The sequence below is a fragment of the Micromonospora sp. NPDC002389 genome (assembly GCF_040296095.1).
GTDB lineage: Bacteria > Actinomycetota > Actinomycetes > Mycobacteriales > Micromonosporaceae > Micromonospora.
Genome location: NZ_JBEOWP010000004.1, coordinates 1 through 115,343, shown reverse-complemented (window position 1 = coordinate 115,343; position 115,343 = coordinate 1). Strand labels below are relative to the sequence as shown.

Sequence of the window (115,343 nt, the reverse complement as noted above, 5' to 3'; positions counted from 1 at the left end):
AACTGCACCTTGCCGACCTGCCGGTGGCCCGGGCGCAGGCGCTGATCGGCGTCCTGGAGGACCTGGTCGCCGACGGGCTGGTGCGGGCGTACGGCTGGAGCACCGACCGGGTCGACCGGGCTGTCGCGCTCGGCCAGGACGCCCGGCACGGCGCGGTCGTGCAGCACAGCCTGTCGGTGCTCCGGGACGCCCCCGACCTGCTCGCGGTCTGCGACAAGTACGACCTGGCCAGCGTCAACCGGGGGCCCCTGGGGATGGGGTTGCTCACCGGCAAGTACCACCACTGTTCGACGCTGCCGCACGACGACGTGCGGGGCATGACCTCGGGCTGGCTGGAGTGGTTCCGGGGCGGGCGGCCGGCGCCGGAGTGGCTGCGCCGGGTGCACGCCGTGCGGGCGGCGCTAACCGCCGACGGGCGCACCCTGGCGCAGGGCGCGCTGGGTTGGATCTGGGCCCGCAGCGACCGCACCATCCCGATCCCGGGCTGCCGCACCGTCGCCCAGGTCGAGGAGAACGCCGCCGCCCTGGCCCTCGGTCCGCTACGCCCGGACCACTTCGCCGAGGTCGAACGTCGACTCGCCGCCCTGCGCTCGGCCGCCCTGCGCGAGGTCGACCGCCCCTACTGGCCCAGCCCCATGCTCCCCACCGCCCGCCCCTGACCGGCCCCACCCCCGCCTCCCGCCCGCCTCCCGCCGGGTCCGGCTGCGCCGATCATGGAGTTGTGGCACGCCCAAACACTCCTAAGGGGGGCAAAACGACAGCCACAAGTCCATGATCGTCGGCGACCCCCCGCCGACAGCGACCCCGCCGACGACTGGCACGGCGCCGATGGCGACCCGCCGACGGTGACGGCTGTGACGGGGGCGAGGGCGGTGGGGGCTAGGGGGTGGGGTGGGAGTCGTAGCGGAGGAAGTGACGGCGGAAGGTGCCGGCGCCGGCGGTCATCGCGCGCAGCTCGACCGCGTACCGGAGCAGCCCGCTGGCGGGCACCTCGGCACGGACCAGGGTGCGCCCGTCGGCGTCCGGGTCCGGTTCGGTGCCGAGCACCCGGCCGCGCCGACCGGAGAGGTCGCCCATCACCGCGCCCACGCTGCCGTCGGGTACCCGCACCGTCACCTCGTCGATCGGTTCCAGCACCACCGGCGCGCCCCGGTCGGCGGCGTCGCGCAGGGCCAGCGCCCCGGCGGTCTGGAACGCCGCGTCGGAGGAGTCGACACTGTGTGCCTTGCCGTCGACCAGGGTCACCCGCAGATCCACCACCGGGTGACCGGCGACCAGCCCGCGTTCCATCTGAGCGCGTACGCCCTTCTCGACCGAGGGGACGTAGTGGTGCGGTACGGCCCCGCCGACCACCCGGTCGACGAACTCGAAACCGCCTCCGCGCGGCAGCGGTTCCACCTCGACGTCGCAGACCGCGTACTGGCCGTGCCCGCCGGACTGCTTGACGTGCCGGCCGTGCCCACGGGCCGGTGCGGTCAGCGTCTCCCGCATCGGCACCCGTACCGGTTCGGTGTCCAACTCCACCCCACCGGCGCGCAGCCGGTCCAGGACCACGTCGGCGTGTGCCTCGCCCATGCACCAGAGCACCAACTGGTGGGTCTCCGGGTTGCGCTCCAGCCGCATCGTCGGGTCGCCGGCCACCAGCCGGGCCAGGTTGCGGGCCAGCGCGTCCTCGTCGGAGCGGGTCTTCGCCACCACGGCCACCGGCAGCAGCGGTTCGGGCATCTCCCACGGGGCGATCAGCAGCGGGTCGTCCTTGGCGGAGATGGTGTCGCCGGTCTCCGCGCTGCCGGACTTGGTGATCGCGCAGATGTCGCCGGCCACCGCGACGCCGACCTCGCGCAGCGTGGCGCCCAGCGGGCTGTAGAGGTGGGCGATGCGCTCGTCGGCGTCGTGGTCCGGGTGGCCGCGTTCGGCTAGGCCGTGTCCGGCGATGTGCACGGTACGGTCCGGACGCAGCGTGCCGGAGAAGACGCGTACCACGCAGACCCGCCCGACGTGCCGGTCCACCGTCGTCTTGACCACCTCGGCGACCAGCGGGCCGTCCGGGTCGCAGGTCAGCGGCGGGCGCGGCGAGCCGTCGACGCCGGTGACCGGCGGCAGGTCGTGCTCGGGCGGGGACGGGAAGCCGGCGGTGAGCACCTCCAGCAGCACGTCCAGCCCGACGCCGGTGGCCGCGCAGACCGGCACCACCGGATAGAAGTGGCCCCGGGCGACGGCCTTCTCCAGGTCCTCGACCAGCAGGGCGGGATCGATCTCCTCGCCGCCGAGGTACCGGTCCATCAGGGTCTCGTCCTCGCTCTCCGCGATGATCCCCTCGATCAGCTCGTCGCGGGACTCCACGATCGCCGGCAGGTGCTCCGGGTCGGGCTCGCGGACCTGCGCGGGCAGGCCGGCGGTGTAGTCGAAGACCCGTCGGGTGATCAGCCCGAGCAGGCCGGCGGTGGACTCGCCGTCGTCACCCAGCATCGGCAGGTAGAGCGGGACCACGTTGTCGCCGAAGACGCGCTGGCACAGCGCCACCGCCTCGTCGAAGTCGGCGCGCGGGTGGTCCAGTCGGGCGACGGCCACCGCCCGGGGCATGTCGACGGCGGCGCACTCCTCCCAGAGCGCGGCGGTGGCGGCGTCCATGCCGTCCACGGCGGAGACCACGAACAGGGCGGCGTCGGCGGCCCGCAGCCCGGCCCGCAACTCGCCGACGAAGTCGGCGTAGCCGGGCGTGTCCAGCAGGTTGACCTTGATCCCGTCGTGGTGCAGCGGCGCGCAGGACAGCGCCACCGAGCGCTGCTGGCGTACGGCGGCGGGGTCGTGGTCGCAGACGGTGGTCCCGTCGGCGATCGAGCCGGGTCGGTCGATCGTGCCGCTGGCCGCGAGCAGCGCCTCGACCAGCGTCGTCTTGCCCGCCCCGGAGTGCCCGACGAGCACCACGTTGCGGATCCTGGCGGGGTCGGTCACCGCCGGCACGCCGCCGGCGGCCCCCTTGTCGTGACTCTTCTGCGCCATCGGGCGCACCTCCCTCAACCGGTGGTGGTAGGTGGCGACCGCCGCGCGCGACGGGGACCGGCCCGGGCGGGTACTGCGGCGATATCTTCCGGGGGACCGCGCCGAACCGTGCAGTCAACGGGTGGTCGGGTGAGCCGGGTCACCTTACTGGCTCGATCTCACACCCGTCGGCGGACCGACACAACCCTTGCCACGCGGACCGGCGGTGTCGCCGGCCAGGGGGCCGACCGTTATCGTGGGACCGCCATGGCGAAGATCTTCCAAGTGTCGGCCCGCGCGGGGATGACCCGCGTCGTGGAGCCGATCGCCCGCAGCCTACTGCGCGCGGGCGTGTCCCCCAATGCGGTCACCGTCGCGGGCACCGTCGGAGTGCTCATCGGTGCGCTCGGCTTCGGTGCGCGTGGCCACCTGGTCGCCGGTGCGCTGATCGTGACGGTCTTCGCGCTCACCGACCTGCTCGACGGGACGATGGCCCGGATGAGCGGCGGGTCCACCAAGTTCGGGGCGTTCCTCGACTCCAGCATGGACCGGGTCGCCGACAGCGCGGTCTTCGGCGCGGTCGCCTTCTATCTGGCCGGCGAGGGGGACCGCGGTGGCGTGGCCGCCGCGCTGATCTGCCTGGCCGCGGGCGGTCTCGTCTCGTACGTCAAGGCTCGCGCCGAGGGGCTCGGGATGAGCGGCAACGTCGGCATCGCGGAGCGTACCGAGCGGCTGCTGATCGTCGGCGTCGGCGGCCTGCTCGCCGCGTGGGTCCACCCGGCGGCGCTGCCGATCGCGCTCTGGCTGCTGGCGGCGGTGTCGCTGTTCACGGTCGGCCAGCGGATGCGATACGTCTACCGGCAGGCCCAAGGCAGGTGAACCTCACCGAGCTCGGGTTCGTCGCCGGCTGGCGGCTGGTCCGGGTGCTGCCCCGGCCGGTGGCGGCGGCGGCGTTCGACGCGGTGGCGGACCGGGCCCACCGTCGTCGGGGCAAGGGCGCCAGCCGGCTGCGCGCCAACCTGCGCCGGGTGGTCGGGCCGGAGCTGCCCGACGCGGAGCTGGACGAGCTGGTCCGGGCGGGTCTGCGGTCGTACTCCCGCTATTGGATGGAGGCGTTCCGGCTGCCGTCGCTGAGCCGGGAGCAGGTGCTCGCCGGTTTCCGGCTGGACGGCACCGAGAAGCTCGCCGCCGACGTGGCGTCCGGCCGGGGCGCGGTGGTGGCGCTGCCGCACGGCGGCAACTGGGACCTGGCCGGCGCCTGGGTGGTCGCCAACGGGTGGCCGCTGTCCACCGTCGCCGAGCGGCTCAAGCCGGAGGGGGTCTTCGAGCGGTTCGTGGCCTTCCGGGAGGGCCTGGGCATGGAGATCCTGCCCACCACCGGCGGTGCCCGGCCGCCCATCGACGTGCTGACCGATCGGCTCCACGCCGGTGCGGTGGTGCCGTTGCTGGCCGACCGCGACCTCTCCGCCCGGGGCGTGGAGGTGGACTTCTTCGACGGCCGGACCCGGATGCCGGCCGGTCCGGCGTTGCTGGCGCTGCGTACCGGTGCCCCCCTGTACGTGGCGTCGATGTGGTACGAACCGGATGCGGCGTGCGCCTCGATCGAGGGGCCGCTGCCGCTGCCGGGGCCGGCGGAGGGCTCGCTGGACGAGCGGGTCCGTACGCTGACCCAGCGGATCGCCGACGGTCTCGCGTCGGGCATCGCCCGGCATCCGCAAGACTGGCACATGTTGCAGCGGATGTGGCTGGACTGAGGGGACGGACGCAATGCGGATCGGCATCGTCTCCCCGTACTCCTTCGACGTGCCGGGCGGAGTGCAGAACCACGTCATGGATCTCGCCGAGGCGCTGATCGGGCTCGGCCACGAGGTGAGCGTGCTGGCTCCGGCGGACGAGGACTCGCCGCTGCCGCCGTACGTGGTGCCGGCCGGTCGGTCGGTGCCGCTGCCGTACAACGGCTCGGTGGCCCGGATCGCGTTCGGCCCGGTCTCCACCGCCCGGGTGCGTCGCTGGATCACCCGGGGCGACTTCGACGTGCTGCACGTGCACGAGCCGCTGACGTTGAGCCTGTCGATGCTTGCCGTGCTCTCCGCACGGGGGCCGGTGGTGGCCACCTTCCACACCGCGATGACCCGCTCCCGGGTGCTCTCGGTCGCCCAGGGCGTCCTGCAGATCGTGCTGGAACGCATCACCGCGCGGATCGCGGTCAGCGCGCTGGCCCGCAAGGTGCAGGTCGAGCACCTGGACGGCGGCGCGGTGGAGATCCCCAACGGGGTGGCGGTGGCCAAGTTCGCCGGGGTGGAGCCGTTGCCGGGCTGGCCGGGGGAGTACGCGCCGGGCGACGGCGGGACGCTGGGTTTCCTGGGCCGGTTCACCGAGCCCCGCAAGGGGTTCCCGATCCTGCGCGACGCGTTCGTGGAGTTGGCCCGGCAGCGTCCCGGGCTGCGTCTGCTGGTCGCCGGTCCGGGGGACCGGGACGACCTGTTCGACCAGTTTCCGCCCGACCTTCGGGATCGGGTGACCTTCCTCGGACTGGTCTCCGAGGAGGAGAAGGCCCGGATGCTGCGTAGTGTGCACCTGTACGTGGCACCGAACACCGGTGGCGAGTCCTTCGGCATGATCCTCACCGAGGCGCTGGCCGCCGGTACGACGGTCGTCGCCAGCGACCTGGACGCGTTCCGCCGGGTGCTCGACGGTGGGCGGGCCGGGCGGTTGTTCCCCACCGGTGACGCGGTGACCCTGCGCGAGCGCCTGGCCGAGTTGCTGGACGACCCCGTCCAGCGGGCCGAGCTGACCGCCTGCGGGCACCAGGTGGTGGCGAATTTCGACTGGCCCGTGGTTGCCCGCCGCGTTCTGGAGGTATACGCAGCGGCGATCGAGGCGACCGACGGACGGGTGATCGACCAGGAGTGGGTGGGGCCGGACTGACCGGGAGGAACGGGAGCAGCACTACGATGCCGGGCATGTGGTGGGTGGTGGGCGCGACGGTGGTCGTCGCCCTGGTGGCGGCGTACCTGATCTGGACCGCCGGCCGGGTCGAGCGGCTCCAGTCCCGTGCGCAGCTCGCCGCGCGCGCCCTGGACGCCCATCTGCTGCGTCGGGCCGCCGCGGCGGCCGTGTTGGCGGAGCGTCGGTACGGCGTCGAGCTGTACGCGGCGGCGCGGATCGCGCTGGACGCCGGCCCGGACGAGCGGGAGGCGGCCGAGAACGACCTGACCCGGCAGTTGCGCGCGGTCGAACTCGACCCCTCCGACCCGGACTGCGACGCGGTGATCGCGGCCAGCCGGCGGCTCGCGCTGGCCCGGCAGGTGCACACCGATCTGGTCCGGGACGCCCGGTCGGCGCGCGGCCGGCCACTGGTGCGGCTGTTGCGGATGGGGCGGGGGCACACCTGGCCGCGCTACTTCGACATCGACGATCCGACGCTCACCGTGCCCGCCGTCGACGCGCGGACCCGCTGATCCGCCGTCCGCGCCGCCCCCCGGCGCGTGGGTGACCGGGGCCACAGAGCAGGCCACCACGCCTGCGATTGGCGCTCGGAGGGGCGTCACGCCGCGCGTAGCATCTGCGCTGCCCCGCCCCGAGTACGCCTGAGGAGCCTGTCCAGATGACTTCCCCGACCAGCAGTGCCAGCCCGGTCGTCGGCACCGCCCGCGTCAAGCGCGGGATGGCCGAGATGCTCAAGGGTGGCGTGATCATGGACGTGGTCACCCCCGAGCAGGCCAAGATCGCCGAGGACGCCGGTGCGGTCGCGGTGATGGCGCTGGAGCGCGTCCCCGCCGACATCCGCGCCCAGGGCGGGGTGTCCCGGATGAGCGACCCCGACATGATCGACGGCATCATCCAGGCGGTCTCCATCCCGGTGATGGCCAAGGCCCGGATCGGGCACTTCGTGGAGGCGCAGATCCTCCAGGCGCTCGGTGTGGACTACGTCGACGAGTCCGAGGTGCTGACCCCGGCCGACTACGCCAACCACATCGACAAGTGGGCGTTCACCGTCCCGTTCGTCTGCGGCGCGACCAACCTGGGCGAGGCGCTGCGCCGGATCACCGAGGGCGCGGCCATGATCCGCTCCAAGGGCGAGGCCGGCACCGGCGACGTCTCCAACGCCACCACCCACATGCGCAAGATCCGCCAGGAGATCCGGCGGCTCCAGACGTTGCCGACCGACGAGCTGTTCGTCGCGGCGAAGGAGTTGCAGGCGCCGTACGAGCTGGTCAAGGAGGTCGCCGAGAGCGGCAAGCTGCCGGTGGTGCTATTCACCGCCGGCGGTATCGCCACTCCCGCCGACGCGGCGATGATGATGCAGCTCGGCGCCGAGGGCGTCTTCGTCGGCTCCGGCATCTTCAAGTCCGGCAACCCGGCCCAGCGCGCCGCCGCGATCGTCAAGGCGACCACGTTCCACGACGACCCGGACGTGCTGGCCAAGGTCTCCCGGGGGCTCGGCGAGGCGATGGTCGGCATCAACGTCGACGACATCCCGGTCCCGCACCGTCTCGCCGACCGCGGCTGGTGACATGCAAGGCTGGTGCCGTGTAAGGAAGGGCCCCCTGCTAACGCCTCGTGCATAGCAGGGGACCCCTGCTAACACCCCGGAAGGAACGCATGTGACGGCACCCGTGATCGGTGTGCTCGCCCTGCAGGGCGACGTCCGTGAACACGTCACCGCCCTGACCGGGGCGGGCGCGCAGGCCCGACCGGTACGCCGACCGGCGGAGTTGGACGCGGTCGACGGCCTGGTCATCCCCGGCGGGGAGTCCACCACGATCAGCAAGCTGGTGGACATCTTCGAGTTGCGTGAGCCGATCGACAAGCGCATCGCCGCCGGCCTGCCGGTCTACGGCTCCTGCGCCGGCATGATCATGCTGGCCACCGAGGTCCTCGACGGCCGTCCCGACCAGCGGGGCTTCGACGGCATCGCGATGACCGTCCGGCGCAACGCGTTCGGCCGCCAGGTCGACTCGTTCGAGGCGCCGGTGGAGATCACCGGAGTCGAGGGCGGCCCGCTGCACGCGGTCTTCATCCGCGCCCCCTGGGTGGAGCGGGTCGGCGACGACGTCGAGGTGCTCGGCACGGTCACCGCCGGCCCGGCCGCCGGGCGGATCGTGGCGGTGCGCCAGGACAACCTGCTGGCCACCTCGTTCCATCCGGAACTCACCGGTGACGCGCGACTGCACGCCTACTTCGTGGACCTGGTCCGCGCGGCGAGCTGACCGCGCCACGGGGACGCGCGCCCACCCGGGCGGATCGAACCCACCACGGGCGTACGCCTCACGCGGGCGGTGGCGCGGTGCCGTGTCGAGGGTTGGCGCGGGCCCAGCCGCGTAGTACCGGGTCGGTGAGGTGGTTGAAGCGTTCCATCTTCGTCGGCCACTCGTTCTTGAACGCGATCACCTGCTCGTCGGGGGCGAGTTGCAGCAGTTCCCCGACGCTGCACCCGATCCGCATCGACAGGGCGGTCGCGGCACCGAAGTTCGCCGGGCTGAACACCTGGAGCACACCCGAGTTGTTGATCATAGTTTCGGCGGCGAGGCCGTAGAGGCTGGACAACTGCGCGAGGTCCTGCCAGAAGGTCCAGGTGCGCAGCCCGTACCCGCGCAGCAGCGTGATCGCCTCCTGGAGCAGCGAGAACCGGCCGAGCTGAGCCGCCTCGTCGATGAGGAACAACAGCCGGGACTGGTTGATCGACCGGCTGTTCATCACGTAGTACAGCAGGCAACCCACCCAGGCCCGCAGCAGGCGCTGGTGGGTACGCAGCTTGTGCGGCGGGATGACCACGTAGATGGAGATCCGCCGCTCGGGGTTGGTCAGGTCGCTCAGGGCGAAGCTCGTCCGGGCGGTGGCGTCCACGGTCCGCCGGGAGCTGAAGGCGGCCAGTTGCTGGGCGGCGGTCGCCACGATCCCGCTGAAGGTCTTCTCCGCGTCCGCGATGCTGAGCAGCATCTCGAACTCCTGTCGCGTGCCCGGCGGCATCGACTTCGATCGCGTGTCGAGCGCCACCGCGAGCCGGTAGCGCAGGTCCGACTCGAAGAGCTGGGTACGCAGCTCCTGCAGTGTGTCGGGCCGGTCCGGCTGGCCGGTCATCAGGTCGGTGGCCAGCGCGGCGATCAGCAGTTGCGCCATCTCGTCCCAGAACGGGTCGGACAGCGACTGGATGCCGCCCATCAGGATGTCGGAGAGCACCCGGCCGAAGTCCTCGGCCTCCTCGGCGGCGTCGTCGTCGCGCCGCAGCGCGCCGAAGACGTCGAACGGGTTCAGCGAACCCCGCTTGTCGCTGCCGCCGTGGCTGGCACCGAACGGGTCGAGCAGCACGATCTCGTTGCCCAGCACGGTACGGCGGTGCTCGTGCGTGACGTCGTAGTTCTCGCCCTTCGGGTCGATGACCACCACCGAACCCTCGTAGGTGAGCAGGTTCGGGATGATCACGTCTCGGCCCTTGCCGGCTCCGGTGGGCGCGATCGTCATCAGATGGCTGTCGTCGTCCGAGGCGACCACCGGACCCAGCTCGGCGTCGTCGACGATGTGTTCCTCGCCGAGCCCGAGTCGGGCACGTACCCCGGTGTCGCTGGGCCGCCGCTGGGCGAACTGGCTCTTGGACAGCGGCTCGGGTTCCAGGTGACGCACGACTGCCCGGCCGAGAATGAGCTTGGACATCCGCGACTGCCTCTCTAGGGGTTCCGGCTGATGCGGGCGGGACGGACTCCGGCCATGGCGCCGCTGCCGGTGCCGGAGACGACCGTCAACGGCAGCGGCTGCTGGTAGTGGTTGCCCAGCACGTCGAAGTACTCGATCTCGACGAGCACCAGACTCGGCTGCGCGACCTGCGGCGGGTCGACGAAGCGGAGCCGCTGCTCGACGTCGGTGGTGGGCATGACGACGTCCGCCTTCGGGGCGCTCAGTGCCTCGAAGGCCAGGCTGGTGCGGTCGATCCGGATGCCGGTGATCTGGATGCCGAGGATCGGCCCCGACCCGACGTTGCGGAGCCGGACGGAGAGCACCACCAGTGCCTGCCCGCGCCAGGTCAGCCGGGAGTCCTGGATCATCGGAACGGGGATGATCGAGGCCCGGAGCTGTTCGGCGGCCACCCGCACCTCCCGGTCCGAGGAGCGGTTGTTCTGCCAGGACAGGAACAGCGCGACGATGCTGCACACGAAGGTGGCCACCAGGCCCGCGAACTGGATGACGTTGAGCGTCTCCTGCGTCACGGCATGGTCCCGACGGCGCAGGAGAACTCGCAGTCCTTGAAGAAGTCGGCCAGGAAGCCCTTGACGACGCGGTCCCGGAAGAAGTCGCGGTACGGGACCGTGTACTGCTCCAGCAGGAACTCGGGCCGTGGAGCTATGCGCGACTCCAGGGCCGGGTCACCGTCGCCGACGGTCTCGGAGATGCAGTAGAAGTCCAGCCAGATGCCGCGGTAGCCCTGGTTCGAGGGGGCCTGGATGTCGTAGATCTCGCGTACGTGCACGTCGGGGGCGACCTCGCGGAAGTTGGAGATCTCCACGTCGAGTCGGCCGGTGCGCAGCGGACCGGCGGCGCCACCACTGGGCACGGAGAGGAATCGGCCGTCCTCGCCGGGGCGGTGCGACAACAGGTTGCCGATCAGTTGGTGGCTGCTGACCGGGCGGGGTGCGCGTACCGGAATGAAATCGTAGGTGAGCAGGGAGAACAGGTAACTGGTCCGGATCGGTTGCAGGTCGAAATCGGAATGCAGGATGTCGGACAGGTCGATCGCGATTCGCGACACCAGGCCCTGGATGTAGGGCATGAACACTCGGTACCAATTGTGGAAGAGGCGCAGCGACGATCCGGGCCGTTCGAGGATGATGCGCAGGTCGCGCCGGATGGCCATCCGGAAGCCGAAGGACGAGTCGTCGTAGACGATCCCGATGTTGCCGTCGGACCAGTCCAGCCGCAGGTGCTGCACCGAGTACAGTTCGGCGGCCTCCAGCACCTCGGCGACGCTGCGGTACAACCGGGCCCCCACCGCGCGTTTGCGTTCGGGCGGCAGGTCGAGATCCTGCGCGTACGGCAGTTCCACCATGAGTGAGAACTTGTTGAGCGCGCTGACGCCGCCCTTGCCGATCATCGGCAGGTCACGGCCGAACTCCTCGAAATCCTCCAGCACGTATCGCCTCCGGGGTGCGGTGGACTGCTCACGACAGCGCCAGTGTGTGGCACCCGGGCCAGCCGGAAGAAGCGCGCCCTGGGGCCGGAAGAATGGCTGTTCGGCGGATCCTCGGCAATTGCCGGATGTGCCGAGGGCTACCGTCGGGCGGTTTTAGGGGAATTGCGGTGCGGGCCGTCGACGCCCCCCGCAATTTCTGTCGGAAAGCCGCCAGGAAGCGGTGCTGCCCGCCGGCCCGCAAAGCGCCGAACCGGCCCGCGACGGGCGCAGGGCGTCGGACTCAGCCGGCCACCGAGCGCAGGGCGCCGGGACGTCGGCCCAGCAGGCGGTCCAGCGCCTCGGCGCAGGCGGCGTCGGCGGGCAGGTGGACCAGCAGCCGCTGTCCGTCGTCGGCGAGGTCGAGCGTCTCGTACGCCAGGCGCAGCGGCCCGACCTCCGGATGCCGCAACCAGCGCACGCCGCTGGCCCGCACCGCCACCGGACGACGCTCCCACCGGGAGGTGAAGGGCGTCCCCACCGTCACGGCGAGGCGTTCGGCGAACGCGTCGACCACCGGATCGCCCTGACGACGCCGGTGCAGCTCGGCCACCTGCTGGTCGGCCAGCTCCGCCCAGTCGGGCACATGGTCCCGGGCGCGTTCGTCGGCGAAGACGAACCACATCAGGTTGGGCCGGTCGCCGTCGAGCAGCCCGAGCGGCCGGGCCACCCGGTCGAACGGCTCGTTCCAGGCCAGCACGTCGCCGAGGTGGTTGAGCAGGCACGCGGGCCGGTCCCGCAGCGCGTCCAGCAGCGTCCGGACCTCGGGCCGGACGGTACGCGAGGCGGTCGGGTGACGCCCCTCGCACAACTGCTGGCTGTGCTCGACCGACGCGAGCCGCCGCAGGTGGCTCCGGTCATCCGGGCCCAGCCGGAGGGCGTTCGCCAGCGCGGCGAGGATCTCGGGCGACGGCCGAGCGTCGCGGCCCTGTTCGAGACGGGTCAGGTACTCCACGCTGACCTGCGCCAACGTGGCCAGTTCCGCCCGCCGCAGCCCCGGGGTACGCCGTCGCGGCCCGGCGGGCAACCCCACCTGCTCGGGTCGTACCGCCTCCCGTCGGCTGCGCAGGAACGCGCCCAGTTCGCCGTCCATCACGGTCCCAGTCTGCCGGTACCGACGGCCGTGAGGGTGTCCCCGTCAGGGCCACCATCCGGGCGGCCTCCCACCGTGGGCGCTCCGCCGGTGTGATCGGGCCATGGACAGTGCACAACGAGAAGAACGCTGCCGCATCGGCGTGGTGCTGGGCAGCAGCCGCCCCGGTCGACGGGGTGCGGCGGTGGCCGGCTGGGTGACCGAGGTGGCGGCCGGGCACCCGTCGGTCCGGTCCGGCGCGACGGTCGTCGACGTGATCGACCTCGCCGAGCAGCAGCTCCCGATGCTTGACGAACCGGTCCCGGCGTTGTTCGGCGACTACCGCAACGCGCACACCCGCCGCTGGTCGGCGCTGGTGGCCGGGTACGACGCGTTCGTCTTCGTCACCCCGGAGTACAACGCGTCGGTCCCGGCGGTGCTGAAGAACGCCGTCGACTACCTGTACGCGCAGTGGCAGGGCAGACCGGCCGGGGTGGTCAGCTACGGGCTGCGGGGCGGCGTCGAGGCCGGCGACCACCTGCGGCAGATCCTCGCCGAGGTCCGGACGGTGCCGGTCGCCACCCGGGTCGAGTTGTCGGTCCTCACCGACTTCGACTTCAGCGACGAGGACCGCGACGACCCGACGGCCCAGGGGCGGATCGCGCCCGACCCCGAACGGGCGGAGGCGCTCACCGCGATGCTCGCCGAGATCGTGGCGGCGGTCGCCGAGCGCCGCACCGAACCGGACCAGACGGGCGTGGCGGGCCAGGCGGACCAGGCGGGCCAGGCGGGCCAGGCGGACCAGACGGGCGTGGCAGGTCAGGTGGTCCCGGCGGTGGTCGGCGACGCGGCGGGTGGCTGAGCGGTGACGACGATGCTGATCAGGTACCTCGTCCGCCCGGACCGTCTCGACGAGCATCTGACGCTGCTCACCGCCGTCTACGACGAACTGGCCCGGTCGGCGCCGGAGGGCCTGCGGTACGTGACGCTGCGGCTCGACGACGGGTACACCTTCGTCGACGTGGTGTCGGGCCCGCACCTGCCGGATCCGCTGCCCTCGCTGCCGGCGTTCGGGCGGTTCCGGGCGGGGCTGGAGGAGCGCTGCGAGCAGCAGGAGATGTCCGAGGCCACCGTGCTGGGCACGTACCGGACGGGTGAGTGGCTTTTGTCTGATCTGTGAAGCTCGGGGGAGATCAGGCCGGAGGCCGACGTGCGGCGGGTGACGACCACCCGCCGCACGTCGGTAGGATTGTCGAGATTCGGCAGGGCCTTCTGGCCGCCACGGCTTCCACCAGAGCTGACCGGCACCACCGCGTGCGCGGGTGCGGAGCGGGGCGTGCGCGGTGCGGTCGATGCAGACGGCGGGTAGCAACGGAGGTAACAGATGTCCGGCCACTCAAAGTGGGCGACGACCAAGCACAAGAAGGCGGTCATCGACGCCAAGCGCGGCAAGATGTTCGCCAAGCTGATCAAGAACGTCGAGGTCGCGGCGCGGACCGGTGGCGGTGACCCGGCCGGCAACCCGACCCTCTTCGACGCGATCCAGAAGGCCAAGAAGAGCTCTGTCCCGAACGACAACATCGACCGCGCGGTCAAGCGCGGCTCCGGCCTGGAGGCCGGCGGTGCCGACTACCAGACGATCATGTATGAGGGGTACGGCCCGAACGGCGTCGCGCTGCTCATCGAGTGCCTGACCGACAACCGCAACCGCGCCGCCACCGAGGTACGCACCGCGCTGACCCGCAACGGCGGCTCGTTCGCCGACGCCGGCTCGGTGTCGTACATGTTCTCCCGCAAGGGCGTGGTGATCGTGCCGAAGGCGGGCACCACCGAGGACGACGTGATGCTGGCGGTCCTCGATGCGGGCGCCGAGGAGGTCAACGACCTGGGCGAGGCGTTCGAGGTGGTCTCCGAGCCGGGTGACCTGATCGCCGTACGGACCGCGCTCCAGGACGCCGGCATCGAGTACGAGTCGGCCGAGTCCTCGCTCATCCCCAGCGTCACCGTGCCGCTGGACGAGGAGGGCGCGCGCAAGATCTTCAAGCTGATCGACGTGCTGGAGGACAGCGACGACGTGCAGAACGTCTTCGCGAACTTCGACGTCTCGGACGAGGTGATGGAGGCGGTCGGCTGACCTGCCGCCCGACCGGCGCACACCGGAACGGCCCGTCCCCGATCAACGGGGACGGGCCGTCCGGTGTTCAGGCCGCCGGCCGCTGCGGGATCAGGGTCGGTAGCGATCCGAGATCTACGGGTGGCGGTCGGCGAACAGGCCGGTGGGTGGGGGGAAACGGCCCTCCTTGGCGTGCGAGTAGTCGCGGGACTCGGTGACCAGGCCGTCGGCGTCGAAACGGACCACCGTGCAGCCGGAGAGGGTGACCGGCTGGTCGTACGGGTAGGTGATCGCCCAGTACTCGACGGTCGCGGTGTCGCCGTCGACCCGGGGAGTGCCGAACCAGACCTCGGCCGGTCGGGTCTCCTCGCCGAAGCACTCCTCGACGTAGGCGCGCAGCCCGGATCGGCCCCGGCACGGGCGGAACATCGACGCCCAGTGGTCGCCCTGCTCGGCCTGCAACTCGACGATGCGTTCCCCGTCCTGGGCGGGCCAGCCCGTGGCCCAGGCGTCGGCCCACCGTTGGGCCGCGTCGCGTACGTCCATGATCGTGCTCCTCGGGTCGGTGGGTGCTGGACTTGTACCAGCCACGGGTGACATTCCGGCTGGTCGCGGTGGCTGCCGACGCAGTCCGGGCGGTCGCCGGGCCTGCGGCAATAGCCCGGTCTGCGGCAATCGCCGGGCCTGCGGTTGCTGCCCGGACCGCGTCGGCCGCCCGGGCTGCGGCTGCCGCCAGGACTGCGGGGTCGCCCAGGCCAGGAAGCGGTCGAACAGCTCGGCCGGTGTCGGCTGCGCGTCCTCGGTGAGCCGCAGCAGGTCGCCGGTGGCGTCGAACAACTGGCCGGCGAGATAGACGGAGAGACCCACCCGGTCCAGGTCGTACTCGACCCGCAGCAGCATCCGGGCCGCCGGACACGGCCAGTCCCGTGAGCAGGCTCGACACGTCCAGCGCGGCCGGTCGGGCAGGTGCTGGTACACCGGATGCAGCCGACCCAGCGGCTCACGATCGGGCGAAGTGCTCGGCGCGGTCACCCCCTCATCGTGCACCTGATGGCTACGACCGTCAACAGCGATCAGTGTTAACGATCGAGAGTCGATCGGGGATGCCTACCGTCAACATGTGGGCGAGTTCGTGGGTATCGCGGAGATCCGAGGGATGCTTGGCGGCGTCAGTCGCGCCCGCGCGTCGGTGATCGCGTCCCGACGCGACTTCCCGGCGCCCTACCAGGTGCTGATCATGGGCCAGATCTGGCGGAAGTCGGACGTGGAGGCGTGGATCAGGGAGCATCGGCCGGAGCTGGCGGGGGACTGACCGGCGCCCTGGGGGAGCGGTGACGGAGACGGGACGCTTCAGCCCCGGAGACGTGGTCGTCCGCCGGGAGATCATGCTCGGCGAGGTGCCGCGAACGGTGTCACGGCGCGCTCGATCCAGGATCGAGTGGTCTCAGGGCGCGGGGGAAGGCACTCGATCCCGGATCGAGCGTGATCAAGAGCGTGATCAAGGGCTGGTCCGCGAGGTCTGGTTCGCCGTGCCGACGATCTGCGTCGAGGACTCCGCCGACCTGCTGGCGCTCTATCTGCCGACGGGGGCCGAGTTCGGCTTCCCCGACGACGGCATCTTCCCGTGCGGGCGGCACCCGTGGCAGACGGCCGGGCACACCGCGTGGCGCGGGCACGGCAAACTGATGCTCCAGCGCCCCGGTGAGGCCCACTCGGTCGACGTGTTCTGGTCCGGTCCGCAGCGCGCCTTCGCCGGGTGGTACTTCAACCTCCAGGACCCGTTCCGGCGTACCCCGATCGGGGTCGACACCCTCGACCACGAGCTGGACCTGTGGTGGGCGGCGGACACCGACCGGTACGTCTTCAAGGATGTGGAGATCTTCGCCCAGCGGCTGGTGGAGGGGCGCTACCCGGGCATGGGGGAGGCGATCCGCGCCGAAGGCGACCGGATCGCCGCCCTGCTCGACGCCGGTGAGCGCTGGTGGGACGAGTCCTGGGCGACCTGGCGGCCCGACCCGGCCTGGCCGACCCCGCGCCTGCCCGCCGGCTGGTCCGCCGTCCCCTGCTGACCGTCGGCGGCCGACCCGACGACGACGGTGACCGACCCGACGACGACGGTGCCCGACGGACCACGGTGACCGTCGGACCAGTGACCGTCGGACCTCGGTGACCGACGCGCTGATCTCGGCGGCCAACCGACGGAACTCGGGCGGTCCGACGCGCTGACCTCGGGCGGTCCGACGCGCTGACCTCGGGCGGTCCGACGCGCTGACCTCGGGCGGTCCGACGCGCTGACCTGCGCCCCGACTCGGCACCGAATTGCCTCGACAGCCGGCCGGGGCCCTGCGAGGGTGCCCGGATGACAGATCTCGGCCCGCACGAGTTGCGGTTGATGCAGGGCCTGGCCCAGCAGGTGATGGCCCTGCGGCCGGAGCTGGTCAACGGCGAGGCGACCGTCGGAGAGCTGGCCTGGGGCTGGGCCAAGGACCACGACGCCCTGCACCGGCACTGGCGGCACCGGTTGTGGTTCGTCGACGACCGCCTGGCCGCGTGGGGGTGGGCGTATCTGCCGCACCGGATCGCGCGCAGCGACGGGACGTTCCGTGAGGTCACCAGGGCCAACCTGATCTGGCAGGCGCATCCGGACCGACCGGAGCTGCTGCCCGAGGTCCTCGGCTGGTACGACGAGGTGGCCGGCGACGTCGACCGCGCGTTGACCGTGCAGGTCGGGGACGCGGCGTCGCGTGCCGCGGTGGCCGCCCACGGGTACGCGTTCGACGCCGAGACCGGCTCGGACAGCGGATCCTGGATCCAGTTCAACGCGCGGGAGCTGGTCGACGTGCCGGAGCCGGTGCTGCCCGAGGGGTTCCGGCTGCGTACCGCCGAGGGTCTTTCGGTGGCAACCCTGGCGCGGGCGCACCGGGACGCGTGGCACCGGTCGAGTTTCACCGACACCGCCTGCGCGCGGGTGCAGCGGACCTGGCCCTACCGTGCCGATCTGCACGTGCTGGTCGAGGCGGCGGACGGCACGCTCGCCGCGACCGCGATCGTCTGGTGGGACGAGGCGACGCGGACCGCCGAGTTCGAGCCGGTGGGCACCCACCGGGACTTCCGGCGGCGAGGGTTGGGCACCGCGTTGCAGCTCTACGGGATGCAGCGCGCCCGCGCGGTCGGGGCACGCCGGGCGCTGGTGGCCTGCCTCGGCGCGCCGGCCCACCCGGCGGCCCGGAACATGTACCTCGGCGTCGGCTTCCGGGAGTTCACCCGCGACCTGCCGCAACTCAAGGTTGCGCGCAGGCACTGACGGCGCGACCTGCCGCACCTCAAGGTCGCCCGTGGCCGCCGACGGCGACGCGCCGGCGACCCCGTGCGGGGACGCCGGCGCGTGGGCGCGGGGCGGAGGGTCAGCCGATCGTCTCGCGCTCCCGCCAGGCGGTCCGCAGCGAGGTGCGGCCGTTGGTGCGCAGCAGCGAGCCCTCGTAGACGCGGGCTCCGGCCAGCAGGAACCCGGCCGCCGCCACCAGCAGCAGCGCCAGCGAGGCGAACAGCTCCCAGATCGCCGCGTCCCCGGTGAACAGCCGCAGCGGCATCGCGGTCGGCGACGAGAACGGCAGGTAGGACAGCACCGTCATCGCCGTCGGGTTGTCGTTGAGGAAGACCACCCCGAAGAACGGCAGCATCACCGCGAGCTGCACCGGCGTGGACACCCCGCCGATGTCCTCCAGCCGGTTGACCAGCGCGCCGGCCGCCGCCCACATGGCCGCGATCAGCACGAAGCCGAGCAGGAAGAACGGGATGAACCAGGCGATCGCCGGGCCGAGCAGGGAGAGCATCTCGGTGTTGCCGCCGAACGCCATCCCGGCCACCGCGACCGCCGCGACCAGGGCTATCTGCCCGAGCGCGAGGATGGTGCCGGCGAGCATCTTGCCGGCCAGCAACGCCTTGACCGGTACCGCGGCGACGAGGATCTCCACGATCCGGGTCTGCTTCTCCTCGATGATGCTCTGCGCGATCTGCACGCCGAACGTCTGCGAGGTGACGAAGAAGATGAACGCGAAGGCGAACGGCACCAGGAAGGCCAGCACCGGATCGATCGCGTCCGGGTTCAGCAGCTCGACCGGAGGCCGGGTGCTCAACGCGTTGACCACCTCGTTGGGGGCGTCGTTCATGGCCAGCACGGTCGGGCCGGCGACGACTGCGGCGTCCACGTCACCGTCGCGTACCGCCTGCTCGGCGGCGGCGTCGTCGGGAACGACGCGTACCTCCAGACCGGCCGCGCGCAGCGGAGCCGCCGCCGCCTCGGTCGCCGCGACGGTGGACGGCCCGCCGGACAGCAGCGGTGGCAGGATGGTCGCCGCCGCGGCGATCAGCAGGAAGACGACCGTGCTGATCAGGAAGGTGCGGTCGCGCAGCTTGACCCGGATCTCGCGGGCGGCGACCAGTCGGGTGGCCTGCATCGTGTTCACTGGGCGACCTCTCGGAAGATCTCGGCGAGGGTGGGCGTGACCGGGCGGAACGCGCGGACCGCGCCGCGCTCCAACGCGGCGCGCAACACGACCTGTTCGTCCGCGCCGGGCGTCAGGTCGACGACGGCGCGGGCGCCGTCCAGGTCGACCAGGGTCACGCCGGGCTGGTCCCGCAGCCAGCCGGCGTCGGTCTCCACGACCAGCTCGTAGCGGGGCGTGGTGTACGCGGCCCGCAGCTCGTCACGGCTGCCGGCGGCCCGGATCGACCCGTCGGCGATGATCACCAGGTCGTCGCAGAGCCGCTCGACGACGTCCAACTGGTGGCTGGAGAAGAGCACCGGGGAACCGGCGGCGGCCCGCTCGCGCAGCACGGCCACGACGGTGTCCACGGCCATCGGGTCCAACCCGGAGAACGGCTCGTCGAGCACCAGCACCTCGGGGTCGTGCACCAGGGCGGCGGCGATCTGGGCGCGCTGCTGGTTGCCCAGCGACAGCGTCTCCAGCAGGTCGTCGCCGCGCTCGCCGAGGCCGACCCGCTCCAGCAGGTCGTCGGTGGCGCGCCGGGCGCCCTCGGCGGTCAGCCCGTGCAACCGGCCCAGATAGACCACCTGCTCGCGGACGCTCATCTTGGGATAGAGACCGCGCTCCTCGGGCATGTAGCCGAACCGCCCCCGGATCTCCCGGCTCAGCGGCGCGTCCCGCCACGTCACCCGACCCGAGTCGGCGGCGAGGACACCGAGGATGATCCGCATGGTGGTGGTCTTGCCGGCGCCGTTGCCGCCGACGAAGCCGGTCATCCGCCCGGCGACGACATCGAAGGACACATTGTTGAGTACCTGACGGTCGCCGAAGCTGCGGTCGACGCCGTCGAGGCGGAGTACCGTGGTCACGCTCTCCACGCTAGGAGCGTGATCATCGATTGCCCTCCGTCCGTCGACGGAAATCCAGGCTCCTCCTCCGGGTGGAGGTCATCCCCCCGGCCGGACCACCCCCTGCTCGTACGCGAAGACCACCGCCTGCACCCGGTCGCGCAGGCCCAACTTGGCCAGCACCCGGCTGACATGCGACTTCACGGTCGCCTCGCCCAGATGCAGGGCGGTGGCGATCTCGGCGTTGCTGGCACCGCCGGCCACCAGGACCAGCACCTCCCGCTCCCGGGGGGTCAGGTCGCGCAACGCCTCCTCCGGGGTGGGACCGCCGACGGTCCCGGCCGGGCCGCCCGGCCGGGCGAACGTGGCGATCACCCGGCGGGTGAGTTCCGGGGCGAGCAGACCGTCTCCCCGGGCCACCACCCGGATGGCGTCGACCAGCGACTCCGGCGTGCCGTTCTTGAGCAGGAACCCGCTCGCCCCGGCGCGCAACGCGGCGAACAGGTAGTCGTCCCGGTCGAACGTGGTGAGCATGAGCACGGCGGGGCCGCCCGGCTCGTCCGTCTCGGTGCTGATCCGGCGGGTGGCCTCCAACCCGTCCACGCCGGGCATCTCCACGTCCATCAGCACCACGTCCGGGCGCAGCGCCCGGGCCATGGCGACCGCCCGTTCCCCGTCGGCGGCCTCGCCGACCACCTCGATGTCGTCCTCGATCTCCAGGATCACCCGGAAGCCGGTCCGCACCAGGTGATGATCGTCGGCGAGCAGCACCCGGACCGGCGGCGTCGCCCCGGTCACGTCGTGCTCCCGGCCGCCAGCGGCAGCGGGAATCGGACCCGCACCCGCCACCCACCACCGGTACGCGCGCCCACTTCCAACTCGCCGTCGTGGGTGGCGACCCGCTCCCGCATCCCGACCAGTCCCAGCCCGTCGTCGTTCGCCGGGCGGGTGGCCCGGCCGTCGTCGGTCACCTCGACCTCCATCTCCTGAGCCAGATAGCGGACCCGGACGTCGAGCAGGGTCGCCCCGCTCGCGTGCTTCAACACGTTCGTCACCGCCTCCTGCACCACCCGGTACGCGGCCTGGGACACCGACTCGGGCAGCGGCGTCGGCTCGCCGTACACGCCCAGCGTGGCGTGCAGCCCGGCCTCCCGCGCCCGGTCCACCACGGCGGCGATCTGGTCGACCCCGGCGGGCTGCCCGGTGCCCTCCGGGCCGTTGTCGCGAGCGCGCAGCACCCCGAGCATCCGGCGCAGCTCGTCCACCGCCGTCCGGGCCGACTCCTCGATCGAGGCGAGTGCGGTCCGCGCCTTGGCCGGGTCCTTGTCGAAGACCCGGCGGCAGGCCGCCGCCTGCACACCCATCACCGACACGTGGTGGGCGACCACGTCGTGCAGCTCCCGGGCGATCCGGACCCGCTCGCCGACCACCGCGTGCTCCCGGGCCTCGGCCTGCGACCGCCGCAGCCGCTCGGCCTGCTCGGCCAACTCGTGCTGCCGCCGGGCGGCGATCCAGGCGGTCTCCCCGAAGAAGTACGCGAACCCGAAGAACAACACGTTGATCAGCAGACCGGTGACGATCGCCGCGAGCACCGGCGGTACCGGCCCGAGCGCGTTCTCGAAGGAGTCCGGGGTGATCTCGTCGAGGCTGATCGCGTACGCGATGGCGAGCCAGCCGAACATGGCGGCGATGATGCCGATCCGCAGCCGCCGGGACAGCCGGTGGTCCGGCCCCCAGGCGCCGAGCGTGAAGATGGCGGCGAACAGCGCCCACTGGGAAAGCTGCCACTCGGGGACGGCCCGGACCTGGGCACCGATGAAGGCGGCCGACACGACCAGCGCGGTGACGACCGGGTACCGGCGTCGCCAGATCAGCGGCAGCGGCACCGCGACGGTCCAGAGGATCTGTTCGAGCCAGGACGGCGGCGGCCCGAGCAGGAACGTACCGGTGCTGCGGGCCAGCGTGAGGCTGAACAGGGCGATGACCGTCGCGGCCAGCCCGGCGTAGAGGTCCAGGCGCTGCTGCTCGGGCGTGGGGCCCGGCCGCCGCCAGTCGTCGCTGCTCTCGGAGGTCACCTGCTGAGAATGCCATCCCGCCACCGGGTAGCCTGCCCCGGTGTTCACGCCTGACCTGCCGATCGAGACCGAGCGACTGCACCTGCGGGCCTTCCAGCCCGCCGACGTGACCGAGCTGCACGCCTACTTCGGCGACCCGGCCGTCCACCGCTACCTCTACAGCGAGGCACCCGCCGACCTCGACGGCACCCGCGAGGTGCTGGCGCGGCGGCAGCAGCGGACCGCGCTGCGGGCACAGGGCGACTCGATCCAGTTGGCGGTGGTGCTGCGGGAGACCGGGCAGCTCGTCGGCGAGGTGTTGCTGATCTGGACCAGCGAGGAACACCGGCAGGGCGAGATCGGCTACCTGCTGAATCCGGGCCACCGGGGACGCGGTTACGCCACCGAGGCGGCCCGGACCATGCTGGCGCTGGCCTTCGACCGGTGCGACCTGCACCGGGTGGTCGGTCGACTGGACGCCCGCAACACCGCCTCCGCGCAGGTCCTGACCCGGCTGGGCATGCGGCGTGAGGCCCACCTGCGGGAGAACGAGTACGTCAAGGGGGAGTGGGCCGACGAGGTGGTCTACGCGATGCTGGCCCGCGAGTGGCGGGACCGGCGTCCGGCCACCGCGCCGGCCGCGCCCTGACGGGCCCGACCGGCGGACAGCGCGGCGGTCAGCCGATGCCGTCGCCGGCCATCGGCGGCAGCGGGCAGTGCAGCAGGCCGCAGATGGTGCGCAGCAGCTCGATCTCCGGCACGGTCATCATCCCGTCGTGGCTGATCACCGCCACCACGGCCGCGACCAGCCGTTCCTTGTCGCCCGGACGTAGCCCGTCCAGCACCGGCCAGGCGGTCTCCAGCGCCAGGACGCCGTTCTCCGGCGGCGCGTACGGCAGCGAGGTGTCGGGCAGCAGCGTGGCGACACCGGCCTGGAACGCCCGCTCGGCGGCGGCCCGGTCGCCGTGCCCGACCTGGGCCAGGATGGCGAGCAGGTAGGCCGCCGCGGATCGGGCGTCGGTGAGCGTACGACGGTCGGTGCGCCAGCGGGAGTCCGGCTTGAGCGACTCCTGGATCTCGGCCAGGAGCAGTCGGGACAGGCAGTACTCGGACACGTTGATCGCGCCGTCGGCGTGGATCAGCGTGAAGACGGCCGCCATCAGCGATTCGAGTTCGGCGTCCGTGCGGGCACGCAGGGCTGGGAACGCCAGCTCGGCCAGGGGCAGCCGGAGCATCGGGTGCAGCCCGGCCAGCTCACCGGCCTCCCGGAGGGCGGCGTCGGCCAGCGCCGGACCGTGTTTCCGGGCGATGGCGTCGTGCTGGTGCTGCCGGACCTCCGGCTCGGCCGCGAGCAGCAGCCCGAGCACCAGTGGCGCGGCCGAGTCCCGGTTGCGGGCCCGGTCCAGCAGGTGCTCCGGGATGCGGTCGAGGATCGCGGCGGCGTGCGTGTACGCCGTCTCGGTGGGCGCGGCCACCCGGCCCAGCATCTCGGCCGGCGCCACGCGTACCCGGGTGCCCTCCACCGGCAGCGACGCCGCGCCCGGGCTGGCGGAGTCACGTCGGCCCGGCGCGCCGCCCTGGCCGCTCGGTGCCAGGCCGAGGGCGATGTCCTCCTGCCGGCCCGACGGCGGCGCGGCGGCCCAGCGCTGGGCGAGCTGCCGCAGCTCGTTCGGGTCGAACGAGGGCTCCAACGCCTGGATCCGCTTGGCCAGCGGTGGGTGGGTGGCGAGCCAGGACGCCCGGCCCGCCGCGCCGAAGAGCATGTGCCCGACCTCGTCGCGCTTGGGCGTGCGCAGTTCGGAGCCGTCGGAGAGGCCACCGATCTTCTTGAGCGCCCCGGCGATGCCGCTGGTCTGCCGGGTGAACTGCACGGCCGAGGCGTCGGCGAGGTACTCCCGCTGCCGGGACACCGACGCCTGGATGAGCCGACCGGCGAGCACCCCGATGTAGCCGGCCACCAGCAACGCCAGCCCGACCAGCATGAATGGCAGGGCGCCGCCGTTGTTGCTGTTGCGGCTCCGCCCGCCGAGGGCGCCGGCACGGGCCAGCCCCCGACCGACCACGGTCAGGAACAGGATGCCGAACAGCAGGCCCATCAGCCGGATGTTGAGCCGCATGTCGCCGTTGACCACGTGGCTGAACTCGTGGGCGATGACCCCTTGGAGCTCGTCGCGGTTGAGTCGTTGCAGCGCGCCCCGGGTGACCGCGACGGCCGCGTCGGACGGGCTCCACCCCGCCGCGAAGGCGTTGATCGCCGTCTCCTCCGGCAGGATGAAGACCTCGGGCACGGGTACGCCGGAGGCCAGCGCCATCTCCTCGACGACGTTGCGCAGCCGCCGCAGCTCCGGGTCGGTGGTGTCCGCCGGCACCGGCACTCCGCCCAGCTCGCGGGCCACCTTCCCGCCACCGCCGCGCAGCGTGAGCGTCCGCAGCGTCGCGGCCAGCCCGATCGCGGCGACGGTGGCCAGGGTGACCATCACGACCAGCCCGGCGAGCTGGGGCGGGTTGCTGGTGCCGACGTTGAAGGCGAACACCACCGCGAGGTTCACCACCACCACGATGCCGACCACGGCCAGGACGAAGAGCAGGACCAGGCGGGTCGAGAGCCGGCGGACCTGGCGCTGTCGTTCGAAGAAGTTCATCGGTGCCTCAGAACGACACCTGCGGGGCGTTCCGCTGCGTCGGGTCGTCCGGCTGGAACAGCGCCGCCGGACCGAACGAGAACATCCCGGCCAGCATGCTCGCGGGGAACACCTCGCGCTTGTTGTTGTAGGCCATCACCGAGTCGTTGTACGCCTGCCGGGCGAAGGCGACCCGGTTCTCCGTGGAGGTCAGCTCCTCGGAGAGCTGCATCATGTTCTGGTTGGCCTTGAGGTCCGGGTACGCCTCGGAGAGCGCGAACAGCCGGCCCAGGGTGGCGCTCAGCGCGTTCTCCGCGCCGCTGAGCTGCTGCATCGCTGCCGGGTCGCCGGGCGCGGCCGACGCTGCGGTCTGCGCGTTGACGGCGTTGTTACGCGCCGAGATGACCGCCTCCAGCGTCTCCCGCTCGTGCTTGAGGTATCCCTTGGCGGTCTCCACCAGGTTGGGGATCAGATCGTGCCGGCGGACGAGCTGCACGTCGATCTGGGCGAAGGCGTTGCGGTACGCGTTGCGGGCCCGGACCAGCCCGTTGTAGATCGACACGCCGAAGCCGAGCACCGCTACGACGATCACCACCAGACACAGCAATCCGATGATCAGTTCCATGGCCGCTCCCTCGGTTGCACGTCGGTTCCAGCGCTCATGATCGTACGGGCGACGGTCCAGAGCTGCCCGTTCTCCCCTGAGGTGTACGCCCGGTGAGGGCGGGAGCGCCATGCGTCCCGCCCTCACCCGACTGTCGGATCAGCGTCCGGCCCGGTACGCCTTGACCGCGCTGTCGACGATGTCCCAGAGGGCGATGGCGGCGATCACCACGATGCTGATCCGGCTGGCCGTGGCGAGGCCGCCGTCGCTCAGCCAGGTGAAGCGGTCCACGAACTCCGGGTTGAGCAGCCGCTCCTCCTGCAGCAGCCAGATCGCCGGCCCCGCGAAGCCCAGGTTGAGCACGACGTTGACGCCGACCAGCGGCCAGGTCCACCGGCGGGCCCGGTACTTGGCGAACTCCAGACCGATGCTGGCGACCAGGACCACGAGGAACACCGGCAGCCAGAACGTCCAGAGCGCCGGGTCGAGGATCGGCAGCCGGTCGCCGTCGTCACCGATCACCCGCTGGAACTGCTGCCAGGGCAGGAAGGCGATGGTGAGGCCGAGGAACACGATCGAGGCCACCGTGTCGGTGAGGGTGACGTCCCGCTCGACGGGCTCCTCGGGCAGTTGGTCGACGGTCCACTCCGGCAGGTGCAGCGGGGTGCCGAGGCGTTCCATCACCGCGAAGGTCAGCGTCACCCAGAAGCCGATGTGCACCGCGACGTTGAACGCCGCGCCGATGCCCTCGCCGACGGCGCCGGCCGGGTTCTCGGCGGTGGTGGCCTCCAGCACGCCCATCAGCACGCCGACGACGGCGGGCACGGTGCTCAACAGCACGACCATCAGGCGTTGCCAGGCCGGGTAGTACTCCGGGCCGATGAGCTGGAGTCTCCGGTCGCTGTAGCGGGCCGCCAACTGCGCCGGGTTGCCCAGCTCGGTGAGCACCTCGCGCTCGGCGGTGGTGGCGTCGAGCCCGGCGGCGGTCCGGCCGTCGACCATGTCGGCGATCGACGCGCGCAGCTCGTCGGCGATCTCCGCACGCCGCCCGGTCGGCACGGAACGCAGCGTCGCGGCGAGATACCGGTCGGTCAGGGAGGTCGTCATCTCGGGGCTCCTTCGATCAGGTCGGTGAGGGAGGTCTGCACGGCGGAGAGGTCGTCGAGCAGTCGGCGCAGCACCTGCTCGCCGGACTCGCTGGTGCGATAGAACTTCCGTGGCCGGCTCTCCTCGGTGTTCCACTCGCTGCTCAGGAGCCCCTGCTCCTCAAGCCGTCGCAGCAGGGGATAGAGCGTGTTGGCGTCCACCGGGAAACCGTGCCCGGTGAGCCGTTGCAGGAGCGCGTAGCCGTAGTCGGGTCGGCGCAGCGCGACCAGGCTGGCCACCACCACCGTTCCCCGGCGTAGCTCCTGGAGGTGTGTCCGCAGGACGTCGTCGCTGACCATGCGTCACACGATAGTGTGCGTCACACACCATTGTCCAGCGCGCAATAGTGTCTGCCGCACGACATGGTGTCAGAGCGAGGCGTTTCACGTCACAGAATAAAACTTTGCAGAGGCTGCACTTTTGGTCCTAGAGTTCTGCCGTGACCTCGGAACACTCCACGCCGCTGGGTCGGCGCGACCGCAAGAAGCGGCAGACCCGCGCCGCCCTCGCCACCGCCGCGCTGCGCCTGGTCGCCGAACGCGGACTCGACCAGGTCACCGTCGAGGAGATCAGCGAGGCGGCCGACGTCTCCTCGCGCACCTTCTTCAACTACTTCCCGACCAAGGACGACGCCCTGATCGGCGACACCGAGGCCGACCGGGAGGTGGTGCTGGGCGCGCTCGCCGCCGTCCCCGCGCACCTGCCGACGCTGGAGGCGCTCCGGCGCGCCTTCGCCGAGGTCGTCGACGAGGTGCAGGGCAACGCCGAACTGTCGCTGCTGCGGATGCGGGTGGTCAGCCAGCACCCGGTGCTGCTGGCCCGCCTGATCTCCGGCAACGCGGTCACCGAACGGGCGCTGGTCGAGGCGGTCGCCGCCCGGACCGGGTGCCCGGCCACCGACGCGTACCCGGCGCTCGTCGTCGCGGTCGCCGGGGCCGCACTGCGTACCGCGATGATCCGCTGGGCGACCTGCGACGGCGCCGGCTCCCTCGCCGTGCTGCTCGACGAGGCGTTCGCCGCCGTCGCGGCGGGACTGCCCGACCCGCGTACCGGCTGACCGCCGCCGCACACCGACCTGCCACCACCCCTGGGTGCGACCGCGCCCCGGGCAGAACCACGCGTGAGGAAGCGTCCATGACCGCAACAACCGAGCCGATCGGCGCCCCCGAGGCGGGCAGCGGCACGATGTCCCGCCGGGAGGTCCTCCAGGCCCTCTCCGGGCTGATGGTCGGCATGTTCGTGGCGATTCTCGCCTCGACGGTGGTGGCGAACGCGCTGCCCCGCATCATCGCCGACCTGCAGGGCAGCCAGACCGTCTACACCTGGATCGTGACCAGCGAGCTGCTGGCGATGACCGCCACCGTGCCGCTCTGGGGCAAGATGGCCGACCTCTACAGCAAGAAGCTGCTCATCCAGCTCTCCCTCGGCCTGTTCGTGGTCGGCTCGCTGATCGCCGGCCTCTCCCGCACCGTCGAGGTGCTGCTGTTCAGCCGGGTGGTGCAGGGCATCGGTGCAGGCGGCATGACCGCGCTGGCGATGATCGTGATGGCGGCCATGATCCCGCCGCGCGAACTGGGTCGCTACGCCGGCATCTTCGGCGCCGTCTTCGGCGTCGGCACCATCGCCGGCCCGCTGATCGGCGGCGTCCTGGTCGACACCTCCTGGCTGGGCTGGCGCTGGTGCTTCCTGATCGGCGTGCCGTTCAGCATCGTCTCCATCGTGCTGCTCCAGCGCACCCTGCACCTGCCGGTCACCCGACGGCGGGTACGCATCGACTGGGCCGGCGCGGCCCTGATCACCGCCGGGGTGTCCACGCTGCTGATCTGGTCCTCGCTGGCCGGGCACAAGTTCGCCTGGGCCTCCGGCTGGACCGCGCTTATGGTCGTCGGCGGCCTGGCGCTGCTCGGCGCGGCGATCTGGGTCGAGGCCCGGGTCCCCGAGCCGATCATCCCCCTGAAGATCTTCCGCAGCCGGACCGTCGCGCTGACCACCATCGCGAGCATGCTGGTCGGCGTCGCCCTCTTCGGCGGCACCGTCTTCCTGTCCCAGTACTTCCAGACCTCGCTGGGCAAGTCACCGACCATCGCCGGCCTGATGAGCCTGCCGATGATCCTCGGCCTGCTGGTCTCCTCCACGGTCGCCGGGCAGCTCATCACCAAGTACGGCCGGTGGAAGGCGTACCTGGTGGCCGGCGCCGCCGTGATGGTCGTCGGCATGCTCCTGCTCTCCACCATCGGCACCGAGACCCCGCTGCCGCTGCTCTTCACCTACATGGCGATCCTCGGCACCGGCGTCGGCATGCTCATGCAGAACCTGGTGCTGGCGGCGCAGAACGACGTACCCGCCCACGAGCTGGGTGCGGCCACCTCCGTGCTGACCTTCTTCCGCAGCATGGGCGGTGCGATCGGGGTGAGCGCCCTCGGCGCGGTCCTGGCCAACCGGGTCACCGGCCTGATGACCGCACAGCTCGGCCCGGCTGCAGGCGCCGCAGACGGCGGCACCACCGAGGTACCCGACCTGTCCGCGCTGCCCGAGCCGGTGCTGGTGATCGTGCGCGACGCGTACGCCACCGCCACCTCCGAGCTGTTCCTCATCGGCGCGCCGATCGCGTTCCTCGCCCTGGTCGCGGTGCTCTTCATCCGCGAGAAGGCACTGCACACCGTCAGCGGCGACGAGCGGGCCCGCCAGGAGGCCGGCCTGCCGATGCACTGATCTCCACCGACCGCCGATCGCCCCGGGCACTGTCGCCCGGGGCGATCGGTCATCCTGCGGTCGGGCCGTTGGTGCAGTCGGGCCGTTTTGGTGTGGTTGGGCCGTTGGTGTGGTCGGGCCGCTTGTGTGGTCGGACCGTTGGTGCAGTCGGGCCGTTGGTGTGGTCGGGCCGTTGGTGTGGTCGGGCCGCTGGTGTGGTCGGGCCGCTGGTGTAGTCGGGCCGCTGGTGTGGTCGGGCCGCTGGTGTAGTCGGGCCGTTCGTGTGGTCGGGCGGCTCGTTGTGGTCGGTCAGCAGGCGGTGCCCTGCCGGAAGGTGCGCTCCACGTAGGCCGCCGGGCCCACCTGGAAGCCACCCACTCCGGGCCGGATCGGGTGCCCGGTGAACAACTCCACCCGCGAGCCGACCCGCACCAGGTACGCGCTGGCGGTGTCGGCATCGTTGCGGATCAACTCGCCGCGCGGGCCGTAGATCGCCTCCAACCGGTCGAAGCTCATCCCCACGCCCGCCCCGGCCGGGGAGTACGGCGGCGCGGTGGCGGTGAACACCTGGACCAGCCGCCCGTGCTGGAACGTCAGCAGGACGACACCCGACCACTCGCCGGTCACCCCGGCGTCCACCACGCCCCCGCAGCCCGGGACGCTCCAGTCGATGAGCCCGGCGGCGGTCAGCCGGTCCAGGGACGCCCCGATCCGGAACGGACCGGCCCCCTGGACACTCAACAGATCGGTACCCGCCGCCCGGCCAGCGGCGACACCGGTAGAAGCCGCAGGCGGGGCGGCGGATCGGGATACGGACCCGGCCTGGGCCGGAGTGGCCCCGACGAGGGCCAGGACGGTCGCGACAGCGACATACACGAGACGGTGCACGGAGATCGCCTCCTCGGCATCGAGTTCCTACCCCGTTCGTCTCCACCCCCGCCCACCCGGTTCGCCACCCCACCCACCTTTCTTCCCCAGCCCTACACCGCGCCCGCCCCGGCCCCGCCTGGCCGGGCCCCGCTTGGTCCGGGCTCCGCCTGGCGCCCCGCACCCCGCCTGGCCCGCACCCCGCCTGGCCCGGGTTGATCAAGAAGTTTTGGTCACTTTAGAAGAGTGTTGAGGGCACAAACTCCTTGGTCATCCGCTGCGCGCGCCCAGTCCTCGGCAAGACGCGTTCTGATGTGGACGGTGGGGCGAGGGGTTGGCCGCACCAGTCGGGAACTCGATCGTCAGGCTCCGTCGATCATGGAGTTGAGGTTCTGGTTTTGTGCTGATATGGGCGTTATGGAACTGCCCTAACTCCATGATCGGCGGGGCGGTGCGCGGCGGGGCTGGTCGGGGCGGGGCGGGTCGGGCGTGGTGGGGCGGGAGTGGGCGTGGGCGTGGGCGGCGGGTGGGGCGTGGGGGGCGGGCGGGACGGGGTGGTTGCCGGGGTGGTGGGGGAGGGGCAGGGTGGGGCGGTGGGGATGCCTGCGGGGTTCGGGGTGTACCGGGTGGAGCGGCTACTAGGAGTCGGGTCGTTCGCGACCGTGTGGCTGGCCCACGACCCGGGACCGGACGCCCACGTGGCGATCAAGGTGCTGGCCGAGAACTGGCATCACGACGTACGCGTCCGGGAACGCTTCCTGGACGAGGCCCGGCTGCTGCGGCGGATGGAGGACGACCGGCTGGTGCGGGTACGCGCCGTCGGCGAGCTGCCGGACGGGCGGCCGTACACGGTGATGGACTGGGCCGACGGGGGCAGCCTGCGGGACCGGCTCGCCGACGGGCCGCTGCCGGTGCCGACCGCCCTGACGGTGCTCGGCGAGATCGCCGCCGGAGTGGCCGTGCTGCACCGGCATCGGGTGGTGCACCGTGACCTCACGCCCGGCAACATCCTGTTCCGCCGCACACCGGCCGGAGAACGGGTCCTCATCGCCGACCTCGGTCTGGCCAAGGCGCTCGCCGTCGCCTCTGGGCTCACCGTGCGCGCCGGCACCCCCGGCTACATGGCGCCGGAGCAGGACGACCCGCTCGCGGTCGTGGACGAGCGCGCCGACGTGTACGCGCTGGGCCGCCTCGGCCTGCGCCTACTCGGCAACCCACCGCCCGAGCACCGTCGCCCCAAGGACGTGCCCCCACCGTCCGAACACTCTCGCCCCGAGGACGAGACCTCACCGTCCGAACACTCTCGACCCGAGGACACGGCCCCACCGTCCGAACACCGTCGACCCGAGGACACGGCCCCACCGCACTGCCACCCTCGACCCGAGGGCGTGCCCTCTGTGCCCGACCAGGGTCGACCCGAGGCCGGGATGGCATTGCCCGACCACCCTCGACCGGAGGGCGTGACCATGTCGTCGGGCGTGCCGGGCGGACGTGCTGGCCGTCCGGACGTCGACGGGACGCGGCTGCGGCCGGGCGTCCCACCCGGCGTGGCGCAGGTGCTGCGCCGGGCCGGGGCGACGCGCCCGGACGACCGCTATCCCGACGCCGCCGCCTTCCGGGCCGCACTGCTGGCCGCCGTCGACACTGCCACTGCGCCCCCGGGCGTCACCGGGACCACCATCGGCGGGGCGACGGCCGACGCCCGCGACAGGGCCGTCGCCGGAACCACCCGAGCCGCCGGAGCCGCCGGAACCGCCGGGACCGCCGGAGCCGCCGGAACCGCCGGGACCGCCGGAGCCGCCGGAACCACCCGAGCCGCCGGAACCGCCGGGACCGCCGGAGCCGCCGGAACCGCCGGGACCGCCGGAGCCGCCGGAACCACCCGAGCCGCCGGAGCCGCCGGGACCGCCGGAGCCGCCGGAACCGCCGGGACCGCCGGAGCCGCCGGAACCGCCGGGACCGCCGGAGCCGCCGGAACCACCCGAGCCGCCGGAGCCGCCGGAACCACCCGAGCCGCCGGAGCCGCCGGAGCCGCCGGAACCACCGGAACCGCCGGGACCGCCGGAACGGCCGGGACCACCCGAGCCGCCGGAACGGCCGGAACCACCCGAGCCGCCGGAACCACCGGAGCCACCGGAGCCACCCGAATCGCTGGGACCGCCAGGCAGCATCGTGGGCACGACGGCGGGCGAGTGCGGTCGGGGCGTTGGCGGTGGGGTGGGGTCGGGCTGGTCCTGGTGTTGACCGCGACGGCGGGTGTGGTGGCGTCCGACGCGACGGCGGTGACGCGTACCGCGACGAGCGGAGCGCTGCGCGTGGACCTGCCGGCCGGTTGGCGGGCGGCGGGCACCGGCTGGGCCGGCCGGTACGGCGGGGACGGGCGGCTCGAACCGGCCCTGGTGATCTCGCCCGAGCCGGACCGCTGGGCCGTCGACCCGAGGGTGCCGGGGGCGTTCCTGGGATTGTCCGCGTCGGCCGGGCGGCGTACCGACCCGGCCGGGTTCGTCGCCGAGCAGCCGCACGCCGACTGCGCCCCGGCACCGGTGCGGCGGGTACGTCGCGGCGGGCTGGACTGGGTGGTCGCCCGGTTCGACTGTGCCCGGGACCGGCCGGTGCTGGTGGAGGCGGCGGCCCGCGCCCCGGCCGGTCTGCTCTACGCGCAGGTGGTGCCACCACCCGACACTGCCGACGCGTTCGTCGACAGCCTGCTGGACGGGGTACGGGTCGATTAACGCACCACCACGGTGACCACGTGGACCATGCCCTCGTGCGGGATGGTGACGTCCACGGTGCCGCTACGCAGGAAGCGGACGTCGACCACCCCGGCCTCGTAGTGACTGTCGGCCAGCTCCGGCCGGTCCACGGTCACCTGCCCGGGCCCGATGCCCTGGATCCGCAGCACGCCGCCGGTGGCGAAGCAGAGCGACGACGGCATCGGGCCGATGTCGGCGAGCACCAGGTCGTACCGGACCGCGCCGAGGCAGGCGTCGGTCGGGGTGGGGGACGGTGGGTGGGGCGTACCCCTGCGGGTGGTCGGGACCGGCGAGGGCGGCGACGGGCTCCGCGTGGCTCGGCTGGTCGACGGCCGGGCGTCGATGGTGGGCGGCCCGGCCAGCGGTGGCGCGCCCGTGATGGGTGGAGTCGGCGACGACGACGCGGCCGACGACGGCGGGGTCGGGTCAGGAGGGCGGACGGGCAGCGGCGACACCGGCTTGTCGGCGCAACCGGCGGCGATCACGAGCACGGCGGCCAGCGGGATGGCCCACCGGAAGCGGATCAGCCGGAGCCAGACCTGCCGGAACCGGATCAGCCTGAGCCGGACCTGCCGGAGCCCGGCCCGCTGGTCGCCGGTCCCACCGGCCGCCGACGGCCGGTCAGCCGCCCGCATCGGTGAGCCTCTGCCGGACCTGTCGGCGGGCCTCGTGGATGCGGGACTTCACCGTGCCCTCGGGGAGGCCGAGCAGGTCGGCGATCTCGCGGTAAGCCAGGTCGAGCACATCGCGCAGGGTGAGCGCCTCGGCCAACTCGGGGCGAAGGGCGTCCAACGCCTCCAGCAGGTCCAACCGGGTGCCGGCGACCACGCTGGTGCGGCGCGGGTCGGGCGGGTCGGGCAGCGGCACCCCGCCGGCCTCGACGAGCCACCGCCGCCGCAGCATGCGGTAGGTCGAGCGGGCCCGGTTGGCGGTGATCCGGTAGAGCCAGGTGTGGAACGACGCCCGCCCCTCGAAGCGGCCGATGCCCCGGGCCACCGCGAGCAGGGCGTCCTGGCAGGCTTCCTCGGCGTCCTCCCGGTTGGGCAGCAGTCGGCCGCACAGCCGCAGCACCTCGGGGCGGATCGCCGTCAGCAGCGCGTCGAGCGCCGCCGCGTCGCCGCGCGCCGCCGCGCCGGCCAGGTCGTCGATCCCGTCCGCCAGGGTCATCGCGCCGTCCCGTGCTGGTCTCGCTCCAGGGTACGCCGCCCGGCCGCCGCCGCGCCGCCCCGCGACCGTGCCGGGGCGCTGCCGCGCCGCCCGTGACCGCCGCGCGATCGTGCCGGGCCGCTGCCGCGCCGCCCGTGACCGCCGCGCAATCGTGCCGGGCCGCCGCCGTGCCAACGTGACCGCCGCGTGATCGTGCCGGGCTGCCGCCGTGCCAACGTGACCGCCGCGCGATCGTGCCGGGCTGCCGCCGCGCCAACGTGACTACCCCGCGACCGTGCCGGGGCGCCGCCGTGCCCGCGCTGCGGCCTGCCGTCTCGACCTGGTCGTGCCGTTCCGTGACCGGTTGCCTGCGCCTCGTCACGCCGGAGCGGTCGGCCGACGACCGGCCCGGCATGATCCACGACACCCCGACGGACCGGGGGCGCGCGGCGCGCTGGAACGGCCTCCGGCGGCGGGGTTAGGGTTAGCCCCGACCGTCTCGATCATCCGACCCGGGGGGCTCCGTGGGCGATTCGTTCGCGCATCTGCACGTGCACACGGAGTATTCGATGCTCGACGGTGCGGCCCGCCTCAAGGACCTGTTCGCCGAGGTCAAGCGGCAGGGGATGCCCGCCGTGGCGATGACCGACCACGGCAACATGCACGGCGCGAACGACTTCTACAAGCAGGCCATGGCCGCCGGGGTCACCCCGATCCTGGGCATCGAGGCGTACGTCGCGCCGGAGTCGCGCTATCACAAGAAGCGGGTGCGCTGGGGTCGGCCGGAGCAGAAGAGCGACGACGTCTCCGGCAGCGGCGGTTACACGCACAAGACGATCTGGGCACGCAACAAGACCGGCCTGCACAACCTCTTCACCTTGACCAGCAAGGCGTACACCGAGGGCTACTTCGTCAAGTGGCCCCGGATGGACGCCGAGCTACTGGCCGAGTGCGCCGACGGGCTGATGGCCACCACCGGTTGCCCCTCCGGTGAGGTGCAGACCCGGCTGCGGCTGGGCCACGACGCGCAGGCCCTCGAAGCCGCCGCGAAGTACCAGGACATCTTCGGCAAGGAGAACTACTTCCTGGAGCTGATGGATCACGGCCTGGACATCGAGAAGAGGGTCCGGGACGGGCTGGTCGAGATCGGCCGCAAGCTGGGCATCCCGCCGGTGGTCACGAACGACTCGCACTACACCCACGAGGCGCAGTCCGAGGCGCACGACGTGCTGCTCTGCGTGCAGACCGGCAGCAACGTCGCCGACCCGAACCGGTTCAAGTTCGGTGGCAGCGGCTACTACATCAAGTCCGCCGACGAGATGCGCGGCGTGGACGGCTCCGACGTCTGGCTGGAGGGCTGCCGCAACACGCTGCTGGTGGCCGAGCGGGTCGACCCGACCGGGATGTTCGAGTTCCACAACCTGATGCCGCGCTTCCCGGTGCCCGAGGGCGAGACCGAGGAGTCCTGGTTCCGCAAGGAGACCTTCGCCGGCCTGGGCCGCCGCTACCCGCAGGGCATCCCCGAGGGCCACGTGGTGCAGGCCGAGTACGAGCTGGGCGTCATCATCCAGATGGGCTTCCCGTCGTACTTCCTCGTGGTCGCCGACTTCATCCAGTGGGCCAAGAACCAGGGCATCGCGGTCGGCCCCGGCCGTGGTTCGGCGGCCGGTTCGCTGGTCGCGTACGCGTTGGGCATCACCGACCTGGACCCGATCCCGCACGGGCTGATCTTCGAACGGTTCCTCAACCCCGAGCGCGTCTCCATGCCCGATGTCGACATCGACTTCGACGAGCGTCGGCGCGGTGAGGTGATCAAGTACGTCACCGACAAGTGGGGTGAGGACAAGGTCGCCCAGATCGCCACCTTCGGCACCATCAAGGCGAAGGCTGCGATCAAGGACTCGGCGCGGGTGCTCGGCTACCCGTACGCGGTCGGCGACCGGATCACCAAGGCCATGCCGCCGGCCGTGATGGGCAAGGACATCCCGCTCGAGGGCATCTTCGACCCGAAGCACCCCCGGTACGCCGAGGCCGGCGAGATCCGCGGCATGTACGAGTCCGAGGCCGACGTCAAGAAGGTCATCGACACCGCCCGGGGCATCGAGGGGCTGATCCGGCAGACCGGTGTGCACGCCGCCGGCGTGATCATGTCCGCCGAGCCGATCATCGAGCACATTCCGCTGATGCGCCGGGACTCCGACGGGGTCATCATCACCCAGTTCGACTACCCGACGTGCGAGTCGCTCGGGCTGTTGAAGATGGACTTCCTCGGCCTGCGCAACCTGACCATCATCGACGACGCGGTCAAGAACATCGAGCTCAACCACGGCAAGGAACTGGACCTGCTGGGCCTGCCGTTGGACGACAAGGGCGCGTACGAGCTGCTGGCCCGGGGCGACACCCTGGGCGTGTTCCAGCTCGACGGCGGGCCGATGCGGTCGCTGCTGCGGATGATGAAGCCGGACAACTTCGAGGACATCTCCGCCGTCCTGGCGCTCTACCGTCCCGGCCCGATGGGCGTCGACTCGCACACCAACTACGCGCTGCGCAAGAACGGCCTCCAGGAGATCACCCCGATCCACCCGGAGCTGGAGGAGCCGCTGCGGGAGATCCTCGCCCCCACCTACGGCCTGATCGTCTATCAGGAGCAGGTGCAGCGCGCCGCGCAGATCCTCGCCGGCTACACGCTCGGACAGGCCGACCTGCTGCGCCGGGCGATGGGCAAGAAGAAGAAGGAGATCCTCGACAAGGAGTTCGGCCCGTTCCGGGACGGCTGCCGTGAACACGGCTACTCCGACGAGGCCGTCCAGAAGGTCTGGGACGTGCTGGTCCCGTTCGCCGGGTACGCCTTCAACAAGGCGCACTCGGCCGCGTACGGGCTGGTGTCGTACTGGACGGCGTACCTGAAGGCGCACTACCCGGCCGAGTACATGGCGGCGTTGCTGACCTCCGTCGGCGACGACAAGGACAAGATGGCCATGTACCTGTCGGAGTGCCGCCGGATGGGCATCCAGGTGCTGCCGCCGGACGTGAACACCTCCGCCGGGCCGTTCACCCCGGTCGGCAAGGAGATCCGCTTCGGCCTCGGCGCGATCCGCAACGTCGGCGCCAACGTGGTGGCGGCGATCATGCGGTGCCGCGACGAGAAGGGCGAGTACGCCGACTTCTACGACTTCCTGTCCAAGGTGGACGCGGTGGTCTGCAACAAGAAGACCATCGAATCGCTGATCAAGGCCGGGGCGTTCGACTCGCTCAAGCATTCGCGCAAGGCGCTGCTCACCGTGCACGCCGACGCCATCGACGCGTACGCCGACGTCAAGCGCAAGGAGGCCGTCGGCCAGTACGACCTCTTCGGTTCGGGCTTCGGCGACACCGAGACGGCGACCACCACCACGGTCATGCCCGTCATCAGCGACGGCGAGTGGGACAAGCGCGACAAGCTCGCATTCGAACGCGAGATGCTCGGCCTGTACGTCTCCGACCACCCGCTGTTCGGTCTGGAGCACGTGCTGAACGCGGCGGCCGACTGCACCATCGCCACCCTGTCCGAGGAGGGCACCGTGCCCGACGGCGCGGTGGTCACCCTCGCCGGCATCCTCTCCGGCGTGCAGCGTCGGGTCACCAAGCAGGGGCGGGCGTGGGCCTCGGCGACCCTGGAGGACCTCGCCGGTGGGGTGGAGGCGCTGTTCTTCCCGAATACCTACGAGGTGATCGGGCAGTACATCGCCGAGGACGCCATCGTGGTGGTCAAGGGCCGGATCGACCGGCGCGACGACACCCCCCGCATCATGGCGATGGACATGCAGTTGCCGGACGTCAGCAGCAACCCGGCGAGCAAACCGGTCACCCTGACGATCCCGGTCAACCGGCTCACGCCACCGCTCGCCGACCGGCTCAAGGAGACCCTGCTGCTGCATCCCGGCGACACCGAGGTGCACGTGAAGCTGCACCGCAGCGGGCGCGTGGAGACCTGGCGACTGGGCCTGTTCCGCGTCGCCCCGACCACCGCCCTGATGGGTGACCTCAAGAGCGTCCTCGGTCCCGCCAACGTGAGCTGACCCGGGTCAGCCTGCACGACGCGGGTGCCAGAGCGGCCCTCGGAACGCGGGCCCGGAGCGTTCGGATGCAGGTCAGGAGCGTTCGGGGCGCGGGCCCGGAGTGTTCGGAGCAGGTCGGAGCGTCCGGGCTGCGGGTCGGGAGCCAGGGTGCGCGGATTGGCGCTGGGGAGCGGGCGTGAGCAGGGTTAGCGTCGGGGCGTGGAACTGGAACAGGCGCAGAAACTGTGGCAACCACAGCCCGGTTGGCTGAACACCGCCAGCTACGGGCTGCCGCCGGACCCGGCCTGGGAGGCGTTGCAGGACGCGCTCGCGGCGTGGCGGGCCGGACGCGGCTCCTGGGAGGGCTGGAGCGAGACGACCGACCGGTCCCGGGCCGCGTTCGCCAAGCTGGTCGGCGTACCGGTGGCCGACGTGTCGGTCGGTGCGGTCGTCTCCCAGATGTTGGCCCCGGTCGCCGCCGCACTCCCCGCCGGGGCGCGGGTGGTCGTCCCCGAGTTCGAGTTCACCTCCAACCTCTTCCCGTGGCTGGTGCAGGAGGAGCGGGGCGTGCGGGTACGCACCGTGCCGCTGGACGGGCTGGTCGACGCGATCGACTCCGACACCGACCTGGTGGCGTTCAGCCTGGTGCAGTCCGCCGACGGGACGGTGGCCGCGTACGACGAGATCGTCGCGGCGGCCCGGGCCCACGGCGCGCTCGTCGCGGTGGACGCCACCCAGGCGTGCGGCTGGCTGCCGTTCGACGCGAGCCGGGCCGACGTGGTCGTGGTCGGCGGATACAAGTGGCTGATGGGTCCCCGGGGCACCGGGTTCGCGTACCTCGATCCGGCCCTACGGGAGCGGCTGCGGCCCGACGCCGCCGGTTGGTACGCGGGCAGTGACCCGCACGCGTCGTACTACGGACCGCCGCTGCGGCTCGCCGACGACGCCCGCCGGTTCGACATCTCTCCGTCCTGGTTCAACTGGGTCGGGGCGGCTCCGGCGCTGGAACTGCTGCTGGAGATCGGGGTGCCGACCGTGCACGCGCACAACGTGGCGCTGGCCAACCGGTTCCTCACCGGCCTGGGGCGACCGCCCGGCGACAGCGCGATCGTCACCGTCGAGGTGCCCGACGCGCAGCACAGGCTGGAACGGGCCGGGGTGCGGGCAGCCGTCCGGGCCGGCCGGGTCCGCGCCTCCTTCCACCTCTACACCACCCCCGAGGACGTAGACCTCGCCCTCCACGCCTTGATGTAAGGAAGGGTCCCCTGCTATCGCCTGGTGCATAGCAGGGGTCCCTTTCTAACGTGCGGTGCTTCCGGGCGTCGCGTCGCTTCCGGGCGTCGCGTCGCTTGCGGGCATCGCGTCGCTTCCGGGCGTCGCGGTGCTTGCGGGCGTCGCGGTGCTTGCGGGCGTCGCGGTGCTTGCGGGCGGGGGTTGGTGGTGCGTTGACGGCCGGCGCCCCGGGTGGGGTGCCGGCCGTCGTGGTGGTGTGGGGTGTTGTTGTTGCTGGTGGTGGTGTTGGTGGGTCAGTTGTTCCAGTGCTCGGCGACGAGGTCGGCGGCCTGCTGCTCCCACTGGGCGTAGTGGTCCGGGAACGCCGATACCTGCACCGTCTGGGCGGCCACGGTCAGCGGCATGTCCTGCCACCCGTCGACCTGCTTGAGGCCCTTGAGGAAGGCGAGGGTGGAGTACTCGGGGTTGGTGATCTGCTCGACGGTGCCCCAACCCGAGGACGGGCGTTGCTGGAACAGGCCTTGGGAGTCGTGGTCGTTGCGGGCGCCGAGGTGGCCGAGGTTCTCCAGCTTGGACTCCTGGAACGCGGTGCCGATGGCGATGACGGCGGCACGTTCGTCCATGTCTGCCTTCTTGGTGGCGGCGATGATGGCCTTGGCGTTGTCGATCTGTTCGTCGTTGAGGTGGATGCGGGATTGGGTGCCCTGGACGCCGTGGGGGATGAGTGTGTTGGTGTCGGGGTTGTCGGCCTGGATGGCGGCGGTGATGGGGTTGGTCGGTGTGGTGTCGGTGTGGTGGAGGGGTCCGGCGGCGAGGCCGCCTGCGACGGTGAGTCCGGCGATGGTCAGGACGCTGTTGCGCAGCATGGTGTTCATGGGGGTAGCTCCATTCGGGGGTGGGGCGCCGCGGGGGATGCGGTGCCGACGCCGTCTGGCGCTGGGGTGGTTCTCGGGGGAGGGATCCGGCCCGGGTTGGTGGGGTGTGGTGGCCGCTCGCGGTGCCGGGTCCGGGTGTAACGACCGGCCGGGGTGGGTCATTCCCGGTGGGGGAGGCGACGCTTTCAGGGGCGGGCGGGCGCGCTGGAGGCGGCCGGTCTTCGTTACAACGACACCCGGCCGCCGAGAATTCCGGCACCGCCATGTTCAGGGCGGACAAATAGCCCATATCTGGCATCTGGTGGAACGGATCCAGGCGGGCTCGCCGGAGGTGGGTGGATTTGTTGCTGCCATAGCGACAACAAATCCACCCACCTCCTCACTTCTCCCCGGGGCCGCGCGTCGAGATGTTAAGAGGGGACCCCTCCTTGCATGCCGGCCCGGGCGGCGCGGGGGGTGGGTGCAAGGAGGGGTCCCCTACTAACGCCTGGTGTATAGGAAGGGTCCCTTCCTTGCATGCGGGCCGCGAGCTGCTGGAGTGGCGCGGTGACGGGGGTCACAATGAATACGGACCGGTTCCGTATCGGAATGGGTGGGCCTAGGCTCGGGGTGATTACGGTACTCGGCCGTATCGAAATGTGAAGGGTGTCGGGGGATGCAGCCGAACGAGAACACCGGACACCCGAGGCGGTGGGCGATCCTCGCAGTGCTGGTCATCAGCCTGCTCGTCGTCGTCCTGGACAACACGATCCTCAACGTCGCCCTGCGTACGCTGGCTGACCCGGTGCACGGGCTCGGGGCCACCCAGGGCGAACTGGAGTGGTCGATCAACTCGTACACGCTGGTCTTCGCCGGGTTGCTGTTCACCTTCGGCGTGTGGGGTGACCGGGCCGGTCGACGACGGATGCTGCTGATCGGGCTGGTCCTCTTCGGACTGGCCTCGCTGCTCTCCGCGTACGCGCAGAACCCGGGCCAGTTGATCGCGGCCCGCGCGCTGATGGGGGTCGGTGGCGCGGCCATCATGCCGGCGACGCTGTCGATCATCTCCAACGTCTTCGACCCGAGGGAGCGGGGACGGGCCATCGGCATCTGGGCCGGTGCGGTGGGGCTGGCGGTGGCGATCGGCCCGGTGCTCGGCGGGCTGCTGCTGGAGCACTTCTGGTGGGGCTCGGTCTTCCTGATCAACGTGCCGGTCACGGCGTTCGGCGTGGTCCTGGTGGCGCTGCTGGTGCCCGAGTCGCGGGATCCGGCGCCGGGCCGCGTCGACGTGGTCGGTGTCCTGCTCTCGGTGGTCGGTCTGGTGACCCTGACGTACGGCATCATCGACGGCGGGGAGCACGGCTTCGGTCGCCCACTGGTCTGGGCCACGATCCTCGGCGGCCTGGCGGTGCTGGCCTGGTTCGTCGCGTACGAGCGGCGCAGCAGCCACCCGTCCCTGGACGTACGCCTGTTCCGGGTGCCGCGGTTCGCCGCGCCGGTGGCGATGATCGGGCTGGTCTTCTTCGCCGCCATGGGCGTGATGTTCTTCAGCTCGTTCTATCTGCAACTGGTACGCGGCTACAGCCCGTTGCAGACCGGCCTGCTCTTCCTGCCGTTCGCGGTGGCCCAACTGGTCTTCGCGCCCCGCAGCGCCACCATGGTCCGCCGGTACGGCGCGCGGGCCGTGTCGGCGGTGGGACTGCTGTTGACGACGGTGTCGCTGGGCGCGTTCGCCTTCGTCGACGCCACCACGCCGATCTGGGTGGTGCTGGTCGTCTTCTTTCTCCAGGGCACCGGGATGGCGAACATCATGCCGCCGGCCACCGAGTCGATCATGTCGGCGCTGCCCCGGGAGAAGGCGGGCGTCGGCTCCGCCGTCAGCAACACCATCCGCCAGGTGGCCGCCGCGCTCGGGGTCGCGGTGATCGGCTCGGTGCTGGCCGCCGGGTACCGCACCGGCATCGCCCCGGCGGTGGCCGACCTGCCGGCGGAGGCGCGGGCGGCGGCCGGCGAGTCGATCTCCGGCGCGTACGGCGTGGCGGGTCAACTCGGACCGGCGGCGCCGCAGGTGATCGCGGCGGCCGACGACGCCTTCGTCTCGGCCATGCACCTGTCGGCGGTGCTGGCTGCGCTGGTCGCGGCGGCCGGTGTCGCGGTGGCGCTGCGGTGGATGCCGGGCCGGGCCGACGCCGCGACGCCGGCACCGGTCGGCGAGCCCGAGTTGGCCGGTACGCCCTGATGTCAGGAACAATGCCGGCATGACGAGCAGCACGGACGCCCCGCGACCGCCCGGGCGGCCGCGGAGCGTCCGCGCGGACGAGGCCATCGTCGAGGCGACCCTGGATCTGCTGGCGGAGGGCAGCACGATCGAGACGATCTCGGTGGAGGCGATCGCCGCCCGTGCCGGCGTCGGCAAGGCCACCATCTACCGCCGGTGGCCGGGCAAGAACGCGTTGCTGAGCGACGCGCTGCGCACGCTCAAGGGCGACCCGCCGCAGCCGACCGGTCGGTCCGTCCGGGACGACCTGATCACCCTGGTCAGCGCCATCGGGGACCACATCGACCCGCGGGCCGCGAAGATCATGCCGTGTCTGGTGCCGGTGGTGAAACGAGACCCCGAGCAGTACGCGCTCTACCAGAACATCATCGAGCCGCGCCGGGCGGTGATGCGGGAGGTGCTGCGGCGGGGCGTACGCGACGGTGAACTCCGCGCCGACCTCGACGTCGAGGTGACCATGGCGATGCTCACCGGCCCGATGCTCATCCAGCGGGTGATGAACTGGAACCCGGACCTCGACACGACGACTCTCCCGGTGAAGGTCGTCGACCAGGTGCTGGAGGGCATCACCGCCCGTTGAGTCGGACGGCACACGACCGCCGACCACGGCACGGTGTCGGGACGGACGCGCCCGGCGCGGGCGGGACGCGCAAGAGCACGGCACGGCGGTACGAGAGACGGGTTCACGACCCGCCGAAACACCCGTGACCTGCGCGGATCGGTGTGAGCTGATGTCGGGCACCGGGGCCTTCGGGAGCGGCCTAGACTACGGGCGTCCCGCGGCGGTCGGGACGACTGCCGCGGTATTCGGAGGTCTCCTTGTCGACGCCCATCACCACCACCCTGGCTCTCGGCCCGGACTGGCTCGATCCGGAGTGGTTGATCTCGACCTTCGGGTTGATCGGCATCCTGGTGATCGTCTTCGCCGAGTCGGGCCTGCTGATCGGGTTCTTCCTGCCGGGTGACTCGCTGCTGTTCACCACCGGCCTGCTGGTCGCCGACGGCCAGTACATCAAGTATCCGCTGTGGCTGGTGTGCCTGCTCATCACCATCGCCGCCATCGTCGGCGACCAGGTGGGATACCTGTTCGGCCGCAAGGTCGGCCCGGCGCTGTTCCGCCGCCCGAACTCGCGTCTGTTCAAGCAGGAGAACCTGCTCAAGGCGCACGAGTTCTTCGAGAAGTACGGTGCCCGGTCGGTGGTGCTGGCGCGCTTCGTGCCGATCGTGCGGACGTTCACCCCGATCGTCGCCGGGGTGAGCCGGATGAACTACCGCACCTTCGTCATCTACAACGTGGTGGGCGGCGTCCTCTGGGGCACCGGCGTGACGGTGCTCGGCTACTTCCTGGGCCAGATCCCGTTCGTCAAGACGAACATCGAGTACATCCTGATCGCCATCGTGGCGCTCTCGGTGCTGCCGATCGCGATCGAGCTGCTGCGGGCGCGGATGGCCGCCAAGCGGGGCGTCACCCCGCAGGAGCGCGCAGCGGCCGAGGAGGCGATCCGCGAGACCCGGGAGCACTACGGCAAGCACTGATCGTGGCTCGCGGTCGTCGGCGCGCGCACGCCCGCGACCGCGAGCGGTGACCCGGGCGCCGTCGTCCGGGTCACACCGGCCACCGGAGGAGTTGGTCCCGGTGGCCCCGCCCCATAGGGTTCGATCATGCAGACGTCGGCGGCCGAGATCGACCAGCCCCGCCGGGACGTCGGGCGCATCGTGGACATGCTCCTGTGGGGTGCGACCGCACTCGGCGCGATGCTCGCCGCGCTGGCACATCTCACCGGTGCGGCGCCGGTCCTGCGCTTCTTCGTCGCGCTGGCCGCGATCACCCTGGCCTCGGCGGTGCTCGGGCGGTCGCTGGACCAGCTCGGTGGCCGGATGCGTCCGGCCGCCATCGGCACCTTCCAGGCCGTGGTCGGCAACCTGCCCGAGCTGATCATCTGCATCTTCGCGCTTCGCGCCGGCCTGGTGGCCGTGGTGCAGGCCGCGTTGATCGGGTCGGTGCTCAACCTGCTGTTGCTGGGCAACGGACTGTCCTATCTGGCCGGTGGGCTGCGCAACGGCACGATGAGCATCGACGGGCGGCACGCCAAGGTCACCCGGGTCATGCTCGTGCTGCTGATGGCCACTTTGATCACCCCGGCGATCGCGGTCAACCTCGGCACTCCCGCCGCCGAACACACGAGTGCGGTCTCCTACGTGGTGGCGATCGCCCTGCTCACCGTGTTCGTGGTGTCCCTGCCGTTCCGCCTCGGCAAGGACGCCGACGCGCCGCCGCCGGTGCACAACGGGGCCGGCGAGGCCAAGGTGGGCACCTGGCCGCTGCCGCGCGTACTGCTGCTGGTGGCCGTGGCCGGACTGCTCATCGCGTTCGAGGCGGACTGGCTGATGGACGCCCTGCTGCCGGCCACCGAGGCGATGAACCTCAACGCCGCCTTCGTCGGCCTCTTCCTGGTGGCCACCGTCGGCAACCTGTCGCAGCTCGCCCCGGCGGTGCAGCTCAGCCTGCGCGGCGACGCCGACACCGCCACCGCGATCACCATGGAGGGCGCGCTCCAGGTCGCGTTGATGCTGGCCCCGGTGCTGATGCTGATCGCCCCGCTGCTCGGCGCCGGTGAGTTCACGCTGATCTTCCCGCCGTTGCAGATCGTCGCGGTCATCGTGGCGGCCCTGCTCGTCGTCTTCGTGACCATCGACGGCACGGTCAACCACCTGGAAGGACTGGCGCTGGTGGCGCTCTACACCGTGCTCGGCTCGCTGTTCTGGTGGGGCTGAGACCGGTTCAGGCGCACACGGCAGCCCAGGTGGCGCGGCGAGGCGAGCGGGTGCCGGGCGTGTCCCGGAGCACGGCTCGCAGACGGCATCGGTAGGGTGTCGAACACACGTACTGGCCGGTGGCCGGGGGAGGAGGCGGCGTGCGGGTGCTCGGCGTCGACCCGGGGTTGACCCGATGTGGGGTCGGCGTGGTCGAGGGGGTGCCCGGCAAGCCCTGCACGCTGATCGCCTACTACGTCGTCTACACCGATCCCGGTGACGAGCTGCCGGCGCGCCTGCTGCACCTGGACCGTTCGCTGACCGACCTGGTCGCCGAGCACCGGCCGGACAGTGTGGCCGTGGAGCGGGTGTTCAGCCAGCACAACGTGCGTACGGTGATGGGCACCGCGCAGGCCAGCGGGATCGCCGTGCTCGCCGGTGCGCGCGCCGGGCTGCCGGTGCAGACGTACACCCCGAGCGAGGTGAAGGCGGCGGTGACCGGCTCCGGGAAGGCGGACAAGGCGCAGATCACGGCGATGGTCACCCGACTGTTGCGGCTGCCCGAGCCGCCGCGCCCGGCCGACGCCGCGGACGCCCTCGCGCTGGCCATCTGCCACGTGTGGCGGGGCGGCACCCGGTCCAAACTGGCCGTCGCGGCGGACCGGGCGAGACGAGGAGGAGCGAGATGATCGCCAGTGTGCGCGGCGTGGTGACCGCGACCGGCCCGGCCCACGCGGTGATCGAGGTGGGCGGGGTCGGTCTGGCCGTGCAGTGCGCCCCCGGCACCATCGCCGACCTGCGGGTGGGCCAGTCGGCCCGGTTGGCCACCAGCCTGGTGGTGCGGGAGGACTCGCTCACCCTCTACGGCTTCGCCGACGACGACGCGAGGGCGCTGTTCGAGCTGCTCCAGACCGCGAGCGGGGTGGGGCCGCGCCTGGCCCAGGCGGTGCTCGCCGTGCACACCCCGGACGCGGTGCGCAAGGCGATCGCCAACGCCGACACAGGCGCGCTGACCCGCGTACCCGGGATCGGCAAGAAGGGCGCCGAGCGCCTGGTGCTGGAGTTGCGCGACCGGATCGGCCCGGTGGCCGTCGGTGCCGACGGCGCGGCCGGGGTGACCGGCGGGGCCTGGCCGGAGCAGGTCCGCCAGGCGCTGATCGGGCTCGGCTGGACGGCCGGTCAGGCCGACCAGGCGGTCACCGCCGTCGCGGAGACCGTCGACGGGCCCACGCCGCCGGTGCCGGTGCTGCTCAAGCAGGCGATCCGGCTGCTGGGCCGGTCCCGGTGACCGCGCCCGACGGCGGGCTGGTCTCGGCGTACGTCAGCGAGGCGGAGCGGGACGCGGAGGTCAGCGTCCGGCCGAAGCGGCTGGACGAGTTCATCGCCCAGCACCGCGTCCGCGACCAGCTCGACCTGCTGTTGCAGGGTGCGATGCGGCGCGGCTCGCCACCGGACCACATCCTGCTCTCCGGGCCGCCCGGCCTCGGCAAGACCACCCTGGCCAACATCGTCGCCGCAGAGCTGGGCACCGGCATCCGGGTGACCAGCGGCCCGGCGATCGAGCGTTCCGGCGACCTGGCCGCGATCCTGACCAGCCTCGCCGAGGGCGACGTGCTCTTCATCGACGAGGTGCACCGGATCGCGCGGCCGGCCGAGGAGTTGCTCTACAGCGCGATGGAGGACTTCCGGGTCGACGTGGTGGTCGGCAAGGGGCCCGGCGCCACCGCCATCCCGCTCGACGTCGAGCCGTTCACCCTGGTCGGCGCGACCACCCGGGCCGGGCTACTGACCAGCCCGATGCGGGACCGCTTCGGGTTCGTCGCCCACCTCGACTTCTACGCCCCCGCCGAGCTGGAGCTGCTGCTGCACCGCTCGGCCCGGATCCTCGGCGTGCCGATCACCGACGACGGGGCGGTGGAGATCGCCGGCCGGTCGCGGGGGACCCCCCGGATCGCCAACCGCCTGCTGCGCCGGGTGCGCGACTTCGCCGAGGTACGCGCCGACGGGGTGGTCACCGTCGAGACCGCCCGCGCGGCGCTGACCGTGTACGACGTGGACGCGCTCGGCCTGGACCGGCTCGACCGGGCGGTGCTGACCGCCCTGGTGGACTCGTTCCGGGGCGGCCCGGTCGGCCTGTCGACCCTGGCCGTGGCGGTGGGGGAGCAGCCGGACACGGTGGAGGAGGTCTGCGAGCCGTTCCTGGTGCGGGCCGGCCTGCTGGCCCGCACGCCGCGCGGCCGGGTGGCGACCGATGCCGCCTGGCACCACCTGGGACGTAACCCGCCGAATGGTACATTTGGGGGCGAGGCTCCTGCCGTGCCCGACTTGTTCTCCGTGGACAGCGACCAGCCGTGATCTGTTCGTGATCTGTGCCGCATTCGGCGTTCCCAGATAGAGCGACTAGACTCGCCGCGGTCCGCACAGGATGTGAAAATCCGCCTCCGCTCGGTGCCAGCACCGTGACGGGGGCCAATGGGAAGGTCTACAACCGTGCTCTACGCAGCAGAAGGCGGAGGAGCGGCGGGCTTCACGCCGATCCTCATGATCGCGCTGCTCTTCGGCGTCATGTACTTCATGATGATCCGCCCGCAGCAGAAGCGCCGCCGTGAGGCCGAGGCGATGCAGACTGGCCTCTCCGCCGGCGACGAGGTGGTCACCATCGGCGGGCTCTACGGCACGGTGACCGGCGTCGAGGACGACAGCGTCCTGCTCGAGATCGCTCCCGGAGTGCAGACCCGCTACGCCCGCCCGGCGATCGCCCGGGTGGTCACCAAGGCGGAGCGACCCGTCGAGTCGCCCGTCGAGGAGAGCGACACCGTCAAGGACTGAGCACCGCGTCCACCCGGGCCGGCCGCCGCAGGGCGGTCATCATGCCCGGGTGGGAGCCGCCCGCACGCGTCCCCGAGCGGGCGGTCGCCGCACGTGGCGCGAGTGCGACAACTGGATAGATGGCCGACGCCGGGCGTCGGTGCTCCGGCTCGGCCGGTCCACGCGCCCGCGTCGGCCACCCGAGGCGGCGGCACCGGCCCGGGCGCCGTCGGAAGGCAGACCGTGGGCCGGGCAGCCGGCCGACCCGCCGCCGCGCCCGCGGCGGCGCGACCGTACAGGGAGACAGGACAGCCGTGGCACCACCTCAGGGACAGATGCGCCCGGGACGGCAGTTGGCCGTACTCGGGGCCATCTTCGTCGTCCTCTATCTTTTGGTGTTCTTCTCGGCCGGCGCCAGCGGGGGCTGGAAGGATCGGCTCGAGCCTCGTCTCGGTCTTGACCTGGTTGGTGGTACCCGGCTGACGCTGGAGGCCACCAACACCCTCGACGGTCGGGCCCCGACGGCGGAGAACCTCGAGAAGGCCCGCCAGATCATCGAGAACCGGGTCAACGCGTACGGCGTGGCCGAGGCCGAGGTGATCACCGAGGGCGACCGCAACATCGTCATCTCCCTGCCCGGCGAGAACCGCGACCTCACCGAGGTCGGCAGCGCCGCCGAGCTGCGCTTCCGCAAGGTGCTGAAGATCGCCGACGGCAGCGGCACGGTCCGCACGCCGGCGCCGACCCCGACCGGGTCCGTCGAACCGACGCCGTCCGGCGACGCCGCCGCGAGCCCGTCGCCCACGCCCGAGGCCGCGGTCACCTCCTCGCCGTCGGCCGGCGGCCAGGGCGGTGGCGCGCCGACTCCGACGCCCACCGAGTCGCCCGCCGCGACCCCCTCGCCCTCGCCGAGCGCGGAGGAGGACGTGCCGCAGAGCGTCGAGGAGCAGCGGCAGGCCGTCGAGCAGAAGGTCGGCGCCGAGGCATGGGCCGCCGCCACCGGTCTCCAGGCCCCGGCGGACCTGGCCGCCGACCCGTCGCTGGCCGAGAAGCTCGCGCCCTTCGCCGAGCTGTCCGGCCGCGAGGTCGCGGTGCTGCCGACGCAGATGCAGTTCAACGTGCCGACCATCAGCTGCCTCCAGCTCGACGACCGGCCGCCGGCCTCGATCTCCGACCCGGAGCAGCAGGCGGTCTCCTGCGAGGCCGGTTCCATCAAGAACCTGCTGGACGTGGCGAAGGTGCTCGGCACCGACGTCAGCAGCGCCACCGCGGTCCGCGACCAGACCAGCCAGTGGGTGGTCAGCCTGGACTTCACCCGCAGCGGCGGGGACAAGTGGACCGCGCTGACCCGCGAGGCGTTCAACAACGAGGGCCAGGCCTGCGACGCCTCCGCGCTCGGTGACGAGGGTCGCTGCCGCGTCGCCGTGGTGCTGGACAACCAGATCATCTCGTCGCCGCAGATCCAGGGCGTGCTCGTCGGCAGCTCGCAGATCACCGGCAACTTCACCAACGCCGAGGCCAGCGAGCTGGCCGGCTACCTCAGCTACGGTGCCCTGCCGGTGACCTTCGAGCCGCAGGAGCAGCAGAACGTCACCGCCACGCTGGGCGCCAGCCACCTGCGGGCCGGTCTGCTCGCGGCCGGCATCGGCATGCTGCTGGTCATCATCTACTCGTTCTTCTACTACCGTCTGCTCGGCTCGGTCATCTTCCTGAGCCTGATCGCGTCGGCGCTGCTGCTCTTCGGCTCGCTGGTGTTCCTCGGCCGGCAGATCGGCTTCACGCTCACCCTCGCCGGCATCGCCGGCATCATCGTCTCGCTCGGTGTGGCGGCGGACTCGTTCGTCATCTACTTCGAACGACTCAAGGACGAGATCCGCGACGGGCGCAGCCCGCGCAGCGCGGTGCCGCGAGCCTGGATCCGGGCCCGCCGGACGATCATCTCGGCGAACGCCATCACGATCCTGTCGGCGGTGGTGCTCTACATCGTCTCGGTCGGCACGGTGAAGGGCTTCGCCTTCGCCCTCGGCCTGGCCACGGTGCTCGACCTGCTCGTGGTGTTCCTGTTCCGACACCCGATCATGACGATGCTCGCCAGCACCAAGGCGTTCCTGTCCCCGCGGGTCAGCGGGCTCGGCCGGGTGCTGCCCGCCCGCTCGGCGCCGACCCAGCCTCGCAACCAGCGCGCCAAGGAGGCGTGACATGTCCGCTGAGAACGGTCTGGCAGCTCGCCTCTATCGGGGCGAGGCCGGCCTCAACATCGTCGGCAAGCGCAAGATGTGGTTCACCATCGCCGCGGTGCTGGCGACGATCGCGCTGGCCAGCGTCATCTTCAACGGGTTCAAGCTCGGCATCGAGTTCGCCGGCGGCAACTCGTTCCAGATCCCGACCAGCGTCGGCACGCTGCAGGACGCCGAGGCGGCCACGCAGAACGCGCTGTCGGCCCAGGGCGGCACCGTGGTCACCGCGCAGCAGGTCGGCGGTGGCAGCGGCAACTTCTACGAGCTGCGGACCACCGAGCTGAACGGCGAGCAGGTCCAGGCGGTCAAGACCACCCTGGGCCAGCAGTTCAACATCGATCCCGAGTCGATCAGCAGTAACCGGGTCAGCGAGGCGTGGGGCAGTCAGGTGACCAACCGGGCGCTGCTCGGTCTGGTCATCTTCATCGCGCTGGTCACCGTCTACCTGGTGCTGCGCTTCGAGTTGAAGATGGCCATCGCGGCGATCTTCTCGCTGGTGATGAACCTGGTCCTCACCGCCGGCCTCTACTCGATCGTCGGCTTCGAGGTCACGCCGTCGACGATCGTCGGATTCCTCACCATCCTGGGCTTCGCCCTGTACGACGTGGTGGTGGTCTTCGACAAGGTGCAGGAGAACACCCGAGGGATCACCGCGAGCAACACCCAGACGTACGGCGAGGCGGCCAACCTGGCCGTCAACCAGAGCCTGATGCGGTCGATCAACACCTCGGTGGTCGCCCTGCTCCCGGTCGGCGGCATCCTCTTCATCGGTGCCGGCCTGCTCGGCGCGGGCACCCTGAAGGACCTCGGCCTGGTGCTGTTCGTCGGTATGGCGATGGCCTTCGTCACCTCGATCACCCTGGCCACGCCGCTGCTGGTGGTGCTCAAGAACCGTGACCCGCGGATCGACGCGCACAACAAGCGGGTCCAGGCCCGTCGGGCCGGGACGTCCCGGGACACCTCGGCCGCCAAGGGCTCCCGCAAGGCGGAGTCGACCGAGGCGGTCGAGACGGACGAGGAGCCGGTGGCCGCCGAGACGGGTGCCGCGCTGGCCGGTGCCGCCGCGCCGAAGGTGGGCGCGCGTCCGGCCGGTAAGCGCTCCGGTGGTGCCCGTGGTGGCCGCCCCGGCGGCGGGGGCGGTAACCGCCCGGGTGGCGGCAAACGGCGCTGACCGGGCCGGGACCGACCCGGTAGGGACGAACACGACGGCGTCCTGCATGCTGTGCGAACAGCGTGCAGGGCGCCGTTGTCTGGTGGAAGGGAACGGAAGCGTCGTGACGGAGACCCACAGCACCGCGGTACGCGGCGACAGCGGCCCGGAGACCGCCCGGCTGGTGGCCAGCCGGGTGCTGGACGTGCCCGACTTTCCGAAGCCGGGCGTCATGTTCAAGGACCTGATGCCGCTGTTCGCCGACGGTGAGACCTTCCGGACGGTGATCGACGGGATCGTCGCCCACCACGGGCGGGACTCCTTCGACACCGTGGTCGGCATCGAGGCGCGCGGCTTCGTGGTCGCCGCCGCGATCGCGTACGCGACCGGGGTCGGTGTGGTGCCGGTGCGTAAGGCCGGCAAGCTGCCCCGTCCCGCGTACGCGGCCTCGTACGAGCTGGAGTACGGCGAGGCGACGCTGGAGGTGCACCAGGACGCGTTCACCGCCGGGCACCGGGTGCTGGTGGTCGACGACGTACTCGCCACCGGCGGCACCGCCGCGGCAACGCTCGACCTGGTGGAACGGGCCGGTGGCACGGTCGCCGGATTCACCGTGCTGCTGGAGCTCTCCTTCCTCGGTGGGCGGGCGAAACTGGCGCCGCGTCCCGTCCATGCCCTGCTGACCGTTTGAACCGACCCGCCCCCGGCGACCGAGGCGGCACGGTACGTCCGGCGGAGCGGCAGGGCACCGTCGGTACGGGTAGCATTGCCCATTGCTGACCGGACGGTGAGCCGTCCGAGAGGCGCGAGACCCACCGGCCGACGCACGGTCGGTGGTTCCCCGGCGAGCGGTGAGGAGGCCGGTGTCCCACGATGTCGTCCCTCCGGTGGAGGGCACGGTGCACCCGACAGGTGACGCGAACGGCTCGCTGACCGACCCCGACGGTGCCACACCGGCCGTGGCCGGGGCGCCCGGTGCGGTACGCCCCAGCGGCGACGTGGCGGTCCCCAGCGCGGCCGACGGCGGCTCCGTCGCGGCCACCGGTGACCCGTTGCCGAGCAGCGGATTCGGGCTCTCCAACGCGCCCACCGGCCGACGGGTCCGGGCGCGGCTGGCGCGGTTCAACGCGCCGTGGCAGTCCTCGCAGGTCAGCGAGGTGTTGGAGCCGCTGATCTCGTCACACCGGGAGAATCACCCCAAGGCGGATGCCCGGCTGCTGCAACGTGCCTTCGACACCGCCGCACGGTGGCACTCGGGTCAGTACCGCAAGTCCGGCGACCCGTACATCACCCACCCGCTGGCGGTGGCCACCATCCTGGCCAACCTGGGCATGGACACCACCACGCTGGTCGCCGCGCTGCTGCACGACACCATCGAGGACACCGAATACTCGCTGGACCAGATGCGCACGGACTTCGGTGGCGAGGTCGCGCTGCTGGTCGACGGCGTCACCAAGCTCGACAAGGTCAAGCTCGGCGACGCGGCGAAGGCCGAGACGATCCGCAAGATGGTCGTCGCCATGGCCAAGGACCCGCGCGTCCTGGTGATCAAGCTGGCCGACCGGCTGCACAACATGCGGACGCTCTCCTTCCTGCCCGCGCCGAAGCGGGAGCAGAAGGCCAAGGAGACGCTGGAGATCCTCGCCCCGCTGGCCCACCGCCTGGGTATGAACACCATCAAGTGGGAGCTGGAGGACCTCGCGTTCGGGACGCTGTTCCCGAAGCGGTTCGAGGAGATCAACCGGCTGATCGGGGAGCATCAGCCGCAGCGCGAGGCGTTGCTGCGGCAGGTGACGCAGAAGGTGCAGGTGGACCTGAAGGCCGCCAAGATCAAGGCGGAGACGACGGGTCGGCCGAAGCACCTGTACTCGATCTACCAGAAGATGATCGTGCGGGGTCGGGACTTCAACGACATCTACGACCTGGTGGGTGTGCGGATCCTGGTCGACACGGTGCGGGACTGCTACGCGGCGTTGGGTGTGATCCACGCGAACTGGCAGCCGGTGCCGGGGCGGTTCAAGGACTACATCGCGATGCCCAAGTTCAACATGTACCAGTCGCTGCACACCACGGTGATCGGGCCGACCGGCAAGCCGGTGGAGATGCAGATCCGCACGTACGCGATGCACCGTACGGCGGAGTTCGGTATCGCGGCGCACTGGAAGTACAAGGAGAAGGGCACCCAGATCGTCGGGCCGCCGGCGCACATCGACGAGATGACCTGGCTGCGGCAGTTGCTGGACTGGCAGCGGGAGGCGGCGGACCCGAGCGAGTTCCTGGACGCGTTGCGGTTCGACCTGTCCAGCCAGGAGGTGTACGTCTTCACCCCGAAGGGCGACGTGATCCCGTTGCCGACGGGGTCGACGCCGGTGGACTTTGCGTACGCGGTGCACACCGAGGTGGGGCACAAGTGCATCGGGGCGCGGGTCAACGGCAAGTTGGTGCCGTTGGAGTCCACGCTGTCCAACGGCGACGTGATCGAGATCTTCACGTCGAAGTCGGAGACGGCCGGCCCGACGCAGGACTGGTTGGGCTTCGTCAAGAGCCCCCGGGCGCGGACGAAGATCCGGCAGTACTTCAACAAGGAGCGCCGCGAGGAGGCGATCGAGGAGGGCAAGGACGCGATCGTCAAGGCCATGCGCAAGCAGGGCATGCCCTTGCAGCGGATGCTCACCTCGGACGCGTTGATGGCGATCGCCCGGGACCTGCACCTGGCCGACGTGGCGTCGCTGTACGCGGCGGTGGGGGACAGCCAGGTCTCCGCGCAGTCGGTGGTCCAGAAGTTGATGGCCACCTACGGCGGCGAGGAGGGTGCGGCCGAGGACATCGCGGAGACCGCGGTGGCCACCCGGCCGCCGCGCAGCCGGGCCTCCAGCCATGACCCGGGTGTGGTCGTGCGGGGCGTCAGCGACGTCTGGATCAAGCTGGCCCGCTGCTGCACCCCGGTGCCGCCGGACACGGTGTTCGGCTTCGTCACCCGTTCCGGCGGGGTCAGCGTGCACCGTGACGACTGCGCCAACGCCGAGGACCTGCGCGCCCAGGGCGAACGGGTGGTCGAGGTGAGCTGGAAGCTGACCTCCGCCTCGACGTTCCTGGTGGCCATACAGGTGGAGGCGCTGGACCGGCACAAGCTGCTCGCGGACGTCACCCGGGTGCTCTCCGAGGAGCGGGTCAACATCCTCTCCGCCACCGTCACCACCACCCGGGACCGGGTGGCGGTGAGCCGGTTCAGCTTCGAGATGGCCGACCCGAAGCACCTGGGGCACCTGCTGGCCGCCGTCCGCAAGGTCGACGGGGTCTTCGACGCCTACCGGGTCACCTCCGGCGCCTGAGGCGTACGCACGGACAACGGAAAGCGCCCGCCGGCTCAGCCGGCGGGCGCTTCGTCGTACGCGCGGGGCTCAGCCCGCCGCCGCGCTCATGGTGAGGTCGGTGATGACGATCTCCTTCTTCGGGTGACCGCCACCGGCCTGCTGGGCGAACGCGCCGTCGTCACCGGCTTTGGCGACGTCGTTGACGATGTCCATGCCGTCGGTGATCGTGCCGAGCACGGTGTAGTTCGGGTCCAGCGGCGAGTCGCCGTAGACGATGAAGAACTGGCTGCCGGTGCTGGCCGGCTGGCCCGAGTTGGCCATCGCGATGACGCCGGCCTCGTACGGCGGGCGCTTGTCGGTGGGCAGGTTCTCCTCCGGCATGCGGTACGCCGGGCCGCCGGTGCCGTCGGTCTCCCGCCAGCCGTCACCGGTGGAGCTCGGGTCGCCGCACTGGAGCACCTTGATGCCCTCGGTCACCAGGCGGTGGCACTTGGTGTTGTCGAAGAAGTTCTGCTCGGCCAGGTGGGTGAAGCTGCCCGCGGTGCAGGGCACGGCAGCCCGGTCGATACGGGCGGTGATCGGGCCGAGGTTGGTGGTGATCGTCATGGTCTGGGTACCGACCCGGCTCTGCTGGGTGTCCGGCAGCCCGACGTCCTTGGTCGTCGGGGTCCGTTCACCCGCCGGGATCTCCACCCAGCCGCACTCCGCGGTGCTGCCGCCCTGGGCCGCGGTGTCGCCGCCACTGTCGTCGCCGATCAGGTTGGTGGCGAGCCAGGCCGTGCCGGCGACCACCAGCAGCAGGACCACTCCGGCCCCGACCACCGCCTGGGTCTGGCGGCGCTTGCGCGCCCGCGTCGACCGCTCGGCCATCTCCTTCTCGAGCCGGGCGCGGGCCGCCGCGCGCTGCCGCTCTCTGGTGGACGTCACGCCTCGATCCTCCTGGACTGTATGTGGATCCCGCTGCGGTGGGTGAGACCGCCGAGTTCGGGTCAGCCGGCGCTCGCGCTGGCCTCGGGTGAGCCGGAGGCCGCCGGGCTTGCCGCGCCCGCCGGCGTCGGCTCGGGCGGGGACGCCGGGTCGAGCCCCGGCTCGCCGACGGTCAGGCTCTGGATGACCACGTCGTCGTCCTTCGGCTTGACCTTCTCGCCAGCCTCATTCTCCACGGTCGGCAGCGCGCCGATCTTCTCCACCACGTCCAACCCGCCGGTGACCCGGCCGATGACCGGGAAGGCCGGCTCGGCGGTGGTGAAGTCCTCGAAGAAGATCAGGAACTGGCTGCCGTTGGCGCCCGGCGGGTTGCTGATCATCGCCACCGTCCCCTTGGGGTACGTGGGCGGTGAGTCCGGCGACGGGCTGGGCGACGCCTCCGGCGCGGTCGGCACGTTCTCGTTGTAGAACGAGTACGACGGGCCGCCGAGGCCGGTGCCGCTCGGGTCGCCGCAGCGCACCGCGCCGTCGGCGGTGATCTCGTGGCACTTGGTGTCGTTGTAGAAGCCCTGCCCGGCCAGGTGGGCGATGCTCGCGGCGGCGCACGGGGCGTTCGCCAGGTCCAGCTCGACCGAGATCGGGTCGCCCTGGTTGGTGGTGATGGTCATCGGCCGGGTGCCGGTCACCGGCAGGCCGGTGGCGGCCGGCTCGCCGACCTGGCGGAGGTTCGGGTTGCCCTCGGTGTTCTGCGGGGTCCAGAGGCAGACCTCGTCGTTCGCGGTGTCCCGCGTCGGCTCGCTGTCGAAGGCGCCCAGCGCCCACGCCGAACCGGCGACGACCAGCACGAGGATCAGGGCGGTGCCGACACCGGCTCGAATGCGCCGACGGCGCCTGACGGTGGCGGCCCGGCGGGCCTGTTGCCGGTCGAGCTTGGCCCGCGCCAGTTTGCGCTGCCGGTCCCTGCTGGAAGCCACCCGTGCTCCCCTTTCCTCTACCCTGGTCGTCACCTGGTGGTCGCGTACCCGTCGGGCGGCAGGTGCGCCACGCCACACGCCCGCCAGAGTGTACGGGTACCGGCTGGGAAAGTCGTGTACGAGGTCGGTGCACATCCGCATCGGAATCCGTCACTGCCCCTGTGCGCCGGTGGGACCGAGCGGTCCGGGCCCGCCCGGAACGCCGGTAGGCTGCTGGCGAGGACGACTCGACGGAAGGGGAGCGGACGTGCTCGTGGCCGGCTTTCCCGCGGACGCCTTCGGCACCAACTGCTATGTGGTCGCCGCCGCGCCGGGGGAGCAGTGCGTGGTGGTCGACCCCGGCATCGGGGTGATCGACCGGCTCGACGCGCTGCTCGCCGAGCACCGCCTGCACCCGGCGGCCGTGCTGCTCACCCACGGGCACCTGGACCACACCTTCTCCGTGGCACCGGTGTGCGGGGCGCGGGGCATCACCGCGTACGTGCACCCGGCCGACCGGGAACTGCTGGCCGACCCGACGAAGGCCCTGTCGATGGACCTCACCCAGCTCTTCGGTGGCCGGCTGCCGTACGCCGAGCCGGAGGACGTCGCCGAACTGGCCGACGGCACGACGCTCAGCCTCGCCGGGTTGGAGATCACCGTCGACCACGCACCGGGCCATACCGGCGGGTCGGTGCTGTTCCGGCTGCCCGGCGCCGGCTCGCCCTGGGAGGCGGAGCAGATCTGCCTCTCCGGTGACGTGCTGTTCGCCGGCTCGATCGGCCGCACCGACCTGGCCGGCGGCGACATGCCGACGATGATCACCAGCCTGCGGGACAAGATCCTCCCGCTCGCCGACGACACCGTCGTGCTGCCCGGCCACGGCCCGACGACCACCATCGGCCGCGAGCGCGCCACCAACCCGTACCTCGTCGAGGTGGCCGGGACGGGCGGCGGACGACCGGCGGCCCCCACCCGCGGCCTGTAGTCGCCGCGGACCAGGACCTCCCCGCGCCTGCCGCGCGGGTGCCGAAGGAGCATCATGAGCAAGCCCACGCCCATCTCCGGCTTCCCGGAGTGGACGCCCGCCCAGCGGATGATCGAGCAGTACGTCCTGGACCGGATCCGGTCCACCTTCGAGCTGTACGGCTTCGCGCCGCTGGAGACCCGCGCCGTCGAGCCGCTGGACCAGTTGCTGCGCAAGGGGGAGACCTCGAAGGAGGTCTACGTGATCCGGCGCCTCCAGGGCGATGCGGAGGGTCCGGCCGGTGACGACGCCCTCGGGCTGCACTTCGACCTGACCGTGCCGTTCGCCCGGTACGTGCTGGAGAACGCCGGCAAGCTCCAGTTCCCGTTCCGCCGCTACCAGGTCCAGAAGGTGTGGCGGGGCGAGCGTCCGCAGGAGGGGCGATACCGCGAGTTCCTCCAGGCCGACATCGACATCGTCGACCGGGACACCCTGGCCCCGCACCACGAGGCGGAGATGCCGCTGGTCATCGGCGACGCGCTGCGGGCGCTGCCGATCCCGCCGGTCCGCATCCAGGTCAACAACCGCAAGATCTGCGAGGGTTTCTACCGGGGCATCGGGCTGACCGACCCGGAGGCGACGCTGCGCGCGGTCGACAAGCTCGACAAGATCGGCCCGGCCGGTGTGACGGAGCTGCTGGCGACCACGGCCGGGGCGAGCGAGGCGCAGGCCAAGGCGTGCCTGGCGCTGGCCGAGATCTCCGCGCCGGACGCCTCGTTCGCCGACGCGGTCCGCGCGCTCGGGGTCAGTGACCCGTTGCTGGACGAGGGCGTCGCCGAGCTGACCGCCGTGGTGGAGACCGCCGCCGCGCACTCGCCCGGCCTCTGCGTGGCCGACCTGCGCATCGCCCGGGGCCTGGACTACTACACCGGCACCGTCTACGAGACGCAGATGATCGGGTACGAGCGGTTCGGCTCGATCTGCTCCGGCGGCCGGTACGACAACCTGGCCAGCGCCGGGACCACCCGCTTCCCCGGGGTGGGCATCTCGATCGGGGTGACCCGGCTGCTCGGGCTGCTCTTCGGCGCCGAGGCGCTGACCGTGTCCCGGTCCGTGCCGACCTGCGTGCTGGTGGCGGTCACCACCGAGGAGCTGCGGCCCGCCAGCAACCGGGTCGCCGAGGCGCTGCGGGCGCGGGGCGTACCCACCGAGGTGTCGCCGAGCGCGGCGAAGTTCGGCAAGCAGATCCGGTACGCGCAGCGGCGCGGCATCCCGTACGTCTGGTTCCCGGGCGCGGAGGGTGCCCCCGACGAGGTGAAGGACATCCGCTCCGGTGAGCAGATCGTCGCGGTGGCGGGGGAGTGGACGCCACCTGCGGCGGACCTGCGGCCGCTGGTGAGCTGAGGCCCCGGGCGCGGACGTCGCTGGCTCTCTCGACGACGTCCGCACCCCGGGCGGCCTGGGTGTAAGGAAGGGCCCCCTATTAACGCCTCGTGTATAGGAAGGGTCCCTTCCTAACCTCGCTCCAGGGGGAGCAGCAGACAGCTCGACGTGGCGTGCGCGACGAGGCGGGACTGCCCGTCGGTGAGCCGGGCCTCGGCCAGGGCGGTCCGCCGACCGCGTTGCAGCACGGTGCCCTCGCAGCGCAGCGTCCCGGAGCGGACGGTCACCGGGCGGAGGAACTTCACGTTCAGGTCCAGCGAGGTGTAGCCCACGCCGATCGGCAGCGTGGTGTGCACGGCGCAGGCGGCGGCGGTGTCCAGCAGCGTGGAGAGCACGCCGCCGTGCACGGTGCCGAGCGGGTTGTAGTGGAACTCCTGCGGTTCCAGCTCGACGACGACCCGGCCCTCCTCGGCCTCCATCCGGGACATGTCGATCAGGTGCATCACCGGTGGGGCGGCCAGTTCTCCGGCGATCATCGCGCGGAGCAGCTCCAGTCCGCTGCGCTGGCCGACCTGGGCGGCGTTGAGACCCGGGTCGGACCAGGAGAAGGTGCGGCTGCGCGTCGCACCCTGCGTCTGCGTCATGGACGCAGCCTGTCAGTGCTTGCTGGGTCTGTCAATCAGACCTAGCCTGGCGGGCATGAGACCCGTGGCACTGGACTGGTCGATCGACAACTGCACGGTCGCCCGCGCCATGGAGATCCTCGGCGAGAAGTGGACCCTGGTGGTGCTCCGCGAGGTGTTCAGCGGGGTCCGCCGCTTCGACGACATGCGGGTACGCACCGGCGTACCCCGGCAGGTGCTGACCAACCGGCTGGCCACACTGGTCGCGCAGGGAGTGCTCCGGCGCGAGCCGTACCGTGAGCCGGGCAGCCGGCTGCGGCACGAGTACCGGCTCACCGCCAAGGGGATGGACCTGTGGCCGGTACTGGTCGCCGTGCTGGCCTGGGGGGACCGCTATCTCGCCGACCCGGAGGGGCCGCCGCTCAGCGTCGGACACCGCGACTGCGGCGCCGAGATTCGGGCGGAACTGCACTGCGCGGACGGGCACCACGTCACCGAGCCGCGTGACGTGATGCCGCGTCCGGGGCCGGGCGCCCGTCGACGGTGACGCCCGGCCGCTTGCCGACGATGACGCCCGGCCGGTTTCCGAGGTCCGGCCCGGTGCTGTCGCCGGGCCGGTCTCCGGTGGCTACCAGGCGAAACCGGCGGGGTAGGAGACGTTCGCCAGGACCTGCTGGCCGCTGGCGTTCGGGTGGAAGTAGTCCCAGCCGGAGAGCTGGGAGAGGGTGAACGGGTAGCCGAAGACGGCGTTGCCGTCGTACCGGCAGTTCGACCCGTACGCGGCGCAGGCCGCGGCGAGCTGGCCGTTGAAGTCGACCACCCGCTGCCGGACCCGGTTGCGGCGGTCCACGTCGGCCTGCGCGGTGGAGGTCGGGTTGGCCAGCAACGACTGGCAGATCCCGAACAACGACCAGGCGGTACGCGCGCTGCCGCTGTCCTTGCCGACCGTCCAGAGCCGGTGCACGTCCGGAATGCTGATCACGAAGACACGCGCGTTGGGTAGGCCGGTCCTGAGTCGGTTCAGCGCGGAGTCGATGTTGGCCCGGAAGGTGGCCACCGAGGTCATGCCCGACTCCGAGCCGGTGCAGGCGTCGTTCGCGCCGATCAGGATGGTCACGTACCCGGCTCCCTGGCTGACCGCGGTGCCGGCCTGGCCGCTGAGGTCGGCGGACTTCGCGCCGGTGCGGGCGGCGTTGTGGTTGCGGCCGTTGATCGCCGGTTCGGCCCGGCGGATCCGCAGGTAGTGGCTGTTGACCGTGGCGTCGTCGCCGGTGCTGAACGACCGGCTGGTGCAGTCGACGTACCACCCGCAGGCGTTGAAGCCCCGGGTGATCGAGTCGCCGAGGCTGGCCATCGAGGTCGGTGGCGGGCCGGGTGCGGCCAGGGCGGGGGCGGTGGTGAGTAGGACGAGGGCGGTGACGCCGGCGAGGGTGGCCAGCGCGCGTCGGACGAGGGTCATGGTGGCCTCCGGTTCACGGTTGCCGGGTGGCGGCGGTGACCAGAGCGTATAGATGACCGTCTGTGTCCACAATGTTGCGCAGCGATTACTTGGGGGTGGTTGGTCGATTCGGCCGGACTCGGGGGTTGTTGACGATCTTAAATGTGTGAATACTTTCCCTCGCTTGGTCATTTCCCCAGGTGGCTGAGTTGCCCCCGCCCCTGTCGACGTGACAGGGCATGAAACCCCCTACCGGGAGGCTGTTACATGCGACCCACAAGGTCAATGCTTCGCCGCGTCGTCTCCGTCGCCGCCGCCGGAACTCTGGTCGCCGGCGTACTGGCCGGCGCCCCGGCCCAGGCGGCGCCCGCGTCCGCCACACCCGACGCCGCGGCCGCCCTCGCCGACCGCCTCGGTGACCGCGCGGCCGGCGCCTACGCCGACGCCAGCGGCGCCATGGTCGTCGCGGTGACCGACGCCGTCGCGGCCCGCCAGGTGGCCGCCGCCGGCGCCACCCCGAAGCTGGTCACGCGTGGTGCCACCGAGCTGAACCGGGCCACCGCCGTGCTGGAGCGCTCCGCCGCGATCCCGGGCACCGCCTGGTGGACCGACCCGGCCACCAACCAGGTCGTCGTCTCCGTCGACAGCACCGTCACCGGCGCCAAGCTGGAGCGGGTCAAGGCCGCCGCCGCGCGCACCAACGGCGCCGTCCGCATCGAGGCCCAGGCCGGTGTGCTGAGCACCCGTATCTCCGGTGGCGAGGCGATCTACGCGCAGGGCGGCGGACGCTGCTCGCTCGGCTTCAACGTGCGGGCCGGCAGCACCTACTACTTCGTGACCGCCGGCCACTGCACCAACATCGCCGCGAACTGGTACAGCAACTCGGCGCAGACCGCGCTGCTCGGTTCGCGTACCGGCAGCGTCTTCCCGGGCAGCGACTACGGCATCGTCCGCTACGCCAACCAGAGCGTCGTGCAGCCGGGCAACGTCTACCTCTACAACGGCACCTACCAGGAGATCACCGCTTCCGGTAACGCGTACGTCGGCCAGTCGGCGCAGCGTTCCGGCAGCACCACCGGTGTCCGCGGCGGCTCGGTGACTGCCCTCAACGCCACCGTCAACTACGCCGAGGGCCAGGTGCGCGGCCTGATCCGGACCAACATCTGCGCCCAGCCGGGTGACAGCGGCGGCTCGCTGTTCAGTGGCACCATCGCGCTCGGCCTCACCTCCGGCGGCAGCGGCAACTGCAGCATCGGCGGCACCACCTTCTTCCAGCCCATCGGGCCGGTGCTGAGCCGGTACGGCGTCAGCGTCTACTGATCTCCTCCCGCGAACCTTCTCCTCCGCCAGCGGGCCGCCGGATTCCTCCTCCGGCGGCCCGCCCGGCTTTGTAAGGAGGGGACCCCTGCTAACGCCTGCGGTATAGGAAGGGTCCCCTGCTAACGCTGCCCGGCGCGCTGCTGTTAGCAGGGGACCCCTGCTATGCACGAGGCGTTAATAGGGGGCCCTTCCTTACACCGGGGGAACGAGGGCGGGTGCGGGCTGACAGAATGCCGGGAGCAACGGACGTAGAGCCAGACGAGGGAGACGCACGTCGTGATCCGTACCCATGACGCCGGCAGCCTGCGCGCGACGGACGCCGGCACCACGGTGACGCTCGCCGGGTGGGTGGCCCGCCGGCGCGACCACGGCGGTGTCATCTTCGTCGACCTGCGCGACGCCTCCGGCGTGGTCCAGGTGGTCTTCCGCGAGGAGGACGCGCACGCGCTGCGCAACGAGTACTGCGTCAAGGTCGTCGGTGAGGTCACCCGCCGCCCTGAGGGCAACGAGAACCCGGAGCTGCCCACCGGCGAGATCGAGGTGACCGCTGCCGAGCTGGACGTGCTCTCCGAGGCCGCCCCGTTGCCGCTGCCGATCGACGACCAGGTGGTGGCCGGTGACGACGTCCGCCTGAAGTACCGCTACCTCGACCTGCGCCGGGGCGGCCCGGCCCACGCGATGCGCCTGCGGTCCCGGGCCAACCAGCTCGCCCGTGGCGTGCTGCACGAGCGGGACTTCCTGGAGATCGAGACGCCGACGCTGACCCGGTCCACCCCGGAGGGCGCCCGCGACTTCCTGGTCCCGGTCCGCCTGCAACCCGGCAGCTGGTACGCGCTGCCGCAGTCCCCGCAGCTGTTCAAGCAACTGCTCATGGTCGGCGGCATGGAGCGGTATTACCAGATCGCCCGCTGCTACCGCGACGAGGACTTCCGGGCCGACCGGCAGCCGGAGTTCACCCAGCTCGACATCGAGATGTCCTTCGTCACCGAGGACGACGTGATCGACCTCGGTGAGGAGATCGCCGCCGCCCTCTGGTCCGACCTGGCCGGGTACGAGATCCCCCGGCCGATCCCGCGGATCACCTGGCACGACGCCATGGCCCGGTACGGCTCGGACAAGCCGGACCTGCGCTACGGCGTGGAGCTGACCGAGCTGACCGACTACCTGCGCGGCACCCAGTTCCGGGTCTTCGCCGGGGCGATCGACGCGGGCGGCTACGTCGGCGCGGTGGTGATGCCCGGCGGCGCCGGCCAGACCCGCAAGGAGCTGGACGGCTGGCAGGACTGGGCCAAGGCGCGCGGCGCCAAGGGGCTGGCGTACGTGGTGCTGGACGCCGAGACCGGCGAGCCGCGCGGGCCGGTGGCCAAGAACCTCTCCGCCGAGCACCTGGCCGGGCTGGCCGACGCGGTCGGCGCCAAGCCGGGCGACGCCGTCTTCTTCGCGGCCGGCCCGGAGGCCCGTGAGGCCCAGGAACTGCTCGGCGCGGCCCGGATCGAGATCGCCAAGCGGGCCGGCCTGGTCGACGAGAGCGCCTGGGCGTTCTGCTGGGTGGTGGACGCCCCCATGTTCGAGAAGACGGACGATGGTGGCTGGACGGCCGTGCACCACCCGTTCACCTCGCCGAACGCCGAGTGGATGGACCGCTTCGAGGAGGCGCCGGACCGGGCGCTGGCCTACGCGTACGACATCGTCTGCAACGGCAACGAGATCGGCGGCGGCTCGATCCGTATCCACCGCCGCGACGTGCAGCAGCGGGTCTTCGAGCTGCTCGGCATCACGCCCGAGGAGGCGCAGGACAAGTTCGGCTTCCTGCTGGAGGCGTTCAGCTACGGCCCGCCCCCGCACGGAGGAATCGCGTTCGGCTGGGACCGGGTCTGCATGCTGCTCGCCGGTGTCGACTCGATCCGCGAGGTCATCGCCTTCCCGAAGACGCGGGGCGGTTTCGACCCGCTGACCGGCGCGCCCACCCCGATCACCGGGCAGCAGCGTGCCGAGGCCGGCATCGACGCCAAGCCCAAGCCCGCCCAGGTCCCGCACACCGGCACCGCCGGCCCGGCCGCCCCGGTCGCCGACCCCACCTGACCGACGTCGCGTGAGGTCGGCGGGGCAGCACCCCGCCGACCTCGCGACGCGTCGCGGAGCGGTCCAGGGGGAGCAGGCCGGTGAGGTTGCTGGTGGTGGGTGGCAGCGGGTTCCTCGGCCGTGAGGTGTGCCGCCGGGCGGTCGCTACCGGGTGGGACGTGGTCGGCACGCACTATTCGGGGCGGGTCGAGGTCCCCGGTGTGGCGTCACACCGGGTCGACGTGACCGACCGGGCCGCGGTGCGCGAGCTGGTCACACGGGTACGCCCGGACGCCGTGGTCGGCACCCCCTACCGGTACGCCGACTGGGCGGTCACCGCCGACGGGGCGGCCCATGTCGCCTGCGCGGCCGTCGAGGTGGCAGGTGCCGACGCGGTCAGCCGGGCCGAGCTGGGTCTGCTGGTGGCCCGGCGGGACAGACTGGACCCGAGCGCCCTGCGGATCACCACCGGGCCCGCAGTCGGGGTGCGCCGCTCCACCGAGGTACGCCTGGACTCCGCCCGCGCCGCCGTGCTCCTGCGGACGCGGCTGCGCGGTGTCGCCGAGCTTCTCGCCGCCTGAGCCCGAACTCGATCAACAACGCTTCGGCAGCATGCACAATCTCTATGCACAGAACTTGTGCATAGAGATTGTGCAGAGCTATCGTGCGGTCATGGAAGACGTGCAGAAGCCCGCACCGCGCCGGGTGCGGATCGATCATCGGCAGGTCCGGGCGTTGGCGCACCCGCTGCGTACCCGACTGCTCGGTGCGCTGCGGGTGACGGGGGCGTCGACCGCGACCACCCTCGCCGAGCTGCTGGACACCAACACCGGCGCGACCAGCTACCACCTGCGTCAGTTGGCCGAGGTCGGCCTGGTCGTCGAGGAGCCCGACCGGGGTAGCGGGCGGCAACGCTGGTGGCGGGCCGCGCACGACGTCACGAGCTGGGAGAACACCGACTTCGACGACGACCCGGACGCGCGGGCCGCCGTCGAGTGGCTCCAGACCGAGCAGGTACGCCTCTTCGTCGAGCACGCGGAGCGGTGGTTCGCCGTCCGCGACCAGTGGTCGACGGAGTGGCGTGACGCCTTCGGCATGAGCGACGTCTTCCTGACCATCCCGGCGACCCGGCTCAAGGAACTCCAGGCCGAGCTGTTGCAGATCCTCCAGCGCTACCACGCCGAGGCGGACCCCGACGCGCCCGACGCCGAGCAGGTGCAGGTCGTCCTGGCCAGCCACCCGTTGCTGATGGGGCAGAAACGATGACGAGCGGTCTCTCCGCGCTGCAGATCCGCCGTCGTTTCCTGGTGCTGCACGCGCTCCGGTGGTTACCGGTCGGTCTGATGATCCCGGTGACCATCCTGCTCATGCAGGAGCGGGGTCTGACCCTGACCCAGATCGGCCTGGCCGTCGCCGCCCAGGGGGCGGTGGTGCTCGCCCTGGAACTGCCGACCGGAGGGTTCGCCGACGCGCTGGGCAGCAGGCCGGTGCTGGTGGTGGCGAACGTGGTCGGCCTGGTGTCGCTGGCCCTGCTGGTGGTCGCCGACTCCTTCGCCCTGCTGGCCGCCGTCTGGGCGTTGCAGGGCGTGTTCCGTGCCCTGGACAGCGGGCCGCTGGAGTCCTGGTACGTCAACAGCACGCTCGCCGCCGACCCGGACGCCGCGTACGAGAAGGGGCTCGGTCAGGGTGGCACGGTCCTCGGCCTGTCCATGGCGGCCGGCGCCCTGCTCAGCGGTGGGCTGGTGGCCCTGGGCCCGGTGGGTCCGGTCAGCGCGCTCACCACGCCGATCGTGGTCGCGGTCCTGTTGCAGGTGGTCGCGCTGGTGGCGTTGCTGGCGCTGCTGGTGGAACAGCGTCCGGCGGCCGGCGCGGGTGCGCTGCGGTCCTCGGTCCGCGCGGCGCCGCGCATGGTGGGTGAGGCGTTCGGTCTGCTGCGCCGCTCCCGGGTACTGCTCGCGTTGGTCGCGGTCGAGCTGTTCTGGGGCTTCGGCATGATGACCTTCGAGGGTCTGCTGCCGGTTCGGCTGGCCGAGGTGGTGGGTGACCCCGACCGGGCCGCCGCCCTGCTCGGCCCGGCCAGCACCGTGGCCTGGCTGGCCTCGGCCGGCGGTGCGGCGCTCACCCCGCTGCTGATCCGCTGGCTGGGGGCCGCACCCGGTGCCGCCCTGCTGCGGATCGTGCAGGGAGTCACGGTCGTCGGCATGGCCCTGTTCGCCGGTCCGGTCGGCGTGCTGATCGCCTTCTTCGCCTGCTACGCCGTGCACGGCGCGTCCAATCCGCTGCACATGGGACTGCTGCACCGGCAGGTGGACGGTCCCTACCGCAACAGCGTGATCTCGGTGAACTCGATGGTGGCCATGCCGGCGGGGGCGTTGGGCGGGGTGGTGCTCGGCTTCGTCGGCGACCGGGCCGGGGTGGGCACGGCGATGCTGGTCGGCGCGGTGGTGCTGGCCGTGGCCGCGCCGCTCTACCTGCCGGCCTGGCGGACCGCCCAGGCGTCCGGCGGGGGGTCCGCCCCGCCGGCGAGGCGGACCGAGGTGAGCGGGAAGGCGCCGGTGTAGCCGAGCCGCCGGTACAGCCGGATCGCGCCGACGTTGTCCGGATAGACGCCCAGCGCCACCGTGTCGTACCGGGACGACAACGCCCGCGTCATGCCGGCGGTCAACGCCGCGCCCAACCCCCGGTTGCGGTGCGTCGGGGAGACCGCCAGCCCGGCCAGGAAACCGACTTCCTCGCGGGTGCGATCAGCCGGTCGCCGTCGCGGACGCCGTACCAGTCGACGATCCCGGTGCCGCCGGGCCGAGCCGTACTGGTGGGGAACGCCTCGTCGACCAGCTCGGCCAGGGCCGGGTGGTCCGCCGCGCGCAGGCGGACCACCCGCTCCTCGCCGGGCTGCGGCGGCGGCGCGCCGGTCGTCCAGAGGAAATCCCAGTCCTGGTACGCCGCCACGGCCGCACCGGCGCGGTCGGTGGCCGGATCCAGCCGGGGCAGGTGCACCCACTGGCCCGGGTCGAGCGTCCGCTCCTCGGCCAGCGCGCCGACCAACTCGACGGCCGCGCCCGGCGTCCCGACGGCGGCGCAGATCGTCGACTGGGCCGACGACAGCAGCCAGCACACCGCCCCGTCGTGTCGCCAACCGCGCACCGGGGCGTGGCGCGGCACCGTGTGCCGAAAGAAGGGGTGGTGGTCCACGGCGGCCAGGATCGCCTCCCGGCCGACCAGCACCTCGGCAGCGATGAGCACGGGAACAGCCTAGGTGGGGACGCTGCGGGGCGGCCGGCATCCACGGTGGAGATTGGCGAGCCGACCGATCGGGTACATCCCGCGCCGAACCTACTGGAACCCCCACCGGAGGAACGACATGCTCGCCATCGCCGCCGCCGCGGTCTTCGGCTTCGCCCTGTTGCTCGACCTGCTGGACAGCAAACTGGGAGCACCGGATCTGTTCAACTGGAACACCCTCGTGCTGATCGGCCTGCTGCTGCTCGCGCTCCACCTGGCCGGCTTCGGCAGCCGGGGCGGCGGTGGTGGCCGCTGGTACCGGGGTCGCCGTCCCGGGCGTGGCTGACCGAGAACGATCATCCCGGGCTCGGCCGGCAGCGCGATTCCGGCGTTGTCGGCCGAGCCCGGTACTGTTCGGGTGATGGAGTCCGACGCCCTGTTCACCCTCAGTGAACCCACGGCAGCACCCGGTGCGCCGACGGGTTCCGACGGCGTCGGCGGCTTCACCCCGGTCGGTCCGGACGCGCCGCTTCCGGTCCGGATGCGCCCGGCCACCCTGGACGAACTCGTCGGTCAGGACCACCTGCTCGCCCCGGGAGCGCCCCTGCGGCAACTCGTCGCCGGCAGCGCGCCGATGTCGGTCATCCTGTGGGGGCCGCCGGGAAGCGGCAAGACGACCATCGCCCACCTGGTGGCCGCCGCCACCGACCGGCGGTTCGTGGCCATGTCGGCGCTCTCGGCCGGGGTCAAGGACGTCCGGGCCGTGATCGACACCGCCCGGCGCCAGCGGCGTACCGGTGGCCCGCCGACCGTCCTCTTCATCGACGAGGTGCACCGGTTCAGCAAGACCCAGCAGGACTCCCTACTCGCCGCCGTCGAGGACCGTACGGTCACGCTGCTCGCCGCCACCACGGAGAACCCGTACTTCTCGGTGATCTCCCCGCTGCTGTCCCGGTGCGTGCTGCTCACCCTCCAGCCCCTCGACGACGCGGCGGTCCGCGCACTGCTGCGTCGCGCCCTGACCGACGAGCGTGGCCTCGGCGGCGCGCTCGACTGCGAACCGGAGGCGGAGGACCACCTGGTCCGGCTGGCCGGTGGGGACGTCCGCAAGGCGCTCACCGCGCTGGAGGCGGCGGCCGGGTCGGCGACCGCACTGGGCACCGGCCGGATCGACCTGGCCACCGCCGAGCGGGCGGTGGACACCGCGGCCGTGCGCTACGACCGGGCCGGTGACGCCCACTACGACGTGACCAGCGCGTTCATCAAGAGCATGCGGGGGTCGGACGTGGACGCCGCGCTGCACTGGCTGGCCCGGATGCTGGTCGCCGGTGAGGACGCCCGGTTCATCGCCCGTCGGCTGGTCATCTTCGCCAGCGAGGACGTCGGCATGGCCGATCCGAGTGCCCTCGGCGTCGCCACCGCCGCCGCCCACGCCGTCGAGTACGTCGGGCTGCCCGAGGTCCAGCTCAACCTTGCCCAGGCGGTGATCCACCTGGCCACCGCCCCCAAGTCGAACTCGGCCACCACCGCGATCGGCGCGGCGATCGCCGACGTGCGGGCCGGTCGGGGCGGCCCGGTCCCGCGCGGTCTGCGCGACGGCCACTACGCCGGTGCCCGAGGGCTCGGCCACGGCATCGGATACCGCTACCCGCACGACGACCAGCGGGGCGTGCTCACCCAGCAGTACGCGCCGGACGACCTGGTCGGCACCGACTACTACCAGCCGAGCCAACACGGTGCGGAACGATCGGTGGCCACCCGGCTGCCACTGCTGCGCCGGATCGTCCGCGGGCTGCCCGCGCCCGCCCGCGTACCGGCGGAGACCACGGGCGACCGGGTAGCGACGACGGGCCGGGCCGAGACGCCGCCGTCCGGAGTCGACGGCGGCCCGTCCACGGTCACGGACGCCCACGCGGCGGATGAGGTCGGCCGCAGCGCCGACGGGAAGGGTCAACAGTGAAATCGTCGGAGCGACCGGAGGACGGCCCGGACGAACGGCGTCCCAAGGCCCGCCGCTGGGGCCGGAGCAAACCCGAGGCTGCTCCGGAGGAGCCGGGCGCCGGTGAGGACTTCGGCTGGATCGACGACCTACGCTCGGCCAAGCAGCAGCGCGGCGAACTGGGCCCGGACGGGGTAGCCCCGGTTCCGGACGGCCCCGGCGCCCGCCCCGGCCCGTCCGCGCCGCCGGTCACCGACCGGCCCGGGCAGGTGCCTCCGGTCCGTCCGGGCCAGCCGCCCGCCGGTCGCCCGGCGCCACCGTCCGGCTCTGCCCCGGCGCCACCGTCCGGGCCCGTCCCGCCGCCGGCCCCCGGTGGCCGGGCCCCGATGCCGTCCGGCCCCGGTGGGCCGGATCCGGCCGTCGGCCCCCCGGCCGCGCCGCCCCGCCGGCTGCCGGCCGAACCACCACGCTCCCGCCCGGTCGACGGGCCGTGGCCGGGCGCACCGGCCCCCCGGCCGCCCGCCGGTCCGCCGCCTCACGCTGCGCCGCCCGCTGGTCCGCCGCCTCACGCTGCGCCGCCCGCTGGTCCGCCGCCTCACGCTGCGCCGCCCGCTGGTCCGCCGCCTCACGCTGCGCCGCCCGCTGCCGGGCCCCGGCCGCCCGCCGCCGCGCCCCCCGCCCCCGGCCCCCGGCCGCCCGCTGGACCCGGCGACCGTGCGCCAGGTGGGCCGCCCTTCGCGAGCGGTCCGTCGGCCCCGGGGCCAGGCGGGGGGCCGCCGTTCGCCGCCGGTCCGTCGGCTACGGGGCCCGGCGACCGTGCTCCGAGCGGTCCACCGTTCGCCGCCGGTCCGTCGCCAGCAGGTCCCGGCGACCGTGCTCCGAATCCGCCGCCGCCCGGCGGGCGACGGGAAGCCGGCCCGACGGGCGAGCCGACCGGTGGTTGGTCGGCCGCCGACGCGGGCGGTCCGCCCGGCTGGCGAGGGCGTCCCGGGCCCGCCGAGCCGGTCTCGGGAGCGCCGGGCGGCCCGGTCTCCGCCATGCCGTCCGGCCCGGTCTCCGGTGCGCCGACCGGCCAGGTCCCGGGTGGGCCGACCGGCCACGTCCCGGGTGGGCCCGGCGGGACCGGTGGACCGACCGGCCCCGCGCCGAACCAGCCCACGCCACGCCGGAACCCCTCCGGTCGGCCCGGCGGGATTCCGGCCAGCGCGCGCCGGACCGTCCCGCGCGGTCCCCAACGGGGCACGACGCCGCCGGAGTCGGGCGCCGGTCCGCGTACCGCTGACCGCACCGACCCCGACGTGACCGCCGGCGGCCGGGCGGGACGCTTCGGTGGCCCCGCCGGGCCCCGCCCGACCGCGCCGCACCCGGCCGACGGTCCCACCCACCCGGCCGTGCCGCACCATGTCGGCGCGCCTGCGCCCGACACCACTGGCCCGGTGCCCCGCCGGGGCCGCCGAGCGGCGGACGAGAGCGGGCAGGACACCGACGCCGGTACCCGCCCGTCGCCATCGGGCGTGGCGGGGCCGACCGGTGGTCCCGCCGTCCCCGGTGGGCCCTCGGCCGAGCCGGCGGGCGGCCGTCGGGGCGGACGGCGCCGCGCCGCCGAGCCCGAGGAAGAACAACCGATCGTCCCGCTGTCTGGCAACGCGCCGGCCATCCCCGGAGTGCCGTCCGGCGATCCGTCGGCGATGCCTGCCACCCCGCCGGAGGTTCGCACCGCGACGCCCGAGCGTGCCGACGGCTCGGTCCGGGGCCGTCGCGCCGCGCCGGAGGAACCGGCGACGCCACCGGCCGGCCGCCGGTCCGCCGAGCCGACCGAGACGCCGGTACGCAGCCGCCGCGCGGCCGACACCGAAGAGGCGCCGCCCCAGGGCCGGCGGGCCGCCGACGAATCCGGACGCGCTGCCGCGACCGGCGACACCGGCGAGCGACCGTTCACGGCCCGGCCCGGCGACACCGGCGAACGACCGTTCGCCGCACGGTCGGGTGACACCGGTGAGCGGCCCTTGGCGTCGCGGCCCGGCGACACGGGTGAGCGGCCGTTCGCGGCCCGGCCCGGTGACGGTCGGGCCGGGCGTCCGGAACGGCCGGCCGACTGGCTGCGGCAGGCCGGGCGCGGACACCACACCGATCCGGCACTGCCGACGGTCAAGCGGCGGCCCGGCACCCCGCCCGGTGGTCCGGCCGGGCACGCAGGCGGCACCCCGTCCGGCGGTACGGCGATGCTCGGTGGTCGTCGTGACGCGGACGGCTCCGCCCGCGCGATGCCGGACGACCAGACCGAAACGGGCGGCATCCCCGGCTGGCCCGCTGCGGCCATCCCCGGAGCCGGCAGCGCCGCGCCGGTACGCCCCGGTGGCGGCCGCCCCGACGCACCGCCGACCGACCGTGGTCGACCTGACGGTGCGCCCACCGATCGCGGTCGACCCGACGGGCCACCTGCCGAACGTGGTCGACCCGATGGGCCACCTGCCGAACGTGGTCGACCCGATGGGCCACCGACCGAACGTGGCCGACCCGATGGGCCACCGACCGAACGTGGCCGACCCGACGGACCGCCGGCCGGGCGGGGCCGGGCCGAACCGCCCGGCGGGCCTGGCCCGGCGGGCCCAGGGGCGGCAACCGGCCGACCCGGACCCGAGGCGCCCACCGGCCGTTCCCGGCCGACCGGTCACCCGGACGGTGGTCCGGCCGGTCCGCCGCGCGGCACCGCGCCGACGGACGGCATGCCGCCCGGTCCGCCGCGCGGGACCGCCCGCCCCGAGGTCGGTCCGCCGTCGCGTGGACCGCTGCCCCCGGACGCCGGTGCGCCGCGTGGTCCGGTGCCTCCGGACGGCGCGCCGCCGCGTGGTGCGGCGGGCCCCGACACGATGGCGGCAGGTCCCGGCGCGGGGCCGGTCCGTCCCGGCGGCATGCCGCCGGGACCCGCTCGCGGTGCCGCCCGGCCCGCCGGCCCGACCCTTCCGGAGGGGGGACCGCGCCGCCCCGACGGCGGCCCGGTGCGCCCCGACGCGGGTCCTCGTCGCCCCGACGGTGGTCCGGCCCGGCCCGAGGGCGGTCCGGGACGGCCTGACGCTGGTCCGGGACGGCCCGATGGTGGTCCGCAACGACCTGACGCTGGTCCGGGACGGCCCGAGGGCGGTCCGGGACGACCTGACGGTGGACACGGGAGGCCGGACGCCGGCCCGGCGGGCGGTGCTGTTCCCGGCCACCCGTCGCCGCCGGCCGCAGGTCCCGGCGAACCGCCGGCCGCGGTGGCCCGCGCCACCGCGTCGGCTCCACGCCCCGACGACCGGCTGGCCGGTCGGGCCGCCCCACCCCAACGGGACCCGGCCCGCCCGGAACCGTCCGGTGCCGCACCGGTGCCCCCGCCACCCCGCGCCGGGGAGGCGCCAGCGGTGGCCCGGGCCGCCGCCGTGGTGCCGTCCGCCGACCCGACCGGGCCCCGGCCCGCACCCGAGCCGGCGGTACGGCGACCCACCGACCCGGACGACTCCGACGGTGACCGCCCCGACGACGAGGCAGCGGACGCCGACCCGGAGACGCGTCGGCAGATCGGTGCCGGTCAGCGTCGCCGTACGCTGCTGCTGGCCCTGGTCAGCGTGCTCCTGCTGGCTGGCGTACCGGCCTTCTTCGGCGTGCAGGCGATGAACCGGGACCCGGTCTTCGTCTCGCTCGACGAACTGGAGGTGCCGGAGTGGGCCGCGGTGCAGCCGGAGGACTACGCCAGCGGCAGCCGCTGGTGCCTGCTCGACTGCCGTCTGCGCGAGCGGACCGTCACCTCCGAGCGGGCGCCGGATGAGACCGCCCAGGTGTACGAGGCCGCGCTCAGCCGCGACGGTTGGCAGCCCTGGCGGCCCGCGTACTGCCCGGAGCAGGAGGAGAACGGCAGCTACACCTGCTGGCGGCGGGACGAGTTGACGCTGGACCTGTGGGTCCGGGAGCCGACCTGCGTACCGCCGCCGGTGGACGGTGAGCCGGCGGTCGTACCCTCGCTCGACCCGTCGACCGCAGCCGAAGAGTGCTCCGGTTCGTTGGTGTCGGTGAAGGTCCGCAATGCGATCGACGACGAGCGGACCAGGCCACAGCCGGACACCGATCCGTCACTGACCGGTGAGGATCCCTTCCCGACGCTGACCGAGGATCCGCTGGGCGAGTTGACGCCGTCACCACCGTCCTGAGCCGATCGTCATCACGGACGGTAGGGTCTGCATCTGGCGGCCCGCCCGCTGCCGAAGGCGCGGGGCGGGCCACCGGTGACGGCGTGGGCGAGAAGGTCGTACGTCTCGTGGGCCGTGATGTCCCGGGACCGTGTTGAGGAGGACAGGCGTGGGCTTTTTGGAGGTCGCGGCATTGATCGCGGCTATCGCGTTCGCGATGCTGGTGCTGATCCTGACGCTGCCCATCCTGCGGCTGCGGCACACCGTGGATGCGACCACCCAAATGATCAACGACCTCAACGACCGGACCGGTCCGTTGCTCGGTGACGTCAACACCACCGTGCGGAACGTCAACGTCACCCTCGAACAGGTGCAGACGTCACTCGACGGCGTGAACCTCCAACTCGCCAAGGTCGACACCATGACCAGCCACGCGCAGAACATCAGCGCCAACGTCGCCAACCTGGTCACCGTCGTCTCGGCCGCGGCGGCGAACCCGCTGGTCAAGGTGGCCGCCTTCGGCTACGGCGTGCGCAAGGCCGCCGCCGCCCGACGCAGCGCCGAGACCGAACGCGAGGTCCGCGACACCATCAAGTCCCAGCGGCGCGCCGCCCGGCGCGGCAACCGCTGATCGACGGCGGAGGTACGAGCATGAAGCGGCTGTTCTGGCTGGGCATCGGTCTGGCCGTCGGCGTGGTGGTGGTCCGCCAGGCGACCCGTGCCGCGCACGCGTACACCCCGGCGGGCATCGCCGACAACCTGTCGCAATCCGCTGGCGGTCTGGTCGAGGAACTGCGTAGCTTCGTGGCGGACGTACGCGCCGGGATGGCCGAGCGGGAACACGAGATCCACGAGGCGTTCGCCCAGGGCGAGGCGTTCGACGACCAGTTCGCCGAGGTGCGCGACGAGCCGCGTATCGGTGACAGAGACATCTTTCCGGAGGAACCCCAGCGATGAAGACGGCGGAGATCAAGCGGCGGTATCTCGCCCACTTCGAGGCGAACGGCCATGCCGTGGTGCCGTCCGCTCCGCTGCCCGCCATCAACGACCCGAACCTGCTGTTCGTCAACGCCGGCATGGTGCAGTTCGTCCCTTACTTCTTGGGGCAGCAGACGCCGCCGTTCTCCCGCGCGGTGAGCGTGCAGAAGTGCATCCGTACGCCGGACATCGACGAGGTCGGCAAGACCAGCCGGCACGGCACGTTCTTCCAGATGAACGGCAATTTCTCTTTCGGCGACTACTTCAAGGACGGGGCGATCCCGTTCGCCTGGGAGCTGGCGACCAAGTCGGTCGAGGCCGGTGGCTTCGGGCTGGATCCGGAGCGGATCTGGGCGACGGTCTACCTCGACGACGACGAGGCGCGGGACATCTGGCTGCGCACCGGGGTGCCGGCGGAGCGGATCGTGCGCCGGGGCAAGAAGGACAACTTCTGGTCGATGGGCATTCCCGGCCCGGCCGGGCCCTGCTCCGAGCTGTACTACGACCGGGGGCCGGAGTACGGCGCCGAGGGCGGCCCGGAGGTCGACGAGGACCGGTACCTGGAGTTCTGGAACCTCGTCTTCATGCAGTACGAGATCGCGGACGTGCTCAACAAGGAGCAGTTCCGGATCGTCGGTGAGCTGCCGAAGAAGAACATCGACACCGGCATGGGCCTGGAGCGGATGGCCTCCATCCTGCAGGGCGTCGACAACCTGTACGAGATCGACGAGGTCCGGCCGATCCTGGACCGCGCCGCCGAGCTGACCGGCAAGCGGTACGGCGCGCACTCCGGGCACGCGGCGAACCAGTCGCACCCCGACGACGTCCGGCTGCGGGTGGTCGCCGACCACGTGCGTACCGCGTTGATGCTGATCGGTGACGGGGTGACCCCGTCCAACGAGGGCCGTGGCTACGTGCTGCGGCGGATCATGCGTCGGGCGATCCGCGCGGTGCGGCTGCTCGGCTGGCAGGAGCGGGCGCTGCCCGAGCTGCTGCCGGTGGCCCGGGACTGCATGGCCCCGTCGTACCCGGAACTGGCCGCCGACTTCGACCGGATCGCCGCGTACGCGTACGCCGAGGAGGACGCCTTCCTGGCGACGCTGCGCGCGGGCACCACGATCCTGGACACCGCGATCACCGAGACGAAGTCGGCGGGTCGGCCGGCGCTCACCGGTGACAAGGCGTTCCAGCTACACGACACGTACGGCTTCCCGATCGACCTGACCCTGGAGATCGCGGCCGAGCAGGGCCTCAGCGTCGACCAGGAGGGCTTCCGGCGGCTGATGGCCGACCAGCGGTCCCGGGCCAAGGCCGACGCGCTGGCGCGCAAGACCGGGCACACCGACCTGTCGGCGTACCGGCCGGTGCTCGACGCCGGTGGACCGGTGACCTTCACCGGGTACACCGAGGTCTCCCGCGAGTCGACGGTGCGGGCGGTGCTCGGCACCGACGGGCCGCGTGCGGCGGCGGTCGAGGGCGACCTGGTCGAACTGGTCCTGGACACCACGCCGTTCTACGCCGAGGGCGGCGGACAGCAGCCCGACGTCGGCATGATCACCGTCGGTGGCGGGCAGGTCGAGGTCCTCGACGTGCAGCAGCCGGTGCCGGGGCTGATCGTGCACCGGGCCCGGGTGGTCCGGGGCGAGGTCCGGGCCGGGGAGACCGGGTACGCCGAGATCGACACCAGTCGTCGGCGGGCCATCTCCCGGTCGCACACCGCGACCCACCTGGTGCACCAGACCATGCGTAACTTCCTCGGTGAGTCCGCCACCCAGGCCGGTTCGCTGAACGCCCCGGGTCGGCTGCGGTTCGACTTCAACACCGCCACCGGCGTGGCGCCGAGCGTGCTGCGCGACGTGGAGCAGCAGGTCAACGAGGTGCTCCTGGCGGACCTTGAGGTGCACGCCTTCGTCACCTCGCTGGAGGAGGCGCGCCGGATCGGCGCCATGGCGTTGTTCGGCGAGAAGTACGGCGACCAGGTCCGGGTGGTCGAGGTCGGCGACTACGCCCGGGAGCTGTGCGGCGGCACCCACGTGGCCCGCTCCGGCCAGCTCGGCCTGGTCAAGATCCTCTCGGAGTCGTCCATCGGTTCCGGCGTACGCCGGGTCGAGGCGCTGGTCGGCATGGACGCGTTCAACTTCCTGGCCCGTGAGCACCTGCTGGTGGCCCGGCTCGCCGAGCTGTACCGAGTCCCCTCCGAGCAGGTGGCGGACCGGGTCGAGCAGACGGTGACCCAGCTCCGCGACGCGGAGAAGGAGCTGGAGAAGCTGCGCGCCCAGCTCGTACTCGGCGGTGCGGCGGCGTTCGCCGCGCAGGCCCGGGACGTGCGCGGGGTGGCCTACGTCGGCATCGAGGCGCCCGAGGGGGCGGCCGGCAACGACGTCCGCACGCTGGCCCAGGAGATCCGGGGCCGGATCGACGCGGCCCGGCCGGGCGTGGTCGCGGTGGCGGCCCGCGCGAACGGGAAGGCGTCCCTGGTGGTGGCGGTGAACTCGGCCGCCCGCAACCGTGGCCTCGCCGCGAACGACCTGGTCAAGGCGGCGTTCTCCGGGCGCGGTGGTGGCAGTCCGGACCTGGCCCAGGGCGGTGGGCAACCGGCGTCGGAGGTCCCCACACTGTTGCTCACGGTGGAGAAGGCGGTCGCCGAGGCGTGAGTCCTCAGAACCTCAGGGCAGGGCGGGCCGCGCAGGTCCGCCCTGCCGTGTATATCGGGCGAGGTGACGAAGCGTGACCGGGTTGTCCCGGGGTGTGCGGTTGGGCGTGGACGTCGGACAGGTGCGGATCGGGGTCTCCCGGTCGGATCCGCACGGGGTTCTCGCCACCCCTCTGGTCACCCTCTCGCGGGAGCAGAATCCCAGGCCAGACGCGGTGCCGACGGACCTCGCGGAGGTGGCCGCACTGGTCGCCGAGCACGAGGCGGTCGAGGTGGTGGTGGGCCTACCGGTGAACCTGGCGGGTAAACACGGCCCCGCAGCGGAACACGTGAAGGCGTACTCTCGACAACTGGCCGATGTGATAGCGCCTGTTCCGGTGACGCTGACTGACGAGAGGATGTCCACGGTCGTGGCGAGTCGTAGGCTTGCCGAGCGCGGTGTCCGGGGGAAGAGACAACGGGCGGTGGTCGACCAGGCCGCCGCGGTGGAGATTCTGCAGAGCTGGCTGGACGCGCAGCGGAGGCGGACCGAATGATGGACGATCTGGACCTCGGGTTCGACGAGCAGGACCGGGGGGAGAAGGGCAAGCACCGTCGGGGACGGCGGCGCGGTGGCCGTTCCGGTAGCGGTAAGGGCAAGACAGTCCTTGCCCTGATGCTGGCGCTGGTGCTGCTCGGCGGCATCGGCGGCGGCGCCTTCTACGGCTTCGACCGGATCCAGAGCTACTTCGTCACACCGGACTTCGACGGCGACGGCACCGAGGACGTGACGATCCAGATCCCGCAGGGCGCGTTCCTGGCCGACATGGCCGTGGTGCTCCGCGACGCCGGCGTGATCAAGAGCACCAAGGCGTTCATCGAGGCGGCGCAGGACAACTCCCGCAGTCGCAACATCCAGCCCGGTACGTACAAGCTGCGCAAGGAGATGAGCGGCGCGAACGCCCTGGCCGCGATGCTCGACCCGCAGAACCGGATCGTCAACGGGCTCACCATTCCCGAGGGGCGCACCGCCAAGAGCGTCTTCAAACTGCTCAGCGAGCAGACCGACATCCCGGTCAAGGAGTTCGAGGCCGCCGCGAAGGACCCGGAGAAGCTCGGCGTACCGGACTGGTGGTTCAAGCGCGAGGACGGGAAGAAGGTCACCAAGTCCATCGAGGGCTTCCTCTTCCCGGACACCTACGAGATCCCGCCGAACGCCACCGCCGAGGTGATCCTGGGGCAGATGGTCGACCACTTCCTCTCCGTCACCGGGCAGATGGACTTCGCCGACCGGGTGCAGAAGGAACGCGGCGGGATCAGCCCGTACGAGGCGTTGATCGTGGCGTCGCTGGCCCAGGCCGAGGCCGGCACCAAGAAGGACCTGGGTCGGGTCGCCCGGGTCGCCTACAACCGGGTCTACTCGGGCACGTTCGACTGCAGTTGCCTGGAGATGGACGTCACGGTCAACTACTACTTCGAGTCGATCGGGCAGGAGGGCAAGACCTCCGGCCAGATGACGCGGAGCGACCTCGACAACCCGAAGAACCCGTACAACCGCAAGTTGCCGGGCATGATCCCGACGCCGATCAACAACCCGGGCAAGGAAGCGCTGGAAGGCGCGATGGACCCGCCGGCCGGCGACTGGCTCTTCTTCGTGGCGATCGACAAGCAGGGCAACTCCGCCTTCACCAAGGACTACAGCCAGCACGAGCGCAACATCGAGAAGGCCAAGGAGAACGGCGTCCTGTGACGGTGGCGCCACGGCGGGCGGCAGTGCTGGGCAAGCCGATCGCCCATTCGCTCTCCCCGGTGATCCACAACGCCGGGTACGCCGCCGCCGGGCTCGCCGGGTGGTCGTACACCCGGATCGAGTGCGCGGCGGCGGAGTTGCCGGACCTGGTCGCCGGGCTGGGCCCGGAGTGGGCCGGGCTGTCGGTGACCATGCCCGGCAAGGAGGCGGCGCTGACCGTCGCCGCCGAGGTCTCGCCGGTCGCCGCCGCCGTCGGCGCGGCCAACACGCTGGTACGCCGTCCCGACGGCACCTGGTACGCGGACAACACCGACGTCACCGGCATGGTCGACGTGCTGACGTCCGCAGGCGTGGGCGCGAATGCCCCTCGCGTGGTGCCGACCGTCACGGTGCTGGGTGCGGGTGGCACCGCGCGGGCGGCGCTGGCGGCAGCGGCTCGGCTGGGCGCGACCGGGGTGACCGTGGTGGCCCGCCGCACGGCAGCGGTCGAGGAGTTGGTGCCGGTGGCCACCGCCCTGGGACTGACGCTGACCGCCGCCCCCTGGGCGGACGCGGTCGCGCTGGCCGACGTCGACCTGCTGATCTCCACGGTGCCGAAGGGCGCTGCCGACGAGCTTGCCGGTGTGGTGCGCTGGCGTCCCACCACGGTGCTCTTCGACGCCATCTACGATCCGTGGCCGACCCCGCTGGCCGCCTCGGCCGCTGCCGCCGGCTGCCCGGTCGTCTCCGGCCTGGACCTGTTGTTGGCCCAGGCCGTCGGCCAGTTCGTGCAGTTCACCGGCGTCCCCGCCCCCCGCGCCGCGATGGCCGCCGCCCTGACCGCTGCTCGGGTCGCCGCGCGGGTCGACTGACTGCCGCAGGAGTTACCGCCAGCCAGCCTGCCCAAGCTCCCACCGCACCCCAGACCCCGTATCTCGCCACCACAGGCACGGCCCGCGCCACCCCACCCACGTCCCCACCCCGTCCTGCCCTGGCCCGCCGATCATGGACTTGTGGCTGCCTCGAATAGCCCCAAGGTGTGACAGAAGCACCGCCACAACTCCATGATCGGCGGGGGTGAGCAGGCCCGGCGAGCGGGGCAGGGCAGGGCAGGGGCGTTTGCTTGCGCGTGGATGCCACTCCATCCCGGATCGAGTGGCATCCACGCGGCTGCGAAGGCACTCGATCCCGGATCGAGTGCCTTCGGCGCTCGGCGCTCGGCGCTCGGCGCTTTCGGCTCGGGGCTTCGCGATCTTGGTGCGGAAGTGCCCTTGGGGGTTTGTGCACCGAGGTCTATTGCGTCTCTGGGGTAGGCGTGGGGGGACCGGGGTGGCGGCGTGGGGCTGCCCAGGCGAGGAACCGGGTGAAGAGGGTGGCCGGGTCGGGGCCGTCGTGCGGGTTGAGGTGGTAGAGGTCGCGCATCGCCTCGTACATCAGGCCGGCGAGATAGATCGACAGGCCGGTGGCGTTGCCGTCGTACTCGACGCGGAGCAGGAGTCGGGCCTCGCCGCAGGGCCAGGGTTGCCCGTCGGCGCGGCAGCACCACATCGGCCGCAGCGGGGTGTGCGGGACGTCGGCGGCGCGGGCGTGCGGGCGTACCGGAGGTGGGCCACCACCCGGGGCGAAGAGTCGTGTGCCGATCATGGGCGGCCCCCGTTCGCCCGCCACTGTTGCCCCGGCGTCAGCCAGCCGGGGCGCCCGGGGCGGTGCCGGGGCAGCGGCCGGGTCGGCTGACGCATCCACTCGGGCGGGTGGGTGCCGCGTCGGCGTCGTGGCAGCGACAGAGTCGGCAGAACTGTCGTCGGGCATTGATACCATGCGATCGGCGTACGCATGTCGTCCTCCATTTTCTGCGGTGGACGGGGCCGCCCGGGTGTGGGGGATCCACGGGCGGCCCCGGTATGCGAAACCACCCCGTCCCTTCCTGGATGGGAGCGGATTCGCCGGGTGACAGTCTGGATAGGACCGCACTACCGTCGATACGTGCGCGTGGCATCCGCGCACGTCATCGGCGCAAGCGGGTGGGCTTGGCGAATCCGCGAGCGAGATTGGGCAGAGGTGGGGAATTGATGGGGACCGCTATCGACTACGTACGCGAGGAACTGCGACTACTGCGTGTCCAGGTCAAGCTGAGCCAGGATGATTTCGGGCGGGGCATCGGCTATTCCGGCTCGCATGTCAGCTCGGTGGAGACCGGTGGTCGACCGCCGACGAAGGAGTACATGTTCGCGGTCGACCGGGCGCACGATCCGGCCTTCGACCCGCAGGCGGGGGAGGGCAGGTTCACCCGGATGCTGCGGGAGTTGTCGAAGCTGGAGCAGACGCCGTCCTGGCTGCGGGAGTGGATCGAGCTGGAGCGCGACGCGACGTTATTACGCTGGTACGAGCCCGCGTTCCTGCCCGGCCTTCTCCAGACGGAGGCATACGCCCGAGGCATGATGAACAACGGCCTGCTCCTGCCCGACGAGATCGACCAGCGGGTGGCCTCCCGACTCGACCGGCAGCCGGTCCTCACCCGCGACGCGCCGGTGCCATTGGTAGCGGTGATCGACGTGATGGTGCTCCGGCGGCAGGTCGACGGGCGCCCCGAGATCATGCGGGAACAGCTCGAACACCTGGTCAAGATGTCCGAGCTGCTACACGTGCAAATACTCGTGGTGCCGGAGGACGCGGGAATCTACCCTGGCCTGCAAGGCGGGTTCATCCTGGCGACCGCCGGTGACGGCTCGGTGGTGGGACATCTCGATCATCAGGTGCGTGCGCAGGTGGTCAGCCAGACCGACGACCTTGTTACGCTCCAACGGACGTGGGAGGCGGTCCGGGGTGAGGCGCTCCCGCGCAGGCAGTCACTCGAACTGATCAAGGAAGTGGCGCAGACATGGACATGACCGGTGCCAGGTGGCGCACGTCGACCTACTCGGGGACCAACGGCGGGTCGTGCGTGGAGGTCGCCGACAACCTCTCCGGCGTCGTGCTGGTGCGCGACACCAAGGACCGGGACGGCGGCACCCTGCGGTTCGCGCCGGCCGCCTGGCAGTCGTTCGTCACGCTGGCGAAGCAGACCGCCCCGAACTGAGCCGCACGTGCGGCACCGAAGGCCCCCGACCACGTCGGGGGCCTTCGTCGTGCCCGTGTCGCTGGGTTCTGCCCGTGCCGCTGGGTCGCGGCATCGATCGGTGCGGACTTGCGCATAGGTCGTCACTGGGGTAGGTCATCGATCGCCGCTGAGGTGCGGCGCCGGTCCGGCGCTGAGATGTGGTACCCGCTGCGGCGCTGACCTGCGGCTCGGTGGGTGTGCAGCCGCAGCACCGCCGACAGCCTGTGGCAGCTCCGGCCGGGCGCTGTGTCGCAGCGTCGGCTTAGGTGAACTTTAAGACCCGCTTAGGTCCCCCGGTCATTCGCACGCTCTGTTGTGTACGCCGCTACGCTCCACAGCGTTATCGCCGAATTCACAAGGAGTCTGAGTGACCAGGCGCGGACTGCACCGCCTCATCCGGCACCGTGGCCCCCGGCGTAAGGCCGTGGTCCTCGGTGTCCTCGGCTCCACGGTCGTGCTGGGTCTCGGCGCGACCATGGTGCCCCTGATCGCCGACGACGACCTCTCCATTCCGGTGGTGTTCGACACCACCGCCACGGCCGTCCCCCAGGACGGCGACAACAGCGTCAAGACGACGCTGGCCACCTGCGCCGCCCCGTGCGACGGCAACCCCCGTGGGGCCCGGGACGCGGTCCTCGCCTTCTCGGTGACCTCGCTGCCCGCCAACGCGGTGAACGTCCGCGCGACGCTGCGGGTACACGCCTGGCAGGCGTTCGAGGCGACGGTGACCGCGCACGAGTCCGGGCTCGACGCCCGGGCCGCCCGGCCGGCTCTCGGTCAGGTCGGCAGCGCCCTGGACGTGGTGGCCGGAGTCGGTAAGGGCTTCAACGAGTGGGACGTCTCGAAGCTGGTCACCGGCAACGGCACCTGGACGGTGTCGCTGGCGCAGACCGGCCTCGGCAGCCGGATCTACTGGGCGTCGGGGGAGAACCGCAACCCGGACGTCCGTCCCCGGCTGGTGTTGAGCTACGACACGGGTACGCGTCCGACGCCCGCGCCGTCCAGCGCCTCGCCGACCCCGTCGGCCGCGTTGCCGACCCGCCCGCCCGCCTCGCCGAGCGCGTCACCCAGCCCGACCCCGACCCGGCCGAGCCCGACGCCGACCAAACCACCGGCGGACTCCGGTGCGTGCGGTCAGGTGTCGGCGAAGCTGGTGCCCTCCTGCGGTGCCTGGTGGGGGATGTACTCACCCTCCGGCGCGGACAGCGGGTGGGACCACGGTAAGGCGATCAGCGACGTGGAGAAGCAGGTCGGGCGGACGTTCGACATCGTGCACCGCTACCACGACTTCTCCAACAGCGGCAGCAACGGTGCCTTCCCCGACGCGTACCAGCAGCAGCAGATGCGCGAGGGTCGGCTGATGTTCTTCGCCTGGGAGAGCCGGGTCTTCTCGTCCGGCACGGTGCTCACCTGGCGGGACGTCTACAGCGGCCGGTACGACCAGACGATCGACGACGTGGCCGGCCGGATCAAGGCGGCCGGGGTGCCGGTGTTCATGGGCTTCGACCACGAGCCGGAGGACGAGCCGGAGAAGGGCAGCGACGCGGAGTTCGTCCGCGCCTGGCGGTACGTGTACGACCGGTTCGCCGCGGCGGAGGTCCGCAACGCGGTGTGGGTCTGGACGATGATGGGCTGGTCCGGCCACTACGACCGGTACGCCGGCCTGTACCCGGGTGACAACTACGTCGACTGGGTGGCCTGGGACCCGTACAACTTCCACGTCTGCAACGGCAGCACGACCTGGAAGAGCCCGAGCACCACCATCGGTTCGTTCTACCGCTGGCTGGACGACACCGGCATCGGCAAGGGCAAGCCCCGGATGCTGGCCGAGTTCGGCACGAACTTCGACAGCGCCGACCCGAACGCGAAGCGGCGCTGGTTCGAGGAGTTCCCGGCGGCGCTGAAGGCCCACCCGAAGATCAAGGCCGCGATCTACTTCAACTCCCCGGGCATGACGAAGACGACGAACGTCTGCAACATGACAATGAACCAGGACGCCTCGGCAGTGGCCGGTTTCGCCGCCGCCGGACGGGACAGCTACCTTCGGCAACCCACCGGAGGGAGCCGCTGACCTCAGGTAACCCGCGGGCGGTCGGATGCCGCACAGGTGCTGTCCGACATACGACCGCCCGCGGTGATGTCCGCAACTGGATGAACTGACCGCCCAATCGGCGGATATCGCCTCTGGGGCGAACGGGAGAAGCTACGCAACGCACATTCCCGTCCACCCTGGAGGCGCAGCGTGCCCATAATCTCCTTCCCGTGGCGGAACACCCGCCGAAAGCGCGTACGGGCAGGGGCTGTCGCATTAGCAACCGTCGCGGCCGTCCTGGCCGTGCCCAGCGCGACATCCGCCGCCGTGGTGCCGGTTCCCGAACCGGCGACTCTGGTGTCCGCGAACCCCGCCGACGAGACCCCGCACGCGCGGGACGGTGAGGCCCGTGCCTTCGCACAGGTCGGCAACACGGTGTTCGTGGGAGGCAGTTTCACCCAGATCCGGCAGACCGTCAGTACGCCGTGGATCACCCAGCGCTATCTCTTCGCCTACAACCGCACCACCGGCACGATCTCCACCACCTTCCTGCCGGTGCTCGACGGGGCGGTCAACTCGCTCATCGCCGGTCCCGGCGGGACGCTGATCGTCGGCGGCGTCTTCAAGAACGTCAACGGGGTGGCCCGCCGCAACCTGGTGGCGCTCGACCCCTCCACCGGCATGATCATCGACAGCTGGGTGGGCCGGTCCGACGGCGGCACCGTGCGCGACATGGTGCTGCACGACAACTGGCTGTACGTGGCCGGGGCGTTCAACTGGCTCAACGGCACGGCGCACGCCGGGCTCGGGCGGCTGAACGCGACCACCGGTGCGATCGACCCGACCTTCAACATCAACACCTCGGTCGGTCGGCACGACACCAGCATGTACGCGTGGACCATCGACGTGTCGCCGGACGGCAGCACGCTCGTGGTCGGTGGCAACTTCATGTTCGTCAACGACCTGCCGCGCAACCAGATCGCGCTGATCGACCTGACCGGTACGCCGAGCGTGATCGACTGGAGCAGTGAGCGGTTCGTGGCGCCGTGTGCGGCACCCACCACCTTCGTGCACTACGTGCAGGACGTGCGGTTCGGTGCGGACGGAAGCTGGTTCGTCGTCGGCACCAACGGCGGCTCGGGCTGGCCGGCGGCGTACTGCGACGTGCTGGTGCGCTTCGAGACCGCCGCCCGGGGCAGCGGCCAGAACGCCACCTGGGCCAACTTCACCGGCAACGACACCATCACCTCGGTCGAGGTGGCCGACAACGTCATCTACCTCGGCGGGCACTTCCGCTGGCTGAACAACCCGAACGCCAGTGACAGCGCCGGCAACGGCGCGATCGACCGGCTCGGTATCGGTGCGGTCAACCCGGCCACCGGCATGCCGGTGAACTGGAACCCGCGTCGCAGCGGCGGTTCGGCGCTGCCGTCGGGCGCCACCTCGTGGGGCTCGACCGTGCCGGTGCTCTGGCGTGGCCCGGACGGCCTGTACTTCGGACACAACTCCGACGGCATGGGCAACGAGTACCACGGTCGGCTGGGCATGTTCCCGGTCAGCGGTGGTCGTACCATCACCCCGCGCAACCCTCCGACGGCCGCCAGCGGTCACCTGTACCTGAACGTCGGTAGCGGTTCGGTGGCGAAGGTGCCGTTCGACGGCAGCACCCTCGGCACCGCCACCACGGTGAGCCAGGCCAACTACACCGGTGCCGGGGCGACCTGGCGGGTGGACGACCGGATCTACTGGTCGCGGTTGGTCTCCGGGTCGCGTACGGGTAGCCGGATCGACATCTCGATGTTCAACGGCACCACCATCGGTGCGCCGTGGGAGGCGTCCGGCTACAACGACTGGTTCAACCCGGCGCAGTTGACCGGGGCGTTCTTCCTCGACGGCCGGCTCTACTACACCCGGACCGGGCAGAACAACCTGTACTACCGGTTCTTCGAGATCGATGGCAACTACCTGGGTGCCACCGAGTTCACCGTGCCGACCACGGGCGTCACCTGGTCCACCGTGCGCGGCATGGCCTGGGTGAACGGGAAGATCGTCTTCGGGGCGACGAACGGTTCGCTGCGCAGCGTGCCGTTCGACCCGACCCTGGCCCCCGCTGCGGCGGTCACCGGCGCCGAGGCTACGGTGATCGCCACCGCTACCACGGAATTGACCTGGTCAACTCCGTCGATGTTCTTCTCCGTGCAGTAGCGTTCACTGTTCGTAATGTAACCTCGGTAAATTGTTCACGTTGGGCCGGCGGCGGATCCACCGTCGCCGGCCCACGGAACGTGGGGAGGACCGTTGACCGGCATCCGGCGTGGCTTCGTGGTGCGCATGGTCTTCGCGATCAAGCGTCGCTGGTACGCCCTGCGCTATCCGCGCCTGACCCTCGGTCGGGATGTCGAGATCCGTGGCCGGATCCGCCTGCGGCGCGGGGTGCGGGTGACCATCGGTGACCGGACCAGAGTGAACAAGTTGGTCCGCTTCGCCGGGCCCGGTGAGGTACGCGTCGGAGCCGACTGCCTGCTCAACGCGACATGGGTGGGCACGTGGACGTCGGTGACGATCGGGAATCGGTGCCTGTTGTCCGACTGCGAGTTGCTGGACAATGACTTCCACAACCTGCCACCGGCTCAGCGGCACGATCCGCCCACTCCGGCCACGCGTGCGCCGATCACGGTCGAGGACAACGTCTGGATCGGCGCTCACGCGCTGGTCATGAAGGGCGTACGGATCGGCCGGGACAGCGTGGTGGGGGCTGCGACAGTGGTGCGGACGGACGTACCGCCCGGGGTCGTGGTCATCGGCAACCCACAACAAACGGTGAAGAAGTTCAATGACTGATGCCGCTCCCAGCCCCTGGGCCAACGACGGTGCGAACGCCGAGACGTCGCCTCGGTCCGTCACCATCACCGACGTGCTGCGCGTGCCGCTGCACCGGATCCGGCAGGTCGCCGCAGTGGCGGTGTTCGGGCTGGTGGCCGCCGCAGGCTACGCGTTCCTGGCCCCGTCGGCGGTGTCCGCCAACGCGGTCGTGGCGGTCCGTCCGGTGGTCACCGACGCGTTCACGCCCAGCGGCGCCAACGCCGACCGCGCGGTGAACATGAACGTGGAGAGCCGCATCGCCACCGGCACCGAGGTGGTCGGCAAGCTGGCCGACGAGTTCAGTTCGGACCAGCGTTCGGTCCGCGACGCCCTCGAGGTCGAGGTGCCCACCGGTGGGCAGATCCTGCGCTTCGTCTACCAGGCCCGCAGCGCCGACGACGCGGTGCTCGGCGCCAACCTCGCCGCAGAGAGCTACCTCAACGTCCGGCGCGCCATGTACGAGCGGCAGCGCGAGGAGATGCTCCGCTCCTACGACGAGAGCATCGAGAAGGTCGCCACGCAGCAGGCAGCGGCGCAGCGACGGGTGAACAACTCCCGGGACACCGCCGCCAGCAACGTGGCGGTCGCCGAACTGAGCGCGATCAACAACCAGCTCACCCAGCTCAACTCCGCCCGCACCGAGATCGCCGCCGTCGACGTGAACCCGGGGTGGGTCACCCAGTCCGCCGAGCGGGCGCTGACCTCGGCGGCCGGCAACGCGCCCATGCTGATGGCCGCCGGGCTGCTCGGTGGTGCCCTGATCGGCCTGGTGCTCGCGTTCGCCTGGGAGTCCTTCGACCGGCGGGTGCGGACCGTCGTCGACGCCAAGGACAACACCGGCCTGCCGTTGCTCGGCACGATCCGGTACACCGGTCTGCGCGGCCGGGCCGTCGACGCGGACGTGCGCTACGTCGCGATGGCCATCGCCGAGCGGGTACGCCACCCGGCCCGGGTCGCCGTGGTCACCGCGCGGGAGGACGCCAGCGCGATCACCGCCGGCCTGGCCGTGGCGCTGGCGGTGGCCGGTCGCGAGGTGTTCGTCGCCGACGACAGCGGCCGCATCGACCGGCTGCGCGCCGCCGTGCAGGCCGACCGGGACCGACTGCCGCCCAGCATCGACCCGAGCCGGCCCACCGTGCCCAAGCCGCGGACCGCGCCGGCCCGGCCGGTCAGCATGGAGGGGCCGGACGACTCGCCCACCGAGATCATCCGCCGTCCCTCGCCGCACCCGCCCGGCGCGCGTCCCTCGACCGACCCGGAAGCGACGATCACGATTCCCCGGGTCACCTCGGCCAAGGCGAGCGTCAGCCCGACCGCGAACGGCCAGGTGAACGGCGGCGACAAGGTGACCGTGGGTGCCGGCAGCGTCCGGTTCGGCACCTGGCGGCAGGGCGCCGACCAGCGTCTGGTGCTCTACAACGCCCCGCCGGCCGAGGCCGACGAGCGTGGTGTCGCGGTGGCCCGGCAGGGCACCGCGGTGGTGGTGGTCGAGCGTGACCGGACCCGGCAGACCGACCTGCGTCGGCTCGCCGAGCGACTGCGGGCGGCCGGGGTGAATCCGCTCGGCTTCGTGCTCTCGCGCAGCGGCCGAGGCTGAGGCGGTGCCGGTGATCCAGGCTCCGCCGGCCACCGAGCCGGCGCCGCCGGCCGCCGGCGGTACCCCGTCGGTGATCGCCCCGCCACCACGGCTGCCGCTGTGGCCGCTGATCGCCATGTTCGGACTGGTGCCGATCTGGTGGCTGGCCGGCTTCTTCTATCTCGGCTGGCCGCTGCTGGGCGCGCTGCTGTTCGTGCTGCTGGTCACCCGGGGCCGGGTGCCGCTGCCGCCCGCGACCGGCATCTGGCTGCTGTTCCTGGCCATCGTGCTGGTCAGCGTCACCCAGTTGCAGTCGCCGGTGTCGCTGCTGACCTTCGCCCTGCGGCTGGGTTTCTACCTCACTGCGGTGGTGGTCGGCGTCTACGTCTACGCGGTCGCCCGGGAACGCCCCGACCAGACGGCCGTGCTGGTCCCGCTCTGCGCGTTCTGGTTCGGGCTGGTCGTGCTGGGCTGGCTGGGCGTGCTGGTGCCGAGATTCGAGATGACCACGCCGGTCGAGGTGCTGCTGCCGGGCGGGGTCTCCGGCACGCCGTTCATCAACGACATGGTGCACCTGGCCACCGCCGAGTACAGTGCCCGGTCGCTCAACCCGATCTTCCGGCCGGCGGCACCCTTCGCGTACACCAACAACTACGGCAGCGCGTACGCGATCACGCTGCCCTGCGTGGTCGCCTTCACCATGCTGCGCCGACAGGGGCTGCTGCGCTGGGCGCTGCTCGCGTCGCTGCCGCTGTCGCTGGTGCCGGCCTTCCTCACGCTCAACCGCGCGATGTTCCTCAGCCTCGGCGCCGGCCTGGCCGTGCTCGGCCTGCGTGCCGCGCTGCGCGGCAACGTCCGGGTGGCGGCCTCGATCGTCGGTGTGGTGCTGGTCGGTGGTCTGGTCACGCTCTTCATCCCGGTCACGGAGTTGATCGGGAACCGGGTCGAGTCCAGCGACACCAACACCGACCGGTTCTCGCTCTACTCGGAGGTGCTCCGTCGGGTGGGCGACTCACCGTGGCTGGGCTACGGCGCCCCGGTGAACGTCGACACCGTCTCCGCCGACGCGCCGATCGGCACCCAGGGCCAGCTCTGGATGGTGCTGTTCAGCCACGGCATCCCCGCGCTGCTCTGCTTCCTCGCCTGGTTCGTCGTCGCCGCGTTCGTCTGTGCCCGGGCGACCTCGGCGGCCGGGCAGTGGCTCTCCATCGTCCCGGTGGTCTGCCTGGTGCAGGTGCCGTTCTACGGGATGGCCAACCAGAACCTCGCCGTCGCCTTCTTCGCGGTCGGCTTCGCGATGGCGCTCACCGAGCGGGAAGTGCACCGTGCGGGTGGGCGGTCCCGACCACGACCACGACCGGCGGTGCAGCCGACATGACCGTCACCACCAGTTCCCCGGCCGAGGACCGGCCCGCCGGGGCGGACCCGGGCCGGGACGACGGCGCGACCGAGACCCGGCGCAGCGTCCGCAGTGGCGTCGCCGGGCTGGTCGGCGCCGCCACCAGCGGGCTGTTCGGCTTCGTGCTGGCGGTCGTCATCACCCGGGGGTACGGCACGACCGGGTCCGGCGCGTTCTTCGCCGCGATCGGCGTGGTGACCGTCGCCGCCGCGGTCTGCACCCTGGGCGCGGAGACCGGGCTGATGTGGGCGCTGCCCCGGCGGCGGGCCGGAGCGAGCGGCGACGCCGCCCGGGTGCTGCCGGTGGCACTGGTGCCGCCGCTGCTGTTCGCGGTGCTGATCGCGATCGGTGGTGCGTTGCTCGCCGGTCCGCTGGCCGGGCGGTTGCTCGGGCCGGAGGGAGAGCCGCTGCTGGTGGTCACGTTCGTCGCGGTGCCGGTGGTGGTCGCGATGAACCTGCTGCTGGCCGTGGTGCGGTGCGTCCGCCCGATCCGCTCGTACGTGGCGGTGCAGTTCCTGCTGCTGCCGGTGGCCCGACCGGCGCTGGTCGGCGCGGCGCTGCTGGTCGGCGGCGGCCTGGTCGCCGGCATGACCGGCTGGCTGGTGCCGGCCGCCGTCGGGTTGCTGATCTGCCTGATGATGGTCGCCCGGCCGCTCGGCGTGGGCCACGGCGCCCGGCTGCGCCCGGAACGGACCGACTGGGCCACGTTCTGGCGGTTCGCGTTGCCCCGGGCCGCCTCCGCGGCGATCGACGCCGGCAGCATGTGGGTCGGTGTCCTGCTCACCTCGGCCCTGGCCACCCAGGCCGACGCCGGTGTCTTCGGCGCGGTCGGCCGGTACGTGCTCGCCGGGCAGTTGGCGATGCAGGGCCTACGGGTGGCGGTCTCGCCGCAACTGTCGCGGTTGCTCGGGCGGGGCGACCGAGTCGCCGCGGCGGCGGTGCACCGGCAGTTGACCACCTGGGGGCTGGTGCTGTCCTGGCCGGTCTATCTGCTGCTGGCCGTGTTCGGGCCGGCCTTCCTGGCGCTGTTCGGTCCCGAGTTCACCGCCGGTGCCGCCGCGTTGACCGTGCTCGCCCTGGCGATGCTGATCAACACCGGTGTCGGCAACGTGCAGAGCCTGCTGCTGATGGGCGGGCGCAGCGGTCTGCACCTGGCCGGCGCGCTGGCTGGACTGGTGGTCACCGTCGGTCTCGGCCTGCTGCTGATCCCGGCGTACGGCGCCACCGGCGCGGCCCTGGCCTGGGCGGCCGGTATCGCCACCGAGAACCTCACGGCGGTCACCTGTGCCCGGCTGGTGGTGGGCCAGCCGTTGGTCGACGCGGGGATGCTGCGCGCGGCGGCGGCCACCGTCGGCGGCGTCGGGCTGGCCTCGGTCGCCGGCCTGGTGGTGGGCGGGCGGGGCATTCCCGGCCTGCTGGTGGCGGTGGCCGTGCTGGCCGCCGGCTGCGTCGGCTTGTTGACGTTACCCCGGGTGCGACGTGGCATCCGGGCGACCATGGTGCAGATTCGGGGCGGGTCGCCGCAGGGCACCCCGCCCCCGCCGTCGAAGGGCAGGTGAGGTCGTCGTGTCGTCCATCCGGGACCGGGTGAAGCAACTGGTGCCGACCCAGGTGACGAACCGGGTGCGGGAGAGCCTCGTCGACTACGGGGTCCGCACCAGCGACCGGCGTCCGTTGCCGGACTTCCTCATCATCGGCACCAAGCGGGGCGGGACCACCTCGCTGTGGAACTACCTCATCCAGCATCCGCTGGTGCCCCGGCTCTTTCCGGCCTGGAACACGAAGTCCTCGCACTACTTCGAGGAGCACTGGGGTCGCGGTGAGGCGTGGTACCGCTCGCACTTCCCGACGCTGCGCCAGCGGGAGGCGCTGGAGAGCCGCCACGGCGGCCCGGTCCGTGTCGGTGAGGCGGCACCGCTGTACATGTTCCACCCGCTGGCCGCCGAGCGGGTCGCCGCGCTGATGCCCACGGTGAAGCTGATCGTGCTGCTGCGGGACCCGGTCGAGCGGGCGTACTCGCACTGGAAGGAGCGGCGGACCAACGGAGTGGAGCCGCTGGACTTCGCCGCCGCGCTGGCCGCCGAGCCGGAGCGTACGGCGGGGGAGCGGGAGCGGCTGATCGCCGAACCGGAGTACTTCAGCGAGGCGTACGACTGGCACACCTATCGGGCGCGGGGCCGCTACCTGGAGCACCTGGAGCCGTGGCTGGAGCGGTTCGACCGCTCGCAGGTGCTCTTCCTGCCCAGCGAGGACCTCTACCGCGACGCGCGGGCCACCTACCGCCGGACCCTGGACTTCCTCGGCCTGCCCGCGTTCGACCTGCCCGACTTCAAGGTCTACAACGACCGGCGGTCGGCACCGCTGGAGGCGGACCTGCGCGCCGAGCTGACCGAGTACTACCGCCCGCACAACGAGGCGCTGCGGCACCGGCTGGGGCTGTCGCTCGACTGGCCGGACCGGGTCGCGTGACCACGGCCGCCACCGCGACCGCCGACCCCCGTTCGCGCGGCGACGGGCTGGGCTGGGTCACCCGGGCGGTCTTCGGTGACGAGCGGATCGCCCTCTCGGTGGACGCCGAGCCGCCCGCCGGGCACACCGTGGTGGCCCGGTACGCGGTCGTCCCGTCGATCGCCCGGGCCCGGTTCCTGCTGCCGCTGGGCGCGCCCCGGGTCACCGCGGCGGCGCTGCTGGCGTACAACGCGTTGCGGCCGGCGAAGGTGCGGGCGGTGCGGGCCGCGCTGGGTGCGGCGGCCCGGGTCGGCATCGTCGACCGGGCCTCCTTTCCGGTGCTCGCCGTCGCGGTACCGACCGGGCTGGACCCGGCCGAGGCGCTGCTGGCCGTCCGGGTCGCCGCCGCGCTCGGCGACGAGCCGCTGTACGCGGCGTGCGGGGTACGCCCACCGGATCCGAACCACAAGCCGACCCTGCAACTGTTCGACGGCACCGGTGCGCCGCGCGGCTACGCGAAGATCGGCTGGAACGACGCCACCCGGGCACTGGTCACCACCGAGGCGGCGGCGCTGCGGGAGGTGGCCGCCGCAGCCGGGGTCGGCGGGCACCCGGGGACTCCTCGGCTGCTCACCGAGCTGAGCTTCGCCGGGCAGGTGGTGGCGGTGGTCGAGCCGCTGCCGGCACGGATCCGGGGCGTACCGGTCGACGGGCCGCCGGAGATCGGCGCGCTGCTCGCGGTGGCCCGCCGGGGCGGGCCGGCGACCGCGTCGCGGCCGCTGGCCGGTTCGGCGTTCCTGGCCCGGCTGACCGAGCAGGCACAGCGGTCCGCCGCGACCGAAGGAGTCGGTGAGCGTGCGGTGACCGCCGTCGCCGCGTTGGCCCGTCGGCACGGTGACGTGGCGGTGGAGTTCGGCCACTGGCACGGCGACTGGGTGCCGTGGAACCTCGGTCGGCACGACGGCGAGTTGATCGCCTGGGACTGGGAGCACAGCGGGCCGGAGGTGCCCGTCGGGTTCGACCTGGCCCACGACGCGTTCCAGCGCTCGGTGGTGCTGCGCGGCGAACCGGCCGCCCAGGCCGCCGGGCAGGTCGACGCAGGGTTGGCCCGGCACGGTGCCGCCCTCGGGCTGGACCAGGCCCGGCAGCGGTTGGTCGCCGACGCCTACCTGGTGGAGATGTGGCTGCGTACCTGGCGGCTGGCGGACGCCGGGGCCGGGTGGAATCCGGCGCTGCATCCCGCGCTGCTGGAGACCATCGAGAAACGAGATGGCTCTTGATCCGTCCATCGCGACGACTGTCGACAGAGGACGGTGACGAGTTTGACCAGAATGCCAAGCGAACTTGTGGGGAGTCGCGTGGACGCGAAGATCGACGAGCCCGGGTCCGACCAGCAGCCGGTGCTGCTGCTGGTCGGTTCGAGCGGCGGGCACCTCGCCCAGTTGCTGGCCCTGCGGCCCTGGTACGAGACATGGCGACGGTGCTGGGTCACCTTCGACACACCGGAGGCGGTGTCGCTGCTCGCCGGTGAGGACGTGGTGCCCGCTCACCACCCGACCACCCGCAACGTGCGCAACCTGCTGCGCAACGCGGTGCTGGCGGCCCGGGTGCTGCGGCGACGCAACGTGGCGGCGGTGGTCACCACCGGCGCGGGCGTGGCCGTCCCGTTCGTGGTGCTCGCCCGGCTGCGCCGCATCCCGACCGTCTACATCGAGGTCTACGACCGGATCGACACGCCGACGCTGACCGCCCGGCTGTGCCGCCCGTTCCTGTCGGCGATGCTCGTGCAGTGGGAGGAGCAGCGCCGCCAGTATCCGGAGGCCACCGTCGTCGGGACGCTGCTATGAGCGCGGCCGGCGACGCGCACCGGATCGCGCCGGTACGCCCACGCCCCACCCGGGTCGAGCTGGGCCGGGTACCCGCGCCGCGCGGGCCGCACCCGGACGGCCGCACCCGCATCCTGGTCGCGGTCGGCACCGACAAGCACCCCTTCGACCGGCTGGTCGACTGGCTGCGGGACTGGCACGGCGAGGTATCCGGCGAGATGGTGCTGACCGTGCAGCACGGGCACACCCGCGCCGACGGGCTGCCCGACGCGGTGCCGTTCCTCGGCCACGCCGAGTTGCAGACCGCGATGGCCGAGGCCGACCTGGTGGTCTGCCATGGCGGGCCGGCCACCATCCTGGAGGCGCGCCGGCACGGGCACCTGCCGATCGTGGTGCCCCGCGACCCGACCCGGGGCGAGCACGTCGACGACCACCAGTTGCTGTTCGCCCGCCGGCTCGGCGCGGCCGGGCTGGTGGCGCTCTGCGAGTCCCGGCAGGAGTTGCTCGACGCGCTCGCCGCCGGCCGGGCCGACCGGTCCCGGTTCGCCGTGACGGTCGACGCCGAGGCCGTCGAGGGGCAGCGGGCTGCGGTCCGCCGGGTGGGAACGATCGTCGAGGAGTTGGTGGCCGAGGCCGCGCAGCGGCGTCACCGGCCGTGGTGGCGGCCGTGGCGTGGGCCCGGTCCGAACGGAAGGCGGAACCGATGACCTCCTACCCGAGCGTGAGCGCCGTGGTGCCCACCCGGGACCGCCCCGAGCTGCTGCGGGCCGCGGTCCGCGCGATCGTGGCGCAGGACTATCCCGGCCCGGTCGAGGTGGTCGTGGTGTACGACCAGTCCGAGCCGGACCCGTCGCTGGTCAACCTGTCCGGCCCGGAGCGGACCGTACGCGTGGTGACCAACACCCGTACGCCGGGACTGGCCGGAGCCCGCAACTCGGGCACGCTGGCGGCCGTCGGCGAGCTGATCGCGTTCTGCGACGACGACGACGAGTGGCTGCCCGGGAAACTGCGGGCCCAGGTCGACGCGTTGAACGCGGTGCCCGGCGCCGAGTTCGTGAGCTGCGGCATCCGGGTCACCTACGACGGGCACACCGTCGAGCGGGTGCTGGACCGCGACTCGATCAGCCTGGCCGACCTGCTGCGGGACCGGATGACCGAGCTGCACCCGTCGACCTTCGTGATCCGCGCGGCGGCGCTGCGCGACGGGTTCGGGCTGGTCGACGAGGAGATCCCGGGCAGCTACGCGGAGGACTACGAGTTCCTGCTCCGGGCCGCCCGCAGCGCTCCGCTGGTCAACCTGCGCACCCCGTACGTGACGGTGCGCTGGCACAAGCGGTCGTACTTCGCCCAGCGCTGGGACACCATCTCCGAGGCGTTGCAGTGGCTGCTGGAGCGCTATCCCGAGTTCGCCACCCAGCCGGCGGGGGAGGCCCGGGTCGCCGGGCAGATCGCCTTCGCCCGGGCCGCCTCGGGGGACCGTCGCGGTGCCATGCGCTGGGCCCGGCGCACCATCCGCCGCAACCCGCGCGAACCCCGGGCGTACCTGGCCCTGGCCGTGGCCGGGCGGGTGGTCCGCGCCGACGCCGTGCTGCGCACGCTGCACAAGCGCGGCCGGGGCATCTGACCGACCGGCATCCCGCACACCGTTCGCCGCGTCCGCAGGGCGGGACGCGGCGGGCGGTGCGCGTCGGCGGGCACCCGGCGTGACAGACTGGCCGCTGTGTTGCGCTGGTTGACCGCAGGGGAATCACACGGGCCCGCTCTCGTCGCGTTGCTGGAGGGGGTGCCGGCCGGGATCGAGGTGACCTCCACCGAGATCGCCGGGGAGTTGGCGCGCCGCCGGCTCGGCTACGGCCGAGGAGCGCGGATGTCCTTCGAGCAGGACGAGATCGAGATCATCGGCGGTCTGCGGCACGGCGTGACGCTGGGCAGCCCGGTCGCGATGCGGGTCGGCAACTCCGAGTGGCCCAAGTGGCGCACCGTGATGGCCGCCGACCCGGTCGACCCGGAGGAGTTGGCCCGGCAGGCCCGCAACGCGCCGCTGACCCGGCCCCGGCCCGGTCACGCCGACCTGGCCGGCATGCAGAAGTACGGCCACACCGACGCCCGGCCGATCCTGGAGCGGGCCAGCGCGCGGGAGACCGCCGCCCGGGTGGCCGTCGGCACGGTGGCCAAGGCGCTGCTCCGCCAGGGGATCGACGTCGAGATCGTCTCGCACGTGGTCGAGCTGGGTCCGGTCGCCGTCAAGCCGGGGCTGCGCCCCCGCCCCGAGGACGCCGAGCGCATCGACGCCGACCCGCTGCGCTGCCTCGACCCCGAGGCCAGCGCCCGGATGGTCGCCGAGGTCGACGCCGCGAAGAAGGCCGCCGACACCCTCGGCGGTGTGGTCGAGGTCCTGGCGTACGGCGTACCGCCGGGCTTGGGCAGTCACGTGCAGTGGGACCGCAAGCTCGACGCCCGACTGGCCACCGCGCTGATGTCGATCCAGGCGATCAAGGGTGTGGAGATCGGCGACGGCTGGCAGCAGGCCCGGTCCCGGGGCTCCGAGGCGCACGACGAGATCATGCCCACCGCCACCGGCGTCCGCCGGGTCACCGACCGGGCCGGTGGTCTGGAGGGCGGCATCACCACCGGCGAGCCGCTGCGGGTGAAGGCCGCGATGAAGCCGATCTCTTCGTTGAACCGTGCCCTGGCCACGGTGGACGTGACCACCGGCGAGCCGGCCACCGCGATCAACCAGCGCTCCGACGTCTGCGCGGTGCCCGCCGCCGCCGTCGTCGCCGAGGCGATGGTGGCGCTGGTGCTGGCCGAGGCGGCCGTGGAGAAGTTCGGCGGCGACTCGGTCGCCGAGATGCGGCGCAACCTGGCCGGTTACCTCGACGCACTGGTGATCCGGTGACCGCTTCGACCCGCCCGGTCTGCGTCCTGGTCGGCGCGCCCGGCTCGGGCAAGACCACCGTCGGGCAGGGGCTGGCGGAGGCCCTCGGGGTCGAGTTCCGCGACACCGACGCCGACATCGAACGCCTCGCCGGCAAGCCGATCCCGGAGATCTTCGTCGACGAGGGGGAGCCGCACTTCCGCGCCCTGGAACGGGCTGCGGTGGCGGCGGCACTGGCCTCCTGCCCCGGTGTGCTGGCCCTGGGCGGCGGCGCGGTGCTGGCCGAGGAGAACCGGGCCGCGCTGGTCGGGCACCGGGTCGTGCACCTCTCCGTCGAGCTGCCCGACGCGGTCAAGCGGGTCGGCCTGGGCGCCGGGCGGCCGCTGCTGGCGATCAACCCCCGCGCCACCCTGAAACACCTGATGGACCAGCGCCGGCCGCTCTACACCGAGGTGGCCACCCACACGGTGGTGACCGACGGCCGGACGCCGGAGGAGATCGTCGCCGAGATCGCGCAGCTACTGCGCACGGATGGTTAGGTTCCCGCGATGGACGAGGTGACCCGGATCCCGGTCGGCGGCGAACGGCCGTACGACGTGCTCGTCGGGCGGGACCTGCTCGACACGCTGCCGGGCCTGCTGCCCGACGCCACCCGGGTGGCGGTGCTGCACACCGCGCCGCTCAAGGAGTCGGCCGACGCGATCGGCGCCCGGCTGGCCGCGTCCGGCGTGACGCCGCTCGCGATCGAGGTGCCGGACGCCGAGGCCGGCAAGCATGTCGACGTGGCGGCACACTGCTGGGACCGGCTCGGTGAGGCCGGCTTCACGCGTACCGACGCGGTGGTCGGGCTGGGCGGCGGCGCCGTCACCGACCTGGCCGGCTTCGTGGCCGCCTGCTGGCTGCGCGGGGTCCGCTGGGTGCCGGTGGCCACCTCGCTGCTCGGCATGGTCGACGCGGCGGTCGGCGGCAAGACCGGTATCAACACCACCGCCGGCAAGAACCTGGTGGGCGCCTTCCACCCGCCGGTCGGGGTGCTCGCGGACCTGACCACGCTGGACAGCCTGCCCCGGGTCGAGCTGGCCGCCGGCATGGCCGAGGTGGTCAAGTGCGGTTTCATCGCCGACCCCGCCATCCTCGACCTGGTCGAGCGGGATCCGGCGGCGGCCACCGACCCGACCGGCCCGGTCGTGCGGGAACTCATCGAACGCGCGATCCGCGTGAAGGCCGACGTGGTCGCCGGAGACCTGCGTGAGTCGGGCGTACGCGAGGTGCTCAACTACGGGCACACCCTCGCCCACGCGATCGAGAAGGTCGAGGAGTACCGCTGGCGGCACGGTCACGCGGTCGCGGTCGGCCTGGTGTACGCCGCCGAGCTGGCCCGGCTCGCCGGCCGCCTGGACGAGCCCACCGCCCGCCGGCACCGCGACGTGGTGACCGCACTCGGCCTGCCCACCGACTACCCGGCCGACGCCTGGCCCCGGCTGCTGGCCACCATGCGGGTGGACAAGAAGGCGCGGGGCAGCCGACTGCGTTTCGTGGTCCTCGACGGGCTGGCCCGCCCGGCCATCCTCGAAGGCCCCGACGACGACCTGCTCTTCGAGGCATACCAGGCGGTGTCCCAGTGAGTGCGAGGAGTGAGCCGGGGTTGCGAGCCCCGCAGTCGCGAACGAAGGCAGGCTCAGCATGAAGGTCCATGTGCTCAATGGGCCGAACCTGGGCCGGCTGGGCACCCGACAGGTCGACGTCTACGGCGTGACCAGCTACGCCGACCTGGTCGAACTCTGCGAGTCGACCGGACGGGAACTCGGACTCAGCGTCACCGTCCGGCAGACCGACGCCGAGCACGAACTGCTCGGCTGGCTGCACGACGCCGCGGACGAGGGCGCCGCCGTGGTGCTCAATCCGGCCGCGTGGTCGCACTACTCGATCGCGGTCCGGGATGCCTGCGCGCTGCTGCGCGCCCCGCTGGTCGAGGTGCACATCTCCAACATCCACGCTCGGGAGGAGTTCCGGCACCACTCGGTGGTCTCCGCGGTGGCCACCGGGGTCATCTGCGGGCTGGGCGTGGACGGCTACCGCCTGGCTCTGCACCACCTGGCCACCCACCTACACCAGGACGGCTGACCCACCAGGGTGCCCTTGCGCTGACGCGCGGACCATGACGATGACCACGAGTGATGGTCGCACTGGGTGACCGTCTCGGGCGGCGGTCCGGGGGTCGCGGGGTGGGCGGGACGGCGGCGGGCAGCGGGTCGGCCGGCGGCTAGTAGACTTGTCAGGTCTGTCCGCCAGCTGATGATCAAGGCAGGAAATGGCCACCACCAACGACCTGAAGAACGGCCTGGTACTCAACCTCGACGGGGAGCTCTGGGCCGTCGTCGAGTTCCAGCACGTCAAGCCCGGTAAGGGTGGTGCGTTCGTGCGTACCACGCTGAAGAACGTGCTCTCCGGCAAGGTCGTCGACAAGACCTTCAACGCGGGCACCAAGGTCGAGACCGCGACCGTGGACAAGCGCACCATGCAGTATCTCTACGCCGACGGCGAGGACTTCGTCTTCATGGACATGGAGACGTTCGACCAGATCACGGTGCCCGGCGGGACGGTCGGCGAGGCCGCCAACTACCTGCTCCCCGAGGCCGAGGCGATCGTGGCCACGCACGAGGGCGTCCCGCTGTACATCGAGCTGTCGACCTCGGTCGTGCTCGAGGTCACCTACACCGAGCCCGGCCTGCAGGGCGACCGTTCGACCGGTGGCAACAAGCCGGCGACCGTGGAGACCGGCGCGACCGTGAACGTGCCGCTCTTCATCACCACCGGTGAGAAGATCAAGGTCGACACCCGCGACGGTCGTTACCTCGGCCGCGCCTCCTGATGGCCGAGGGTCCCAAACAGCAGATGCCGGCGCGCCGCAAGGCGCGCAAGCGGGCGCTGGACGTGCTCTTCGAGGCCGACCTGCGTGATCGTCCGCCGGTGGAGGTGCTCGCCGGTTACATCGAGCGGCTCGACAAGCCGCATCCCGAGCACCTCGGGTACGCGGTCGGTCTGGTCGAGGGCGTGGCCGGGAACCTGGACCGGATCGACGAGCTGATCGCCAGCTACGCCGAGGGCTGGACGCTGGACCGGATGCCGACGGTCGACCGGAACCTGGCCCGGATCGCGGTCTACGAGCTGCTCTACATCGACGAGATCGACGACGCGGTGGCGATCAGCGAGGCGGTGGAGCTGGCCCGGCAGATGTCGACGGACGACTCGCCGCGCTTCCTCAACGGCCTGCTCGGCCGGATCGCCGAGTACGCGACGCGCTGAGCGCCCCGGCCGGGCGGCGGCGAAGCCGAGTCGGCCTGCCGGACTACGACAAAGGGGCCCATGCCGGATGGCAGGGCCCCTTTGTCGTCAGGGGTCAGGAGGCGAAGAACGCCCGCGGGTCGGCGACCAGCACGCCGTGCTCGGTCAGGCGCTCGATCAGGCCCGACGGGGAGGCGTCGTAGACGATGGCGAGGGCGCGCAGGTCGTCGGCGCGGATCGACAGCACCCGACCGTTGTAGTCGCCCCGCTGCTGCTGGATGGCGCGGGCGTACCGGGCTACGTAGGCGAGCTCCTCGCTGGCCTCGTCGTAGAGCCGCTCCAGGTCCAGCACGATCTTGCTGGTGGGCTCGTGCCGCACTCCGCTGCCGTCGGGCAGCAACTCCGAGACGGGAACGCGGTAGAACTCGGCCAGCTCGGCCAGGCGGGACACGGTGACGGCACGGTCGCCGCGCTCGTACGAGCCGACCACCACCGCCTTCCAGCGCCCGTTCGACTTCTCCTCCACGCCCTGCAGGGACAGGCCCTGCTGCTGGCGGATGGAGCGCAGGCGGGCGCCCAGAGACTTGGCGTATTCAGAGGGCATTCGGACACTCCCAGTGCTGCTCGGGGTTCTCCCAGCGATCGCTACGGAGCGTGACGGTACGGGGATTCGTACACCCGGTCAAGTGGTCGAGACCTACCGGTTGGACGCTCGGGGCGAGTTGTCCCGTTCTGCCCGCTGAACCGATACTCGTGCGGTCACGCCGTGCGTGGCCGGGACCACTCGCTCCCGAGGGTGGTCGCGGCGGCGACCACTGGTAACGTGGCCGAAGCCCCTCCGCCGGCCGATCTTGACCGGTCCGGAGTACCCGACGTCCTTTAACGACCCGTCCCGTGAGGCGGGGAAGGAGGTCCGCCGTGGCCTACCCATCGGCCGCCCAATCGTCGCCGCCGCGACAACCCTCGGTGAAGGTGATCCTGACCAGCGCCGACGTGCAACGCGTCGTCGACCGGATCGCACACCAGATCCTCGAGAAGACCCAGGGCGCCGCCGACACCGTGTTGTTGGGCATCCCGACCCGTGGCGCACCGCTCGCCCGGCGACTCGCCGCACGGATCAGCGCCTTCGAGGACGTCTCCGTCCCGGTCGGCGTGCTGGACATCACGCTCTACCGCGACGACCTGCGCCGCAACGCGACCCGGGCGGTCGGCCCGACCCAGCTCCCCGCCGGTGGCATCGACGGCATGCGGGTGGTCCTCGTCGACGACGTGCTCTTCTCCGGCCGGACGGTCCGCGCCGCGCTGGACGCGCTCGGCGACCTCGGCCGGCCGTCGTCGGTGCAGCTCGCCGTGCTGGTCGACCGGGGTCACCGGCAGTTGCCGATCCGCGCCGACTACGTGGGCAAGAACATCCCGACGGCCCTCGCCGAGAGCGTCAAGGTCACCCTCGCCGAGACCGACGGCACCGACGAGGTCCGCCTCTACGGGGAGGTGACCCACTCGTGATCAGGCACCTGCTCTCCGGCGCCGACCTGGACGCCGAGACCGCGACCCAGATCCTGGACACCGCCGAGGAGATGGCCGCGGTGGCCGGGCGTGAGGTGAAGAAGCTGCCCGCGCTGCGCGGCCGGACGGTGGTGAACCTCTTCTACGAGGACTCCACCCGGACCCGGATCTCCTTCGAGGCGGCGGCGAAGCGGCTCAGCGCCGACGTGATCAACTTTTCCGCGAAGGGTTCCAGCGTCGCCAAGGGCGAGAGCCTGAAGGACACCGCGCTCACCCTCCAGGCCATGGGGGCCGACGCGGTGGTGGTCCGCCATCCCGCCTCCGGCGCCCCGCACCGCCTCGCCGACTGGGTCGACGGATCGGTGGTCAACGCCGGTGACGGCACCCACGAGCACCCCACCCAGGCGCTGCTCGACGCGTACACGATGCGCTCCCGGCTGGGCCGGCTGGCCGGCCTGTCGGTCGCGGTGGTGGGCGACGTGCTGCACTCCCGGGTGGCCCGCTCGAACGTGCTGCTGCTCTCCACGCTCGGCGCGAAGGTGACCCTGGTCGGGCCGCCGACGCTCATCCCGCGCGACATCGCCGCCGCCCTCGCCCCCGGCACCGGCGTCTGCTACGACCTGGACGCGGTGCTGCCGTCGTCGGACGTGGTGATGATGCTGCGGGTGCAGCGGGAGCGGATGGGCGACTCCTACTTCCCGTCCGCCCGCGAGTACGCACGCCGCTACGGCCTGGACGGCCCACGGATGCGCCGGCTTCCGGAGCACGCGATCGTCATGCACCCCGGTCCGATGAACCGGGGCATGGAGATCACGCCCGAGGTCGCCGACTCGCCCCGCTCCACCATCGTCGAACAGGTCGCCAACGGGGTCTCCGTCCGGATGGCCGTCCTCTATCTGCTGCTCGGGGGGAACAACCGGTGAACTCGTACCTGATCAGGAACGTCAGCGTGCTCGGTGCCGCACCGACCGACCTGCTGATCCGCGACGGCGTGGTCGCCGAGGCCGGCGTGGGGCTCTCCGCGCCGGACGCGACCGTGGTCGAAGCCGCCGGGCTGGTCGCCCTGCCCGGCCTGGTCGACCTGCACACCCACCTGCGCGAGCCCGGCCGGGAGGACGCCGAGACCGTCGAGACCGGGTCGCGGTCGGCGGCGCTGGGCGGGTACACGGCGGTCTGCGCGATGGCGAACACCTCGCCGGTGGCGGACACCGCCGGGGTGGTCGAGCAGGTCTGGCGGCTCGGTCGGGAGGCCGGGCTGGTCGACGTGCAGCCGATCGGCGCCGTCACCGTCGGGCTGGCCGGTGAGCGCCTGGCCGAGCTGGGCGCGATGGCCGACTCCGCCGCCCGGGTGCGGATCTTCTCCGACGACGGGCACTGCGTCGCCGACCCCCGGCTGATGCGCCGTGCCCTGGAGTACGTCAAGGCGTTCGACGGGATCATCGCCCAGCACGCCGAGGAGCCCCGGCTCACCGAGGGCGCGCAGATGCACGAGGGCGAGGTCTCCACCCGGCTGGGCCTGACCGGCTGGCCGGCGGTGGCCGAGGAAGCCATCATCGCCCGGGACGTGCTGCTGGCCGAGCACGTCGGCAGCCGGCTGCACGTCTGCCACGTCTCCACCGCCGGCAGCGTCGAGGTGCTGCGCCAGGCCAAGGCCCGGGGGGTACGGGTCACCGCCGAGGTGACCCCGCATCACCTGCTACTCACCGACACTCTCGTGAGCGGGAGGAGTGAGCTTGCGAGCCCCGCACTCGCGAACAACAGGAGTTCAGTCGGTGGGGGGAGTGAGCTGGCGAGCCCCGAGGTCGCGGACGGCTGGAGCCCGGCCGGGGCGTACGACCCGGTCTTCAAGGTGAACCCGCCGCTGCGGACTGCCACCGACATCGCCGCCCTGCGGGCCGCCCTGGTCGACGGGGTGATCGACATCGTGGCCACCGACCACGCCCCGCACGCGGTGGAGGACAAGGAGTGCGAGTGGGCGTACGCCCGGCCCGGGATGCTCGGGCTGGAGACGGCGCTGTCGATCGCGCTCGACGTGCTCGGCCCCGAGTGGGACCTGATCGCCGAGCGGATGTCCCGCACTCCGGCGCGGATCGCCGGTCTGACCGAGCACGGGCACGACCCGGCGCCGGGCGTGCCGGCCAACCTGACCCTGGTCGACCCGGCGGTCCGCCGGGTGATCGAGCCGGCCGAGATGGCCAGTCGTAGCCGCAACACCCCGTACGCCCGGATGACGCTGCCGGGTCGCATCGTGGCGACCTTCCTGCGTGGCGAGGCGACGGTCCTGGACGGAAAGGCAGTCCGGTGAGCGCGAGGAACGCAGCGAAGCGGAGTACCGCAGTCGCGAACGAAAGGCTGGCTTCGGTGAGCGCGAGGAACGCAGCGAAGCGGAGTACCGCAGTCGCGAACGAAAGGCTGGCACAGTGAGTCGTAGGCGTCCCGCGATTCTCGTCCTGGAGGACGGTCGCACGTTCCACGGCGAGGCGTACGGCAGCGTCGGGGAGACGTTCGGCGAGGCGGTCTTCAACACCGGCATGACCGGTTACCAGGAGACGCTGACCGACCCGTCGTACCACCGTCAGGTCGTCGTGCAGACCGCCCCGCACATCGGCAACACCGGCGTCAACGGCGAGGACGACGAGTCGCGACGCATCTGGGTGGCCGGGTACGTGGTCCGTGACCCGGCCCGGGCCAGCTCGAACTGGCGGGCCACCGGGAGCCTGGAGGACCGGCTGGCCACCGAGGGCATCGTCGGCATCAGCGGGGTGGACACCCGGGCGCTGACCCGGCACCTGCGCGAGCGCGGCGCGATGCGGGTCGGTATCTCCAGCGTCGACGACGACCCGCGGGCGTTGCTGGCCCGGGTACGCGAGGCGCCGCAGATGCTCGGCGCGGACCTCTCCGCCGAGGTGACCACGACGCAGCCGTACGTGGTCAAGGCCGAGGGCGAGCACCGGTTCACGGTGGCCGCGCTCGACCTGGGCATCAAGCGCAACGTGCCGCGTCGGCTCGCCGCGCGTGGGGTGACCACGCACGTCATGCCGGCGCACTCGACCATCGAGGACCTGCTGGCCACCGGGGCGGACGCGGTCTTCTTCTCGCCGGGTCCGGGTGACCCGGCCACCGCCGACGGGCCGGTCGGACTGGCCCGGGAGGTGCTGCGGCGGCGGATGCCGCTGTTCGGCATCTGCTTCGGCAGCCAGATCCTGGGCCGGGCGCTCGGCTTCGGCACCTACAAGCTCGGCTACGGCCACCGGGGCATCAACCAGCCGGTCCTCGACCGGGTCACCGGCAAGGTGGAGGTGACCAGCCACAACCACGGCTTCGCGGTGGAGGTGCCCGGCGTGACGCCGGGTGCGGTGGTGCCGGACCAGGTGATCGAGACCGAGTTCGGCGGCGTGCAGGTGAGCCACCTCTGCCTCAACGACAACGTGGTCGAGGGGCTGCGGGCCAAGGACGTGCCCGCCTTCACCGTCCAGTACCACCCGGAGGCGGCAGCCGGTCCGCACGACGCGGACTACCTCTTCGACCGCTTCGCCGAGTTGATCGAGGGCCGGACCCACAGCGAGGGGCGTACGAATGCCTAAGCGGACCGATCTCAAGCACATCCTGGTGATCGGCTCCGGGCCGATCATCATCGGGCAGGCCTGCGAGTTCGACTACTCCGGCACCCAGGCCTGCCGGGTGCTGCGCAGCGAGGGGATCCGGGTCAGCCTGGTCAACTCGAACCCGGCGACCATCATGACCGACCCGGAGTTCGCCGACGCCACCTACGTCGAGCCGATCACTCCGGAGTTCGTGGAGCTGGTCATCGCCAAGGAGCGGCCGGACGCCGTGCTGCCCACGCTGGGCGGGCAGACCGCGCTGAACACCGCCGTGGCGCTGCACGAGGCCGGTGTGCTCGACAAGTACGGCGTCGAGCTGATCGGCGCGGACGTCGAGGCGATCCGGCGCGGCGAGGACCGGCAGCTCTTCAAGGACATCGTGGCCAAGGCCGGCGTACGCATCGGGATCGAGGACCCGGCGGGCCTGGTGCCGCGCTCGCGGGTCTGTCACTCGATGGACGAGGTCCGCGAGACGGTCGGTGAGTTGGGCCTGCCGGTGGTGATCCGGCCGTCGTTCACCATGGGCGGCCTCGGCTCGGGCATGGCGCACACCGACGCGGACCTGGAGCGCATCGCCGGTGCCGGGCTGGACGCCAGCCCGGTGCACGAGGTGCTGATCGAGGAGAGCGTGCTCGGCTGGAAGGAGTACGAGCTCGAACTCATGCGGGACCGCCACGACAACGTGGTGGTGGTCTGCTCGATCGAGAACCTCGACCCGATGGGCGTGCACACCGGCGACAGCGTGACCGTGGCACCGGCCATGACGCTGACCGACCGGGAGTACCAGGACCTGCGTGACCTGGGCATCGCGGTGCTGCGTGAGGTCGGCGTGGACACCGGCGGCTGCAACATCCAGTTCGCGATCAACCCGGCCGACGGCCGGATCGTGGTCATCGAGATGAACCCCCGGGTGTCGCGTTCCTCGGCGCTGGCCTCGAAGGCGACCGGGTTCCCGATCGCGAAGATCGCCGCGAAGCTGGCCATCGGCTACACGCTGGACGAGATCCCCAACGACATCACCCTCAAGACGCCGGCCGCGTTCGAGCCGACGCTCGACTACGTGGTGGTGAAGATCCCCCGGTTCGCGTTCGAGAAGTTCCCCGGCGCGGACCCGGAGCTGACCACCACGATGAAGTCGGTCGGCGAGGCGATGAGCCTCGGGCGCAACTTCAGCGAGGCGCTGAACAAGGCGATGCGTTCGCTGGAGACCAAGGCGGCGGGTTTCTGGACCCTGCCCGACCCGGCGGACGCGACCAAGGAGAACACGCTCGCCGCGCTGGGCGTACCGCACGACGGCCGGCTCTACACGGTGGAGCGCGCGCTGCGGCTGGGCGCCTCGATCGCCGAGGTCAGCGCCGCCTCCGGCGGAATCGACCCGTGGTTCCTGGACCAGATCGCCGGGCTGGTCGAGCTGCGTGCCGAGATCGTGGCCGCGCCGGTGCTCGACGTCGGGCTGCTGCGCCGGGCCAAGCGAGCCGGGCTGTCCGACCGGCAGTTGGCCGCGCTGCGTCCGGAGCTGGCCGCCGAGGACGGGGTACGCCGGCTGCGGCACCGGCTGGACGTGCGGCCGGTCTACAAGACGGTGGACACCTGCGCCGCCGAGTTCGAGGCGAGCACCCCGTACCACTACTCCTCGTACGACTCCGAGACCGAGGTGGTCGGCTCGGTCCGGCCGAAGGTGCTGATCCTCGGCTCCGGACCGAACCGGATCGGGCAGGGCATCGAGTTCGACTACTCCTGCGTGCACGCGGTCCAGGCGTTGCGGGAGGCGCCGGCCGGCCCGGCCGGTGGCGGCGGGTTCGAGACCGTCATGGTCAACTGCAACCCGGAGACGGTCTCCACCGACTACGACACCGCTGACCGGCTCTACTTCGAGCCGCTCACCTTCGAGGACGTGCTGGAGGTCTGGCACGCCGAGGACACCTCCGGTCGGGAGGCCGGCGGACCAGGCGTGATCGGCGTGATCGTGCAGCTCGGCGGGCAGACCCCGCTCGGGCTGGCCCAGCGGCTCAAGGACGCCGGGGTACCGGTGGTGGGCACCTCCCCGGAGTCGATCCACCTGGCCGAGGAGCGTGGCGCGTTCGGGTCGTTGCTGGCCCGGGCCGGTCTGCGGGCACCCGCGCACGGCACCGCCACCTCGTACGAGGAGGCGAAGGAGATCGCCGACGAGATCGGCTACCCGGTGCTGGTCCGCCCCTCGTACGTGCTGGGCGGCCGGGGCATGGAGATCGTCTACGACGACGTGACGCTGCGCGACTACATCGGGCGGGCCACCGACATCTCGCCGGACCACCCGGTGCTGGTGGACCGGTTCCTGGACGACGCCATCGAGATCGACGTGGATGCGCTCTGCGACGCCGACGGCGAGGTCTACCTCGGCGGGATCATGGAGCACATCGAGGAGGCCGGCATCCACTCCGGCGACTCGTCGTGCGCGCTGCCGCCGATCACCCTGGCCAGCTCGCACGTGGCCCAGGTCCGCCGGTACACCGAGGCGATCGCCCGGGGCATCGGCGTACGGGGCCTGCTCAACGTGCAGTACGCGCTCAAGGACGACGCGTTGTACGTCCTGGAGGCCAACCCGCGTGCCTCGCGGACGGTGCCGTTCGTCTCCAAGGCCACGGCGGTGCCGCTGGCCAAGGCGGCGGCCCGGATCGCGCTCGGCGCCACCGTCGCGGAGCTGCGCGCCGAGGGGATGCTGCCGGCGAACGGGGACGGTGGCACGCTGCCGCCGGACGCCCCGATCGCGGTGAAGGAGGCGGTGCTGCCGTTCAAGCGGTTCCGCACCCCGGCCGGCAAGGGAGTGGACTCGCTGCTCGGCCCGGAGATGAAGTCGACCGGCGAGGTGATGGGCATCGACACCGCCTTCGGGCACGCCTTCGCCAAGTCCCAGTCGGCCGCGTACGGCTCGCTGCCCACCCAGGGCAAGATCTTCGTGTCGGTGGCGAACCGCGACAAGCGCGGCATGATCTTCCCGGTGAAGCGCCTGGCCGACCTGGGCTTCGAGATCGTCGCGACCAGCGGCACCGCCGAGGTGCTGCGCCGTCACGGCATCGACTGCGAGCTGGCCGCCAAGCACTACGAGGCCGGTGCCGACGACGACGCGGTCTCGCTGATCCGCAGCGGCCGGGTGGCCCTGGTGATCAACACCCCGCAGGGCTCCGGAGCCAGCGCCCGCTCCGACGGGTACGAGATCCGCAGCGCGGCGGTCACCGCGGACATCCCGTGCATCACCACCGTGCCGGGTGCCGCCGCGGCGGTGATGGGCATCGAGGCCCTGATCCGGGGCGACATGCAGGTGCGTCCGTTGCAGGACCTGCACGCCACCCTGCGGGCCAGCAGGTGATCTTCGAGCGGACGTTGCGGCGCGGGCTGTTCCGCATCGGTGGCGGTGACGCCGAGGCGGCGCACGAGTGGACGCTGCGCCGGCTGGCCGCCCTGTCCGGGCGGCCGGTCGCGCTGGCGGCCCTGCGGGCCCGGTACGCGGTGGCCGCGCCCCGTGAGGTCTTCGGGGTGCGGTTCCCCAACCCGGTCGGCCTGGCCGCCGGGATGGACAAGGACGGTGCGGCCCTGCCGGCGTGGCCGGCGCTCGGCTTCGGCTTCGTCGAGGTCGGCACGGTCACCGCGCACCCGCAGCCGGGCAACCCCCGACCGAGGCTTTTCCGGCTGCCGGACAGCGAAGCCGTGATTAACCGGATGGGCTTCAACAACGCCGGGGCCGAGGCGCTGGCCGCCCGGCTCGCGGCGCTGGCCCGTCCGCTCGGCGTACCGCTGGGGATCTCGCTGGGCAAGTCGAAGGTGACGCCGCTCGACGAGGCGGTGGAGGACTACCGGGCGTCGTACCGCGCGCTGCGCGGTCACGGCGACTACTTCGCGGTCAACGTCTCCTCGCCGAACACCCCCGGACTGCGCGAGTTGCAGGACCGCGCCCACCTGGACGCGCTGCTGGCCGCACTGGTGGGGGAGAAGCCGGTGCTGGTGAAGATCGCCCCGGACCTGACCGACGCGGCCATCGCCGAGCTGCTGGAGGTCTGCCTGGCCCGGGGCGCGGCCGGGGTGATCGCCACGAACACCACCCTCGGCCGCACCGGGCTCGCCCCGGCCGACCAGGCCCGGTCCGCCGAGGCCGGGGGGCTCTCCGGCCGCCCGCTGGCCGACCGGGCCCGGCAGGTGGTCTCCTTCGTGCACGCCGAGACCGGTGGCCGGCTGCCGATCATCGGCGTGGGCGGCATCGTCGACCCCGACGACGCCGCCCGGATGTTCGACGCGGGCGCCAGCCTTGTCCAGCTCTACACCGGTTTCATCTACCGGGGGCCGGCCCTGCCCCGCGCGGTCGCCCGCGCGGCGGCGGCCGCCCCGGCTCCGGCCACGACCGGGTCGTGAACCGGATGAGGCGGCGGCGCCACTCCCGCTCCCGCCGGAGCGGACGGCCACGAACAGCGGGCGCCGCCGCCCCCACCACGCCGCCCTCGGCACCCTCGCCTCGCGCCGGCCACCCGCCGCCCCTCGGACACCGTCGTGCCTCCTCGCCCCGGAGTCCGGCCGCGTGCTCGCTGGGCCCGTCCGCGTGCTCGCTGGGCCCGGCCGGTCGCTCGTCGAGAAGCTGGCCCGCCGCTCCTGCTCTGCTTCAACGGACGCATCGGTTCCGGCCGAGTACCAGTGCGTGGGTTGAAGCAGAGCAAAGGGGCCACAGGGGAGTGCGGGGCGGGCGCGAGGACGGCGAGTCCCCGCTACCGGAGGCGGGAGCGGGCGTGGGTATGGGCAGCGTGGACAGGGAGGGCGGATGACGCCGGAGGAGATTCTCGCCGCCGACGCGGCGCACGTCTGGCACCCGTACGCGACACTGCCGCCGGCGGTGCCGCCGTACGTGGTGGCGGAGGCCGAGGGCGTACGGCTGCGACTGGCCGACGGGCGCTCGCTCGTCGACGGCATGTCGTCCTGGTGGTCGGCGATCCACGGGTACCGGCACCCGGTGCTGGACGCGGCGGTGACCGACCAGCTCGGCCGGATGAGCCACGTGATGTTCGGCGGGCTGACCCACGAGCCCGCCGTGCAGTTGGCCCGGACGCTGGTCGAGTTGGCGCCGGAGGGGTTGGCGCACGTGTTCCTGGCCGACTCCGGGTCGGTCAGCGTCGAGGTCGCGGTGAAGATGTGCCTGCAGTACCAACGGGCCGTCGGTCGGCCGGAGCGCCGACGGCTGGGCACCTGGCGGGGCGGGTACCACGGCGACACGTTCCACCCGATGAGCGTCTGTGACCCGGAGGGCGGCATGCACCACCTCTGGGGCGACGTGCTGCCCCGGCAGGTGTTCGCTCCGGTGCCGCCCGGTGGCTTCGCGTCCGAGCCGGACCCGGCGTACGAGGCGGCGTTGGTGGAGGCGGTCGAGCGGCACGCCCACGAACTGGCGGCGGTGATCGTGGAGCCGGTGGTCCAGGGGGCCGGCGGGATGCGTTTCCACCACCCGCACTATCTGCGGGTGTTGCGCGAGGTGACCCGGGCGCACGGGGTGCTGCTGATCTTCGACGAGATCGCCACCGGCTTCGGCCGGACCGGGACGATGTTCGCCGCCGAGCACGCCGGGGTCAGTCCGGACGTGATGTGCGTCGGCAAGGCGCTCACCGGCGGCTACCTGACGCTGGCCGCCGCGCTCTGCACGCCGGAGGTGGCGCGGGGCATCCGGAGCGGCGGGGTTCTGGCGCACGGCCCGACGTTCATGGGCAATCCGCTCGCCTGCGCGGTCGCCAACGCCTCGCTGGGTCTGCTGCGGGCCGGGGACTGGGCCGGTGAGGTGGCGCGGCTCCAGCGGGGTCTGCGTGCCGGCCTGGAGCCGCTGCGTGGCGTGCCGGGCGTGGTGGACGTGCGGGTGCTCGGCGGGATCGGCGTGGTGCAGCTCGACCACGAGGTGGACATCGGCGCCGCCACGGCCGCCGCGGTGGCCGAGGGGGTGTGGCTCCGGCCGTTCCGGGACCTGGTCTACACGATGCCGCCGTACGTCACCTCGGACGCCGATCTGGCACTGGTCGCGACCGGTGTCGCGGCAGCTATCAGGGCGGGCTGAGTAGATCGGCCCGGATCAGGGACACAGGTTGAGTAGACGAGCGCGACAGGTTGAGGACGAGAGGAAAGCTGGCTGATGGAGAGCTTCGGCGCGCGGTTGCACCGGGCGGTCGACGAGCGGGGTCCACTCTGCGTCGGGATCGACCCCCATCCGGAACTGCTGGCCAAATGGGGGCTGGACGACGACGTCGACGGGCTGCGGCGCTTCGCCCGGACCGTGGTGGACGCCCTCGGTGACCGGGTTGCGGTGGTCAAGCCCCAGTCGGCCTTCTTCGAGCGATTCGGGTCTCAAGGGGTGGCGGTACTTGAGTCAACTATCCGACAGTTACGAGATTCCGGATCGCTCGTTCTGCTGGACGTCAAGCGCGGCGACATCGGCTCGACCGTCCGCGCGTACGCCTCGGCGTACCTGGACCCATCCAGTCCCATGTATGTCGACGCGGTGACCGCGAGCCCCTTCCTGGGCGTCGGCTCGCTCGCCCCGATGTTCGAGCTGGCCGCCGAGCACGGCGGCGGAGTCTTCGTCCTGGCGCTCACCTCCAACCCCGAGGGCGCCTCGGTCCAGCGTGCGCGCGGTGCCGACGGGCGTACCGTCGCGCAGACCGTGATCGACGAGATTTCCCAGCTCAACGCGGGTGCGGAGCCGCTCGGGAGCATCGGCCTGGTGGTCGGTGCGACGGTCGGCGAGACCGGCTGCGACCTCTCCGCGGTGAACGGTCCGCTGCTCGCACCCGGGCTCGGCGCGCAGGGCGCCACGGCCGACGATCTACGGGTCGTCTTCGGTTCGGCCCTTACCTCCGTGCTGCCCTCGTACTCCCGGGAGGTGTTGGGAGCGGGCCCACGCCCGGAGGCGCTGCGGGCCGCGGCGGAGCGCGCCGTGGCGGACTGCCGGGCGGCCCTGGCGATGTCATGACTGACTGACGGCTCGGTCACTTTGCGGTGATCATCGCGTGCCCACGTTGCCGAAAGCTCCGTTGACCGCTAGTTTTCCCCGCGCTGGGAACCCCTTGGTTCACAGCGACACCACGTTTCACAGATGCGGCGGTGCGTCCCGCCCGTCGCGATAGGGACCTGAGGAGAACTGGTGCCGCTCCCGTCACTGACCCCTGAGCAGCGCGCAGCCGCGCTGGAGAAGGCTGCGGAGATCCGCAAAGCCCGTGCCGAGCTGAAGGAGCAGCTCAAGCAGGGCAAGACCACCCTCGGAGCCGTTCTTGCGCGCGCCGAGTCCGACGATGTCGTCGGCAAGCTGAAGGTGTCGGCCGTGCTGCAGGCGATGCCCGGTATCGGCAAGATCCGAGCCACCCAGATCATGGAGAAGCTCAAGATCGCCGACAGCCGTCGCCTGCGTGGCCTCGGCGAACAGCAGCGCAAGGCCCTGCTTGGGGAGTTCGCCGCCAACTGAGCACGGCTGCGTGTAGAAACAAGCAGTGAGCTTGGATGACGAGGCGCGCCCGGCGGCTCGGCTCACTGTCCTGGCCGGCCCATCCGGCGCCGGTAGGGAGAGTGTCGTCGAGCTGGTCCGGGCGCGTTCTCCGTCTGTGTGGACGCCGCTCGCGGTCACCACCCGGCCCCGCCGGGAGGGCGAGCTGGAGGGCGTCCACCGGCACTTCCTCGCCCCGCTGGAGTTCGACCGCCGGGTGGCCCGGGGCGAGCTGTTGGAATGGAGCCGCTGCGGGGCGTACCGGCGTGGCACGGAGCTGGCGCCGGTCCAGGACCGGCTCGCCGCCGGCTCGCCGGTCCTGCTCCCGCTCGACCTAGACGGGGCGCTACTGGTCCGCGCGGTGGTACCCGATGCGCGACTCGTCCTACTCCATCCGCCCGGCCGTCGTCCGGGTACGGCCACGGCTTTCGACCGGAGCGTGTCGCACGACCGCACCGAGCGCGTGGTAGACGAGCTGGTAGGGTTGATCGGTTCTTCATTCCTGGCTCCGGCCCGGCCGCGTCCGCGCGGTTGAGCGCCGGCACCGCGTGACACGCGGTCCGTGCGAAAGACGCAGAGGTTAATCCGTGGGATCCATCGCCAACCCCGAAGGCATCACCAACCCGCCGATCGACGAGCTCCTGGAGAAGACGACGTCGAAGTACGCGCTGGTCATCTTCGCGGCCAAGCGCGCGCGTCAGGTCAACGCCTACTACAGCCAGCTCGGCGAGGGCCTGCTGGAGTACGTCGGCCCGCTGGTCGAGACGACTCCGCAGGAGAAGCCGCTCTCGATCGCGATGCGCGAGATCAACGCCGGCCTACTCACCGCCGAGCCGACCGACCAGCCGTAGGCTCCGCGCGTCGATGAGCGCCCGGATCATCCTCGGTGTCGGCGGCGGCATCGCCGCCTACAAGGCGTGCGAGGTGTTGCGCCGGTTCACCGAGTCGGGCCATCAGGTCCGGGTCGTGCCGACCGCCGCCGCGCTGCGGTTCGTCGGCGCGCCGACCTGGGCGGCGCTCTCCGGTCAGCCGGTCGCCGAGGACGTCTGGTCCGACGTGCACGAGGTGCCGCACGTCCGCCTCGGCCAGCAGGCCGACCTGGTGGTGGTCGCGCCCGCCACCGCCGACCTGCTGGCCAAGGCCGCGCACGGCCTCGCCGACGACCTACTCACCAACACCCTGCTCACCGCCCGCTGCCCGGTGGTGCTGGCGCCGGCCATGCACACCGAGATGTGGGAGCACCCGGCCACCGTCGCCAACGTGGCGACCCTGCGGGCCCGGGGCGTACGCGTCATCGAACCGGCGGTGGGACGGCTGACCGGCGCCGACACCGGTAAGGGCCGGCTGCCCGACCCGGCCGAGATCTTCGCGGTCGCCCGCCGTGCGCTCCGCCGGGGCGTCGACGCCCCCGCGGACCTGGCCGGCCGGCACGTCCTCGTCACCGCCGGCGGCACCCGCGAGCCGTTGGACCCGGTCCGGTTCCTCGGCAACCGATCCTCCGGCAAGCAGGGCTACGCGTTTGCCCGGTCGGCGGTCGCCCGGGGTGCCCGGGTCACGCTGATCTCGGCGAACGTCGAGCTGCCCGACCCGGCCGGGGCGGACATCGTCCGCGTCGGCACCACCGGCGAACTGCGCGACGCCACGCTCGCGGCCGCCGTCGACGCCGACGCGGTGGTGATGGCGGCGGCTCCGGCCGATTTCCGCCCCGCGACGTACGCGCCTGGCAAAATCAAGAAGTCGGACGACGGCACCGCGCCCAGCATCGCGCTCGTGACCAACCCGGACATCGCCGCCGAGCTGGGCCGAGGCCGCCGACCGGAGCAACTGCTGGTGGTGTTCGCCGCGGAGACCGGCGACGCCGAAGCCAACGGACGGGCCAAACTCGCCCGTAAGCGGGCCGACCTCATCGTCATCAACGAGGTCGGGCCGGACAAGGTCTTCGGCGCCGAGACCAACGCGGCCACCGTCATCGGCGCGGACGGTTCGGTCACCCGGATGCCCGAACAGTCCAAGGAAGATCTCGCCGACGGGGTGTGGGACCTGGTGGTCGCCCGGCTCGCCGATGGCTCCTCCTGACCACGATCCACCTGCTGACCATCGACCGGCGCTCGGCGGTGAGTGACTAGACTCCCGCGGAACGACGTCCACAACTTAGGAGTGCCGTGACACGCCGCCTCTTCACGTCCGAATCGGTCACGGAAGGCCACCCGGACAAGATCGCTGACCAGATCAGTGACGGCATCCTCGATGCCCTGCTCGGCCAGGACCCGCACAGCCGCGTCGCGGTGGAGACCCTGATCACGACTGGTCAGGTGCACGTGGCGGGTGAGGTGACGACGAAGGCGTACGCCGACATCCCGACGATCGTCCGCGAGACCATCCTCGGCATCGGCTACGACTCGTCCAAGAAGGGCTTCGACGGGGCGTCGTGTGGCGTCAGCATCTCCATCGGGGCGCAGTCGCCGGATATTGCGCAGGGTGTGGATAACGCCTTCGAGTTGCGGACGGGTTCGTCGGAGTCGGCGTTGGATGCGCAGGGTGCCGGTGATCAGGGGATGATGTTCGGGTTTGCGTGTTCGGAGACGCCGGAGTTGATGCCGTTGCCGATCGCGTTGGCGCATCGGTTGGCGCGTCGGTTGTCGGCGGTGCGGAAGGACGGGACGGTGCCGTATCTGCGTCCGGATGGTAAGACGCAGGTGACGATCGAGTACGAGGGTTTGCGTCCGGTTCGGTTGAACACGGTGGTGGTGTCGTCGCAGCATGCTGCGGACATCTCGTTGGAGTCGTTGCTGACTCCGGATGTGCGGGAGCAT

The 115,343-nt window shown here is 72.0% G+C and carries 106 protein-coding genes (1 of these 106 running past the window's edge); 80 read left to right on the top strand and 26 right to left on the bottom strand.

Features of this window, described 5'->3' with window-relative positions; genetic code table 11:
• On the top strand, nucleotides 1-659 hold the 3' portion of the coding sequence (locus tag ABT008_RS09430) for an aldo/keto reductase (protein WP_350695100.1). Its footprint begins 400 nt before the window's first position; 659 of the gene's 1,059 nt are visible here — the last part of the coding sequence; its start codon lies off the left edge, out of view; the stop codon is at nucleotides 657-659.
• 220 nt (nucleotides 660-879) lie between these two features.
• On the opposite strand, the gene ABT008_RS09425 is transcribed toward ABT008_RS09430, so the two are convergent.
• Nucleotides 880-3,003: an elongation factor G-like protein EF-G2 gene (locus ABT008_RS09425; RefSeq protein ID WP_350695098.1), complete on the bottom strand. Its 2,124-nt coding sequence runs from the start codon at nucleotides 3,001-3,003 to the stop codon at nucleotides 880-882.
• A gap of 246 nt (nucleotides 3,004-3,249) precedes the next feature.
• Between ABT008_RS09425 and pgsA the strand changes: the two genes are divergently transcribed.
• The 6 genes from pgsA (at nucleotide 3,250) to pdxT (ending at nucleotide 8,195) form a co-directional block, all read left to right on the top strand.
• Entirely contained in the window at nucleotides 3,250-3,861 is a 612-nt protein-coding gene (gene pgsA / locus ABT008_RS09420) for a phosphatidylinositol phosphate synthase (protein ID WP_350695096.1), read from the top strand.
• On the top strand, nucleotides 3,858-4,736 hold the full coding sequence (locus ABT008_RS09415) for a phosphatidylinositol mannoside acyltransferase (protein WP_350695094.1): 879 nt from the start codon (nucleotides 3,858-3,860) through the stop codon (nucleotides 4,734-4,736). The genes pgsA and ABT008_RS09415 overlap by 4 nt, the downstream gene beginning before the upstream one ends.
• A gap of 13 nt (nucleotides 4,737-4,749) precedes the next feature.
• On the top strand, nucleotides 4,750-5,910 hold the full coding sequence (locus ABT008_RS09410; RefSeq protein ID WP_350695092.1) for a glycosyltransferase family 4 protein: 1,161 nt from the start codon (nucleotides 4,750-4,752) through the stop codon (nucleotides 5,908-5,910).
• A 26-nt stretch (nucleotides 5,911-5,936) separates the two neighbouring features.
• A complete protein-coding gene (locus tag ABT008_RS09405; protein ID WP_350695090.1) occupies nucleotides 5,937-6,443 on the top strand; it encodes a hypothetical protein in 507 nt (168 codons plus the stop codon).
• A gap of 146 nt (nucleotides 6,444-6,589) precedes the next feature.
• A complete protein-coding gene (pdxS, locus tag ABT008_RS09400; protein ID WP_350695088.1) occupies nucleotides 6,590-7,498 on the top strand; it encodes a pyridoxal 5'-phosphate synthase lyase subunit PdxS in 909 nt (302 codons plus the stop codon).
• A 91-nt stretch (nucleotides 7,499-7,589) separates the two neighbouring features.
• Nucleotides 7,590-8,195, top strand: a complete 606-nt coding sequence (gene pdxT / locus ABT008_RS09395) for a pyridoxal 5'-phosphate synthase glutaminase subunit PdxT (RefSeq protein ID WP_350695086.1) — start codon at nucleotides 7,590-7,592, stop codon at nucleotides 8,193-8,195.
• Between the two features lie 58 nt (nucleotides 8,196-8,253).
• On the opposite strand, the gene ABT008_RS09390 is transcribed toward pdxT, so the two are convergent.
• From ABT008_RS09390 to ABT008_RS09375, 4 genes are all read right to left on the bottom strand, one after another.
• Complete coding sequence (locus ABT008_RS09390) at nucleotides 8,254-9,636, bottom strand: type IV secretory system conjugative DNA transfer family protein (RefSeq protein ID WP_350695085.1); 1,383 nt, start codon at nucleotides 9,634-9,636, stop codon at nucleotides 8,254-8,256.
• Between the two features lie 14 nt (nucleotides 9,637-9,650).
• On the bottom strand, nucleotides 9,651-10,187 hold the full coding sequence (locus ABT008_RS09385; RefSeq protein WP_350695084.1) for a hypothetical protein: 537 nt from the start codon (nucleotides 10,185-10,187) through the stop codon (nucleotides 9,651-9,653).
• Nucleotides 10,184-11,107: a hypothetical protein gene (locus tag ABT008_RS09380; RefSeq protein WP_350695082.1), complete on the bottom strand. Its 924-nt coding sequence runs from the start codon at nucleotides 11,105-11,107 to the stop codon at nucleotides 10,184-10,186. The genes ABT008_RS09385 and ABT008_RS09380 overlap by 4 nt, the downstream gene beginning before the upstream one ends.
• A gap of 280 nt (nucleotides 11,108-11,387) precedes the next feature.
• Nucleotides 11,388-12,236, bottom strand: a complete 849-nt coding sequence (locus tag ABT008_RS09375) for a helix-turn-helix transcriptional regulator (protein WP_350695580.1) — start codon at nucleotides 12,234-12,236, stop codon at nucleotides 11,388-11,390.
• A 103-nt stretch (nucleotides 12,237-12,339) separates the two neighbouring features.
• On the opposite strand from ABT008_RS09375, the gene ABT008_RS09370 reads away from it, so the two are divergent.
• The 3 genes from ABT008_RS09370 (at nucleotide 12,340) to ABT008_RS09360 (ending at nucleotide 14,349) form a co-directional block, all read left to right on the top strand.
• Nucleotides 12,340-13,077, top strand: a complete 738-nt coding sequence (locus ABT008_RS09370; RefSeq protein WP_350695080.1) for an NADPH-dependent FMN reductase — start codon at nucleotides 12,340-12,342, stop codon at nucleotides 13,075-13,077.
• 12 nt (nucleotides 13,078-13,089) lie between these two features.
• Nucleotides 13,090-13,395: a hypothetical protein gene (locus ABT008_RS09365; protein ID WP_350695079.1), complete on the top strand. Its 306-nt coding sequence runs from the start codon at nucleotides 13,090-13,092 to the stop codon at nucleotides 13,393-13,395.
• 204 nt (nucleotides 13,396-13,599) lie between these two features.
• Nucleotides 13,600-14,349: a YebC/PmpR family DNA-binding transcriptional regulator gene (locus ABT008_RS09360; protein WP_131053942.1), complete on the top strand. Its 750-nt coding sequence runs from the start codon at nucleotides 13,600-13,602 to the stop codon at nucleotides 14,347-14,349.
• A 114-nt stretch (nucleotides 14,350-14,463) separates the two neighbouring features.
• Here ABT008_RS09360 and ABT008_RS09355 read toward each other — a convergent pair whose 3' ends face one another.
• A complete protein-coding gene (locus ABT008_RS09355; RefSeq protein ID WP_350695078.1) occupies nucleotides 14,464-15,360 on the bottom strand; it encodes a nuclear transport factor 2 family protein in 897 nt (298 codons plus the stop codon).
• Between the two features lie 88 nt (nucleotides 15,361-15,448).
• On the opposite strand from ABT008_RS09355, the gene ABT008_RS09350 reads away from it, so the two are divergent.
• From ABT008_RS09350 to ABT008_RS09340, 3 genes are all read left to right on the top strand, one after another.
• The gene (locus ABT008_RS09350) at nucleotides 15,449-15,640 is read left to right on the top strand and encodes a hypothetical protein (protein WP_350695623.1); all 192 of its coding nucleotides are present in this window, start codon (nucleotides 15,449-15,451) and stop codon (nucleotides 15,638-15,640) included.
• Between the two features lie 19 nt (nucleotides 15,641-15,659).
• Nucleotides 15,660-16,397: a ribonuclease FAU-1 family protein gene (locus ABT008_RS09345; protein WP_350695077.1), complete on the top strand. Its 738-nt coding sequence runs from the start codon at nucleotides 15,660-15,662 to the stop codon at nucleotides 16,395-16,397.
• Between the two features lie 290 nt (nucleotides 16,398-16,687).
• Nucleotides 16,688-17,632, top strand: a complete 945-nt coding sequence (locus ABT008_RS09340) for a GNAT family N-acetyltransferase (protein ID WP_350695075.1) — start codon at nucleotides 16,688-16,690, stop codon at nucleotides 17,630-17,632.
• Between the two features lie 100 nt (nucleotides 17,633-17,732).
• Here the strand turns inward: ABT008_RS09340 and ABT008_RS09335 are convergent, their stop codons facing one another.
• The 4 genes from ABT008_RS09335 to ABT008_RS09320 all read right to left on the bottom strand — a co-directional run bounded on the left by ABT008_RS09335 (nucleotide 17,733) and on the right by ABT008_RS09320 (nucleotide 21,738).
• Complete coding sequence (locus tag ABT008_RS09335) at nucleotides 17,733-18,794, bottom strand: ABC transporter permease (RefSeq protein WP_350695074.1); 1,062 nt, start codon at nucleotides 18,792-18,794, stop codon at nucleotides 17,733-17,735.
• Nucleotides 18,791-19,684, bottom strand: a complete 894-nt coding sequence (locus ABT008_RS09330; protein WP_350695072.1) for an ABC transporter ATP-binding protein — start codon at nucleotides 19,682-19,684, stop codon at nucleotides 18,791-18,793. The genes ABT008_RS09335 and ABT008_RS09330 overlap by 4 nt, the downstream gene beginning before the upstream one ends.
• A gap of 78 nt (nucleotides 19,685-19,762) precedes the next feature.
• On the bottom strand, nucleotides 19,763-20,461 hold the full coding sequence (locus tag ABT008_RS09325) for a response regulator (protein WP_350695070.1): 699 nt from the start codon (nucleotides 20,459-20,461) through the stop codon (nucleotides 19,763-19,765).
• On the bottom strand, nucleotides 20,458-21,738 hold the full coding sequence (locus tag ABT008_RS09320; RefSeq protein ID WP_350695068.1) for a sensor histidine kinase: 1,281 nt from the start codon (nucleotides 21,736-21,738) through the stop codon (nucleotides 20,458-20,460). Before ABT008_RS09320 ends, ABT008_RS09325 begins: the two co-directional genes overlap by 4 nt.
• Nucleotides 21,739-21,778: 40 nt before the next feature.
• Between ABT008_RS09320 and ABT008_RS09315 the strand changes: the two genes are divergently transcribed.
• Complete coding sequence (locus tag ABT008_RS09315; protein ID WP_350695066.1) at nucleotides 21,779-22,366, top strand: GNAT family N-acetyltransferase; 588 nt, start codon at nucleotides 21,779-21,781, stop codon at nucleotides 22,364-22,366.
• 28 nt (nucleotides 22,367-22,394) lie between these two features.
• On the opposite strand, the gene ABT008_RS09310 is transcribed toward ABT008_RS09315, so the two are convergent.
• The 4 genes from ABT008_RS09310 to ABT008_RS09295 all read right to left on the bottom strand — a co-directional run bounded on the left by ABT008_RS09310 (nucleotide 22,395) and on the right by ABT008_RS09295 (nucleotide 26,387).
• Nucleotides 22,395-24,359: a M48 family metallopeptidase gene (locus ABT008_RS09310; protein ID WP_350695064.1), complete on the bottom strand. Its 1,965-nt coding sequence runs from the start codon at nucleotides 24,357-24,359 to the stop codon at nucleotides 22,395-22,397.
• 7 nt (nucleotides 24,360-24,366) lie between these two features.
• On the bottom strand, nucleotides 24,367-24,963 hold the full coding sequence (locus ABT008_RS09305; RefSeq protein ID WP_176093276.1) for a LemA family protein: 597 nt from the start codon (nucleotides 24,961-24,963) through the stop codon (nucleotides 24,367-24,369).
• Between the two features lie 138 nt (nucleotides 24,964-25,101).
• Nucleotides 25,102-26,049: a permease prefix domain 1-containing protein gene (locus tag ABT008_RS09300; protein ID WP_350695063.1), complete on the bottom strand. Its 948-nt coding sequence runs from the start codon at nucleotides 26,047-26,049 to the stop codon at nucleotides 25,102-25,104.
• Nucleotides 26,046-26,387 (bottom strand): PadR family transcriptional regulator, encoded by a 342-nt coding sequence (locus ABT008_RS09295; protein WP_117229241.1) that lies wholly within the window; start codon nucleotides 26,385-26,387, stop codon nucleotides 26,046-26,048. Before ABT008_RS09295 ends, ABT008_RS09300 begins: the two co-directional genes overlap by 4 nt.
• 140 nt (nucleotides 26,388-26,527) lie before the next feature.
• On the opposite strand from ABT008_RS09295, the gene ABT008_RS09290 reads away from it, so the two are divergent.
• Together ABT008_RS09290 and ABT008_RS09285 are read left to right on the top strand one after the other, a co-directional pair.
• Nucleotides 26,528-27,145: an acyl-CoA-like ligand-binding transcription factor gene (locus ABT008_RS09290; RefSeq protein WP_350695062.1), complete on the top strand. Its 618-nt coding sequence runs from the start codon at nucleotides 26,528-26,530 to the stop codon at nucleotides 27,143-27,145.
• A gap of 77 nt (nucleotides 27,146-27,222) precedes the next feature.
• Nucleotides 27,223-28,800 (top strand): MDR family MFS transporter, encoded by a 1,578-nt coding sequence (locus ABT008_RS09285; RefSeq protein WP_350695061.1) that lies wholly within the window; start codon nucleotides 27,223-27,225, stop codon nucleotides 28,798-28,800.
• A gap of 288 nt (nucleotides 28,801-29,088) precedes the next feature.
• Here the strand turns inward: ABT008_RS09285 and ABT008_RS09280 are convergent, their stop codons facing one another.
• Nucleotides 29,089-29,520 (bottom strand): hypothetical protein, encoded by a 432-nt coding sequence (locus ABT008_RS09280; protein WP_350695058.1) that lies wholly within the window; start codon nucleotides 29,518-29,520, stop codon nucleotides 29,089-29,091.
• Nucleotides 29,521-30,245: 725 nt separating this feature from the next.
• On the opposite strand from ABT008_RS09280, the gene ABT008_RS09275 reads away from it, so the two are divergent.
• Nucleotides 30,246-32,378 (top strand): protein kinase domain-containing protein, encoded by a 2,133-nt coding sequence (locus tag ABT008_RS09275; protein ID WP_350695578.1) that lies wholly within the window; start codon nucleotides 30,246-30,248, stop codon nucleotides 32,376-32,378.
• Here the strand turns inward: ABT008_RS09275 and ABT008_RS09270 are convergent.
• A complete protein-coding gene (locus ABT008_RS09270; protein ID WP_350695056.1) occupies nucleotides 32,375-33,034 on the bottom strand; it encodes a hypothetical protein in 660 nt (219 codons plus the stop codon). The genes ABT008_RS09275 and ABT008_RS09270 overlap by 4 nt on opposite strands.
• Nucleotides 33,021-33,566, bottom strand: a complete 546-nt coding sequence (locus ABT008_RS09265) for an RNA polymerase sigma factor (protein WP_350695055.1) — start codon at nucleotides 33,564-33,566, stop codon at nucleotides 33,021-33,023. The genes ABT008_RS09270 and ABT008_RS09265 overlap by 14 nt, the downstream gene beginning before the upstream one ends.
• Before the next feature lie 503 nt (nucleotides 33,567-34,069).
• Here ABT008_RS09265 and dnaE point away from each other — a divergent pair.
• On the top strand, nucleotides 34,070-37,603 hold the full coding sequence (gene dnaE / locus ABT008_RS09260; RefSeq protein WP_350695054.1) for a DNA polymerase III subunit alpha: 3,534 nt from the start codon (nucleotides 34,070-34,072) through the stop codon (nucleotides 37,601-37,603).
• Nucleotides 37,604-37,801: 198 nt separating this feature from the next.
• Nucleotides 37,802-38,836: an aminotransferase class V-fold PLP-dependent enzyme gene (locus ABT008_RS09255; protein WP_350695052.1), complete on the top strand. Its 1,035-nt coding sequence runs from the start codon at nucleotides 37,802-37,804 to the stop codon at nucleotides 38,834-38,836.
• 272 nt (nucleotides 38,837-39,108) lie between these two features.
• Here the strand turns inward: ABT008_RS09255 and ABT008_RS09250 are convergent, their stop codons facing one another.
• Nucleotides 39,109-39,690: a hypothetical protein gene (locus ABT008_RS09250; RefSeq protein ID WP_350695050.1), complete on the bottom strand. Its 582-nt coding sequence runs from the start codon at nucleotides 39,688-39,690 to the stop codon at nucleotides 39,109-39,111.
• Between the two features lie 655 nt (nucleotides 39,691-40,345).
• Here ABT008_RS09250 and ABT008_RS09245 point away from each other — a divergent pair.
• From ABT008_RS09245 to ABT008_RS09190, 12 genes are all read left to right on the top strand, one after another.
• Complete coding sequence (locus ABT008_RS09245; protein WP_350695048.1) at nucleotides 40,346-41,908, top strand: MFS transporter; 1,563 nt, start codon at nucleotides 40,346-40,348, stop codon at nucleotides 41,906-41,908.
• Between the two features lie 19 nt (nucleotides 41,909-41,927).
• Nucleotides 41,928-42,527, top strand: coding sequence for a TetR/AcrR family transcriptional regulator (locus ABT008_RS09240; protein WP_350695047.1), 600 nt, complete (start codon nucleotides 41,928-41,930; stop codon nucleotides 42,525-42,527).
• A 239-nt stretch (nucleotides 42,528-42,766) separates the two neighbouring features.
• Complete coding sequence (locus tag ABT008_RS09235; RefSeq protein ID WP_350695045.1) at nucleotides 42,767-43,483, top strand: DedA family protein; 717 nt, start codon at nucleotides 42,767-42,769, stop codon at nucleotides 43,481-43,483.
• A gap of 126 nt (nucleotides 43,484-43,609) precedes the next feature.
• The gene (locus tag ABT008_RS09230) at nucleotides 43,610-44,722 is read left to right on the top strand and encodes a calcium:cation antiporter family protein (protein WP_350695043.1); all 1,113 of its coding nucleotides are present in this window, start codon (nucleotides 43,610-43,612) and stop codon (nucleotides 44,720-44,722) included.
• A 140-nt stretch (nucleotides 44,723-44,862) separates the two neighbouring features.
• Complete coding sequence (ruvC, locus tag ABT008_RS09225; RefSeq protein WP_350695041.1) at nucleotides 44,863-45,390, top strand: crossover junction endodeoxyribonuclease RuvC; 528 nt, start codon at nucleotides 44,863-44,865, stop codon at nucleotides 45,388-45,390.
• A complete protein-coding gene (gene ruvA, locus ABT008_RS09220; protein ID WP_131057678.1) occupies nucleotides 45,387-45,989 on the top strand; it encodes a Holliday junction branch migration protein RuvA in 603 nt (200 codons plus the stop codon). Before ruvC ends, ruvA begins: the two co-directional genes overlap by 4 nt.
• Complete coding sequence (ruvB, locus tag ABT008_RS09215; RefSeq protein WP_350695039.1) at nucleotides 45,986-47,056, top strand: Holliday junction branch migration DNA helicase RuvB; 1,071 nt, start codon at nucleotides 45,986-45,988, stop codon at nucleotides 47,054-47,056. Before ruvA ends, ruvB begins: the two co-directional genes overlap by 4 nt.
• Before the next feature lie 135 nt (nucleotides 47,057-47,191).
• A complete protein-coding gene (yajC, locus tag ABT008_RS09210) occupies nucleotides 47,192-47,530 on the top strand; it encodes a preprotein translocase subunit YajC (protein WP_350695037.1) in 339 nt (112 codons plus the stop codon).
• Between the two features lie 293 nt (nucleotides 47,531-47,823).
• Nucleotides 47,824-49,707, top strand: coding sequence for a protein translocase subunit SecD (gene secD / locus ABT008_RS09205; RefSeq protein ID WP_350695036.1), 1,884 nt, complete (start codon nucleotides 47,824-47,826; stop codon nucleotides 49,705-49,707).
• Nucleotide 49,708: 1 nt separating this feature from the next.
• Nucleotides 49,709-50,917, top strand: a complete 1,209-nt coding sequence (gene secF, locus ABT008_RS09200; protein ID WP_350695034.1) for a protein translocase subunit SecF — start codon at nucleotides 49,709-49,711, stop codon at nucleotides 50,915-50,917.
• Between the two features lie 103 nt (nucleotides 50,918-51,020).
• On the top strand, nucleotides 51,021-51,587 hold the full coding sequence (locus tag ABT008_RS09195) for an adenine phosphoribosyltransferase (RefSeq protein WP_350695032.1): 567 nt from the start codon (nucleotides 51,021-51,023) through the stop codon (nucleotides 51,585-51,587).
• 196 nt (nucleotides 51,588-51,783) lie between these two features.
• A complete protein-coding gene (locus tag ABT008_RS09190) occupies nucleotides 51,784-54,228 on the top strand; it encodes a RelA/SpoT family protein (RefSeq protein WP_350695577.1) in 2,445 nt (814 codons plus the stop codon).
• Nucleotides 54,229-54,297: 69 nt separating this feature from the next.
• On the opposite strand, the gene ABT008_RS09185 is transcribed toward ABT008_RS09190, so the two are convergent.
• Both ABT008_RS09185 and ABT008_RS09180 read right to left on the bottom strand, forming a co-directional pair.
• Entirely contained in the window at nucleotides 54,298-55,137 is an 840-nt protein-coding gene (locus tag ABT008_RS09185; RefSeq protein WP_350695030.1) for a peptidylprolyl isomerase, read from the bottom strand.
• A gap of 62 nt (nucleotides 55,138-55,199) precedes the next feature.
• Nucleotides 55,200-56,111 carry a peptidylprolyl isomerase gene (locus tag ABT008_RS09180; RefSeq protein WP_350695029.1) on the bottom strand — a complete coding sequence of 304 codons (912 nt, stop codon included), beginning with the start codon at nucleotides 56,109-56,111 and terminating at the stop codon, nucleotides 55,200-55,202.
• A 247-nt stretch (nucleotides 56,112-56,358) separates the two neighbouring features.
• Between ABT008_RS09180 and ABT008_RS09175 the strand changes: the two genes are divergently transcribed.
• Both ABT008_RS09175 and hisS read left to right on the top strand, forming a co-directional pair.
• On the top strand, nucleotides 56,359-57,078 hold the full coding sequence (locus ABT008_RS09175) for an MBL fold metallo-hydrolase (RefSeq protein ID WP_350695027.1): 720 nt from the start codon (nucleotides 56,359-56,361) through the stop codon (nucleotides 57,076-57,078).
• A gap of 54 nt (nucleotides 57,079-57,132) precedes the next feature.
• Nucleotides 57,133-58,461 (top strand): histidine--tRNA ligase, encoded by a 1,329-nt coding sequence (gene hisS, locus ABT008_RS09170; RefSeq protein WP_350695025.1) that lies wholly within the window; start codon nucleotides 57,133-57,135, stop codon nucleotides 58,459-58,461.
• A gap of 110 nt (nucleotides 58,462-58,571) precedes the next feature.
• On the opposite strand, the gene ABT008_RS09165 is transcribed toward hisS, so the two are convergent.
• On the bottom strand, nucleotides 58,572-59,084 hold the full coding sequence (locus tag ABT008_RS09165) for a PaaI family thioesterase (RefSeq protein WP_350695024.1): 513 nt from the start codon (nucleotides 59,082-59,084) through the stop codon (nucleotides 58,572-58,574).
• A gap of 55 nt (nucleotides 59,085-59,139) precedes the next feature.
• On the opposite strand from ABT008_RS09165, the gene ABT008_RS09160 reads away from it, so the two are divergent.
• Nucleotides 59,140-59,610 (top strand): winged helix-turn-helix transcriptional regulator, encoded by a 471-nt coding sequence (locus ABT008_RS09160; protein ID WP_350695022.1) that lies wholly within the window; start codon nucleotides 59,140-59,142, stop codon nucleotides 59,608-59,610.
• 81 nt (nucleotides 59,611-59,691) lie between these two features.
• Here the strand turns inward: ABT008_RS09160 and ABT008_RS09155 are convergent, their stop codons facing one another.
• On the bottom strand, nucleotides 59,692-60,522 hold the full coding sequence (locus ABT008_RS09155) for an SGNH/GDSL hydrolase family protein (RefSeq protein ID WP_350695020.1): 831 nt from the start codon (nucleotides 60,520-60,522) through the stop codon (nucleotides 59,692-59,694).
• A gap of 246 nt (nucleotides 60,523-60,768) precedes the next feature.
• On the opposite strand from ABT008_RS09155, the gene ABT008_RS09150 reads away from it, so the two are divergent.
• The 5 genes from ABT008_RS09150 (at nucleotide 60,769) to ABT008_RS09130 (ending at nucleotide 66,443) form a co-directional block, all read left to right on the top strand.
• The gene (locus tag ABT008_RS09150) at nucleotides 60,769-61,821 is read left to right on the top strand and encodes a S1 family peptidase (protein ID WP_350695018.1); all 1,053 of its coding nucleotides are present in this window, start codon (nucleotides 60,769-60,771) and stop codon (nucleotides 61,819-61,821) included.
• A gap of 276 nt (nucleotides 61,822-62,097) precedes the next feature.
• Nucleotides 62,098-63,903: an aspartate--tRNA ligase gene (aspS, locus tag ABT008_RS09145; protein WP_350695017.1), complete on the top strand. Its 1,806-nt coding sequence runs from the start codon at nucleotides 62,098-62,100 to the stop codon at nucleotides 63,901-63,903.
• An 80-nt stretch (nucleotides 63,904-63,983) separates the two neighbouring features.
• Complete coding sequence (locus ABT008_RS09140) at nucleotides 63,984-64,463, top strand: NAD-dependent epimerase/dehydratase family protein (protein WP_350695015.1); 480 nt, start codon at nucleotides 63,984-63,986, stop codon at nucleotides 64,461-64,463.
• A 91-nt stretch (nucleotides 64,464-64,554) separates the two neighbouring features.
• Nucleotides 64,555-65,148 carry a helix-turn-helix domain-containing protein gene (locus tag ABT008_RS09135; protein WP_350695014.1) on the top strand — a complete coding sequence of 198 codons (594 nt, stop codon included), beginning with the start codon at nucleotides 64,555-64,557 and terminating at the stop codon, nucleotides 65,146-65,148.
• Nucleotides 65,145-66,443, top strand: coding sequence for an MFS transporter (locus ABT008_RS09130; RefSeq protein WP_350695013.1), 1,299 nt, complete (start codon nucleotides 65,145-65,147; stop codon nucleotides 66,441-66,443). Before ABT008_RS09135 ends, ABT008_RS09130 begins: the two co-directional genes overlap by 4 nt.
• Here the strand turns inward: ABT008_RS09130 and ABT008_RS09125 are convergent.
• Nucleotides 66,350-66,592 carry a GNAT family N-acetyltransferase gene (locus ABT008_RS09125; protein WP_350695575.1) on the bottom strand — a complete coding sequence of 81 codons (243 nt, stop codon included), beginning with the start codon at nucleotides 66,590-66,592 and terminating at the stop codon, nucleotides 66,350-66,352. The two genes, ABT008_RS09130 and ABT008_RS09125, sit on opposite strands and share 94 nt — an antisense overlap.
• Entirely contained in the window at nucleotides 66,544-67,125 is a 582-nt protein-coding gene (locus ABT008_RS09120; RefSeq protein ID WP_350695621.1) for a hypothetical protein, read from the bottom strand. Before ABT008_RS09120 ends, ABT008_RS09125 begins: the two co-directional genes overlap by 49 nt.
• 118 nt (nucleotides 67,126-67,243) lie before the next feature.
• Here ABT008_RS09120 and ABT008_RS09115 point away from each other — a divergent pair, with 118 nt between their 5' ends.
• The 9 genes from ABT008_RS09115 to ABT008_RS09075 all read left to right on the top strand — a co-directional run bounded on the left by ABT008_RS09115 (nucleotide 67,244) and on the right by ABT008_RS09075 (nucleotide 79,414).
• Nucleotides 67,244-67,450: a hypothetical protein gene (locus ABT008_RS09115; protein ID WP_117229288.1), complete on the top strand. Its 207-nt coding sequence runs from the start codon at nucleotides 67,244-67,246 to the stop codon at nucleotides 67,448-67,450.
• A gap of 75 nt (nucleotides 67,451-67,525) precedes the next feature.
• Nucleotides 67,526-69,064 carry a replication-associated recombination protein A gene (locus ABT008_RS09110; protein ID WP_350695011.1) on the top strand — a complete coding sequence of 513 codons (1,539 nt, stop codon included), beginning with the start codon at nucleotides 67,526-67,528 and terminating at the stop codon, nucleotides 69,062-69,064.
• A 3,533-nt stretch (nucleotides 69,065-72,597) separates the two neighbouring features.
• Nucleotides 72,598-73,224, top strand: coding sequence for a hypothetical protein (locus ABT008_RS09105; protein WP_350695574.1), 627 nt, complete (start codon nucleotides 72,598-72,600; stop codon nucleotides 73,222-73,224).
• Nucleotides 73,225-73,372: 148 nt separating this feature from the next.
• Nucleotides 73,373-73,834, top strand: a complete 462-nt coding sequence (locus ABT008_RS09100; RefSeq protein WP_350695009.1) for a DUF948 domain-containing protein — start codon at nucleotides 73,373-73,375, stop codon at nucleotides 73,832-73,834.
• A 20-nt stretch (nucleotides 73,835-73,854) separates the two neighbouring features.
• The gene (locus ABT008_RS09095; RefSeq protein ID WP_350695007.1) at nucleotides 73,855-74,160 is read left to right on the top strand and encodes a hypothetical protein; all 306 of its coding nucleotides are present in this window, start codon (nucleotides 73,855-73,857) and stop codon (nucleotides 74,158-74,160) included.
• Nucleotides 74,157-76,835: an alanine--tRNA ligase gene (gene alaS / locus ABT008_RS09090; protein ID WP_350695006.1), complete on the top strand. Its 2,679-nt coding sequence runs from the start codon at nucleotides 74,157-74,159 to the stop codon at nucleotides 76,833-76,835. The genes ABT008_RS09095 and alaS overlap by 4 nt, the downstream gene beginning before the upstream one ends.
• Before the next feature lie 73 nt (nucleotides 76,836-76,908).
• Entirely contained in the window at nucleotides 76,909-77,370 is a 462-nt protein-coding gene (gene ruvX, locus ABT008_RS09085; protein WP_350695004.1) for a Holliday junction resolvase RuvX, read from the top strand.
• Nucleotides 77,367-78,563 (top strand): endolytic transglycosylase MltG, encoded by a 1,197-nt coding sequence (mltG, locus tag ABT008_RS09080; RefSeq protein WP_350695002.1) that lies wholly within the window; start codon nucleotides 77,367-77,369, stop codon nucleotides 78,561-78,563. Before ruvX ends, mltG begins: the two co-directional genes overlap by 4 nt.
• Nucleotides 78,560-79,414: a shikimate dehydrogenase gene (locus tag ABT008_RS09075; RefSeq protein ID WP_350695001.1), complete on the top strand. Its 855-nt coding sequence runs from the start codon at nucleotides 78,560-78,562 to the stop codon at nucleotides 79,412-79,414. The genes mltG and ABT008_RS09075 overlap by 4 nt, the downstream gene beginning before the upstream one ends.
• A gap of 421 nt (nucleotides 79,415-79,835) precedes the next feature.
• Here the strand turns inward: ABT008_RS09075 and ABT008_RS09070 are convergent, their stop codons facing one another.
• Nucleotides 79,836-80,186: a hypothetical protein gene (locus ABT008_RS09070; RefSeq protein ID WP_350694999.1), complete on the bottom strand. Its 351-nt coding sequence runs from the start codon at nucleotides 80,184-80,186 to the stop codon at nucleotides 79,836-79,838.
• A gap of 425 nt (nucleotides 80,187-80,611) precedes the next feature.
• On the opposite strand from ABT008_RS09070, the gene ABT008_RS09065 reads away from it, so the two are divergent.
• The 19 genes from ABT008_RS09065 (at nucleotide 80,612) to nusB (ending at nucleotide 99,966) form a co-directional block, all read left to right on the top strand.
• The gene (locus ABT008_RS09065; protein ID WP_350694998.1) at nucleotides 80,612-81,430 is read left to right on the top strand and encodes a helix-turn-helix domain-containing protein; all 819 of its coding nucleotides are present in this window, start codon (nucleotides 80,612-80,614) and stop codon (nucleotides 81,428-81,430) included.
• Nucleotides 81,427-81,618 (top strand): DUF397 domain-containing protein, encoded by a 192-nt coding sequence (locus ABT008_RS09060; RefSeq protein WP_350695573.1) that lies wholly within the window; start codon nucleotides 81,427-81,429, stop codon nucleotides 81,616-81,618. The genes ABT008_RS09065 and ABT008_RS09060 overlap by 4 nt, the downstream gene beginning before the upstream one ends.
• Nucleotides 81,619-82,006: 388 nt before the next feature.
• Nucleotides 82,007-83,710, top strand: coding sequence for a glycosyl hydrolase (locus ABT008_RS09055; protein ID WP_350694996.1), 1,704 nt, complete (start codon nucleotides 82,007-82,009; stop codon nucleotides 83,708-83,710).
• 264 nt (nucleotides 83,711-83,974) lie between these two features.
• Nucleotides 83,975-85,876 carry a hypothetical protein gene (locus ABT008_RS09050; protein ID WP_502890379.1) on the top strand — a complete coding sequence of 634 codons (1,902 nt, stop codon included), beginning with the start codon at nucleotides 83,975-83,977 and terminating at the stop codon, nucleotides 85,874-85,876.
• Nucleotides 85,877-85,969: 93 nt separating this feature from the next.
• A complete protein-coding gene (locus ABT008_RS09045) occupies nucleotides 85,970-86,512 on the top strand; it encodes an acyltransferase (RefSeq protein WP_131054028.1) in 543 nt (180 codons plus the stop codon).
• Nucleotides 86,505-88,130 (top strand): lipopolysaccharide biosynthesis protein, encoded by a 1,626-nt coding sequence (locus tag ABT008_RS09040; protein ID WP_350694994.1) that lies wholly within the window; start codon nucleotides 86,505-86,507, stop codon nucleotides 88,128-88,130. The genes ABT008_RS09045 and ABT008_RS09040 overlap by 8 nt, the downstream gene beginning before the upstream one ends.
• 115 nt (nucleotides 88,131-88,245) lie before the next feature.
• Complete coding sequence (locus tag ABT008_RS09035) at nucleotides 88,246-89,487, top strand: O-antigen ligase family protein (protein WP_350695569.1); 1,242 nt, start codon at nucleotides 88,246-88,248, stop codon at nucleotides 89,485-89,487.
• The gene (locus ABT008_RS09030) at nucleotides 89,484-91,067 is read left to right on the top strand and encodes a lipopolysaccharide biosynthesis protein (protein ID WP_350694992.1); all 1,584 of its coding nucleotides are present in this window, start codon (nucleotides 89,484-89,486) and stop codon (nucleotides 91,065-91,067) included. Before ABT008_RS09035 ends, ABT008_RS09030 begins: the two co-directional genes overlap by 4 nt.
• A 7-nt stretch (nucleotides 91,068-91,074) precedes the next feature.
• Nucleotides 91,075-91,977 carry a sulfotransferase domain-containing protein gene (locus ABT008_RS09025; protein WP_350694990.1) on the top strand — a complete coding sequence of 301 codons (903 nt, stop codon included), beginning with the start codon at nucleotides 91,075-91,077 and terminating at the stop codon, nucleotides 91,975-91,977.
• Nucleotides 91,974-93,236, top strand: coding sequence for a hypothetical protein (locus ABT008_RS09020; RefSeq protein WP_350694988.1), 1,263 nt, complete (start codon nucleotides 91,974-91,976; stop codon nucleotides 93,234-93,236). The genes ABT008_RS09025 and ABT008_RS09020 overlap by 4 nt, the downstream gene beginning before the upstream one ends.
• A gap of 90 nt (nucleotides 93,237-93,326) precedes the next feature.
• A complete protein-coding gene (locus ABT008_RS09015) occupies nucleotides 93,327-93,803 on the top strand; it encodes a UDP-N-acetylglucosamine--LPS N-acetylglucosamine transferase (RefSeq protein WP_350695567.1) in 477 nt (158 codons plus the stop codon).
• Between the two features lie 23 nt (nucleotides 93,804-93,826).
• A complete protein-coding gene (locus tag ABT008_RS09010; RefSeq protein ID WP_502890392.1) occupies nucleotides 93,827-94,489 on the top strand; it encodes a glycosyltransferase in 663 nt (220 codons plus the stop codon).
• Entirely contained in the window at nucleotides 94,486-95,406 is a 921-nt protein-coding gene (locus tag ABT008_RS09005) for a glycosyltransferase family 2 protein (RefSeq protein ID WP_350694984.1), read from the top strand. The genes ABT008_RS09010 and ABT008_RS09005 overlap by 4 nt, the downstream gene beginning before the upstream one ends.
• Before the next feature lie 96 nt (nucleotides 95,407-95,502).
• Nucleotides 95,503-96,681 (top strand): chorismate synthase, encoded by a 1,179-nt coding sequence (aroC, locus tag ABT008_RS09000; RefSeq protein WP_350694982.1) that lies wholly within the window; start codon nucleotides 95,503-95,505, stop codon nucleotides 96,679-96,681.
• Nucleotides 96,678-97,199 carry a shikimate kinase gene (locus ABT008_RS08995; protein ID WP_350694980.1) on the top strand — a complete coding sequence of 174 codons (522 nt, stop codon included), beginning with the start codon at nucleotides 96,678-96,680 and terminating at the stop codon, nucleotides 97,197-97,199. Before aroC ends, ABT008_RS08995 begins: the two co-directional genes overlap by 4 nt.
• 9 nt (nucleotides 97,200-97,208) lie before the next feature.
• Nucleotides 97,209-98,285 (top strand): 3-dehydroquinate synthase, encoded by a 1,077-nt coding sequence (aroB, locus tag ABT008_RS08990; RefSeq protein ID WP_350694979.1) that lies wholly within the window; start codon nucleotides 97,209-97,211, stop codon nucleotides 98,283-98,285.
• A gap of 58 nt (nucleotides 98,286-98,343) precedes the next feature.
• Complete coding sequence (gene aroQ, locus ABT008_RS08985) at nucleotides 98,344-98,784, top strand: type II 3-dehydroquinate dehydratase (RefSeq protein ID WP_350694978.1); 441 nt, start codon at nucleotides 98,344-98,346, stop codon at nucleotides 98,782-98,784.
• Nucleotides 98,785-98,971: 187 nt separating this feature from the next.
• Nucleotides 98,972-99,532, top strand: coding sequence for an elongation factor P (efp, locus tag ABT008_RS08980; RefSeq protein ID WP_131053401.1), 561 nt, complete (start codon nucleotides 98,972-98,974; stop codon nucleotides 99,530-99,532).
• A 23-nt stretch (nucleotides 99,533-99,555) separates the two neighbouring features.
• The gene (gene nusB / locus ABT008_RS08975; protein ID WP_176093304.1) at nucleotides 99,556-99,966 is read left to right on the top strand and encodes a transcription antitermination factor NusB; all 411 of its coding nucleotides are present in this window, start codon (nucleotides 99,556-99,558) and stop codon (nucleotides 99,964-99,966) included.
• Nucleotides 99,967-100,060: 94 nt separating this feature from the next.
• Here nusB and bldD read toward each other — a convergent pair whose 3' ends face one another.
• Nucleotides 100,061-100,549, bottom strand: coding sequence for a transcriptional regulator BldD (gene bldD, locus ABT008_RS08970; protein ID WP_117229180.1), 489 nt, complete (start codon nucleotides 100,547-100,549; stop codon nucleotides 100,061-100,063).
• 314 nt (nucleotides 100,550-100,863) lie between these two features.
• Here bldD and pyrR point away from each other — a divergent pair, with 314 nt between their 5' ends.
• From pyrR to ABT008_RS08905, 13 genes are all read left to right on the top strand, one after another.
• Nucleotides 100,864-101,451: a bifunctional pyr operon transcriptional regulator/uracil phosphoribosyltransferase PyrR gene (gene pyrR / locus ABT008_RS08965; RefSeq protein WP_350694977.1), complete on the top strand. Its 588-nt coding sequence runs from the start codon at nucleotides 100,864-100,866 to the stop codon at nucleotides 101,449-101,451.
• Complete coding sequence (locus ABT008_RS08960; protein ID WP_350694976.1) at nucleotides 101,448-102,374, top strand: aspartate carbamoyltransferase catalytic subunit; 927 nt, start codon at nucleotides 101,448-101,450, stop codon at nucleotides 102,372-102,374. Before pyrR ends, ABT008_RS08960 begins: the two co-directional genes overlap by 4 nt.
• Entirely contained in the window at nucleotides 102,371-103,756 is a 1,386-nt protein-coding gene (locus tag ABT008_RS08955; protein ID WP_350694974.1) for a dihydroorotase, read from the top strand. Before ABT008_RS08960 ends, ABT008_RS08955 begins: the two co-directional genes overlap by 4 nt.
• Nucleotides 103,757-103,871: 115 nt before the next feature.
• Entirely contained in the window at nucleotides 103,872-105,035 is a 1,164-nt protein-coding gene (gene carA / locus ABT008_RS08950) for a glutamine-hydrolyzing carbamoyl-phosphate synthase small subunit (protein ID WP_350694973.1), read from the top strand.
• Nucleotides 105,028-108,399: a carbamoyl-phosphate synthase large subunit gene (gene carB / locus ABT008_RS08945; RefSeq protein WP_350694972.1), complete on the top strand. Its 3,372-nt coding sequence runs from the start codon at nucleotides 105,028-105,030 to the stop codon at nucleotides 108,397-108,399. The genes carA and carB overlap by 8 nt, the downstream gene beginning before the upstream one ends.
• A complete protein-coding gene (locus tag ABT008_RS08940; RefSeq protein ID WP_350694970.1) occupies nucleotides 108,396-109,436 on the top strand; it encodes a quinone-dependent dihydroorotate dehydrogenase in 1,041 nt (346 codons plus the stop codon). Before carB ends, ABT008_RS08940 begins: the two co-directional genes overlap by 4 nt.
• A 400-nt stretch (nucleotides 109,437-109,836) precedes the next feature.
• On the top strand, nucleotides 109,837-111,111 hold the full coding sequence (locus ABT008_RS08935; RefSeq protein ID WP_350694969.1) for an adenosylmethionine--8-amino-7-oxononanoate transaminase: 1,275 nt from the start codon (nucleotides 109,837-109,839) through the stop codon (nucleotides 111,109-111,111).
• A gap of 75 nt (nucleotides 111,112-111,186) precedes the next feature.
• Nucleotides 111,187-112,023 (top strand): orotidine-5'-phosphate decarboxylase, encoded by an 837-nt coding sequence (pyrF, locus tag ABT008_RS08930; RefSeq protein ID WP_350694967.1) that lies wholly within the window; start codon nucleotides 111,187-111,189, stop codon nucleotides 112,021-112,023.
• 171 nt (nucleotides 112,024-112,194) lie between these two features.
• Nucleotides 112,195-112,512: an integration host factor, actinobacterial type gene (gene mihF / locus ABT008_RS08925; RefSeq protein ID WP_117229171.1), complete on the top strand. Its 318-nt coding sequence runs from the start codon at nucleotides 112,195-112,197 to the stop codon at nucleotides 112,510-112,512.
• Between the two features lie 25 nt (nucleotides 112,513-112,537).
• Complete coding sequence (locus ABT008_RS08920) at nucleotides 112,538-113,065, top strand: nucleoside/nucleotide kinase family protein (protein ID WP_350694966.1); 528 nt, start codon at nucleotides 112,538-112,540, stop codon at nucleotides 113,063-113,065.
• Nucleotides 113,066-113,117: 52 nt separating this feature from the next.
• Nucleotides 113,118-113,381 (top strand): DNA-directed RNA polymerase subunit omega, encoded by a 264-nt coding sequence (rpoZ, locus tag ABT008_RS08915; RefSeq protein WP_007075826.1) that lies wholly within the window; start codon nucleotides 113,118-113,120, stop codon nucleotides 113,379-113,381.
• A gap of 13 nt (nucleotides 113,382-113,394) precedes the next feature.
• Nucleotides 113,395-114,606, top strand: coding sequence for a bifunctional phosphopantothenoylcysteine decarboxylase/phosphopantothenate--cysteine ligase CoaBC (coaBC, locus tag ABT008_RS08910; RefSeq protein ID WP_350694964.1), 1,212 nt, complete (start codon nucleotides 113,395-113,397; stop codon nucleotides 114,604-114,606).
• A gap of 86 nt (nucleotides 114,607-114,692) precedes the next feature.
• The coding region (locus ABT008_RS08905) for an S-adenosylmethionine synthetase N-terminal domain-containing protein (RefSeq protein WP_350694962.1) at nucleotides 114,693-115,343 on the top strand (651 nt) is incomplete at its 3' end.

Excerpts from the sequence above, each read along its gene's own strand:
- ABT008_RS09425 (WP_350695098.1), bottom strand. The coding sequence starts at position 3,003 with ATGGCGCAGAAGAGTCACGACAAGGGGGCCGCCGGCGGCGTGCCGGCG.
- pgsA (WP_350695096.1), top strand. The coding sequence starts at position 3,250 with ATGGCGAAGATCTTCCAAGTGTCGGCCCGCGCGGGGATGACCCGCGTC.
- ABT008_RS09410 (WP_350695092.1), top strand. The coding sequence starts at position 4,750 with ATGCGGATCGGCATCGTCTCCCCGTACTCCTTCGACGTGCCGGGCGGA.
- ABT008_RS09405 (WP_350695090.1), top strand. The coding sequence starts at position 5,937 with ATGCCGGGCATGTGGTGGGTGGTGGGCGCGACGGTGGTCGTCGCCCTG.
- pdxS (WP_350695088.1), top strand. The coding sequence starts at position 6,590 with ATGACTTCCCCGACCAGCAGTGCCAGCCCGGTCGTCGGCACCGCCCGC.
- ABT008_RS09390 (WP_350695085.1), bottom strand. The coding sequence starts at position 9,636 with ATGTCCAAGCTCATTCTCGGCCGGGCAGTCGTGCGTCACCTGGAACCC.
- ABT008_RS09375 (WP_350695580.1), bottom strand. The coding sequence starts at position 12,236 with ATGGACGGCGAACTGGGCGCGTTCCTGCGCAGCCGACGGGAGGCGGTA.
- ABT008_RS09370 (WP_350695080.1), top strand. The coding sequence starts at position 12,340 with ATGGACAGTGCACAACGAGAAGAACGCTGCCGCATCGGCGTGGTGCTG.
- ABT008_RS09365 (WP_350695079.1), top strand. The coding sequence starts at position 13,090 with ATGCTGATCAGGTACCTCGTCCGCCCGGACCGTCTCGACGAGCATCTG.
- ABT008_RS09360 (WP_131053942.1), top strand. The coding sequence starts at position 13,600 with ATGTCCGGCCACTCAAAGTGGGCGACGACCAAGCACAAGAAGGCGGTC.
- ABT008_RS09340 (WP_350695075.1), top strand. The coding sequence starts at position 16,688 with ATGACAGATCTCGGCCCGCACGAGTTGCGGTTGATGCAGGGCCTGGCC.
- ABT008_RS09310 (WP_350695064.1), bottom strand. The coding sequence starts at position 24,359 with ATGAACTTCTTCGAACGACAGCGCCAGGTCCGCCGGCTCTCGACCCGC.
- ABT008_RS09305 (WP_176093276.1), bottom strand. The coding sequence starts at position 24,963 with ATGGAACTGATCATCGGATTGCTGTGTCTGGTGGTGATCGTCGTAGCG.
- ABT008_RS09300 (WP_350695063.1), bottom strand. The coding sequence starts at position 26,049 with ATGACGACCTCCCTGACCGACCGGTATCTCGCCGCGACGCTGCGTTCC.
- ABT008_RS09295 (WP_117229241.1), bottom strand. The coding sequence starts at position 26,387 with ATGGTCAGCGACGACGTCCTGCGGACACACCTCCAGGAGCTACGCCGG.
- ABT008_RS09285 (WP_350695061.1), top strand. The coding sequence starts at position 27,223 with ATGACCGCAACAACCGAGCCGATCGGCGCCCCCGAGGCGGGCAGCGGC.
- ABT008_RS09275 (WP_350695578.1), top strand. The coding sequence starts at position 30,246 with ATGCCTGCGGGGTTCGGGGTGTACCGGGTGGAGCGGCTACTAGGAGTC.
- ABT008_RS09270 (WP_350695056.1), bottom strand. The coding sequence starts at position 33,034 with ATGCGGGCGGCTGACCGGCCGTCGGCGGCCGGTGGGACCGGCGACCAG.
- ABT008_RS09265 (WP_350695055.1), bottom strand. The coding sequence starts at position 33,566 with ATGACCCTGGCGGACGGGATCGACGACCTGGCCGGCGCGGCGGCGCGC.
- ABT008_RS09250 (WP_350695050.1), bottom strand. The coding sequence starts at position 39,690 with ATGAACACCATGCTGCGCAACAGCGTCCTGACCATCGCCGGACTCACC.
- ABT008_RS09245 (WP_350695048.1), top strand. The coding sequence starts at position 40,346 with ATGCAGCCGAACGAGAACACCGGACACCCGAGGCGGTGGGCGATCCTC.
- ABT008_RS09240 (WP_350695047.1), top strand. The coding sequence starts at position 41,928 with ATGACGAGCAGCACGGACGCCCCGCGACCGCCCGGGCGGCCGCGGAGC.
- ABT008_RS09230 (WP_350695043.1), top strand. The coding sequence starts at position 43,610 with ATGCAGACGTCGGCGGCCGAGATCGACCAGCCCCGCCGGGACGTCGGG.
- ruvA (WP_131057678.1), top strand. The coding sequence starts at position 45,387 with ATGATCGCCAGTGTGCGCGGCGTGGTGACCGCGACCGGCCCGGCCCAC.
- secF (WP_350695034.1), top strand. The coding sequence starts at position 49,709 with ATGTCCGCTGAGAACGGTCTGGCAGCTCGCCTCTATCGGGGCGAGGCC.
- hisS (WP_350695025.1), top strand. The coding sequence starts at position 57,133 with ATGAGCAAGCCCACGCCCATCTCCGGCTTCCCGGAGTGGACGCCCGCC.
- ABT008_RS09165 (WP_350695024.1), bottom strand. The coding sequence starts at position 59,084 with ATGACGCAGACGCAGGGTGCGACGCGCAGCCGCACCTTCTCCTGGTCC.
- ABT008_RS09160 (WP_350695022.1), top strand. The coding sequence starts at position 59,140 with ATGAGACCCGTGGCACTGGACTGGTCGATCGACAACTGCACGGTCGCC.
- ABT008_RS09155 (WP_350695020.1), bottom strand. The coding sequence starts at position 60,522 with ATGACCCTCGTCCGACGCGCGCTGGCCACCCTCGCCGGCGTCACCGCC.
- ABT008_RS09150 (WP_350695018.1), top strand. The coding sequence starts at position 60,769 with ATGCGACCCACAAGGTCAATGCTTCGCCGCGTCGTCTCCGTCGCCGCC.
- ABT008_RS09135 (WP_350695014.1), top strand. The coding sequence starts at position 64,555 with ATGGAAGACGTGCAGAAGCCCGCACCGCGCCGGGTGCGGATCGATCAT.
- ABT008_RS09130 (WP_350695013.1), top strand. The coding sequence starts at position 65,145 with ATGACGAGCGGTCTCTCCGCGCTGCAGATCCGCCGTCGTTTCCTGGTG.
- ABT008_RS09115 (WP_117229288.1), top strand. The coding sequence starts at position 67,244 with ATGCTCGCCATCGCCGCCGCCGCGGTCTTCGGCTTCGCCCTGTTGCTC.
- ABT008_RS09110 (WP_350695011.1), top strand. The coding sequence starts at position 67,526 with ATGGAGTCCGACGCCCTGTTCACCCTCAGTGAACCCACGGCAGCACCC.
- ABT008_RS09095 (WP_350695007.1), top strand. The coding sequence starts at position 73,855 with ATGAAGCGGCTGTTCTGGCTGGGCATCGGTCTGGCCGTCGGCGTGGTG.
- alaS (WP_350695006.1), top strand. The coding sequence starts at position 74,157 with ATGAAGACGGCGGAGATCAAGCGGCGGTATCTCGCCCACTTCGAGGCG.
- mltG (WP_350695002.1), top strand. The coding sequence starts at position 77,367 with ATGATGGACGATCTGGACCTCGGGTTCGACGAGCAGGACCGGGGGGAG.
- ABT008_RS09070 (WP_350694999.1), bottom strand. The coding sequence starts at position 80,186 with ATGATCGGCACACGACTCTTCGCCCCGGGTGGTGGCCCACCTCCGGTA.
- ABT008_RS09065 (WP_350694998.1), top strand. The coding sequence starts at position 80,612 with ATGGGGACCGCTATCGACTACGTACGCGAGGAACTGCGACTACTGCGT.
- ABT008_RS09060 (WP_350695573.1), top strand. The coding sequence starts at position 81,427 with ATGACCGGTGCCAGGTGGCGCACGTCGACCTACTCGGGGACCAACGGC.
- ABT008_RS09040 (WP_350694994.1), top strand. The coding sequence starts at position 86,505 with ATGACTGATGCCGCTCCCAGCCCCTGGGCCAACGACGGTGCGAACGCC.
- ABT008_RS09035 (WP_350695569.1), top strand. The coding sequence starts at position 88,246 with ATGTTCGGACTGGTGCCGATCTGGTGGCTGGCCGGCTTCTTCTATCTC.
- ABT008_RS09030 (WP_350694992.1), top strand. The coding sequence starts at position 89,484 with ATGACCGTCACCACCAGTTCCCCGGCCGAGGACCGGCCCGCCGGGGCG.
- ABT008_RS09005 (WP_350694984.1), top strand. The coding sequence starts at position 94,486 with ATGACCTCCTACCCGAGCGTGAGCGCCGTGGTGCCCACCCGGGACCGC.
- aroB (WP_350694979.1), top strand. The coding sequence starts at position 97,209 with ATGGACGAGGTGACCCGGATCCCGGTCGGCGGCGAACGGCCGTACGAC.
- aroQ (WP_350694978.1), top strand. The coding sequence starts at position 98,344 with ATGAAGGTCCATGTGCTCAATGGGCCGAACCTGGGCCGGCTGGGCACC.
- efp (WP_131053401.1), top strand. The coding sequence starts at position 98,972 with ATGGCCACCACCAACGACCTGAAGAACGGCCTGGTACTCAACCTCGAC.
- nusB (WP_176093304.1), top strand. The coding sequence starts at position 99,556 with ATGCCGGCGCGCCGCAAGGCGCGCAAGCGGGCGCTGGACGTGCTCTTC.
- bldD (WP_117229180.1), bottom strand. The coding sequence starts at position 100,549 with ATGCCCTCTGAATACGCCAAGTCTCTGGGCGCCCGCCTGCGCTCCATC.
- carB (WP_350694972.1), top strand. The coding sequence starts at position 105,028 with ATGCCTAAGCGGACCGATCTCAAGCACATCCTGGTGATCGGCTCCGGG.
- ABT008_RS08935 (WP_350694969.1), top strand. The coding sequence starts at position 109,837 with ATGACGCCGGAGGAGATTCTCGCCGCCGACGCGGCGCACGTCTGGCAC.
- pyrF (WP_350694967.1), top strand. The coding sequence starts at position 111,187 with ATGGAGAGCTTCGGCGCGCGGTTGCACCGGGCGGTCGACGAGCGGGGT.
- coaBC (WP_350694964.1), top strand. The coding sequence starts at position 113,395 with ATGAGCGCCCGGATCATCCTCGGTGTCGGCGGCGGCATCGCCGCCTAC.